Source organism: Caballeronia sp. LZ043, assembly GCF_031451075.1.
Lineage (GTDB): Bacteria > Pseudomonadota > Gammaproteobacteria > Burkholderiales > Burkholderiaceae > Caballeronia.
Window position 1 is genome coordinate 568,987 of sequence record NZ_JARUXT010000001.1, and the last position, 112,177, is coordinate 681,163.

Genomic DNA, 112,177 nt, shown 5'->3' on the forward strand with positions numbered 1-112,177 from the left:
CGTCGTCGATGAAACCTGGACCGCGCCGCTCAGCACGCATACGCGCTTCGCTGACGGCTTTCCGCTGCTGGTGATGAGCCAGGCCTCGCTCGATGATCTGAACGCGCGTCTCGTCGCGAAGGGCGCGCCCGCGATTCCCGCGAACCGCTTCAGGCCGAACCTGGTGGTCGGCGGACTCGATGCGTATGAGGAAGACTTCGTCGGCGAGATGCGGATCGGCGAGGCGCAACTGAAGCTCGTCAAGCTCTGCTCGCGTTGCCCGATGCCGACCATCGACCAGGACACGGGCGCGGCGGACCCCGCGTGGCCGCACGAGCCGCTCGACACGATGAGCGCCTACCGCGCCAGCGAGCAGATGGGCGGCAAGCTCACCTTCGGCAAGAACGCGATTGTCCTCGCGGGCGAGGGCATGGCGCTGCACGTGGGTCAGGACGTCGAGGCCGAGATCGACTTCTGAGGCGTTACGCTTCCAGCGCGGCCTTCGCGCAGAGTTCGTCGGTGACGAGACCCGACAGCCATTGCCCCTGCAACGCTGCGATCAACGCATCGAGCTTGCGCTGGCCGCCTGCGAAGCCGATCGTGGGACGCCGCGGCGGCGAGTCGAGCTTGAGGCTCGTCACGCGCGCGCCGGTGCTCGACTGCACGCGCTTGCCGGCGGCGTCGATCGGCAGCCCGAGCCATTCGGCCACCGCGCCGGCCTCGATCATCTCCTCCACTTCCGCGCGCGTGATGAAGCCGTCTTCATGCAGCGGACAGTTCACGGCCACGTTGCCGATGCCGACGAAGGCCACGTCCGCGCCTTGCGCGAGTTCATCGACGATGCGATACAGCCGGTGATTGACCCACTGGGCGCGCTCGGATTCGCTGTCGGCCATGAGCGGCGCGGGCAGCATGAAGTGCTTGCCGCCGGTCTTCTCCGAGAGCTGCTGGGCCACGTCATAGCGGTTCGACGAACCGTCCTGCGCGATGGCGCCGACCATCGACACGAAGCGATGCTGCGGCCGCTCGATCTGCCCGATCTGCGCGACGCAGGCCTTCAACGTGCGCCCGCTGCCGATCGACACGACCAGCGGTTTCTCGTCGAGCAGATAGCGCTCCATCACTTGCGCGCCCGCGACGGCGAGCTTGCGGTCGACCTGCTCGGGCGCGTCGCCGTCGACGGGCACGACTTCGCACATCGCGAGGCCGTAGCGGTCGCTGAGCGCGCGCGCCAGCGACAGGCAATCGGCGATGCGATGATCGACCCGCACGCGGATCAGGTTTTTCTCGACGGCAAACGCGACGAGCCGTTGCGCCACCGGGCGCGAGATCTGCAATTTCTCGGCGATCTCGTTCTGGGTATTGCCGGCGACGTAGTAGAGCCAGGCTGCGCGCGTGGCGAGGTCGAGTTTTTCGGTGGATTTGGGCACTGTGGTTGCGCGGCTGTCTGCTCTTAAGTTTTAGTTCTTATTTTGGACAACGTGATGCCAAATTCAGAACCACCCATTGACTCGATCGCCCTCACGAGCGCTCTTGGGGCCGACGTTATGCCAGCCTCGGCCGCGCCGGATCGAACAGCGGCCGCACGTGCTGGTACAGCTCCCGGAAACTCTTCAGCCGCTGCCTCAACAGCGCATGGCGCTGTGCATCCGGCGTGAACTCCTGCTTGATCTCGGGTTTCGCGAGCACCGTTGCCGGGTCGCCGCCCGCCGCGAGCCAGCCGAGCCGCGCCGCGCCCAGCGCCGCACCGGTTTCGCCGCCGCCGTGGGTGCGGGTCGGGGTATCGAAGGCGTCGGCGAACATCTGCGCCCAGTACGCGCTGCGTGCACCGCCACCGAGCATCGACAATGCGCGCGCCTGCGTGCCCGCCGACTGCAGCGCGTCGAGACCATCGGTCAGCGAGAGCGTGACGCCTTCGAGCACCGAATAGCCGAGCAGCGCACGATCGGTCGCGTGCGTCATGCCGAAGAACACGCCCTGCGCGTAGGGATCATTGTGCGGCGTGCGCTCGCCGCTCAGATACGGCAGGAACAGCGGCGCGGACGAGAGGATGTCGACGGGCAGGGCCTCGATCTCGGCGAGCAGCGTGGGCTCGTCGGTCGAGGTCAGCTTGCAGACCCAGCGCAGGCAGCTCGCCGCCGACAGCACCACGCTCATCTGGTGCCAGCGATCCGGAATGGCATGGCAGAACGCATGCACGGCGGACGCCGGATTGGGCCGGAAACGGTCGCCGATCACGCACAGCACGCCCGAGGTGCCGAGCGACAGGAAGCCGTCGCCCGGATCGGTGGCGCCGATACCCACCGCGCTCGCGGCATTGTCGCCGCCGCCCGCTGCGACCACCACGCCTTCCGGCAGGCCGAGTTCGCGCGCGAGCGCCGGCAGCAGGGTGCCGGACGGCGCGCTGCCTTCGGCCAGCGCGGGCATCTGCTGGCGCGACATGCCGCAGGCCGCGAGCAGTTCGTCCGACCAGTCGCGCCGCGCGACATCGAGCCAGAGCGTGCCGGCGGCATCGGAGGGATCGGACACCTTGGTGCCGGTCAGATGCATGCGCAGATAGTCCTTCGGCAGCAGCACGCACGCGGTCTGGCGGAACAGGTCGGGTTCGTTGTGCGCGACCCAGAGCAGCTTCGGCGCGGTGAAGCCGGGCATCGCGAGATTGCCGGCGATTTCATGCAGATTGGGCGCGCGCTCGTACAACTCGGCGCACTCCTTGTCGCTGCGCATGTCGTTCCACAGAATCGCGGGGCGCAGCACGCGGTCTTGCGAATCGAGCAGCACCGCCCCATGCATCTGACCCGAGAGCCCGATGCCGCGCACCTGGGCGAATTCGGCAGGGAATTTCTCGCGCAACTTGAACAGTGCGGCGCGCGTGCCTTCCCACCAGTCGAGCGGATTCTGTTCTGACCAGCGCGGCTTCGGACGCGACACGGTGAAGGGCGTGCCCGCCGTGCCGATCACGCTGCCGTCGGCGGCGAGCAGCAGGACTTTCACTTCGGAGGTGCCGAGGTCGATGCCTAAGTACATGAACGTACCCTTGGGTCGTGGCCAGGTTCGCGCCCGGCGGAAAACGAGGAATGAGCGACGTGTGAGTCCCGCGCAGCGGGAGGCGCTAATTTAACGCCACGCGCGGCGCCGCGCCATGGGCACATTACCCGAGCGGCGCGGCGCGCAGTTGACGCTGCGATTACGTTCGCAAAAACCGCGCGCGGATGGAACGTCTCACGGACGGTTGGCGAGCCACGCGTCGACCTTGGCGACGGCGTCGCGCATCACGCGTTCGAGTCCCTCGCTGCCGGCCATCTTGCCCCAGAGCTGCTTGTCCGCGACGAAGGCCGTGACCGGATCGGGCGACGTGAAATAGCCATGCGCGACGGCCGGATCCATCACGCCATCCTGATAGGCATAAGGCAGCTTGCCTTCGTGCCAGCGTTCGAGAAAGCGCAGGAAGAGCGCGGGGAGGATGGCGGTGGACGCGGGATCGACGTTGCGCGCGAAACACTCAGACAGCGTCGGCGCGATGAAGCCCGGCAGCTTCGAGAAACCGTCGGCCGCGACGCGCTGGTTCGTGTCCTTGATATACGGATTGCTGAAACGGTCGAGCACGATGTCGCGATACTTCGCGAGATCGATCGGACTCGGCGTGAGGCAGGGAATCACGTCGTCGGTGACATACGCCTCCGCGAGCGCGCGAATCTCCAGGTCCTGCGTGCCTTCATGGATGTACTGCAACCCGACCAGCGTCCCCGCCCACGCAATGCAGCTGTGCGGGGCATTGAGCACGCGGATCTTCGCTTCCTCGTACGCATGCACCGAGTCGACCATCTCCGCGCCAACCTTCTCCCATGCAGGGCGGCCGTCGATGAAGTCGTCCTCGACCACCCACTGGATGAACTTCTCGCCCATCACCGGCGCGCGGTCATCGAAGCCGGTCGCGGCCTTGACGCGCTCGGCGACGTCGGGCGTCGGGCGCGGCGTGATGCGGTCGACCATCGAGTTCGGGCACGACGTGTTCGCGAGCATCCAGTCGCGCAGGTCGGTCTCGCCGCGCAGGCTCAGGAATTCGAGCATCCCTTTCTTGAAACGATCGCCGTTGCTGCGCAGGTTGTCGCAATTCTGCAGCGACACCTTGCCCGCGCCGTTCTTCATGCGCGCGGCGAGAATCGCGGCGATCGCGCCATAGATGGTCGTCCGGCCGCCTTTCAGGTCGGCGGCGAGATCCGGGTTCGAAGGATCTAGCCGATCGTGATCGTCGAGGTAATAGCCGCCTTCAGTCACCGTGAACGACACGATCTTGCACGACGGATCGGCGCCCGTGGCGATCAGCGCATCGAGGTCCGCCGACCACGGCAGAACCTTTTTGATGGCCTTGATCCGCTCGTATTCGCGCTCGCCTTTCGGCGTCACGGTCTCGAGCGTGTATTCACCGTTCTGGGCCGCCAGCGCGTCGAGCACGGCGTTCATGTCGCCGCGGATGTTGCCCACCGCGAGCGACCAGCGCCTGTCGTTCGCATCACCGGTCTCGATAAGGCGGTGCAGGTACCACGCCTGATGCGCGCGATGAAAAGACCCGGCGCCGATGTGCAGGATCACGTTGGCTTCGCTAGTCATGTCGTCTCTTCCTTTGATGGGCTGCGCGCCGTTCTTCGCGGACGCTGGTCGCAACGGCGCGCGTGCGCGGGACATTGCGGTGGTGAGCATTTGCTCGTTTGATGATCTAATGATCGAATAATCGTATTCGCTCGAGGGAATGTCAAGGCGTGATGCGTCGTGCAACGCGGCGCAATTCGCGCGCCTCGGCATGGGTGAGAGGGCAGCAACGCATGAACGGAGACGACGCTGCGCCGCAACAAGACGGCACGCATACGCGTCTCCGGAATAACCCGGATAGGCAAGCCGGCGGCCATTGGACGAAGGTGCGTGAGCGCCTCGCCGGGGCCTGACGCGGGCCCTGAGCGGCACATCAGACGATAGGCGAAAAAACATCATGCAGGAGACAGAGATGAATTACGTGATCGGCATCGACATCGGCACGCAGAGCACGAAAGCCTTGCTCGTCGATACGCACGGAGCGATCGTCGCGCAGCATGCGAGCGCGTATCACCCGGACACGCCGAAGCCGTTGTGGGCGGAGCAATGGCCGTCGGTCTGGTTCGATGCGGTGACCGTGTGCATCGCGGGCGTCACGGCCAAGGCGCGCGAGAAGGGCGTAACCGCCGCCGACGTGAAGTCGCTCTGCGTGAGCAGCCTGTACGGCGGTTCGGGCATTCCCGTCGATGAGCACATGGAGCCGCTGCATCCCTGTCTCATCTGGATGGACCGGCGCGCGACGGCTGAAGTGGACTGGGTGCGCGCGAACGTCGACGTCGAGCGCCTGGAGAAGATCACGGGCAACGGCGTGGACAGCTATTACGGCTTCACGAAGATGCTCTGGCTGCGCGAGCATCGTCCGGAGGTGTGGCAGAAGACGCGCTGGTTCCTGCCGCCCAATGCCTTCGTGATCCAGCGCCTGACGGGCGAACTCGCGGTCGATCACAGCTCGGCGGGCAATATCGGCGGCGTGTATGACGTCGCGCAGCGCGCATGGTCGGCGCAGGCGCTCGACATGCTCGGCATTCCGGCGTCGATGATGCCGAAGCGTCTGGTGGAGTCATCGGAGATCGTGGGCGGCCTGTCGTCGCAGTGGGCGGATGCGCTCGGACTCGCGGCCGGCACGCCGGTCGTCGCGGGCGGCGTGGATGCCGCCGTGGCGACCTTCGCCGCGGGCGTCACGCAGGCGGGCCATCACGTCGCGATGATCGGCACGAGCATGTGCTGGGGCTACATCAACCAGACGGTGGATGCGCGTCATGGCCTCGTGTCGATGCCGCACGTCCACAACGGCACGCGCGATCTCTACGTATTCGGCGGGGCGAGCACGGCGGGGCAATGCGTCGCTTGGTATCGCGACCAGTTCTGCCAGGCCGAGATCGAAGCCGCGAAGCAGCTGCCGCATGGCGACCCGCACCGCTTGCTGGAAGAGGCGGCATCGAAGATCGCGGCGGGTTCGGACGGCGTCGTGTTCCTGCCTTACCTGATGGGCGAACGCAGTCCCGTATGGGATGCGCGCGCGAGCGGCACGTTCGTCGGGCTGAACCTGTTCCATACGCGCGCCACGTTGTACCGCGCGGTGCTCGAAGGCGTCGCGTTCGCGCTGAAGCACAACATGGAGGCGGGACGGCGCGGGGCGCAGTCGCTGGATGACCGGCTGATCGTCGTGGGCGGCGCGGCGCATTCCGATCTGTGGATGCAGATCATCGCGGATGTGACGAACTACCCGGTGCTGTCGATCGAACAGGATGTGGAAGCGGCGATGGGTGCAGCGTTGCTGGCGGCGCTCGGGGCAGGACTGGTGTCGCGCGAAACGGCCGAGGGCGGCTGGGTCACGCTCGTCGAACGGGCGCAGCCGGATGCCGAAAGACAGCGGGTCTATGCGGACCGGTTCGAGGTGTATCGCGAGCTGTATCCGGCGCTGAAACCGCTGATGCATCGGTTGCGCAGCACGTAGCGCCGTGCAGGGCGCGCCGCTTCTTAACGCCCATGCACCGGATGCGCATCGAACACGGGCCCCTGCACGAAATGCACATCGAACTGCTGCAGGGCGTCGAACTGCGCCTCGTCGGCGACGTTCGAGAAAATGAGCGGAATCCGCAGCCGATGCGCATACGCGACGAGATGCTTCACCACTGAATCGCGCAGGGCCGCGCCCGCATCCATCTTGATGAAGTCGAGGCGCGCCATGTCGGACACGGCCATGATCTGCCCGGCATTCGGCAGGTTGCCCGCGACCTTGAAGCCGTAGTGCTGATAGCTCTTGGTGAGATAGCCGAGAAAGGTCTTGTGCGCGACCGCGGCCGCCGGCAGTTCGATCACCACGCGCGACGGGCTCATGCCGAACTCCATCAGCACCGACGAGAAGTGCAGCCCGTGGTCGTACTTCACGCTCTTGAGCAGCCGTTCATGCACGCGCAGGAACAGCAGCCCCGGCCGATGCGGCCCGAAGAAATTGAACGCGTGCAGCGCCCGTGACAGCCGGTCCAGCGTCACCAGTTCCTGATCGTCTTCCAGTTGCCCGAAGGGATCGCGCGGCGCATCGCCGCGGATGAGCGTCAGCGCCTGCACGCCGAGTTCGTCGCCGAAACGCTCGGCGCTCTCCGGCGACGCACTCAGCGTCTGCGGAAAGCTGTGCGTGCCGACATCGAAGATCGGCTCGTACGCGCTCGCAATGCACACGTCCCGATAGTGCGCGAACGCCTCCTCCGTCTTGTCGTCGTCGCCCAGCACGATATGCGCCCCGAGGAAGGGATGTTCCTTGGCGCGGGCAACGAGTTCAGGCAGCGATGGGGAGATCATGAAAGCGGCGTCGGTTTTTATAAGGGCGTGGCTGAAGGCAGATACGCAATAGCTTCGATGGAATGGTCGATGGTATCAGCGCGTCATGCCGCGTCCACCACCAAATTCACATATTGATATGCCGGATGAAGTGCGGTGCCTAGGGTTTACGATCAATTTCACTAAACGTAATTGGTTTTACCATTCGTAAATCGCGTCACGGGCGCGGGCTTTACGCCGTGCCGTTTCGCCCTGCTGTATTCGATCGCGTTCATTCGCCGAGGACTTCGACCATGTCAACGTTCGACACCCACACGGACGCCAGCCGGCACTACCAGTCGGGTTTCGCCAACGATTTCGCCACCGAGGCGTTGCCCGGTGCGCTGCCAATCGGCCGCAATTCGCCGCAGCGCGTGGCCTATGGCCTGTACGCCGAGCAGTTGTCGGGCACCGCGTTCACCGCGCCGCGCGCGCACAACCGCCGGTCGTGGCTGTACCGCATCCGGCCGGCGGCGGTGCACCTGCCTTTCACGCAGATCGGCCGGGGCAGGCTGGTCGCCAATTTCGCCGAGGTGCCGCCGACGCCGCCCAACCAGCTGCGCTGGGATCCGCTGCCGATGCCGTCCGCGCCGACCGATTTCATCGACGGCTGGGTGACCATGGCCGGCAACGGCGCCGCCGAGTCAATGAGCGGTTGCGCCATCCACGTCTACGCGGCCAACCGCCCGATGCAGGACCGCTTCTTCTACAACGCGGACGGCGAGTTGCTGATCGTGCCGCAGCAAGGCCGTCTCGCGATCCGTACGGAACTGGGCAACGTTGATGTCGAGCCGAACGAGATCGCCGTGATTCCGCGTGGCGTGCGCTTCACGGTCGCGCTGCCGGATGGCGAGGCGCGCGGGTACATCTGCGAGAACTTCGGCGCGCTGTTGCAACTGCCGGATCTGGGTCCGATCGGCTCGAACGGTCTCGCGAATCCGCGCGACTTCCTCACGCCGCACGCTGCCTACGAAGACCGCGAAGGACGCTTCGAGCTGGTCACGAAGATGAACGGCGTGCTGTGGCGCGCGGAGATCGGCCATTCGCCGCTGGATGTCGTCGCGTGGCACGGCAACTACGCGCCGTACAAGTACGACCTGCGGCACTTCAACACCATCGGCTCGATCAGCTTCGACCACCCGGATCCGTCCATCTTCCTGGTGCTGCAATCGCCGAGCGATACGCCGGGCGTCGACAGCATCGACTTCGTGATCTTCCCGCCGCGCTGGCTCGCGGCCGAGGATACGTTCCGTCCGCCCTGGTTTCACCGCAACGTGGCGAGCGAGTTCATGGGCCTCGTGCAGGGCGTCTACGACGCGAAGGCCGAAGGTTTCGTGCCGGGCGGCGCGAGCCTGCACAACTGCATGTCGGGACATGGTCCGGACGCCGAGACCTTCGAGAAGGCCTCGCACGGCGACACGACGCGACCGGCCAAGGTCGGCGCAACCATGGCCTTCATGTTCGAGACCCGCACGCTGATCCGGCCGACGCAGTTCGCGCTCGACACCGCGCAGCTGCAGGCCCATTACTACGAGTGCTGGCAAGGCCTCACGAAACATTTCAACCCGGAGCAACGATGAACGACGCGCTGCAAGCCACCCTCGCGCCCTCGCTGAAGAGCTGGATCGAGTCCGCGAACGATCCGGCGAGCGACTTCCCGATCCAGAATCTGCCGTTCGGCATTTTCAGCGACGCCGTGAACACGCAGCCGCGCGCGGGCGTCGCGATCGGCGACTGGATCGTGGATCTCGCCGCGCTGGAGGACGCGCGCCTGCTCGACGCGCACGGCACGCTGCATGCACCGCGCCTGAACGATTTCATCGCGCTGGGCCGCGAGCACTGGCGGGCGGTGCGCAGCGCGCTGAGCGGCCTGCTGGCGCACGGCAACGCTACGCTGCGCGACGATCCGGCGCTGCGTCGCCGCGCGCTGGTGCCGCGGGCGGACGCGACGCTGCATCTGCCGGTCGAGATTCCGGGCTACACGGACTTCTATTCGTCGAAGGAGCACGCCACCAACGTCGGCTCGATGTTCCGCGATCCGAAGAACGCGCTGCTGCCGAACTGGTCGGAGCTGCCGGTGGGCTACAACGGACGCGCGTCGTCGGTGATCGTGAGCGGCGCGCCGGTGCGCCGGCCGAACGGCCAGATCAAGCTGCCCGACGCGGAACGGCCCGTGTTCGCCGCGTGCCGCAAGCTCGACTTCGAACTGGAGACGGGCTTCATCATCGGGCGCGGCAATGCGCTGGGCGAACCCATCGCGTGCGAGCAGGCCGAGGCGCACATCTTCGGCATGGTGCTGCTCAACGACTGGAGCGCCCGCGATATCCAGCAATGGGAATACGTGCCGCTCGGACCGTTCAACTCGAAAGGCTTCGCGACCACCATCTCGCCGTGGATCGTCACGCTGGACGCGCTCGAACCGTTCCGCACCGCGACGCCGGCACAGGACCCGCAGCCGCTCGACTATCTACGCCATGCCGGCGATCACGCCTTCGATATCGACCTGCGCGTGACGCTGCAAGCCGAAGGCGCGAGCGAGGCCACGACGATCTCGCGCACCAACTTCAGGCTGATGTACTGGTCGATGGCGCAGCAGCTCGCGCATCACACGGTGAGCGGCTGCAATACGCGCGTCGGCGACCTGATGGGTTCGGGCACGATCAGCGGCCCGACGCCGGACTCCTGCGGCAGCCTCCTGGAGAGCACGTGGAACGGCCAGCGGCCGCTGCGGCTGGAAGGCGGCGGCGAACGCGCTTTCCTGCAGGACGGCGATGAAGTCGTGATCACCGGCTGGTGTCAGGGCGACGGCTATCGCGTCGGTTTTGGCGAATGCGCTGGCCGGATTCTGGCGGCGCGCGGTTGATATCGGAATGAACAAGGACAAGGACAAGGACATGAGTGAGACGACCATCGACGTCGAGCGCGCGCTGGGCAGCGCGCACCGGCCCGGTTTCCAGTGGATGCTGCTTGCGCTGTGCGGGCTGTGTCTCGTCATCGACGGCTTCGACGCGCAGGCCATGGGCTATGTCGCGCCCGCCGTCATCGCGGACTGGCATGTATCGAAGGCGGCGCTCGGGCCGGTGTTCAGCGCGAGCCTGTTCGGCATGCTGCTGGGCGCGCTCGGACTCTCGGTGCTGGCGGACCGCATCGGGCGGCGTCCGGTGCTGATCGGCGCGACGCTGTTCTTCGGGCTCTCGATGATCGCCACCGCGTTCACCAACGACCTGACCGTGCTGACCGTGCTGCGCTTCGTCACGGGGCTCGGTCTCGGCTGCATCATGCCCAACGCGATGGCGCTGGTCGGCGAGTTCTCGACGCCTGAACATCGCGTCAAGCGGATGATGCTCGTGTCGTGCGGCTTCACGCTCGGCGCGGCGCTCGGCGGCTTCGTCAGCGCCGCGCTGATTCCGGCGTTCGGCTGGCGCGCGGTGTTCTGGGTCGGCGGCGCAGTGCCGCTGCTGCTCGCGTTCGCGATGATCGCCGCGCTGCCGGAGTCGCTCCAGTTCCTCGTGCTGAAGGGCCGCGAGGCGCGTGCGCGGGACTGGCTCGCCAAGTTCGATCCGACGCTGCGCATCGACGCCTCGACGCGCCTCGTCGTGCGTGAGAAGGCCAGCGGCGGCGCGCCCGTGGCCGAACTGTTCCGCGCTGGCCGCGGACCGGTCACGCTGATCCTGTGGGCCATCAGCTTCATGAATCTGATCGACCTGTACTTTCTGTCGAACTGGCTGCCCACCGTGATGCGCGACGCCGGCTATTCACCCGGCATGGCGGTGCTGGTCGGCACGTTGTTGCAGACCGGCGGCGTGATCGGGACGCTTTCGCTCGGCTGGTTCATCGAACGGCTCGGATTCGTGCGCGTGCTGCTCGCGTGCTTCGCGCTCGGCGCGCTGTGCGTCGGGATGATCGGCGGCGTCGCGCATGTGCAGACCTGGCTGTTCGTGGCGGTGTTCGCGAGCGGGTTTTGCATCGTCGGCGGACAGCCGGCGGTCAATGCGCTCGCCGGCCATTACTATCCGACGGCGCTGCGCTCGACCGGCATCGGCTGGAGTCTGGGTATCGGGCGTGTGGGCTCGGTGATCGGACCGCTCGTCGGCGGCCAGATGATCGCGCTTGGCTGGAGCAACGTCGCGCTGTTCCATGCGGCAGCGCTGCCGGTGTTGTGCTCGGCGGGACTCGTGATGGTGCTCGCGTTCGTGCGGCGGGAAAAGGGCGGGGCGGTGCAGGCGGTGTGATGATTCACTCCGCCGCGCCGAGTTAGGACGAATCGTATGGTCTCCGCGGTTCGAGTCGCGATAGAAACATGCATCGCAAAATACTCGAACCGGAGACCGAATGAGCGACCTTACTTGTCCGCACTGTCTTTACGGCGTACCCCGCGGAGCCCGCGTCTGTCGGGGCTGTCAGGCCGAGGTGTACTACGGCTTGCCGAAGCAACAGTCCCTGGCGATCTTGTTTGCCGCCGGGGTCACTGTCTTCCTGGGCTGGAAAATCTCGAACAATGCGCCTGCGGCCATGGTCGTAGGCCTGATCGTCGTGATCGCGCTGACGGTGGCAGCCAAGCGGAAATATGCGGATCACGTCGAGTTCAAACGACCCTATCGAACGCGAAAATAGCGAACGTCGGGTTGTCGGTGTTGAACTGACGTCAACCTGACACGCGTTCCGTCCCGCGCCGCCTTTCCCACCACGCCGCGACCAGGAACGCGCCCGCCGCCGTCGTCAGCACGCCGACCAGCGCATCCGCGCCGACGCGCTGCATCAGCGTTCCCGCGATGATCGGCCCGCCGAAGCTCGCGACGCTCCAGGACGCCCCGACGATCGCCGTCGCGGACACGAGCGACGGTCCGCGAAAGCGCTCGCCGCAGGCCACCAGCGAAAGCGTATAGACACTGCCCGCCGCCGCGCCGGTCACGAACAGCAGCGGCCAGCAGAGCCACGGCGTCGCCACCGCCCACGGCAGCACCGGCAGCAGCGCCACGACGACGCCCCCCGCGCCGGCGTGGACCTTTGCGCGCCCGAAACGGTCGGCGAGCCAGCCGGTCGGAAACTGCATGGTCGTGTCGCCCAGCAGGATCGCGGACGCGAACAGCACGCCGAGATCCTGGCTCACGCCGTGCGCCATCGCGAACAGCGGCATCAGGGAGAGCGCGAGCGTATCGAAGAGCGCGAAAAAGCCCGTGCCGATCACGAGCGCCGGCATGCGCGGCAGCACGTCGCGCCAGTCGCCGTGTCCGCTTTCGTCCGGGTCCGGCGCGAGCGCGTGCGGCTGACCGCGGATCGACGCCAGCGCCGGCAGCGCCAGCAGGAAGATCGCGCCGCAGATCGCGAAGCGCCACGCCGGCCAGCCGCCGATCACGCTGACCAGCACCGGGCCCGTCATCTGGAAGAGGGTGAAGTTCGTCGCATAGATCGCGACGACGCGGCCGCGCGTGGCATCGTCGGCGAGTTGCGTGACCCAGGCTTCGCCGATGGTGAACAGCAACATCAGCGCCGCGCCGAACACGAGGCGCAGCGCGGCCCACAGCCACAGGTTCGAGGTGAACTGCATCGCGATGGTGGCGCACGCCGCGAGCAGTACCGTCACGACGATGATCTCGCGCGCGCCGTAACGCGTCGTCACGCGGCCCGCGAACGGCGCGATCAGCAGGCCGCCGCCTGCCTGCATCGCCGTCATCAGGCCGACGACGCCGCTGCCGTGACCCGACTGCGTCAGTGCGAGGGCGGTCAGCGGCAGCGTCGCGCCGAGTCCCAGTCCGACGACCGCGACGCTCAGGATCAGCGCAAGAAAATCACGCGAGAGGATGCCCTTCATGCATTGCCGTGGGCGGCGTTCAGGCCGCCTGGCCGATCGCCAGACGGCGGGCGCGCTTGTCGAGCGTCGCCGACACGAGCGTCAGGCCGAACGCGCTCGCCGCCATCAGGATGCCGACCCAGGGCAGCGCGGTGAGCGGCGCGCCCGCGCCGATCACGCAGCCGCCCAGCCACGCGCCGGTCGCGTTGCCGAGGTTGAAGGCGCCCTGGTTCAGGGTCGAGGCGAGATTGGGCGCGTCGCTCGCGCGGTTGACGATGAGGATCTGCAGCGGTGGCACGATCGCGAACGCGAGCACGCCCCAGAAGAAAATCGTCACCATCGCCGGGACGGGCTCGTGCATCGTGCCGGCGAAGATCGTCAGGATCACGACGATGGCCAGCAGGAACGACAGCAGCGAGCGCAGCAGCTTCCAGTCCGCCAGCTTGCCGCCCAGCGTGCTGCCCACCGTGAGGCCGAGGCCGAACAGCAGCAGCACGTAGGTGACCGCATGCGGCGTAAAGCCGGTTACGTCTTCGAGGATCGGCGTGATATACGTGAACACCGAGAAGAGACTGGCCGAGGCGAGCACGCTGATGCCGAGCACCATCAGCACCTGCGGATTCTTGAGCACGTCGAATTCGCGCAGGATGCTGGTTTCGCGCATCTCGATGTGCTTCGGCAGGCAGACGGCGAGGGCGCCGGCCGCCGCAATGCCGATCAGCGTGACGACCCAGAAGGTCGAGCGCCAGCCGGCCGCCTGGCCGAGCGCGGTGCCGAGCGGCACGCCGAGCACGTTGGCGAGCGTGAGCCCGGTGAACATCAGCGCGATGGCCTGGGCACGGCGGTTCGGCGCGACGAGATCGGCGGCGACCACCGAGCCGATGCCGAAGAATGCGCCATGGCAGAACGCGGTGACGATGCGCGCGCCCATCAGCACCCAGTAGTTCGGGGCCAGCGCGCACAGCATGTTGCCGACGATGAACACGCCGATCAGCCCCATCAGCGCTTTCTTGCGCGGCATTTTCGCGGTGACCACGGCGAGGATCGGCGCGCCGATGGTGACGCCGAGCGCGTAGCCGGAGACGAGCATGCCGGCTGCGGGGATCGATACGGCGAGATCGCGTGCGACGTTGGGCAGCAGGCCCATGATGACGAACTCGGTCGTACCGATGCCGAACGCGGCAATGGCGAGAGCGAAAAGAGGCAGGGGCATGGTGGAGACGGAGCGGGGTCACGCCGCGCGCGCATCGTCGGACTGAGCGATGCCGGCGCCGGGGCGGTTTGAAGGCTCGAATTGTACCGAAAGGCTTTTTTCGATGCTGGTATAAACCCTAGGTGAGTTGTCCGGGACGGGCCTGGCGCCGCATGGAAATTCTTTTGTCGAGCATCCTGGCGCATGAGTCTTGCGAATGTCGCGCCGGCTTGCGTCAGATGTTTCCGGTAACAGTGCTGCTGCCGCGCATTCGTTGCGGATCGCACGACCCGGCCACTGTTGGAAAAACGCAGCAACTACTGAATAACGATGTCACCGACAAAATTCTGTATTGGCGCCGCCGTGGCGGCCACGTTTATGGTCGCCGCACAGGCGTTCGCTCAAAGCAACGCCGCCGGGCCGATCCCCACGCCGGCGGGCACGCTGCATTTCCTGCAGGACGAGTCCGGCATGGCCGCGCTCATCGACACGCAGGTGTTCGACCGCTACGACGCGAAGCGCATCGTCCATTTCGATGACACGCCGGGCGCGGGCGTTACCGTTGCGCGCATGCTGGTGCAGACCGACACCGGACCGATTCTGTACGACCTGCGCCGCAATCCGCCGCTGGTGCAGCGCACCGGCCAGCGCATGACGGTCAAGCGCGTGTTCTGGCAGGGCGAGGAAGTGGTGATGCAGTCGAATCTCGGCTGGTACGGCTTCACGCGCGGCAAGCTCACGCAGCTCCAGTCATCGACGAGGATCTATCACTGACCTGCAGCACCCGCTCGCCGGCGATCACGTAGACCGCTTCGCGGCGTACCTCGTGGTTTACCTCGAAGCCGCCGGTGAACGCGCCGAACGCCGGCAGCACGCCCGCGCGCGCGCCGAACCGGAAGCACGGCAGGCGTGCGCGGTCGAGGCGCGTCGCGAGCCGGTACACCGGATGTTCATGGCCCGCGAGCGCGTACGCGCCGTCCACCGTCTGCGGGTGATGACACAGCGCCCATGGGCCGAGCCGGTACGGTTCCTTCACGAGTTCGACGCGGAACGCCGTGGGCAGCGCACCCGCATGCCGGTCGTGATTGCCTTCGACCAGCACGAGCCGCAAGCCCCGATGTCTCTCCCGCCAGGCGCCGAGCGCCTCGAGCGTTTCCTGCGCGTGCGATTCGCGCGCATGCAGCAGGTCGCCGAGAAACACCACGGATTCCGGCCGATGCGCCGCGACGAGCGCGTCGAGCCGCGCGAGGCTCTCGCCGGTGGTGCCGGCCGGCACCGGAATGCCGCGCGCGCGAAACACGGCGTCCTTGCCGAAATGCGCATCGGCGATGAACAGACTCCCGAGGACGGGATCGAATGCCGCGCGGTCTGCCGAGAGCACGAGCGCGTGGCCGTTCACATCGATGGTCAGTGCCTCAATTGCCATTTACTTGTCCGCTGCCTTCTCCAGATCCGCGAGCATACGCTCCACGCGATCCGACAGCTTTTCCGTGCTGACCTTTTCCCGCAGCCGCGCGATGATCAACGGGAAGGCGAACGGCGTCGGCTTCTTCGGATGGGTCAGCGCGAGGCGGCTCTCGCTCATGCGCTGCAGCGCCGCGCGGATGCGTCCGAGTTCGAGTTCCTGCAGCATGACTTCCTGATCCGCCTGCGCGAGCAGCAGATTGCCGCTGTCGTGCTTGCGGAAGACTTCATAGAACAGGCCGCTCGACGCCTGCAACTGACGCGCGCTCTTCTGCTGTCCGGGATGCCCTTGATAAATGAGCCCCGACACCCGCGCGATCTCGCGGAATCGCCGCGACGACAACTCCGATGCGTTGAGGCTGGCGAGAATGTCGTGCTCCAGGTTGTCCGGTGAAAACAGCCCTTCGGCGATGAGCGTCTCCCAGTCGAACGGCCGCGCGGACAGCAACTCGAAGCCATAGTCGTTCATCGAGATGGAGAAGGTGCTCGGCTGGTCGCGCGCGACGCGCCAGCCGATCAGCGATCCCAGGCCGATGTGCGCCATGCGTCCCGCGAACGGATAGCAGAAGAAGTGATGTCCTTCGCGTGAACGCACGCATTCCACCACGAGCACGCCCGGTCCCGGCAGCGCCGACCACTTCGCCTGCAAGTCGAGCAACGGTTCGACGGCGCGCATCTCGGGCTCGTCATGGATGCCGTCGCTGGCGCGGGCGAGCATCACGAGCGCGGCCTCCGCGAGTTCCGACGACAGCGGCATCTTGCTGCCGGCCCATTGCGGCATCGCGCCGCGTGACGAGGTTGCGCGCTTCACGTAAGCGGTCATGTCGCGCACGCGCACGAGTTCGAGCGAGCGTCCGCCGAAGGTGAAGACATCGCCGGGTTTAAGGCGCGAGATGAACGACTCCTCCATCGCGCCGATCCTTCCACCCGTCATGTACGCCACGTTGATGGTTGCATTCGCAACGATCGTCCCGACGTTGTTGCGATGGCGGCGCACGAGGTCTTCGCGCGGCACGCGATACACGCCGTCATCGCCCTGTGCGACGCGATGAAAATCCGGATACGCGCCCAGCGAAGTGCCGCCGCGCTCGACGAACGCGAGCGCCCAGTCGAACTCGGCCTGCGTGAGATCGCGATACGCGTAGGCGCGGCGCACTTCGTCGTACATCTCGGCCGCCGTGAAGCCGCCGCCGATCGCCACCGTCACGAGATGCTGGACCAGCACGTCGAGCGGCTTGAGCGGCATGTCGCGGCCCTCGATGCGTTTCTCGCCGATCGCCCAGCGCGCCGCCGCGGCCTCGACGAGTTCGAGCGCGTGAGTCGGCACGATGGTCACGCGCGACACGCGTCCGGGCGCGTGGCCCGAGCGCCCGGCGCGCTGCATCAGCCGCGCGACGCCCTTCGGCGAGCCGATCTGGAACACGCGGTCCACCGGCAGGAAGTCGACGCCGAGATCGAGACTCGACGTGCACACCACCGCCTTCAGTTGCCCGTTCTTGAGGCCGAGTTCGACCCAGTCGCGTACTTCCTTGTCGAGCGAGCCGTGATGCAGCGCGAGCAGGCCGGCCCAATCCGGGCGCAATTCCAGCAGCGCGCGATACCAGATTTCCGCCTGCGAGCGTGTGTTGGTGAAGACGAGCGAGCTTTGCGCCTGATCGATCTCGGCGGCCACCGGCCCGACCTGGCGCACGCCGAGATGCCCGCCCCACGGAAAGCGTTCGATGGTGTCGGGAATCAGCGTATCGACGACGAGTGTCTTCGGTTGCGCGCCTTGCACGACGACGCGCGGCGTCCTGACGGGATGCAGCAGCGCATCGTGCGCGAGCGCGAGGTTGCCGAGCGTCGCGGAAAGTCCCCAGATCTGCAGGTCCGGACGCCAGTGCGCGAGGCGCGCGATGGCCAGTTGCGTCTGCGTGCCGCGCTTGTTGCCGAGCAGTTCGTGCCATTCATCGACGACGATCATGCGCAGATGCCTGAGCTCTTCCTGCGCGTTGGCGCGCGTCAGCATCAGCGTGAGGCTCTCGGGCGTGGTCACGAGCGCCGACGGCATGCGGCGGTTCTGGCGCGCACGTTCGGTTGACGTGGTATCGCCGGTGCGCAGGCCGACGCTCCACGGCACCGCCAGCGCCGTGACCGCCGCTTGCAGCGCGCGGGCGCTGTCGGCGGCGAGGGCGCGCATCGGCGTGATCCACAGCACCGTGAGCGGCGCGGGCTGCGGGTTGTGCTGCAGGTTGTGCTGCGGTTTCGGCGCTTTGTCCGCGAAGGCGGCCAGCGCGCCGAGCCACACGGCCCAGGTCTTGCCCGCGCCGGTGGTCGCATGGAGCAGGCCGCTCGCGCCCCGTGCGATCTCGCGCCACGCTTCGCGCTGGAAGGGGAAGGGCTGCCAGCCACGTGCGTCGAACCAGCGCGCGAGGCGGACATCGAAGGGCTGCGCGGCCTCATTCTCGTCGACGGCAAACGGCGCGGGAACGAACAGCTCGGCCGCGGCATCGAGCTTCGCCTGCGCGGCGCGCGTGCGCGGAATCCGGCGCGGCCGGGGCGCGCGGCGGCGGTCCTTGCCGCTTGCATCGGTCTCGCTCATGCCGTGACCTCATTGAGGAAACCCTTGAGCATCTCCAGCGTGTCGGCGTCCTCGATCGCCTTGTCGGTGCGCCAGCGCAGCATGCGCGGAAAGCGCACTGCGATGCCCGACTTGTGGCGCGGGCTCGCCTGGATGCCCTCGAAGCCGATTTCGAAGACCAGGGTGGGCGTGACGCTGCGCACCGGGCCGAATTTCTCGATGGTCGTTCTGCGCACGATGGCATCGACGCGGCGCATCTCTTCGTCGGTGAGGCCCGAGTAGGCCTTCGCGAACGGCACGAGCGTGCGCACGCCGTCGGTTTCATCCCAGACGGCGAAGGTGAAATCCGTGTAGAGGCTCGCGCGCCGTCCATGGCCGCGCTGCGCGTAGAGCAGCACCGCATCGATCGAATACGGATCGATCTTCCATTTCCACCACGTCCCCGAAGACTTCGTGCGCCCGACGCCATACATCGATTCGCGCTCCTTCAGCATCAGCCCTTCGACGCCGCGTGCACGGCTCTCGTCGCGCAACGCAGCGAGCGCGCTCCAGTCGCACGCGCTCACCAGCGGCGACACGCGCAGCAGGTCGACCGCGAGCGTACTGGACATCGACTGGGCAAGCGCGTCGAGCCGCGCCCGCCGCGCGTGCAGCGGTTCGGTGCGCAGATCGCGGCCGTCCGCTTCGAGCAGGTCGTAGGCGAGCAGCGCGGCCGGTGAATCCGCGAGCACTTTCTTCGTCAGCGACTTGCGCGCGATGCGGGGCTGCAGGCGCGCGAATGGCAAGGGCGCGGCGGCGCCCGGTTCCCATGCGAGGATTTCGCCGTCGATCACGGTGCCGTCGGGCAGCGCCGCGCCCAGCGACGCGAGTTCCGGGAAGCGGTCCGTGACGAGATCCTCGCCGCGCGACCAGACCCACACACGCCCTCCGCGTTTCACCAGCTGGGCGCGGATGCCGTCCCACTTCCATTCCGCGAGCCAGCCGGACGGCGGCCCCAGCGTCTCCGGATCGGCCTGCAAGGGATGCGCGAGAAAGAACGGGTAGGGCAGGCCGAGATCGCTTTCATGCGGCGTATCGACGTCGTCGCCCTCGGCGGCGGGCGCGATCAACCGCAGATAGCGCGCGGCGCTCGGCGCCTGGCGCGAATCGGTCCAGCCGACCATGCGCTGCGCGACGCACTTGTGATCGACACCCGCGACTTGCGCCAGCGCGCGCACGACCAGCTGGCGCGCGACGCCCACCCGAAAACCGCCGCCGATCAGCTTCGTCAGCAGGAAGCGCTCGCTCCAGTCGAGTTCGTCCCAGTAGGCGAGCAGGCGCGCGCGCAGCTCCGCGGGATCCGTGCCGCGCAATGTCAGCACGCGCTCCTCGATCCATTGCGCGAGCCCCAGCGTCGATTCGCCCGTCGCGGGCGGCAGCACATGCGCGATGGTTTCCGCGAGATCGCCCACGGCCTGATACGACTCTTCGAACAGCCAGTCCGGCAGACCCGCGCGCTCGCGGGCGAACTCGGCCAGCAGGCGCGCCGGCACCGACTGGCGCGGCTTGCCTCCCGCGAGGAAATACGCGGCCCATGCCGCATCTTCCGGCTCCGCTGCCGAAAAGTAGGCAATCAGCGCTTCCAGCTTTTCGTTGGTCGAGGTGGTGGCGTCGAGCGCGGTGTAGAGCGTCGCGAAGCGCTTCATGACGCGTCGGCTCCGGCAGGAGCGGGTTCGGGTTGAGCGGTGTCGGCTTCGATGGCGTCGTCGCCGTATTCGGTCGTGAACGCGCCGGCTTCGAGGCCTTGCTCGGTGAGCCAGCGGACCATCGGCTCGATCTGTCCGTGCGTGACGATCACGCGTTCAGCCCGGCTCGCGCCGATCGCGAGTTGCAGGCCTGGCCAGTCGGCGTGATCGGACAGCACGAAGCCGCGGTCCACGCCCTTGCGCCGCCGCGTGCCGCGCAGGCGCATCCAGCCGGACGCGAAGGCGTCGCTGTAGTCGCCGAAGCGGCGCATCCAGGTGCTGCCTTGCGCGGACGGCGGCGCGACGATCAGCGCGCCCTTGAAGGCGGCCTTGTCCTTTGCGGCGATCTCGCTGACCGGGCGCGTCGGCGGCAGCGCCACGCCCGCTTGCGCATAGGCGCGATTGAGCGGCTCGACCGCGCCGTGACAGAAGATCGGGCCGATGGCGGCATCGACGCCGGCCAGCACGCGCTGCGCCTTGCCGAACGAATAGCAGAACAGCACCGACGCGCGTCCCTGCGCCGCATTGTGGCGCCACCAGGAATCGATGCCGTCGAAGAGCACGCGCGGGTGATCCCAGCGATAGATCGGCAGGCCGAAGGTAGACTCGGTGATGAAGGTGTCGCAACGGACCGGTTCGAAGGGCGCGCAGGTGGGATCGGGCTCGACCTTGTAATCGCCGGACGCCACCCAGACGCGCCCCTTGTACTCGACGCGCACCTGCGCCGAGCCGAGCACGTGTCCCGCGGGATGCAGCGACACGCGCACGCCGTTCACGTCGATGGCTTCGCCGTACGGCAGTCCTTGCACGTCGATGCCCGGCAGCCGCGACAGCAGCACGCCGACGCCCGGTTCGGCGGCGAGATAGCGGGCGTGCCCGAAACGCGCGTGATCGGCATGAGCATGCGTGATGACGGCCCGTTCGACCGGCCGCCATGGGTCGATATAAAAGTTGCCCGGAGCACAGAAGAGACCTTCGGGCCGCGCGACGATGAGATCGGAAGCGTTATCCACTTGAGCGTCCACGAGGCGTGTATGACGGCCGCGTGACAGCCGCGCCGCCGCTTTCGCCAGTCTGTTCAATTCTGGCAACAAAAGCACGCCACGTGCCCGTCACGGCGCTTTCATGAATCGCGTCTAGGGTGTAAAAGTTTAGCTGGGCCCGAGGTTCGCCGAGAGAGAACCGCGAGGCAGATCAAGCGGAATGTTCAAGCGAAGCATGGATGCGAAACACGCGCGCACGGGGCGCGCGCGCCGCAGTCTTCATCAGATACCGACATGGACACGATGGTTACGCCGACCGCCGCAGAAGCGGTCTGGATCGTCAGGCTCCAGAGCCATCCGCAGTATGACTTCGTGCGTCTGAAGCGGGTCTTCACTGGCCGTGACTCGCGCCACCGGGTCGTGCTCGTCGACGTGAGGAAGTTGCTCGCGTGCGCCGATCGCGACGACACCGACTACGTGCTCAAGGCCGTCGACGACTGGCATGCCGGCAAGGTGCGCGGCATCCGCGAGTTTCTCGACCCGGACAATCCGCGTGTGCCGGAGATGCCGTACGTGACGATCAGCGTGCGGCGTTCGCCCGGCTTGCTCGGGTTGCTCGGCGTGCATCGGGAAGGGGTCGTGGCCTTTCGCAACGGGCAGCATCGCGCGCGCTACATGGCTTATGCGGGCGCGTTGTGCATGCCCGTGGAAGTGCACGAGCGCGAAGCGCCGCTGCTGCACGAGATGTGCGCAGCGCCGGATGTGACCAGCGCTGAATACGGCGAGACCTGAGCACGGCGCGCTCCGCGCGCCGCGCAGGCAGGGCGGGACGGACCGCGATCGCGCCGTCCGCCGATGCAACCGGAACGCCGCTTCAGTTCGCGGCGGCCGGCACGGCGTTGACCGAGGCCGGCATCGGCTTGAGCGCCAGGTGCGGCGCACGGAAACCCTCGTCCGGCATGCTCGTGGACGTCGCGAAACGCTGGCTGAGATAGTCCAGCGCGTAGTCAACGAAGAAGCGCGTCTTGGCCGGCAAGTACTGGCGTCCCGGATAGACGATCGACATCTTGATGTCCGGGTCGTCGATGGCGTAATCGGGCAGCAGGCGGACCAGCGTGCCTTCCTTCAGGTCCGCATTCACGATGCCCTCCGGCAGGATCGCGAAGCCGATGCCCTTCAGCGTGCCCAACCGCACCATCAGGCCGTTGTTCACCGTATAGACCGGCGCGAGCGTGATCTGGTCGGCGGCGCCGAGGTGATGGCGGAAATGCCAGGTCAGATTGCGCATCTCGTTCGGCAACGCGACCGCGGGCAGTCCAAGGAGATCGGCGGGCGCGACGGGCGCGCCGTGCTGCGCGATGAACTCGGGCGTGGCGACCGGAACGAAGGCGTTGGTGCCCACGGGCCGTTCGACCAGCGCCGTGCTCGACACCATGTAAGCCGTGACGATGCCGACGTCGTAGCCGTCCTCGACGAGATCGACGTGGCGCTCGGCGAGCGTCAGACGCACATTGACCTTCGGATGCAGCCTGCGGAAGCCGTCGATGAGCGGCGTGAGCGTCAGCAGCGACAGCGCGCTCGATGCCACGACACGCAGCGTGCCGCTCGGTTCACCCTCGGTATGGGTAATGGCGGATTCGAGATGATCGAGTTCTTCGAGTAACGCGCGGCAACCTTCGAGATAACGGGTGCCGGCTTCAGTCAGCGGAAGATTCCGTGTGGTTCGATTGATTAACCGGGTTTTCAAATGCGCTTCCAGCATCGCGATGGCTCGCGTAACCAGTGCATTCGATACATCGAGTTGTTGAGCAGCCCGGCGAAAGCTTTCAGTATCTGCCACCCGCACGAAAACCCGCATTGCATGGATCTGGTTCATTGTTGCCCTCTCACTGTTGGAGTCATACAGGCTCGCACCCGCCTGCGTCATATCCCAGGCATGCGTCCAGTATTTGAACACCCCCGTTTCTTGTGGAAATAATATTGATCGCCGACGCGAATTGCAATATCCAATTCTTTAAAGTTTTGCTACCAGTTTCTGATATTTTCGTCATTTTCGAATATTCTTTTATGAGGAATCGCCGGAACGAGTTTTTTGGTACGAAAAATGAAACCGATCAGGGGATAAGAAGATGAATGTTCGACCGCAGCGAATTTATATTTCATCGAATTCGAAACCGTATGTTGCATTCATTTAACGACGTTTGCATTAACTGAAGCGGACGCTGGAATTAACTCCGGGAGTCATAAGCGAGCGCGTGGAAGTATGTGTAGTCAATACTCTAAATGACCACTGGAGTTGGTCTTTCGCATGCGAATCACTTTCTTCGTTCACGGGTTCGGTATCGGGCTTGCAATGAATGACTCGCCAAGGCGTCTTCACCAGGCGCTGCGGGCGTGTTCCGTGCTTTGTGATCGGCTGGCTTATCAGGAGGCTCGAATGACCCTTGCCGAATCAACCGTCACGCTGCCGAGCGGCGAAACTCTTCCGAAACTCGGACAGGGCACCTGGGAAATGGGCGACCGCCCGAATGCGCGTGCCAAGGAAATTGCAGCCCTGCGTGAGGGCGTCGAGTTGGGCATGACGCTCATCGATACCGCTGAGATGTACGGCGACGGCGCGAGCGAGCAATTGATCGCCGAAGCGCTCGGCGACCAGCGCGACGCGTTGTTCATCGTCAGCAAGGTGTATCCGCACAATGGCAGCGAGCGCGGCGTTCAGGCCGCTTGTGAACGCAGCCTAAAACGCCTGAAGACCGACCGCATCGATCTGTATCTGTTGCATTGGCGCGGCGGCGAGGATCTGGAAGGCGTGCTGGCCGGCTTCGAAAAATTACAGCGCGACGGCAAAATCCGCCACTGGGGCGTGAGCAACTTCGACACCGACGACATGGAAGAGCTCTTCTCCCTGGACGGCGGCAACGCCTGCGCGACCAATCAGATTCTCTATAACGTCGCGCGGCGCGGGGCGGAATTCGACCTGCTGCCGTGGCTGCGCGAACGCCGCATGCCGGCCATGGCGTACAGCCCCGTGGATCACGCGCGCCTGCCGCGCGGCGGCGCGCTGGCAAAGATCGCGGCGGCGCGCGGGGTGTCGGCGTTCCAGGTGGCGCTGGCGTGGGTGCTGAAGCAACCGGCGGTATTCGCCATTCCAAAGGCGGCGGACGTCGCGCATGTCCGTGAGAACCGCGCGGCGCTCGACCTGGAACTGTCGGCGGACGAACTCGCCGACATCGATCAGCAGTTCAGGGCGCCCCAGTCGAAGCGACGGCTCGAAATGCTGTAGCAATTGCTGTGAAGCCGCGCCTGCTCAACTGCAGGCGTGATGCGCGTGCACCGAGCCCAGCACCGCCACTTCGGCGGGCGTGCGCTTCAGGTCGTCTTCGTTGACCTGCTTCGCGTCAGCGACGAAATCATCGATGATCGACGACACCTTCGTGTCCATCAGGCACAGCGATACGCGCCTGGTCTCGGCCTCCGGCAGCGACATGCGTTGCGACAGGAACAGTACGCCGTACTGATAGCCGCGCACGATGCCGCGTACCGCGCCCAGGCACTGCGCCAGCGCGGCGTTATCCGACTTGTCGGCGCACTGCTGCGCGAGCGTGTAGGCGGAGAAGGTCGGGTCGGAGGCGCCGGGCGTCGGGGCGGGCGCGGTGGTCTGCGCCTGGGCGGCGAAGGTGACGGCGAAAGCAGCGCCGGCGACGAGCGATGCGCGGGCCATGGAACGGGCGGGTTTCATCGGTTGAATCCTCATTGTTGTTGAACGTCGAACCGATGAGAGACGTGGCGGACCGCTTTGGTTCCGGCCAATGCTTGCGCCGGGCGGCCCGCCGTGCAATCAACTCTCCCGGCGCTGCAACGCTCGCAACTCTTCCACCGGAATGTGGCAATGAATCGCGTGGTCGTTGCCGGCGGCGCGGCAGGGCGGCGTTTCGGTTTCGCACACCGCACCGATCTTGCGCGGGCAGCGCGTATGGAACACGCAGCCCGACGGCGGATGGGCCGCGCTCGGCAGGTCGCCCGACAAACGAATGCGCTTCGCATGCGTGCCGTCGAGTGAAGGCGCCGACGACAGCAACGCTTCGGTATAGGGATGCTGCGGCCCGCCGAAGACATCGGCGGCGCGGCCGATCTCCATGATGCGGCCGAGATACAGCACCGCGATGCGGTCCGACAGATAGCGCACGACATGCAGATCGTGCGAAATGAACACGTAGCTCACGCGGCGTTCGCGCTGCAGGTCGGCGAGCAGGTTGAGGATGGCGGCCTGCACGGACACGTCGAGCGCGGAGGTCGGTTCGTCGCACACGACCACGCGCGGGTCGCCCGCGAACGCCCGTGCGATCGCCACGCGCTGCTTCAGGCCGCCCGACAATTGCCGGGTGCGCGCGCCGAGATAGCGCGCCGGCAGCCGCACGGCTTCGGTCAGCTTGTGCAGTCGCGCCTCTTTCGCCGGGCCATGCAGCGCGGCGAGCTTCGACAGCGAGCGCGCGATCAGCTGCCGCACCGAATGCGCGCGATTGAGCGCCGAGTCCGGATTCTGAAAGACGATCTGCAACGACTTCACTTGCTCGTCGCTGCGCTGGGTGACGCGCTCGGGCAGGCTGGCGCCGTCGAGTTCGAGCGTGGCGCCCTTGTCGGGCGAGACGAGCCCGAGCAACAGCTTGGCGAGCGTCGTCTTGCCGCTGCCCGATTCGCCCACCAGCCCGAGCGTTTCGCCCTGCACGAGGTCGAGCGAGACATCGTGGACGGCGCGCACGTCTTCATCGCCGACCCGGAAGGTCTTCGACAGATTGCGCGCCGACAACGCCAGCTGTCCCGTGCCGTTCGCGACGGGCACCGGTGCTTCGTCGGTGGCGCGCGGCAGGTCTTGCGCACGCTCGTGATAATGGCAGCGCGCCATCTGGTCGCCGTGCGCGGCGGCCACGCGGTAGGGTGGCGGCGCGTCCTTCAGACAGCGCTCGTCGGCGAGCTTGCAGCGCGGCGCGAAGATGCAGCCCTGCGCGATCGCGCCCGGCAGCGGCAGCGAGCCGGGAATGGTGTCGAGCCGACCGGTTTCCTTGCTGCGTCCCGCGCGCGGCAGGCAGCGCAGCAGACCCACCGTGTACGGATGACGCGGCTGCGCGAACACGTCGGCGGTCGCGCCTTCCTCGACGAGCTTGCCGGCATAGAGCACGCCGACACGCTCGCACATGCGCCCGATCACCGCGAGGTTGTGGCTGATGAAGAGCACGGCCGTGCCCAGCTCGGCGCGCAGCTGCGCGATCAGATCGAGCACTTCGGCCTCGACGGTGGCGTCGAGCCCGGTGGTGGGTTCGTCGAGGATCAGCAGTTCGGGATTGCAGGCCAGCGCCATCGCGATGACGACGCGCTGTTGCATGCCGCCGGACAGCTGATGCGGGTAGCTCTCCATCACGCGTTCCGGCGACGCGATGCGCACGCGGCGGAGCATGTCGGCGGTGCGGGCGAGGGCTTCGCCGGCGGAGGCGCCCGTGACTTCGAACGCTTCGGAGACTTGCCGCGCGATCGTCAGCGACGGATTCAGCGCGCGCCCCGGATCCTGATAGACCATCGAGACGGCGTTGGCGCGCATGCCGCGCAGCGCATCGGCGCTGAGCCCGGCGACATCGCTGCCGGCAATCGTGATCTTGCCCGCCTTCACGCGGCCGTTGCGTGGCAGATAGCGCAGCACCGCGAGTGCGGCCGTCGACTTGCCGCAGCCCGATTCGCCGACGAGCCCGTACGCCTCGCCGCGCTTCACGCGCAGGGTGATGTCCTGCAGCACATCGCGTTCGCGTCCGCGCGACCGGTAGGCGACCGTCAGCCCGACGACGGTCAGTGCGTCGGCCTGATCGCCTTTCGCGGCGCCGAAGGTGGGGAAGGCAGAGGGCGGCGGGCCGTTCATCGGTCGAGCACTCCCTGCACGGCGTCGGCGACCAGATTCACCGCGACCACCAGCGTGGCGATCGCGGCGGCATCGAACACGACCGTCCACCACGCGCCGCCGGCCATCAGCGTGTAGCACTCGGAGAGCGCGAGACCCCAGTCGGCGGACGGCGGCTGGATGCCGAAGCCGAGAAAAGAAAGCGTCGCGACCGCGAAGATCGCGTAGCCAAGCCGTACGGTTGCTTCGACGATGATCGGCGGCAGCACGTTCGGCAGGATCTCCGCGAACATGATGTACAGCGCGTTCTCGCCGCGCAGTTGCGCCGCGAGCACGTAGTCCAGATGACGCTCGCCGAGCACGGCGGCGCGCACCGTGCGCGCGGTGATCGGCGCGAAGGTCAGGCCGATGACGAGGATCACCGTGATATTGCTCGCGCCCACCGCCGCCAGCGCCAGCAGCGCGACGATCACGAGCGGCAGGGCCAGCAGCGCGTCGATGGCGCGGCCGATCACGGCGTCGACCCAGCCGCCGAAGTAGCCGACCATCAGGCCGATCGCCGTGCCCGCCGCGGTGCCGAGCAGCGTGGCGAGCGGCGCGATGGTGAGGATGTCGCGCGAGCCGACGATCACCCGCGCGAACACGTCGCGGCCGAGCTGATCGGTGCCGAACCAGTGTTCGGCGGAAGGCGGCGCGAGCGAATTGAGCGGGTCGGAGGCGAACGGGTCCTGCGGCACGAGCCAGTGGCCGAACAGCGCGCACAGCACCCAGAACAGCAGGATCAATACGCCGAGGTCGAAGCTGCCCGAACGCGCGAGCGCGCCGAGCGCCTCATAGCGGCGCGGCTTGACGGGCGGGGAGGCCGGGGCGGCGGTCGTGCTCATGGTGCGTCTCCGCTGGATTCGGACGTGCGCAGGCGCGGATTCAGCACCACATACAACGCGTCCGCGATCAGGTTCGCCCCGGTGTAGATCACGCCGATGGTCAGCACGCCGGCTTCGAGCATCGGAAAGTCCTTGCCCTGAGCGGCGGTGTAGATCAGCGAGCCGATGCCCTGATAGTGAAACAGCGTCTCCACCACCACGAGGCCGCCGATCATGTAGCCGAGCTGCGTGGCGGCCACGGTGATGGTCGGCAGCAACGCGTTGCGCAGCACATGCCGCAGGATCACGACGCGCTGCGGCAGGCCTTTCAGGATCGCGGTGCGGGTGTAGTCGGCGTCGAGCGCCTCGACCGTGCCGGCGCGCGCCATCCGCGCGATATAGCCGAAGAACACGAAGACGAGCGGCAGCACCGGCAGGACCAGATGTTCGAGCTGCGTGAAGAAGCCTGCGCCGGCGGGCGCGGTGGCTTCGATCGGCAGCCATTGCAGCCACACGCCGAAGATCAGGATCAGCACGATCGACGAAACGAATTCCGGCACGACCGTCGCCGTCAGTCCGCCGATGCTGATGAGCCGGTCGATCCAGCGGCCCGCGTGGAGCGCCGCGTACACGCCGCCCGCGATGCCGAGCGGCACCACGACGACAAACGCCAGCGCGCCGAGCTTCGCCGAGTTCCACAGCGCGCCCGCGATGAACGGCGCGACCGGCGCGCGGAACGCATAGGATTCGCCCATGTCGCCGCGCAGGAAATGGCTGATCCAGCCGCTGTATTGCGTGAGCAGCGGCCGGTCGACGCCCAGCTGATGATTGAGCGCCGCGACCGCGCGGGCGTCCGCGAGCGGGCCGAGGATCGCGCGGCCGACATCGCCCGGCAGCAACTGGCCGCCCGCGAAGACGATCATCGACAGCAGCCAGAGCGTGATGAGCGCGAGCAGCAGCCGCACGCCGACGAAGCGCGCGATGCGGCGCAGCTTCGCGGCGCCGTTGCCCGTCGTGGCCACGCGCGTGGTGGGCGTGAGGGTGCTCATCGCGTGAACCTCCTAGCCGCGCTCAACCGGCCGCCACCGTCGCGCGGTCGAACCACATTTGCGAAATCGCGTTGAAGCGCACGCCCGAGACGGTCGCGCGCGTGACGATCAACTGGTCGTAGAAATAGGGAATCACGACCGGCGTTTCGTCGAGCAGCAGGCGCTGGATCTGCCCGGACAGCTTCTTCTGCGACGCGACATCCAGCGCAGCCACGAACTGCGTGACCAGCTTGTCGTACTCCGGGTTCTTGAAGTGCGCCGCGTTCCAGGTGCCGCCGCTCGTCAGCGGCGCATTCAGGAACACGTTCGGCACGCCGCGATGACCGTAGTCCGTGATGCCGAGCGGCGAATCGAGCCAGTCCGACTTGCCGAAAGTGCCCGAGCCGTAGTACAGGTCCTGGCTTTCCACCTTGAGCGTGATGCGGATGCCGATCGCCTTCGCCGCGTTCTGCACGACCACCGCGAGATCGGGAATCTCCATGTATTTCTCGGTGGTCAGCGTGATGTCGAAGCCGTTCGCCACGCCCGCTTCGCCCATCAACTGCTTCGCCTTCGCGATATCGAACTTGCGCTGCGGCACGCTCAGGTCGCTCGACGGAAACACCGGCGCGAACGGACTGTCGTTGCCGACCTGCGCGCGTCCGCGGAACAGCCCCTTGACGATCACTTCGCGATTGATCGCGAGCGCCAGCGCCTGGCGCACGCGCTTGTCCCTGAACGCGCCCATGTCGCAGCGCATGTGAATCTGCCGGTGCGAACTCGACTTCGTGCCGAGCACCTTGAACTGCGGATTGGTCAGCATCGAGACGCCGCCCTGCACCGTGAAGTCGCCCATCACGTCGGCCTGGCGGCCCTGCATCGCGAGCAGTTGCGCCTGCTGATCCGCATAGAACGAAAAGCTGACACGATCCGGCAGCGACTTCTCACCCCAGTAGTCGGGATTGCGCACGAACGAGGCGCCGACCTTTGGCGTGTACTTCTCCAGCTTCAGCGCGCCCGTGCCCATGAAGCTTTTTTCGTACGGGCCGGTGAAGTTCGCCGGCAGGATCACCGCGTTGTACGTATTCGAGGACACGTAATACGGAAAATTGCCGTTGGGGGCGTCGAGGTGGAATTCGACCGTGTGATCGTCGACGGCCTTCGCCGAATCCTTCGACAGCACGCCCTTCAGCACCGACAGCGCCGCCGAGCCCGCGCCCGGATCCGACAGCCGGTTGAAGGTCGCGACCACGTCTTTCGCGCTCATCGGCTGGCCGTCGTGGAACTTCACGTTCGGGCGCAGCTTGAAGGTCCAGACGTCGCCCTTGTCGTTCGACTTCCACGAGAGCGCGAGCGCCGGGCGCAGCGTCAGGTGCTCGCTGTCATCGTCGATCAGGAATTCGCCGGTCTGGTTGATCAGCGCGAGACCGGCGGCGTCGGTGACGGTGAGTGGATCCACCGCGCCCGCCGGCGTCAGATGCGCGACGCGGATCGTGCCGCCCGGCTTGGCCGTGCCCTGCGCACGCGCCGACGGCATGCCGAACAAGCCGCCCGCCGCGAGCGCGAAGCCGAGCACACTCGCATGGCGCAGCAGCTCGCGGCGCGTGAGGCGCCCGGCCATGAATTCGTCGATCGCATGATTGCCCAGTTCTCCCGCATGCGGGCGGGCGAGGTCGAGGAGAGGCGCGTCGGTGGAAGATGTCTTCATCGTGTGCGGATGTTGTAGTTGTCGCGCCCGCGCCGGGTTGCGCCGGGCGGGCGATCAGTTGAGCCGCGTCGAAAGCGCCGCCGCGTCTGGCCTGGGTAGCAAGATACGCGCCGCGCCGCCGTCCTCAGCGTGCCGCCTTCAATGGTCGTGCGGATGCTTGTGAATCGGATCGACCCAATAGACTTCCTCGGGCTGCTCAACGGCATCGATATTCAGGTTCACGACGACCGCTTCGTTGTCGCTGCGCACGAGCACGCATTCGAGCGGCTCGTCGGTCCTGGCGTTGATTTCCTGATGCGGCACATAGGGCGGCACGAAGATGAAGTCGCCCGGACCCGCTTCGGCTGTGAATTCGAGATGTTCGCCCCAGCGCATGCGCGCCTGGCCGCGCACGACATAGATGACGCTCTCGAGTGCGCCATGATGATGCGCGCCGGTCTTCGCATTCGGATGGATGGTGACGGTGCCGGCCCAGATCTTCTGGGCCCCGACGCGCGCGGCGTTGATCGCGGCGGCGCGGTTCATGCCGGGCGTCTGCGCGGTGTTGGTGTCGAGCTGATCGCCCCGGATGACCTTGACGCCGTGTTCGCGCCAATCGATATGCTGATGTGCGTCGCTCATGTCGCGGTTGTGTCGCGGTTGGGTTGTATCGTCTGCGGATAGAAGAAGTCCGTTGCGGCCAACCCTGCGCCGGCAACGGACCTCGAGACTACAGGCATGCTACACGCATTTGCGCGCGCGCCCGGCTTGCGTTTCTACTTCGACTTCGAGTTGATGATCGCCTCGGAGACGTTCGACGGCGTCTCCGCGTAGTGCTTGAACTCCATCGTGTAGGTGGCGCGGCCCTGGGTCAGCGAGCGCAGCGACGTGGAATAGCCGAACATCTCGGCGAGCGGTACCTCGGCGCGCACCAGCTTGCCGCCGCCGCCCGCGATGTCCTCCATGCCCTGCACGATGCCGCGCCGGCCGGACAAATCGCCCATCACGTTGCCCATGAAGTCCTCGGGCGTCTCGACCTCGACGGCCATCATCGGTTCGAGCAGCACGGGCCGCGCGCGGCGCATGGCTTCCTTGAAGGCCATCGAGCCGGCCATGCGGAACGCGTTTTCGTTCGAGTCCACGTCATGGTAGGAACCGAAGGTCAGCCGCACTTTCACGTCGACCACCGGATAGCCCGCGAGCACGCCGGCCTTCAGCGTTTCCTGGATGCCCTTGTCCACGGCCGGGATGTATTCGCGCGGAATCACGCCGCCCTTGATCTGGTCGACGAACTCGTAACCCTTGCCCGCGTCCGGTTCCAGCGCGATCACCACGTGGCCGTACTGGCCGCGTCCGCCCGACTGCTTGACGAACTTGCCTTCGACGTCCTCGACCTTGTTGCGCACCGTCTCGCGATACGCGACCTGCGGCTTGCCGACGGTTGCCTCGACGTTGAACTCGCGCCGCATCCGGTCGACGAGAATTTCGAGGTGCAGCTCGCCCATGCCGGAGATGATGGTCTGGCCGGATTCCTCGTCGCTGGTCACGCGGAACGACGGATCTTCCTGCGCGAGCCGGTTCAGCGCGATGCCCATCTTTTCCTGGTCGGCCTTCGTCTTCGGCTCGACGGCCTGCGAGATCACCGGCTCCGGGAAGATCATCCGTTCGAGAATGATGACCTTGTTCGGATCGCACAGCGTGTCGCCGGTCGTCGCTTCCTTCAGGCCGACCGCCGCGGCGATGTCGCCCGCACGCACTTCCTTGATTTCCTTGCGCTCGTTGGCGTGCATCTGCAGGATCCGGCCGAGACGCTCCTTCTTTTCCTTGACCGGGTTGTAGACCGTGTCGCCCGAATTCACCACGCCGGAATACACGCGGAAGAAGATCAGCTGACCCACGAACGGGTCCGTCATGATCTTGAAGGCGAGCGCGGAGAACGGCTCGTCGTCGCTCGGATGACGCTCGGCTTCCTGGTCGTCTTCGGTATGACCGAGAATGGCGGGGACGTCGACCGGCGAGGGCAGGTAGTCGATCACGGCGTCGAGCATCGCCTGCACGCCCTTGTTCTTGAACGCGCTGCCGCACAGCATCGGCACGATTTCATTGGCAACGCAGCGCTTTCTCAGCGCCGCCTTGATCTCGTCCTCGGTCAGACTCTCGTGATCTTCCAGATATTTCTCGAGCAACTCCTCGCTGGACTCGGCCGCGGCCTCGACCATCTTCTCGCGCCACTCGTGGGCGAGTTCCCTGAGATTGTCGGGAATCTCCTCGTAGCTGAACTTGATGCCCTGGCTTTCGTCGTCCCAGACGATCGCCTTCATCTTCACGAGGTCGACCACGCCCTGGAAATGCTCTTCCGCGCCGATCGGAATCTGGATGGGCACGGCCACGCCCTTCAGGCGCTCGCCGATCTGCCGCTGCACGCGGAAGAAGTCCGCGCCGACGCGGTCCATCTTGTTGACGAACGCAATGCGCGGCACCTTGTACTTGTTCGCCTGGCGCCACACGGTTTCGGACTGCGGCTGCACGCCGCCGACCGAGTCGTACACCATGCAGGCGCCGTCGAGCACGCGCATCGAACGCTCGACTTCGATGGTGAAGTCGACGTGTCCCGGCGTGTCGATGATGTTGATGCGGTGTTCCGGATAGTTGCCTGCCATGCCTTTCCAGAAGGCCGTGGTGGCGGCGGAAGTGATCGTGATGCCGCGTTCCTGCTCTTGTTCCATCCAGTCCATCGTGGCCGCGCCGTCGTGAACCTCGCCGATCTTGTGCGTCACGCCGGTGTAGAAAAGGATGCGCTCGGTAGTCGTGGTCTTGCCGGCATCGATGTGAGCGCTGATTCCGATGTTCCGATAGCGCTCGATGGGAGTCTTGCGGGGCACGTGAACCTCCTGTGGATGAAACGACCCGAACAGGCAGTGCAAAGCCCGTTCCGGCCCATGCGAATCTTTGAAGAATAGCGCGTCGGCAGGCTTTTTGCAGGAATCACGGAAGGCGCGCGGCAGGTTCGGCAGTCGAAAAAAAACCGGCGGGAGGCGCCGGTTTTGATCATCGGAGGTCGTCTGTTCTGACGCGTCGTTTCACTGCGCGCGCGGCAGTCCCTTGATCTGCATGCCCGGCTTGATGCCCTTCGCGGCGAACCAGCCCTTGCTCATTTCGAGCGCATACACGCCGTTGTTGCGCGGGCAGTGATTGTTCTCGGTTTCGGCCTGCATCTCGTCGATGTCGGTGATCGTGCCGTCCGCGCGGATGAAGGCGATCGACAGCGGAATCAACGTGTTCTTCATCCAGAAGCAATGCACGGCGTTTTCGTTGAACACGAAAAGCATGCCTTCATTCGGCGCAAGCTGGCTGCGGTACATGAGGCCTTGCTCGCGATCGGCGTCGTTGGCGGCGACCGCTGCATCGATCACGAACATGCCGGCGGTCAGCTTGGCGCGCGGAAAATCGGAGGGCTGCTTGGCGCCGGGCGGCATGGTCTGCGCCTGGGCCGTCTGCGCGAGCGGCAGCGCCGCGCACGGCAGGGCGAGCGCGATCACGCACGCGCGCACCAGCTTGATGAGGTTGAGTCGTTGACTCCGGAAACGCGCGACGGCACGCAAGACGAGATTCACGGCAAAGCTCCCTTATTCATTCGATTGCAACTCTGTTGCCCACTGTTGCTCACATTCTCGGTCGAGCGCGAACCGGGCAAACCCCGCGCATGTTACTCGATGCGGCAGTACAAAACAAAAGGGCAGACGCCTTGCGGCGATCTGCCCTGCAACGCCGTAAGGACGGCGGTAAGACTCGTTCTTTACAGCTATACGGCGTGTTGCAGCAAACTTACTGAGCTGCCGAAGCGGCTTCCGGAGCCGAAGCTGCCTTCTTGTGCGACTTCTTCGACGACTTGTGCGACTTCTTGTGAGCCGACGACTTGTGAGCCGACGAAGCAGCTGCCGGAGCAGCAGCGGCCGGAGCCGATGCGTCTTGTGCGAAAGCAGCGGTTGCGAACAGGCCAGCGACGAGAGCAGCGATCAGTTTGTTCATTCTGTAAATCCTCAGCTTGAGTTGATTTAACCAAGACGACCCGGTCATGGAGTCATGTCGGTAAACGAGCCACCTACCTTTCGGTTGACAGCCGTATCGATTGATTTAAAGACGACACGCCTGTGAACGTTGAACCTTTCAAACACCCTGGAGCACACAGCGTGCTGTAATCGGTTATTCGCTCATGCCGGATAGCTTTTCGCGGCATCTGGGGCCCTTAACGCAGCGCGCGAAGAGTCGGTTGACGCGGATTTCAGGAAATTGCACAGCAGAACCGAAAAAAATCTGGCCGGCGCGAAACGCCGCGAACTGCATTAGCCGATCTTCATGACACGCGTATTCATGTGCGCATCGAAGCTCACTTAGCGAAGAATTTTTGCGAACGATGAATGGGATTCACCGAAGGCGTTGCCAGGGCACGGCCGGCGGTACATCGACGGACTGACCCGGCGCAAGTCCGAGCGTGAAGATGTCCAGGGCGCCGACGGCAATGCGCACCAGCCGCAGCGTCGGAAAGCCGACCGCCGCCGTCATGCGTCTCACCTGACGGTTCTTGCCTTCGCTGATGGCGAGCTCGATCCACGTCGTCGGAATCGCCGCGCGATAGCGGACCGGCGGCGTGCGAGGCCAGAGCGCCTGCGAGGCCTCGTCCGCGACGAAGCGGGCGCGGCATGGACGCGTCACATAGTCGCCGAGATCGACGCCACGGGCGAGATGCGCGAGCGCCGCGTCATCCGGCGCGCCTTCCACCTGCGCCCAGTAGCGCTTGACGAGCTTGTGGCGTGGCTCCGCGATGCGCGCCTGCAGGGCGCCGTCATCGGTGAGCAGAAGCAGGCCCTCGCTGTCGGCGTCGAGCCGTCCCGCCGGATAGACGCCCGGCGTGCTGACCCAGTCCGCGAGCGACGCGCGCGTTTCATGCGCGGAGAACTGGCAGATGGTGCCGAAGGGTTTGTTGAGGGCGATCAATGGCATGCAAAGCGCGCGCGGCTAAAGTGACGGGTTCGGCCCGGAGAATCCGGCATCTTAAAGCATGCGTAACACCGCGCGGCTCACGCTGCTCGCGGTCTCCACGCCGCCCGCAGGCCGTCCGGCGTGGTTAGAATGACGGTCTCGCCATGCTGGCATGCACACGCGCGCGCATGCCTGAAGGCGCGCTCTCCATCCAGTTTGCTTCCATTCAGCCCGGCCTTCTCTGGAGTCGACCATGCCGTATCAGCACATCAAGGTTCCGGCGGACGGTGACAAGATCACTGTCAACGCGGATTTCTCGCTCAACGTATCGGACCAGCCGATCATTCCGTTCATCGAAGGCGATGGCACGGGCGTCGATATCACGCCGGTCATGATCAAGGTCGTCGATGCGGCGGTGGAGAAGGCCTACGGCGGCAAGCGCAAGATTCACTGGATGGAGATCTACGCGGGCGAGAAGGCCACCCGCGTCTACGGCCCGGATGTCTGGCTGCCGGACGAGACGCTCGACGCGGTGAAGGACTACATCGTGTCCATCAAAGGCCCGCTGACGACGCCGGTCGGCGGCGGTATCCGCTCGCTGAACGTCGCGCTGCGCCAGCAACTCGATCTCTACGTGTGCCTGCGTCCGGTGCGTTACTTCAAGGGCGTGCCGTCGCCGGTGCGCGAGCCGGAGAAAATCGACATGGTGATCTTCCGCGAGAACTCGGAAGACATCTATGCGGGCGTCGAGTGGCCGGCGGAGTCGCCCGAGGCGAAGAAGGTCATCCAGTTCCTGCGCGACGAAATGGGCGTGAAGAAGATCCGCTTTCCGGATTCGTCCGGCCTGGGCATCAAGCCGGTGTCGCGCGAGGGCACTGAGCGTCTGGTGCACAAGGGCAACATCATGAAGTTCACGGAAGGCGCCTTCCGTGACTACGGCTATGCGCTCGCGCAGAAGGAATTCGGCGCCGAGCTGATCGACGGCGGTCCGTGGATGAAGGTCAAGAGCCCGAAGACGGGTAACGACATCGTCGTGAAGGACGTGATCGCCGATGCCTTTCTGCAGCAGATCCTTCTGCGTCCTGCCGAATACGACGTCATCGCCACGCTCAACCTGAACGGCGACTACATCTCGGATGCACTCGCGGCGCAGGTGGGCGGCATTGGCATTGCGCCGGGAGCGAACATGTCGGATTCGGTTGCGATGTTCGAAGCGACGCACGGCACCGCGCCGAAATATGCCGGCAAGGATTACGTGAATCCCGGCTCGGAAATTCTTTCAGCCGAAATGATGCTGCGTCATCTGGGATGGTTTGAAGCCGCGGACCGCATCATTCATTCGATGGAACAGTCCATATTGTCGAAACGCGTCACTTACGATTTCGCCCGTCTCATGGAAGGCGCGATTCAGGTTTCCTGCTCGGGTTTCGGCGAGGTGATGATCGAGAATATGTGACAGCTCACCGTTATTCGAGCGCGCATTTTAAAAACCCCGGAAGGCTTATGCCTTTCGGGGTTTTTATTTGGCGAATGCGCTCAATATGTGAGTCATCCAACGGTTCGGACCGGACATAAAAAAACCCGGCGCGAAGGCCGGGTTCACGAGGCAGGTTCTGATCGAACGGTCAGGCAGCGTCCTGGATGTTCGAAGCTTGTTTGCCTTTCGGTCCCTGGACAATCTCAAAGCTGACCTTCTGGCCTTCCTTGAGCGTCTTGAACCCATTCATTTGAATCGCCGAGAAATGTGCGAACAGATCCTCGCCGCCTTCATCGGGCGTGATGAATCCATAGCCTTTCGCGTCGTTGAACCATTTGACCGTACCTGTAGACATTCGTACTTCCCCTCTAACTCTCGTCGCATCCCAAGAGCCCTTGGAAAAGATTGGAACCCACCCCTCATTGCGAGTGCCCTCTTTTCTTCACTGGCTCACCTCGGGCATTTCTTATCCGTGGAGTGGCCCCCGGAAAAAAGTGCCAGTTTGATTGTTGAATCTCTTAAATCGGGTGTCAAGGAATTTTTGGGATGGCCGATAAGCTCGTTGCAAAGAGCACATTTGTAGGGGTAATTCCTGCTTTGCGTGTGCGGCGCCGTCCAAGCAGGGCACCTTGAAAAGACGCATAATCGACTCACTTGTGTGATACGGCCAGCACTCGCGGCGGGCGGCACAGCCGGTTTTTTTGAAGCTGTGCGATACTGGGTTCGACGAGGTGCAAGCGGGCCGCGCCGGACCACAGGGGCCGCGGCAGGATTCGATGGACCTTCGCTGCGCGAGCACGTTTCCAGTCATTTATTCCGGGTCTTCAGGCCGGTGCTGGAGCGGCGATTGCGGGGATGTCCGTGTTGTTTAGAATGGGTGTATGGCGACCAATCCCAACAAGCAGGACGGCACGGTACTGGAGCGGCAGGAGCAGAAGCTCAAGAAGCCGGCCATGTACAAAGTGGTGCTGCTGAATGACGACTTCACGCCGATGGAATTCGTCGTGATGGTCGTGCAGGAATACTTCAATAAGGATCGCGAGACTGCGACGCAGATCATGCTGAAGGTTCATCGCGAAGGCAGGGGAGTTTGTGGGGTCTACACGCGAGATATTGCGTCGACCAAAGTTGAGCAAGTCGTTAGCCATGCACGGCAGGCGGGGCATCCGCTGCAGTGCGTGATGGAGGAAGCATGATTGCCCAGGAACTGGAAGTCAGTCTGCACATGGCGTTTATGGAAGCACGTCAGGCGCGGCATGAGTTCATAACGGTCGAGCATCTGTTGCTTGCCCTGTTGGACAATCCGACCGCGGCTGAGGTGTTGCGCGCCTGCGCAGCCAACATTGAAGATTTGCGGCAGAACCTGCGCAATTTCATTCATGACAACACGCCGACCGTGCCGGGCACGGACGACGTCGATACTCAGCCGACGCTTGGTTTCCAGCGCGTGATCCAGCGCGCGATCATGCATGTGCAATCGACCTCGAACGGCAAGAAGGAAGTGACCGGCGCGAACGTGCTGGTGGCGATCTTCGGCGAGAAGGATTCGCACGCGGTGTACTACCTGCAGCAGCAGGGGGTGACGCGGCTCGACGTGGTGAACTTCATTTCCCACGGCATCGCCAAGACGAACGGCGGCGAGTCCGCCAAGGCGAGCAGCGAGGCCAATCCTGAATCGGAAGACGCTGCCGCGCAGAAGGAAACGCCGCTCGCGCAATTCACGCAGAACCTCAATCAGCTCGCCAAGGACGGCAAGATCGATCCGCTGATCGGCCGCGAACTCGAAGTCGAGCGCGTGGTGCAGGTGCTGTGCCGCCGGCGCAAGAACAATCCGCTGCTGGTCGGCGAAGCCGGCGTCGGCAAGACGGCCATCGCGGAAGGTCTCGCTTGGCGCATCACGCGCGGCGAAGTGCCGGACATCCTGGCGGATGCGCAGGTCTATTCGCTGGACATGGGCGCGTTGCTCGCGGGCACCAAGTATCGCGGTGATTTCGAACAGCGCCTGAAGACGGTGCTCAAGGAATTGAAGGAGCGTCCGCACGCCATCCTGTTCATCGACGAGATTCACACGCTGATCGGCGCAGGCGCGGCTTCGGGCGGCACGCTCGACGCATCGAACCTGCTGAAGCCGGCGTTGTCGTCGGGTCAATTGAAGTGCATCGGCGCGACTACGTTCACCGAATACCGCGGCATCTTCGAGAAGGACGCGGCGCTTTCCCGCCGGTTCCAGAAGGTCGATGTCACGGAGCCGTCGGTCGAGCAGACCGTCGCCATCCTGCGCGGTCTCAAGACGCGTTTCGAAGAACATCATGGCGTGAAGTATTCGTCGGGTGCGCTCTCGGCGGCGGCGGAACTGTCGGCGCGTTTCATCACGGACCGTCATCTGCCTGACAAGGCGATCGACGTCATCGACGAAGCGGGCGCGGCGCAACGCATCCTGCCGAAGTCGAAGCAGAAGAAGACCATCGGCAAGAGCGAGATCGAAGAGATCATCTCGAAGATCGCGCGCGTCCCGCCGCAAAGCGTGTCGCAGGATGATCGCAGCAAGCTCCAGACGCTCGATCGCGACCTGAAGGCCGTCGTGTTCGGCCAGGATCCGGCCATCGATGCGCTGTCGGCCTCCATCAAGATGGCGCGCGCGGGTCTCGGCAAGACGGACAAGCCGATTGGCGCGTTCCTCTTCTCCGGCCCCACGGGTGTCGGCAAGACCGAAGTGGCGAAGCAGCTGGCGTTCACGCTGGGCATCGAGCTGCTGCGCTTCGACATGTCGGAATACATGGAGCGTCATGCGGTCAGCCGGTTGATCGGCGCGCCGCCGGGCTATGTCGGTTTCGACCAGGGCGGCCTCTTGACCGAAGCCGTCACGAAGAAGCCGCACTGCGTGTTGCTGCTGGATGAAATCGAGAAGGCGCATCCGGACATCTACAACGTGCTGCTGCAGGTGATGGATCACGGCACGCTGACGGACAACAACGGCCGCAAGGCGGATTTCCGCAACGTCATCATCATCATGACGACGAACGCGGGCGCCGAGGCCATGGGCAAGTCGGTGATCGGCTTCACTTCGCGCCGCGAGTCGGGCGACGAGATGAACGACATCAAGCGCATGTTCACGCCGGAGTTCCGCAACCGTCTGGATTCGATCATCAGCTTCCGTTCGCTCGATGAAGAAATCATCCTGCGTGTGGTCGACAAGTTCCTGATGCAGCTGGAAGATCAGTTGCATGAGAAGAAGGTCGACGCCGTCTTCACCGACGCGCTGCGCAAGCATCTGGCCAAGCATGGCTTCGACCCGCTGATGGGCGCGCGGCCGATGCAGCGTCTGATCCAGGACACGATCCGTCGTGCGCTGGCCGACGAGCTGCTGTTCGGCAAGCTGATGAACGGCGGCCGCGTCACGGTGGATGTCGACGCCGAGGACAAGGTGCAGATCACCTTCGACGAGAATTCGGCGCCGCCGCGCAATCCGAATCCGGAGACGATCGAAGTCGAATAAGCCTGAAGGTTCTGGGCGATGAGAAAACGGCGCGAGTAACCCTCGCGCCGTTTTTGTTTGCTGCGTCAGCTAGTCAATCGATCAGTCGATCAGTCGCGCGGCGTATCGAAGGCCAGCGGAGCCTCCATGTAGGCGCTCAGCTTGTCGCGCGTCCACGACTCCGGATTGCCGATCGACGACACGATGCCGGTCGTCGAACCACCGCCCAGCAGCACCGCGAAGATGCCGCGCAGCGGGAAGTCGCCGTACAAGGGCGTGGAGAGGTCGAACGGCTCCGAGCGGACGAACATGGCCTCAGCGTTCGCCCCCATATCCGGGAACGACGACGAGAACGGCAACGCGAGGATCGTCGGGTTCACGTTGTGGTAGTCGCTGCCAATCGCCGCATCGCCCATGATGCAGCTGCCGCCCGTGCCCCAATGCTGGCTGTCGAAGTCCGCATTGACCTGATCGTTCGTGTTCGGCGTGCGGCTCGCCGGAATCTGCCACGGCATGACGGGCACGCGCAACGCGCGGCTCACGTTCTCGCAGAAGTCGAAGTAACGCTGCCATTCACGCGGACCGTAGCAGTAGCCGTTCACGTAGGCGCGCTGGGTGAAGTCGTCGGCTTCATAGCGATCGATCGCCAGGAAGTCCGGCGCATACGGGCCGTCGCAGGCACCGAGGCTCTTTACGTAATCAGCGGTCTGCTGCGCCATCGAGGCCGTATCGACGTCCTTGTAGATCCACTCCGAATAGCCGACGCCCCACAGATTGATCTGCCAGCCGAAGGTCACCTTGGGTGCCACCTTGCGCGTCAGCCAGTTCACCGCCAGCACGTAACCCGCGATCGTATTGGTGATGGACGAAGGCACCGCAGCCTGAATGTTCCAGTGCGCGAGCGCAGTCTTCAGCGGTTCGATCACCGGCATCGCGTAGCTCGCGCCGAAGCCGGCCTGCTGGCAGGCGCCGAGGAAGTCGGGATTGACGATGAAGCCCGCCGGCACGTCGTGCTGCGCGTCCGCATTGCTCATCGCGATATTCAGCGCGAGGATGTAGTTCGCGAAGCTGTGCGCGTGGGCGTCGGCGTTCGCGAGAATGCCGGGCGTGTTGCCGAGCGACAGATTGCACGTGTACGAGATCGCGACCGGCAGCACGTTTTGCGTATTGCCCAGCGCGCTTTCCGTGTCGCGTGCGAGCTTGATCAACGCGCGGGTTTGCGGATCGTCCGACAGATAGACGTTCGAGTCGCCCGCACCGTCGGTGCCGGCATAGACGAAGATCGACGTGGCGCGCGCCGCGGCGAGATCGGCCTTGTTACCGGGCGTCAGGTCCACGCAGCCGCCGAAGCTCAGGTACGACGGGAAGCCGCGCACGTTGAGGTTCGCGGACGCCTCGATCGACACGTCGAGCACGCTCGAGCCGTTAGCGGCAACAGCCAGCGAGGCGGGCGCATCGACGACGCGAACGATCCCGCCCGACACGAACGCCGGCGCGATGACCGTGTACGTGCCAGGCTTGACCGGCGCCGTGAAGGAGGTCGTCTGGGTCGTGGCCGTGATCGTCTGCGAGTAGTTCATGTCGGCGCCTTGCAGACGCAGCACGATGCTCTGTGACAGCGGCTTATCGGCGGTGACGTGAATGGGCAGATGGACGAAGCCGGTGGTATCAACCTTCTTCGTCTTCACCTGCGACTGGCCGACCGTCACTGTCTGCAACGCGTTGTCGAGCTTCACGTCGTGGATGTCGAACGTGTATTGCGCGTTGTTCACGTTGATGGCGTCGATCGCGATACGCACGTTGTCCGAAACCGGCAGCGAGCGCAGCGATGTCGTGGTGCCGGTCGTGGTGTCGAACGCAGCCAGCGTCGCGCCGCTTTTCTTGTCGGTCACCGTGACCGAGAGGGTTTCGTCGTCGAGACCCCGAAGTTCGTCGATCACGATATCGAGCGCCGCCGTGCGCTCCACTGCGCCGAAGGTCACGTCCATGGCAACCGTCGCGCCGGCCGCGAGCGTGAGCTGCATCGGCGTGACGATCAGCGGCGCCGCGACGGTCTCGTCGGCCGTATGCACGTCGCCGGACTGCACGGTGTAGTCGCCTTGTTCGAGCGTCACCGAGGTCGCTTCACCATAGACGAGTGTGACCGGCGTGGCCTGCGAGCCGCGCAACAGCGTGATGACTGGCGACACGTCTTGCAGCGCGGCATCGGGTGCGGCGTCGCAGTCGATCTTGACCGTCGCGTTGACCGCCGGAGCCTGGTCCGCTGCGATGACGAACGAGTTCAGATACGTGTCGGGAGCGGCGGTCAGGTCGCCGTTGATCGAAATGGTGATCTGATCCTTGTGATCGATCAGGTGCGGCGCATTGAAGTCCATCTCCAGCGCAATGGAGTACAGGTTGTCGCCGATCGAAGTCGATTGCACCTGATTCGACGTCGACACCCACGAAGTGAAGCTCGGCCAGACGTCGGTGGCGCTCACGGCCACCGGCGACGAAAAGTTCAGCGCGAGATACTTGTTGACCTGAACCTGGCTGCCGTCTTCATAATTGAGGTTCGAGACGATGATCTGGCCATACCACTGGCCCGCTCCCGGGGCGACGACGGCGTCATATTGGATGTTCATAGTGTGGTTTCCTGAAAAATAAAAAACGAATCGATCGACGGCGCGAAGCAAACCGGCCGATGCGATCACGCTTGTCTGGATAACTGAATAAATTCTGTTTCGGCCAACGAAACAGATTGAAGGGAAGGGCGTGGCTCCTGACGGAGCGACGGCGTCGTGACGGTTCAACCCGGAAGAGGGTTTGAATGAGCCGTCACTTGCCGATCAGAATAGGAAGCCGGGAGCAAAAGCGGCAGAGAGGACGCGCTACCTTTGTATAGAAGATGGTAGGGGACCGCGATGTCAGGCGGCGGCCGCCGCCTGCTTGTTGATGCTTGCTTCAGTGCTTGCCGGTACTGCCGAAGCCGCCGGCGCCGCGCGCGCTGGCATCGAAGTCATCGACGATATTGAATTGCGCCTGCACCACCGGCACGATCACCATCTGCGCCAGACGCTCCATCGGGTTGAGCGTGAAGGCCGTGTCACCGCGATTCCACGTGGAAACCATCAGCTGGCCCTGGTAGTCCGAGTCGATCAGGCCCACCAGATTGCCCAGCACGATGCCATGCTTGTGGCCGAGTCCCGAGCGCGGCAGGATCATCGCGGCATAACCGGGATCGGCAAGATGGATCGCGAGACCGGTCGGCACGAGCACCGTCTGATGCGCTTCGATCACGAGCGCTTCGTCGAGACACGCGCGCAGGTCGAGGCCGGCGCTGCCGGGCGTGGCGTAGGCAGGCAGGAAATCGCGCATGCGCGCGTCGAGAATCTTGACGTCGAGTTTCATGGAATCGGGTGTCAGCGGCCGAGCTCGAAGGCGTCGGCCAGGAGTTGATAGGACCGCGTGCGCGCGGCGTAGCTGCCGGCGACCGTCAGGATGATCAGCTCGTCGGCGGCATACTGTTCCTGCAACGCGTGCAGTTGTTCCGTGACGCGCTCCGGCGTACCGATGATGCTGCGCGCCTTCTCATGCGCGATCACGGCGAGTTCGCGCTCGCCATAGCGTTGCGCGATGCCCTGCTCGATCGATGGAATCGGCTGGTTCAGGCCATAGGCCATCTGCACGCGGCGCAGGTCGACGGCCTTTTCGAGCGCCTCGGCTTCCTGCTCGGTATCGGCGCAGATCGCGAATACCGCCGCCGCGAGATAGGGTTGCGCTTCGTGTGCGGCCACGAAGCGCTCGCGATACGCCTGCGCCACGTGTTCGCCGATGCGCGGATTGATGAAGCTCGCGAAGGCGAAACGGATGCCCAATTGCGCGGCAAGCAGCCCGCCGAAATCGCTGGAGCCGAGCATCCACAGTTCCGGACGCGTGTCGATGCGTGGCTGCAGCAGCACGCCGTGCGCGAGGGCATCGTCCGGCACGGTGCCGTCGAACAGCGCGATGAGTTCCGCGACCTGCTGCGGGAAGACATCGCCACGGTTATAGGCGCCCGCCGCGACCGCCTGCGCCGTGCGCATGTCGCCGCCCGGCGCGCGCCCGACACCGAGATCCACGCGTCCCGGGAACAAGGCTTCGAGCATCTGGAACTGCTCGGCGACCTTGAACGACGAGTAATAAGGCAACATGACCCCGCCCGAACCAATGCGGATGCGCTTCGTCAGACTGCCGATGCGCGCCAGCATCACTTCCGGACACGGATTCGATACGCCATGCAGCCCGTGATGCTCCGCGCACCAGAAGCGGGTTAAGCCGAGGTCGTCGGCGAGTTGCGCGAGATCGAGCGTGGCGGCGATGGCGTCGGCCGCCGTGTGGCCGTGGATGACCGGCGTCTGGTCGAGGATGGAGAGCTTCGTCATCGCGTCAGGAGAGCAGCGCGCCGCCGGTCTTCGGCGCGCGTCGGGCAATCTCCGCAATCAGCGTGCGGGCGAGTTGCTGTTTGTCGGCGCGCGGCAGCGGCGTCGTGCCGCTTTCCTCGAAGAGCACGACTTCATTGTCATGCTGGCCAAACGCCAGCTGCGCAATATTGCCGATGAGCAGTGGAATGCCCTTGCGCTTGCGCTTCTCGGCGCCGTTGACGTCCAGGTCGCCGCTTTCGGCCGCGAAGCCGACGCAATACGGCGGATTCGGCAGCCGCGCGACCGTGGCGAGAATGTCCGGATTCTCGACGAACTTGAAGCTCGGCTGCGGCGAGCCCGACACCTTCTTGATCTTGTGTTCGCTGACCTGCTCCGCGCGCCAGTCGGCGACCGCCGCCACCGCGATGAAGATGTCGGCGTCAGGCGTGGCCTGCATGACGGCGTCGTGCATCTGCTGCGCCGTCTGCACGTCTTCGCGGAACACGCCCCACGGCGTCTCCAGCGCGACGGGACCCGCCACCAGATGCACGTCCGCGCCCGCCTGCGCCGCTGCGCGCGCCAGCGCGAAGCCCATCTTGCCGGAGGAACGGTTGGTCAGGCCGCGCACCGGATCGAGCGGCTCGAAGGTCGGGCCCGCGGTGATCAGCACGCGCTGGCCGCGCAGGATCTTCGGCTGGAAGAACGCGCAGATGGCTTCGAAGGCCGCTTCCGGCTCGATCATGCGGCCGTCGCCGACTTCGCCGCACGCCTGCGAGCCCGAGTCCGGCCCGAGCACTGCAACGCCGTCCGCACGCAGTTGCGCGACGTTGCGTTGCGTCGCGGGGTTTTGCCACATCTGGCGGTTCATCGCGGGCACGACGAGCAGCGGACAGTCGCGCGCGATGCACAGCGTGGACAGGAGGTCGTCGCACCGGCCGTGCGCGAGCTTGGCCATGAAGTCGGTGGAAGCAGGTGCGATGACGATGGCATCGGCTTCGCGCGAGAGATCGATATGCGGCATGTTGTTCGGCATGCGCGCGTCCCATTGCGACGTGTACACGGGACGGCCCGACAATGCCTGCATCGTGACGGGCGTGATGAACTGCGTCGCCGCTTCGGTCATCACGATCTGCACGGTCGCGCCGGCCTTGATCAACAGGCGCGTGAGCTCGGCGATCTTGTAGCAGGCAATGCCGCCGGTCAGGCCCAGTACGAGATGTTTGCCTGCGAGTTCCAATTTGCCTCCGTCGCAATGAACGCGCGGCTCCTTGAAAGGAGCCGCGCTGCACACTTCACTTCACTTTACGTCACTTCGAACCGCGTACGCGCCGCAGTTCGTCGAAGATCAGCAGCACCGCGCCGACGGTGATGGCGCTGTCGGCGAGATTGAACGCGGGCCAGTGCCACGTGTTCACATGGAAGTCCAGGAAGTCGATGACATGGCCATAGGCGAGGCGGTCGATCACATTGCCGATCGCGCCGCCCATGATGAGCGACAGCGCCGTGCAGAACAGCCGCTGGCCCGAATGGCGCTTGAGCAGATAGCAGATCACGATGGCCGCGACCACGCCCAGCGCCGTGAAGGCCCAGCGCTGCCAGCCGCCGGCCATGGCGAGGAAGCTGAAGGCCGCGCCGCGGTTATAGACCAGCAGCAGGTTGAAGAACGGGGTGAGCGCGTGCGGGTCGCCATAGGCGAACACCTTTTGCACCGCGATCTTCGTCAGCTGGTCGAACAGGATCACGATCAGCGCGACGCCGAGCCACGGCGCCAGCGATCCACTGCTTGTGCTTTGTTTTGCCATCGTCCTTGCCATTATGCTGCGCCTCGCGATTCGCCGGCGCCGAACAGATTCGAGAAGCAGCGGCCGCACAGACCCGGATGATCCGCGTGAGCGCCGACGTCCGCGCAATAGTGCCAGCAGCGCTCGCATTTCAGATACTTCGATGCCGTGACATCGACACCTTCCTCTGCCTCGCCCGCCACCTTCTCCACCTGCGCCGACGACGTGATCAGCACGAAGCGCAACGCGTCGCCGAGGCTGGCCAGCGCGTCGTAGCGGGCCCCGCTCGCGCGCACCACGACTTCCGCCTGCAGCGACGAACCGATCAGGTTCGCCGTGCGCGCTTCTTCGAGCGCCTTGGTGACGTCGCCGCGCGCGCTGCGGATCAGGGTCCACTTGTCGAGCAGCTCGCCGCCGTTGGCGATGTCCGGATAGGTCGCATAGACCTCGGTGAAGATGGTGTCCTGACCCGGCTTGAGCACCTTGTACGCTTCCTCGGCCGTGAACGACAGATACGGTGCGACCAGGCGCAGCAGGCCGTGCGCGATATGGAAGAGCGCGGTCTGCGCGCTGCGGCGCTCGCGCGAATCGGGCTTGGTGGTGTAGAGACGGTCTTTCAGCACGTCGAGATAAAAGCCGCCGAGATCTTCCGAGCAGAAGGTCGCGATCTTGGCCACTACCGGATGGAACTCGTACTTCTCGTAGTGCGAGAGGGCGTCGTCCTGCAGGTTGCGGGTGAGCGCGACCGCATAGCGATCGATCTCCAGCCAGTCTTCCACCGGCAGCGCGTCCTTGGCGACATCGAAGTCCGACAGGTTCGCGAGCAGGAAGCGCAACGTATTGCGAATGCGCCGATAGGTTTCCGTCACGCGCTTGAGAATCTCCTCGGAGATCGCGAGTTCGCCGGAATAATCGGTCGACGCGATCCACAGGCGGATGATTTCCGCGCCGAGGCGGTTCGCCACTTCATGCGGATCGATGCCGTTGCCGAGCGACTTCGACATCTTGCGGCCTTCGCCGTCGACGGTGAAGCCGTGCGTCAGCAGCGCGTCGTAGGGCGGGCGGCCGTCGAGCATCGAGGCGGTCAGCAGCGACGAATGGAACCAGCCGCGATGCTGGTCCGAGCCTTCGAGGTAGAGGTCCGCCGGGAACTGCAGCGAGTCCTTGTGCGAGCCGCGCAGCACGTGCCAGTGCGTGGTGCCGGAGTCGAACCAGACGTCGAGCGTGTCGCGATTCTTCTCGTACAGGTTTGCGTCGTCGCCGATCAGTTCGCGCGGATCCAGCGACTGCCACGTCTCGATACCGCCTTGCTCGACGCGCTGCGCCACTTCTTCCAGCAATTCCAGCGTGCGCGGATGCAGTTCGCCGGTTTCCTTGTGGACGAAGAAGGCCATCGGCACGCCCCATTGACGCTGGCGCGAGAGCGTCCAGTCCGGCCGGTTGGCGATCATGCTGTAGAGGCGCTGCTTGCCCCACGACGGATAGAACGCCGTGTTCTCGACGCCTTCCAGCGCGATCTCGCGCAGCGTGCGGCCGCCGTCCTTCGGCGTGACGTCCATGCCCGCGAACCACTGCGACGTGGCGCGGTAGATGATGGGCGTCTTGTGGCGCCAGCAATGCATGTAGCTGTGCGTGTACTTCTCGGTCTTGAGCAGCGAGCCCGCGGCCTCCAGTGCCTCGACGATCTGCGGATTGGCCTTCCAGATGGAGAGCCCGCCGAACAGCGGCAGCGATTCGATATAGCGGCCGTCGCCCATCACCGGGTTGACGATGTCCGAGTCCGACATGCCGTGCGCCTTGCATGACACGAAGTCTTCCACGCCGTACGCCGGCGACGAATGCACGACGCCCGTGCCGCTTTCGGTGGTCACGTAGTCGCCGAGATAGACCGGCGCGGTGCGCTTGTAGCCCGGGTGCGCCGCCGCCAGCGGATGATGGAAGCGCAGGTTGGCGAGCTGCTCGCCGGTCGTCGTGGCGATCACTTCGCCGCTCAGCCCGTAATTCTTCAGGCATTCCTCGACGCGCTCCTGCGCGAGGATCAACAGGCCGCGCGGGGTATCGACGAGCGCGTAGACGATCTCCGGATGCACGTTGAGCGCCTGGTTGGCGGGAATGGTCCAGGGCGTCGTCGTCCAGATGACGATGCCGCCCTCGGCCTTCGGCAGCGCGTTCAGGCCGAACGCCTGCGCGGTCTTCTCCGGCTCGGCGAAGGCGAACATCACGTCGATGGTCGGATCGGTCTTGTCCTTGTACTCGACTTCCGCTTCCGCCAGCGCCGAACCGCAGTCGAAGCACCAGTTCACCGGCTTGAGGCCGCGGAACACGAAGCCTTTCTCCATGATCTTGCCGAGCGCGCGGATCTCGCCGGCCTCGTTGGTGAAGTTCATGGTCTTGTACGGATTGTCCCAGTCGCCCAGCACGCCGAGACGCCGGAAGCCGACTTTCTGCTTCTCGATCTGCTCGCCGGCGTAGGCACGCGCCTTCTGCATCACCTCGATGGCCGGCAGCGTCTTGCCGAACTGCTTTTCGATCTGGATCTCGATCGGCATGCCGTGGCAGTCCCAGCCCGGCACATAGACGGCGTCGAAGCCCGCGAGATTGCGCGCCTTGACGATCATGTCCTTCAGGATCTTGTTCACCGCGTGGCCGAGGTGGATGTCGCCGTTTGCATACGGCGGGCCGTCGTGCAGGATGAACTTCTTGCGGCCCTGGCTGGCCGCCCGGATCTTCTCGTAGATCTGCTTGTCCTGCCATTCCTTGACCCATGCGGGCTCGCGCCTGGGCAGGTCGCCGCGCATCGGGAAGGGCGTGTCGAGCAGGTTGACGGGGTACTTCGCGGAGGCTTTCTCTTTCTTGTCGCTCATGGGTGACTCGGTGAATTCGGTGAGGCGGCGCTTGTCTCGCGCGCGATGAATCGGGAGGCGGGGCAGCGGGCGGCGCCGGCGTGGTCAACGCGGGCGCCGCACGCTCACCTAATTCGGTCAGTCGCCGAAATGGCGAATCCCGTGGCGCGGCTGCCCGCGTTGCTGGCGGGCGGAAGGCCGAAATACGCGCGGGCGTTGTCGACGTCGCGCGAGATTGCAGCCGAGAGCGTTTCGAGGTCCACGTACTTTTCCTCGTCACGCAGCTTTTTCAGGAATTCGACCCGCACCAGCTTGCCGTAGGCGTCGCCGTGCCAGTCGAGCACGAAGACTTCGAGCAGCACGCGGCCGGAGTCGTCGACGGTCGGGCGCAGGCCCAGGCTTGCAACGGCGGGCAGCGGTTCGTCGGCGAGGCCGTGCACGCGCACCACGAAAATGCCCGCGAGCGCCGGGCGCTTGTGCGCGATCGGCAGGTTCAGCGTGGGGAAGCCGAGATCGCGGCCGAGCTTCGCGCCGTGCACGACGTGCCCGCTGATGACATACGGACGTCCGAGCGCGACTTGCGCCGCGTCGAGATCGCCGGCGACCAGCGAGGCCCGCACCGACGACGACGAAATGCGCGCGCCGTTCGGATGCGCGACGGTTGCCATGCGTTCGACCTCGAAGCCGTATTTCTCGCCGGCGGCCTTGAGCGAGGCGAAGTCGCCCGCGCGTTTCGCGCCGTAGCAGAAGTCGTCGCCGACCATGACCCAGCGGGCGTGCAGGCCGTCGACGATCACGTTCTTCACGAAGGTGTCCGGCGACTGGCTCGCGAAGGTCTTGTTGAAGTGCTCGACCACGACGCGGTCGACGCCGTTGGTGCGCAGCGCCTCCAGCTTGTCGCGCAGCATGGCGATGCGCGGCGGCGCGCCGGCCGGATTGAAGAACTCGCGCGGATGCGGCTCGAAGGTCATCACGCAGACGGGCAGGTTGCGCGCGTCGGCGGCAGCCCGGACGTGCGCGAGCAGCGCCTGGTGGCCGCGATGGACACCGTCGAAATTGCCGATGGTCAGTGCGCAGGGCGCCCGGCTTTCGGCATTGGGAAGGCCGCGAAAGACTCTCACGATAGGCGTTGGTCGGTGAGGCTGAGCGATGAGGGGCAGATGCTGCAAAGCGTTAGATTATAAACGCTCGCGCCGGCGCACGGGCGCGCGGGGCGGTGGAGCGTCCTGTGCGAGGCGCGCGCGGCCGCCCGCGCCGGCCTCTTTGGCACGATTTTCTCCCCGGCCGGATGATAAAATCGGCGGATGAAGAAAATCGTCATTCTGATCTCCGGACGGGGCAGCAACATGGAGGCCGTCGTGCGCGCCTGCGCGCGCGAGGGCTGGCCGGCCCGGGTCCAGGCGGTCATTGCAAACCGGCCTGATGCCGCCGGCCTGGGTTTCGCCCAGGCGAACGGCATTGAAACCATCGTGGTAGATCATCGTCAGTTCGAAAGCCGGGCGTCGTTCGACACGGCGCTCGCCCGGGAAATCGACCGCTCCGCGCCGGATCTCGTCGTGCTCGCGGGCTTCATGCGGGTGCTGACCGACGCTTTCGTCGAACGCTATGCCGGGCGCATGCTCAATGTGCATCCGTCGCTGCTGCCGTGCTTCGCGGGGCTGCGCACGCATCAGCAGGCGCTCGACGCCGGCGTGCGCGTGCATGGCGCAAGCGTGCATTTCGTGACGCCGACGCTGGATCACGGGCCGATCGTCGCGCAGGGCGCCGTGCCGGTGCTCGCCGGCGACGACGCCGCGGCGCTCGCCGCGCGCGTGCTGGCCGTCGAACACGTCATCTACCCGCGCGCGGTGCGCTGGTTCATCGAGGGGCGTCTTTCTATCGAGGGCGAACGCGTCGCCCTCACGCCGTCTGAGCCGCAATGGCTCTTTGCCGACATTGCCGGGGAGGGCGTATGAGGCTGCATGGATTTCTGATTGGACAAACCGAAACGCTGCTGGCGGATGTGCTGCGCTTCTCCGGCCCCGCCGATGCCGCGACCAGCCGCTTCTTCCGCGCGCATCCTAAGCTTGGACATAGCGAGCGCGGCGTGATCGCCGAAGCGGTGTTCGCCGTGCTGCGCCGGAAAATGGAGTTTTCGCATCTCGCGGAAAGCGGCAGCGGCAACCAGGCGCGTCGCCTCGCGCTGCTCGGCCTGATGCAGACGGCCGGTTTGTCGGCGCTGAAGCCGTTCGTGTCGGCGGATGAATATCAATGGCTCGCGCAAGTGTCGAAGATCGACCCGGCCAGTTTGCCGGTGCGCGTGCGCACGAACCTGCCGCAGTGGATCTTCGAGGCGCTCGGCAAGCGCTTCGAGCCCGAGGAGCTCGCGCAGCTCGCCGCCGCGCTGAACTATCCGGCGCCGCTCGATTTGCGCTCGAACCCGATCAAGGCAAGTCGTGAAGAGGTGCTGAAGGCGCTGGCCGCCGCCGGTATCGACGCGGGCGAGATGCCGTTCGCGCCGTTTGGCGTACGGGTGGGCGGCAAGCCCGCGCTGACGCGTCTTGCGCCGTTCCAGGAAGGCTGGATCGAGGTGCAGGACGAAGGCAGCCAGCTGCTCTGCTCGCTGATGGCGCCGCGCCGCGGCGAGATGATCGTCGATTTTTGCGCGGGCGCGGGCGGCAAGACGCTGGCGCTCGGCGCGATGATGCGCTCGACCGGCCGGCTCTACGCGTTCGATGTCTCGGACCGGCGTCTCGCCAAGCTCAAGCCGCGGCTCGCGCGCAGCGGCCTGTCCAACGTGAATCCCGTGCTGATCGACAGCGAGCAGGACGCGAAGATCAAGCGTCTCGCGGGCAAGATCGACCGCGTGCTCGTCGACGCCCCGTGTTCCGGGCTCGGCACGCTGCGCCGCAATCCGGATCTCAAGTGGCGCCAGTCGCCGGATTCGGTTGCGGAACTGACGCCCAAGCAGCTGTCGATTCTCACCAGCGCCGCGCGCCTCGTGAAGAACGGCGGCCGTCTCGTCTACGCCACCTGCTCGATGCTCGACGCGGAAAACGAAGGCGTCGTCAAGCAGTTCCTCGAGACGCATCCGAACTTCCGCGTCGTGCCCGCGCGCGACGTGCTCGCGGAGCAGCGCATCGACCTGGACACGGGCGACTATCTGTCGCTGTGGCCGCACAAGCACGGCACCGACGGCTTTTTCGCCGCCGTGCTGGAACGCGTGCCGGACGCGTCGAAGAAGCAAAAGCCGGCTGAAGAAGAGCCGGCGTAAGCCGCCGCGCGCATGGACCCCCGCTTCCTGCCCGAGCTGACCGCGCGGCTGTCGCGCGATTTCGGCGAGCCGCAGGTGATCTGGCAGGTCGCGGCGCTGGCCGGGCTGTTGGCGGTGGCGTGGTGGTGCGCGCGCATCCTGCGCAAGAAGCTCGATGCGCGCCGTCAGTCGCGCTTCGAGGCGGTGCGCTTCGGCGCCGAGAGCCTCAACAAGGCGCTGTTCCCGCTGCTCGGCGCGGTGTTCGTGTCCATCGCGCAGGTGGCGCTCGCGCCGTTCATCCACACGGCGTTCCTGCGTCTCGCGCTGGTGCCGCTGTGCGGCATCGCCGTCATCTATTCGATGTTCTATGTCGTGCGACGCGTGTTCCGGCGCGGCGAGACGGAGGACGACGCCGGCGCGCTGCTCTATCTGTTCGAGAAACTTGTTACGGTGATCGTCTGGGTCGTGATGGTGCTCACCGTGATGGGCATTCAGGACGATGTCGTCGAGTGGATGGCGAGTGTGCGCTTCAACGTCGCGAATGCGCACATGACACTGCTGTCGCTCGCGTCGGGCGTGTTGTGGGTGTGCGTGACGCTGATCGTCGCGATGTGGGCCGGCGCGCTGCTCGACGACCGCCTGATGCGCGCCCGCTCGCTCGACGCCAATCTGAAAGTGGTGCTGGCGCGGGTCGGCCGCGCGCTGATGATCCTCGCCGCCATTCTGGTGAGCCTGTCGATCGTCGGCATCGACATCACGGTGCTCGGGGTGTTCGGCGGCGCGCTGGGCGTGGGACTGGGCTTCGGCTTGCAGAAGATCGCGAGCAATTACGTGTCGGGCTTCATCATCCTGCTGGACCGCTCGCTGCGACTCGGCGACATGATCAACGTGAGCGGCAGCCAGGGCACGGTGACGCAGATCCGCACGCGCTATACGGTGGTGCGCGGGCTGGACGGTATCGAAACGCTGATTCCGAACGAGAAGCTGATCACCGATGTCGTGCAGAACCATTCGTCGTACCTTACGCGCGGCAATGCGAAAATTGCGGTGCAGGTGAGCTATCGGAGCGACGTGGAACGCGCGATGCGCCTTCTCGAGGAAGCCACGCTCGGTATCGAGCGCGTGTTGCAGGATCCGGCGCCGGCGGCGCTACTGGCGAGCTTCGGCGCGGACGGCATCAATCTGGAGCTGAATTTCTGGATTGTCGACGCCGCAAAGGGCACGGGCGGCGTAAGGTCACAGGTGAATCGCGCGGTTTGGCGTTTATTCTGTGAGCACGGCATTGAAATCCCGTACGCGCAGCGCGAGATACGGATTATCGACGGTGCGGCGCCGGCCACGGGCGATTCGGTACTTAATACCGCCGGCCGCGGTACGGGCGCTTCGCCGACGGTGTGATCCCCGGTCCGGATGTACCGCTTGGCGGCTGAATCGTCGATCTGGAGCCGGAAACAACATCAGTTCGAGGCGTGAGTTTTTTCTTGTTTTGCTAACATGCAAAAAAATTCACCTTTAGGACAAAGACTTGGAACGCTTGCAGTAGAATGCGATCGAACTTGCGAAGGATCCTTTCACGTGGCCAACAGGCTGCTTAGCGTCAGATTTAAGCCTGTTTGTCCGGCCATTTTTTCCGAATTTCACAGCTACACAGGTAAATTGCCTTGCTGAATTCTTCCCTCGATTTTCTCGCCAACGGATTGCTGGACTTCTCCTGGTGGCAGATTCTGTTGTTCACGCTGGTGATGACGCACATCACTATTGTGGGCGTCACGGTCTATCTGCACCGCTGCCAAGCGCACCGCGCGCTGGACCTGCATCCCGCCGCGAGCCACTTCTTCCGTGCCTGGCTGTGGATGACCACAGGCATGCTCACCGGCCAATGGGCCGCCATTCACCGCAAGCACCACGCGAAGTGCGAGACCGAAGAAGATCCGCACAGCCCGCAGACGCGCGGCATCTGGAAGGTGCTGCTCGAAGGCGCCGAACTGTATCGCACCGAGGCCAAGAACGAAGAAACGATGCGCAAGTTCAGCCACGGCACGCCGAACGACTGGCTCGAGCGCAATCTGTACACGCGTTATCCGATTCTCGGCATCAGCGTCATGATGGTGATCGACGTCGCGCTGTTCGGCATCGTCGGGCTGTCGGTGTGGGCCGTGCAGATGATCTGGATCCCCTTCTGGGCAGCCGGCGTCGTCAACGGTCTCGCGCACTTCTGGGGCTATCGCAATTTCAATTCGTCGGATGCGTCCACCAACATCTTCCCGGTCGGCATCCTGATCGGCGGTGAGGAGCTGCATAACAACCATCACACCTTTGCCACGTCGGCGAAGCTCTCGAGCAAGTGGTACGAGTTCGACATCGGCTGGATGTATATCCGCATCATGTCGGCGCTGCGTCTCGCCAAGGTCAAGAAGGTTGCGCCCACGCCGAAGCTCGCCGCAAGCAAGGCCGTGGTCGACCAGGACACGCTGCAGGCGGTGCTGTCGAACCGTTATGAAGTGATGGCGCGTTATGGCAAGGCGCTCAAGCGCGCGTACGCGCAGGAACTCGCCAAGCTGAAGGAAGCCGGCGCGCGCGAGAAGTATCAGCTGATGCGCGGCGCCCGCAAGTGGTTCCACAAGGAAGAAGATGGCCTGAACGAGCCGCAGCTCAAGCAGCTTCCGGAACTGACCTCGGACAATCAGCGCCTGCGCACCTTCATCGAATTGCGCAAGGATCTCTCGGCCATCTGGGATCGCTCCAACGCTTCCCGCGAACAGCTCGTGACCCAGTTGCAGGACTGGTGCCATCGCGCGGAAGAGAGCGGCATCAAGGCTCTGCAAGACTTCGCGCTGCGCCTGCGCCGCTACGCCTGACGCGCGTTATCCGTTAAAATTCCGTGACGTCACATGACCCCGCTCTGGCGGGGTCTTTGTTTTTGTGCGGTCGGATTTGCAGCGAATCGTGCAGCCGTTGCGCGTGGGGATCGGAGACATGGAAGCGATCAGAAGCATCGAGTATGACCGGCCGCAAGGCCTGACCTGCGGTGTGGGCGAAGCGTGGGCGCGGGTGGCCGAAGCGCCGTCGCCGGAAGAAGGGCGCCGCTTGAAGGAACGCATTCGCGCTCTCCTGAAGCGGGAAGAAGCGGTGCTGGTGGCGCACTATTATGTCGACGCCGAACTCCAGGAACTCGCTGACGAAACCGGCGGTTGCGTCGCCGATTCACTCGAAATGGCGCGCTTCGGGCGCGATCATGCGGCGAAGACGCTGGTGGTCGCGGGCGTGCGCTTCATGGGCGAGACCGCCAAGATCCTGAGCCCGGACAAGCGCGTGCTGATGCCGGATCTCGACGCCACCTGTTCCCTCGACCTCGGCTGTCCCGCCGATGAATTCTCCGCCTTCTGCGACGCCCATCCGGACCGCACCGTCGTCGTCTATGCGAACACCAGCGCCGCGGTGAAAGCGCGCGCGGACTGGATGGTGACTTCGTCGATCGGGCTCGAAATCGTCGCCGACCTTCACGCGCGCGGCGAAAAGATCCTTTGGGCGCCGGACCGCCATCTGGGCGGTTACATCCAGAAGAAGACGGGCGCGGACATGCTGCTGTGGCAGGGCTCGTGTCTGGTCCACGACGAGTTCAAGGGCATCGAACTGGATCTGCTGCGCCGCGAGTATCCGGACGCGAAGATCCTCGTGCATCCCGAATCGCCGGAAGGCGTCGTGGCGCTCGCGGACGTCGTCGGCTCGACCACGCAGCTGATCGACGCCGCCGTGCGTATGGACGCGCAGCGTTTCATCGTCGCGACGGATCTCGGCATCCTGCACAAGATGCGACTGGCCGCGCCGGGCAAGACCTTCATCGAAGCGCCCACTGCCGGCAACAGCGCCACCTGCAAGAGCTGCGCGCACTGCCCGTGGATGGCGATGAACGGCCTGGCGAATCTCGCCGATGTCCTCGAACGCGGTCACAACGAGATTCACGTCGATGCGGCCATCGGCGTGCGCGCGCGCGTGCCGATCGACCGCATGCTCGACTTCGCGGCGCGCCACAAGAAGCGCGTGCAGGCCAGCGGCGACCTCGCGAAAGACGCGTCGCTGTTCACCCAGGTAGGAGCTGCCTGATGTCCGTGTCCCCGATCTTCGAAGAAATCCGCGCGCAGTACGGCGAGGTGTTACAGGCGGCGCTGGCCCGCAATGTCGTCGATGCGCTGGAGGAGGACGTCGGCAGCGGCGATCACACCGGCCGTCTCGTGCCCGCCGGCGCGCGCCGCACGGCACGCATCATCGTGCGTGAGGACGCGGTGTTGTGCGGCGTGCCCTGGTTCGACGAAGTGATGCGCCGCGTCGATCCGGCCATCGAGGTCGAATGGCAGTATCGCGAAGGCGAACGGATGGCGGCGAACACGCCGGTCGTCCTGCTGCATGGCGCGGCGCGCTCGCTGCTGACCGCCGAGCGCAACGGTCTCAACTTTCTGCAACTGCTGTCGGGCGTGGCGACGGCGACGAGCCGTTACGTCGATGCCATCGCGGGCACGCGCGCACGCATTCTCGACACGCGCAAGACGCTGCCGGGCCTGCGGCTCGCGCAGAAATACGCGGTGCGCGTGGGCGGCGGCGCGAATCAGCGGCTCGCGCTGTACGACGGCATTCTGATCAAGGAAAACCACATCGCGGCGGCGGGCGGCGTGGGCGCGGCGATGGACGCGGCGCTCGCGCTGCAGGCCGGCGTGCCGATCCAGATCGAAGTGGAAACGCTGGAGCAGCTCGAGACGGCGCTGGCGCATCGCGCGGAATCGATCCTGCTCGACAACTTCACGCTCGACGCCATGCGCGACGCCGTGCGCATCACGGCCGGGCGCGCGCTGCTGGAAGTGTCGGGCGGGGTGAACTTCGAGACGGTGCGCGCGATTGCCCAAACGGGCGTCGACCGTATTTCCATCGGCGCGCTCACGAAGGACGTGCGCGCAGCCGATTTCTCCATGCGCCTCGTTTAAAGACTCGTGCGGCGGGCGGCCGGCGGCGTGAGCACGGTCGGCAGCGCCTTCGGCAGCGTTTCCGGCCAGTCGCGGCTGTAGTGCAGGCCGCGGCTCTCGCGTCGCGAACACGCGCTTTCCACGATCAACGACGCCACGTCCACCAGGTTGCGCAGTTCCAGCAAGTCGCGGCTCACCTTGAAGTTCGCGTAATACTCGTGGATCTCGTCGCGCAGCAGGGCAATGCGATGCTGCGCGCGTGCCAGACGCTTGTCCGTGCGCACGATGCCGACGTAATTCCACATCAGGCGCCGCAATTCGTCCCAGTTGTGCGCGACGACCACTTCCTCGTCCGGGTCCGACACGCGGCTTTCGTCCCAGTCGGGCAGTTCGGCGTGACAGCCGTTGGAAAAGCCGTCGGCTTCGATGGCCTGCGCCGCCGCGCGGCCCACCACGAGACACTCGAGCAGCGAATTGCTCGCCAGCCGGTTCGCGCCGTGCAGGCCCGTGTACGAGGTTTCGCCGACCGCATAGAGCCCCGGCCGGTCGGTGCGCCCCGCGAGATCGGTCACGACGCCGCCGCAGGTGTAATGCGCGGCAGGCACGACGGGAATCGGCTCCTTGGCGATATCGATGCCGAATTCCTGGCAGCGCGCGAGGATCGTCGGGAAATGCTCTTCGAGGAAGGCGCGCGGCTGGTGGCTGATGTCGAGATAGACGCAATCGATGCCGCGCTTCTTGATTTCGAAGTCGATTGCACGCGCGACGATATCGCGCGGCGCGAGCTCGGCGCGCTCGTCGTGGGCCGGCATGAAGCGCGTGCCGTCCGGCAGCCGCAGGATGCCGCCTTCGCCGCGCACGGCTTCGGAGATCAGGAACGACTTGGCGTACGGATGGAAGAGGCAAGTCGGATGGAACTGGATGAACTCCATGTTCGCAACGCGACAGCCCGCGCGCCATGCCATCGCGATGCCGTCGCCGGTGGCGGTGTCCGGATTGGTCGTGTAGAGATAGACCTTGCCCGCGCCGCCGGCGGCGAGCACCGTGTGCGGCGCCTGCAGCGTCACGGTGCGGCCGGTGTTCACGTCCAGCGCGTACAGGCCGTGGCAGCGATGCCCGGGAAGGCCGAGCCGGTCGGACGTGATCAGGTCGATCGCGTGATGATCTTCGAGAACGGTGATGTTCGGATGGCGCCGCACGCGTTCGCCGAGTGTGGTGACGACGGCGTGGCCGGTGGCGTCGGCGGCGTGGATGATGCGGCGATGGCTGTGGCCGCCTTCGCGCGTCAGATGGAAGCCGAGTTCCGCGGACAGGTCGCGGGTGAAGGGCACGCCTTCCTCGATCAGCCATTCGATCGCCGCGCGCCCGTTCTCGACGATGAAGCGGGTAGCGGCTTCGTCGCACAGGCCGCCGCCGGCGATGAGCGTGTCGCCGACGTGTTCGTCGACGCTATCGCCCGAATCGAGCACCGCCGCGATGCCGCCTTGCGCCCAGTCGCTCGCGCCCACGTTCGCCGCGCGCTTGGCGAGGATCGCGACGCGCCGCGTTTCGGCCAGATTCAACGCGACGCTCAGGCCCGCGAGTCCGCTCCCTACGATCACTACATCGAAATTCATGCTGCCGCTTCTCCGTCCGATTACTGGTCGCCGATCGATAGCCGGGAAGCATAGCGCGCGGGAAGAATGAGGGACAGCGAAAACCCGCGTACGAGTGTGTGAAAAACGGATGAAAAGCAGGCGTCAGAACGACAAAAAGCCCCGCGATGGCGGGGCTTTCCGGTGTCTTCGTTCAGGCTCTCAACATCAAGATTTACTTGATCTTGGTTTCCTTGTACTCAACGTGCTTGCGGACGACGGGATCGAACTTCTTGATCGCCATCTTTTCCGGCATGTTGCGCTTGTTCTTGGTCGTCGTGTAGAAGTGACCCGTGCCTGCGGTCGATTCCAGCTTGATCTTGTCGCGTGCGCCCTTGGCCATGTGCGTGCTCCTTAGATTTCACCGCGTGCGCGCAGGTCTGCGAGCACGGCGTCAATACCGTTCTTGTCGATCAGGCGCAGACCGGCGTTCGAGACGCGCAGACGGACCCAGCGATTTTCGCTTTCAACGAAGAAACGGCGGTTCTGCAGGTTCGGCAGGAAACGACGCTTGGTCTTGTTGTTTGCGTGGGAAACGTTGTTGCCCGACATCGGGCCTTTCCCAGTTACTTGGCATACGCGTGCCATGAGGACACTCCTAATACACGTTAAGTCTGAGTCGAACGCCCGATTGATAATGGGTTTCGAGGAAACTGTTTCCTCTTCTTCCTCTACCTCTCGATGCCTCTGATCGCCCGATTTGCCCATCGGGGATTTGGCAGCACGGTTATGCCAATGAGGACTGCGCTCAGTTCACCGTTACTCAGAACAGGCTGGTGGAAAAAAGCAAACGAGGATTCTAGCAGAAAAAACGCTGCATTATCAAACCTTTTGGACTCGCCGGCGCGGTGAAGCGCCGTCACAGCCAGCCGTGGCGCGCGAACGAAAGCACTTCGTTGGTCGCGACCACGAGATGATCGAGCAGGCGCACGTCGACCAGGGCGAGCGCGTCGTGCAGCGTGCGGGTCAGGGCGCGGTCGTTGGCGCTGGGCTCGACGCCGCCGGACGGGTGATTATGCGCGACGATCAGGCCCGCGGCGTTGAGCGTCAGCGCCCGCCGCACGATCTCGCGCGGATACACCGCGACACGCGTGAGCGAACCGCGCGCCGATTCCTCGGCGAGCAGCAGCTTATGGCGCGCATCCAGATAGAGGCAGACGAAGACTTCGTAAGGCTTCGTGCCGATGGACAGCCGCAGGTAATCCTCGACGATGCCCGGCGAATTCAGCACTTCGCGCTCGCGGGTTCGCTCCGCCAGCGCCCGGCGGCACAGTTCGGAGACCGCGAGCAGCGTGGCGGCGCGTGCCGGCCCGATGCCTCGCTCCTCGCAGAGTTCGCCGGCGGACGCGTCCAGCACGCCGCGCAGCGAACCGAAGCGGCGCAGGAGCCGGCGGGCGAGATCGATGGCAGTCGATCCCGGCACGCCGGAACGCAGGAACAATGCGAACAATTCCGCGTCCGACAGCGAGGTCGGGCCGGCGTCGAGCAGGCGTTCGCGCGGCCGGTCGGCACGGGCCCAGGTGCGAATGGGCGTGACGGCCGGCAGCGGATCGTGCTCCGGCCGGGCTGCTGGCCCCGCTGCTGGCTCCGCCGCTGGTTCCGCTGCTGGCCCGTCTGCCGGCTGCAAGCGAGGCTGCGTGCGGACAAGCCGCAATTTGGCGGCGCTCACCGGAAAACACCGCGTACCGCGACACCGATGCCGCGGGAACGCCCGGCAAGACCTGTGTCGAGACCTTTTGTCACGCGCGTGAGCGCACGCAAGCCGAAGCCGCGTGACGCGTCCCGACACAACTCTGTCTTACAATGGCGGTTTTGGCGCCCGCAATGCCCCGGCGCCGCGCGGTTCGCCGCTTCGCGCCGGCGTGCCGCCGCAAGCGGGGGCCGCCGTCCGCATCCGACTGAACGGCTAGATCCAATACTCATGAGCATCATCGATATCTCCCAGGTGAAACCCGGTTCGCACGTCACGCTTCATTACCGGCTCGCGCTTGCCGATGGTGCGGACGTCGTCAACACCTTCTCCGACAAGCCCGCCACGCTGCTGCTGGGCGCCGGGCAACTCGCCGAGCCACTGGAAGAGATTTTGCTGGGCCTGAAGGTCGGCCACCATTCGACCTTTCAGCTAGCGCCGGAGCAGGCATTCGGCCCGCGCAATCCGGAACTCGTCCAGTGGGTGTCGCTCGCGACCCTGCGCGAGAACAGCATGATCGGCGAGCATTTTTCGCCCGGCGATCTCGTCGAATTCAACGCGCCCAACGGCGGGCGCTACGCGGGCGTGCTGAAGGAAGTGAGCGAGACGGCCGCGCTGTTCGATTTCAATCACCCGCTGGCGGGCCAGGCGCTCGTCTTCGAAGTGAAAATCATCGGAATCCTGTAAGCCATGAGCCTGACCGAAAGCCTCAACGAAGTTCAGACCGACGTCGAAATCCTGCTCGCGCAGCCGCGCGGCTTCTGCGCGGGCGTGGACCGCGCGATCGAGATCGTCGAGCGCGCCATCAAGCTGTTCGGCGCGCCCATCTACGTGCGCCATGAGATCGTGCACAACGCCTATGTGGTCGCGGATCTGCGCAAGAAGGGCGCGATCTTCATCGAGGATCTCGCCGACGTCCCCGAAGGCGCCACGCTGATCTTCAGCGCGCACGGCGTCTCGAAGGCCGTGCGCGGCGAAGCCGAAGCGCGCGGTCTGCGAGTGTTCGACGCCACCTGTCCCCTCGTCACCAAGGTGCACATGGAAGTGGCGAAGATGCGCCAGGAAGGCTTCGACATCGTGATGATCGGCCACAAGGGGCATCCCGAGGTCGAAGGCACGATGGGGCAGTCCGGCGAGGGCATGCATCTCGTCGAGGATATCGAGGACGTGCGGAAGCTCGAGTTGCCCGATCCGAAGCGCATCGCCTATGTCACGCAGACGACGCTCTCCGTCGACGACGCCTCGGCCATCATCGACGCGCTGAAGAGCAAGTATCCCGACATCAAGGAACCGAAGAAGCAGGACATTTGCTATGCGACGCAGAATCGCCAGGATGCGGTCAAGTTCCTCGCGCCGCAATGCGATGTCGTGATCGTGGTCGGCAGCCCGAACAGCTCGAATTCCAGCCGTCTGCGCGAAGTGGCCGAGAAGCGCGGCATTCCTTCCTATATGGTCGATTCGCCGACGCAGATCGACCCGGCTTGGGTGGAAGGCAAGAAGCGTATCGGCGTGACGGCGGGCGCGTCGGCGCCGGAAGTGCTGGCGCAGGCGGTGATCGCGCGCTTGCGCGAACTCGGCGTGCGCAGCGTGCGTTCGCTGGAGGGCATCGAGGAAACTATCGCTTTCCCGCTGCCGCGCGGTCTGTCGTTGCCGCAGTAAAGCAGCGAAGCCGAACAAGAAAAAAGCGCCTCCGGGCGCTTTTTTTTCGCGTGCATCAAAGATTGCCAAAGAACACGGAACCCTGCTCGCCGATCTGGAACCAAGCGTAAATTCCTTCTCCGGCCCTGCTGCGGATCCAATGCTTCCTTCTAAATCCCTTAAGGGTTTGCCCGCAGATCCGATAACCGGACGAAGCCATCTTCACCCACTGAAAAACCCCTCGTCGCGTAATGGTGCAACTGCTGCAAAAAATGCAATTGCAACCCGGTTGCGCCATACATGGAAAGTTGCACGCAAGAGGCGGTTGCAATGCTGGAAAACCCCGCCACGCAAGAATATTGCTCGTCTCATATTTAGCGTTACAATGCGCGCGTCTTGAGGCCTAAGGGTTCCGGACCACTGTTTTTTGAAGGCGCGGGAGACCTTATTGATGCGATTCAAGTTTGCTCACGCCGTGTCCATCGCGGCTGCGGTTGCAATGGCAACCGCATGCGGCAAGACGGACGAAGGCGGGGCGAGCACGGCGGCGTCGGCAGCGAGTGCCGCCGCATTGCCGGCTGCGTCCGCGCCGGCTCCGGCTGAAGCAACTGTCGTGAAGATCGGTCATGTCGCGCCTTTGACGGGATTGCAGGCGCATCTCGGCCGCGACAACGAAAACGGCGCGCGGCTCGCGCTGGAAGAGATCAGCGCACAAGGGCTGACGATCGACGGGCATTCGATTCGCCTCGAACTTGACAGCCAGGATGACGCCGCCGAACCGCGTACGGGCACGGAAGCGGCGCAGAAGCTGGTCGATGACCACGTGGTCGCGGTGATCGGCCATATGAATTCGGGCGTGTCGATTCCGGCATCGAAGATCTACAGCGATGCCGGCATTGCGCAGATCTCGCCGTCGACGACCAATCCGGAATACACGAAGCAGGGTTACAAGACGACCTTCCGGCTCGTTTCCACCGATGCGCTGCAGGGCCCCGTGCTGGCCGGCTATGCGATGAAGACGCTGCACGCGAAGAAGGTCGTGGTGGTGGACGATGCCTCTGCCTACGGCCGGGGCCTCGCGGACGAATTCGCGAAGACCGTGCAGGCCGGCGGCGTGAAGATCGCGGCGCGCGAGCAGACCACCGAGAAGGCGCGCAATTTCAAGGCGATTCTCACAAAGATCAAGCGCATCCAGCCGGACGTGGTGATGTACGGCGGCATGGACGTGACGGGCGGCCCTTTCGCGAAGGAAGCGGCGGCGCTCGGCATCAAGGCGAAGATTCTGGCGGGCGACGGCGTCTGCACCGACAAGGTGGCCGAGCTCGCGGGCGACGCCGTGCAGAACCTCGTCTGTTCGGAAGCGGGACTCGCGCTTTCGAAGATGGACAAGGGAGCGGATTTCGAAAAGAAGTACGAAGCCCGCTTTCACACCCCGGTGCAGATTTACGCGCCGTTCACGTATGACGCGATGTACGTGATCGTCGACGCAATGAAGCGCGCCAATTCCATCGAAGCGCCCAAGGTGCTCGCGGCGATCGCCACGACCGACTTCAACGGTCTGACGGGGCATATCGCATTTGACGACCGGGGCGACCTGAAGGCGGGGACCATTACGCTTTACGACTTCAAGGACAAGAAGAAAGACGTGCTCGACGTCGTCAAGCAGTAGCAGCAGCAAGCGTGGGCAGTTCCGGCGGCGCTTCACCGACAGCGCCGTTTTTGCATCCGTTCGGGAACGGCTGCCGCCTTATCCGGCCGCGGCTGGACAACCGACCGACCAACCTTTATCGGTTTTTTCAAAGTACGCGCAGTGCCGCTTCAGATTTTGCTTCCCACCGGTTTATCGGCCGGCGATAAAGGCGGAATCGAAACGCACGGGGCTAAGGAGCTTTAAATGGATATTTTCATCCAGCAGATCATCAACGGTCTGGTGCTTGGCAGCGTCTACGCCATCATCGCGCTGGGCTATACGATGGTGTACGGGATTCTCGGCATCATCAACTTCGCGCACGGCGACGTGCTGATGGTCGGCGCGATGGTCGCCTTGTCGGCCATCGGGGTCATGCAGAACCACATGCCCGGCCTGCCCGGACCGATCATGCTGGCCATTGCGCTGGTCGTCGCCGCGGTGGTCTGCGCGCTCGTCGGCTACACCATCGAAAAGGTCGCATACCGGCCGTTGCGCAAGGCGCCGCGTCTCGCGCCGCTGATCACCGCGATCGGCGTCTCGATTCTTCTGCAGACCGTCGCGATGATGATCTGGGGCCGCAATCCGCTGGCCTTCCCGCAGCTCCTCCCGACCGACCCGATCAACGTCATCGCCGCCGACGAAACCCGTCCGGGCGCGGTGATCTCGATGACCGAAATCGTCATCATCGTGACCGCGTTCCTCGTGATGGCGGGCCTGCTGCTCCTCGTGCACAAGACCAAGCTCGGCCGCGCGATGCGCGCGATCGCCGAGAACCCGGGCGTCGCCTCGCTGATGGGCGTGAACCCGAACTTCGTGATCTCCGCGACCTTCATGATCGGCTCGGCGCTGGCGGCGCTGGCGGGCGTGATGATCGCGTCGGAATACGGCAACGCGCACTTCTACATGGGCTTCATTCCCGGCCTGAAGGCGTTCACGGCGGCGGTGCTGGGCGGTATCGGCAACCTCGGCGGCGCGATGGTGGGCGGCGTGCTGCTCGGTCTCATCGAACAGCTGGGCGCCGGCTATATCGGCAATCTGACAGGTGGCGTTTTCGGGTCCAACTACCAGGACGTGTTCGCCTTCATCGTGCTGATCATCGTGCTCGTGTTCCGTCCGTCGGGTCTGCTCGGCGAACGTGTCGCGGACCGCGCTTAAACCTCGTGTGAGGAGCTCAGAAAAATGACTTCGATTCAACCGATTGAGCCGTCCACGACGCTCATCCCCGAGAAGAACACGACGAAGACGCTCGTCGTCGGCATTCTCACCGCCGTATTCGTCATTGCGGCGCCGATGGTGATCGGCGCGGCTGGCGGCAACTACTGGGTCCGCGTGCTCGACTTCGCGATGCTGTACGTGATGCTCGCGCTGGGCCTCAACGTGGTGGTCGGCTTCGCCGGCCTGCTCGACCTGGGCTACATCGCGTTCTATGCGGTCGGCGCGTACGTGGCGGCGCTGCTGTCCTCGCCGCAGCTGACGAGCCAGTTCGAGTGGATCGCGCATCTCGCCCCCGGCGGATTGCATGTGCCGTTCCTCATCATCGTGCCGTGCGCGATGGCGCTCGCCGCGACCTTCGGCGTGCTGCTCGGCGCGCCGACGCTGCGCCTGCGCGGCGACTATCTTGCGATCGTGACCCTGGGCTTCGGGGAAATCGTCCGGATCTTCATGAACAACCTCGATCGTCCGATCAACATCACGAACGGTCCGAAGGGCATCACGGGCATCGATCCGGTGACGATCGCAGGGTTCAACCTGTCGCAGACGCATACGTTCTTCGGCATGAAGTTTCCGTCGGTGTACATGTACTACTACCTGTTCGTGATCGGCGCGCTGATCGTGATCTGGGTGTGTACGCGTCTGCAGCACTCGCGCATCGGCCGCGCATGGGCCGCAATCCGCGAAGACGAAATCGCCGCCAAGGCGATGGGCATCAACACCCGTAACGTGAAGCTGCTCGCGTTCGCGATGGGCGCGTCGTTCGGCGGCCTGTCGGGCGCGATGTTCGGCGCGTTCCAGGGCTTCGTGTCGCCGGAATCGTTCACCTTCTGGGAATCGATCGTCGTGCTGGCGTGCGTGGTGCTGGGCGGCATGGGCCACATCCCGGGCGTGATCCTCGGCGCGGTGCTGCTCGCCGTGTTCCCCGAGTTCCTGCGCTCGACCATGGGTCCGCTGCAGAACGCGATCTTCGGTCATCAGATCGTCGATACCGAAGTCATCCGCCAGCTGCTCTACGGCCTGGCGATGGTGCTGATCATGCTGTATCGCTCGGAAGGCCTGTGGCCGGCCGCGAAACACGAAGACAAGATCGCGAAGATCGCGAAGCGCAACGGCAAGAAGCCGGTGCGCGCCTAAGGCGGGGGATAGAACATGAGCGACAAGCAAACACGACTGTCCGTCACGGGCGTCAACAAGCGCTTCGGCGGCCTGCAGGCGCTGTCCGATGTGCGCCTGCAGATCAAGGAAGGCGAGATCTATGGCCTGATCGGCCCGAACGGCGCCGGCAAGACGACGTTCTTCAACGTCATCACCGGCCTGTACACGCCGGATTCGGGCGAATTCAAGCTCGACGGCCAGGCCTACACGCCGACCGCCGTCTATCAAGTGGCGAAGGCGGGCATCGCGCGAACCTTCCAGAACATCCGACTGTTCGGCGGCATGACCGCGCTCGAGAACGTGATGGTCGGCCGTCACGTGCGTACCAGGCACGGGCTGATCGGCGCGGTGTTCCAGACGCCCGCTGAACGCCGTGAAGAACGCGAGATCAAGGAACGCGCGCTCGAACTGCTCGAGTACGTCGGCGTGCTGCAATACGCGGACTACACGTCGCGCAACCTGTCGTATGGCCACCAGCGCCGTCTGGAGATTGCCCGCGCGCTCGCGACCGATCCGAAGCTGCTCGCGCTCGACGAACCGGCCGCCGGCATGAACGCGACGGAGAAGGTCGAACTGACGCGTCTGCTCGACAAGATCCGCTCGGACGGCAAGACGATTCTTCTCATCGAACACGATGTGAAGCTGGTGATGGGATTGTGCAACCGCATGACGGTGCTCGATTACGGCAAGGTGATCGCCGAGGGTCTGCCGCAGGACGTGCAGAAGGACCCGAAGGTGATCGAGGCATATCTGGGTGCGGGGGTGCACTAAATGGCGACCACAAGCGCGATGTTGAAGGTCAAGGGTCTGCAGGTGAATTACGGCGGCATCCAGGCGGTGAAGGGTGTCGATCTCGAAGTGGGGCAGGGCGAACTGGTTACGCTGATCGGCGCGAACGGCGCGGGCAAGACCACGACGATGAAGGCCATCACGGGTCTCAAGCCTTACTCGGGCGGCGATATCGAGTACATGGGCCAGTCGATCAAGGGCGTGCCGACGCACGAGCTGCTGAAGCGCGGTCTCGCGATGGTGCCGGAAGGCCGCGGCATCTTTGCGCGCATGTCGATTCTCGAGAACATGCAGATGGGCGCCTATCTGCGTAACGATACGGACGCCATCCAGAAGGACACCGAGCGCATGTTCGGCTTCTTCCCGCGGCTGAAGGAACGTGCGTCGCAGTATGCGGGCACGCTCTCGGGCGGCGAACAGCAGATGCTGGCGATGGCCCGCGCGCTGCTCTCGCGTCCGAAGCTGCTGCTGCTGGACGAGCCGTCGATGGGTCTGTCGCCGATCATGGTCGAGAAGATCTTCGAAGTGGTGCGGGAGATCTCGAAGGAAGGCCTGACGGTGCTGCTGGTGGAGCAGAACGCGCGTCTGGCGTTGCAGGCGGCGAACCGCGGCTACGTGATGGATTCGGGTACGGTGACGATGACCGGCGACGCGAAGACCATGCTCGACGATCCGAAGGTGCGCGCCGCGTATCTGGGCGAGTGACGCTTCGTTGCTGAAGAAGAGAAGCCGGCTCTTGTAGTTCAGAGCCGGCTTTTTTCATAACCGCTTGCCCAAGCTCACGACTTCATCCATCCGGTACCCGAGCTTTTCATAGAAGCCGCGCAGGTCGGTCTTGAAGGCCATGATCTGCAGGTTCACCTTCGGACAGCCGAGCGCGCCCAGCGTGTGCTCCACATGCTGCATCAGCGCGCGGCCGAAGCCGCGTCCCTGATGCGCGGGCGCGACCGCCAGCGAATACACCCAGCCGCGATGCCCGTCGTAGCCGCACATGACCGTGCCGATCACCACATCGTCCAGCGTGCCGACGAAGAACAGTTCCGGCTGCGTCTTCAGCTTGTTGTCGATGGAGAGCGCGGGACTGCGCTGCGGGCGCGAGGCGTCCGCGTACTCCGGAAATACCTCGCGCCACAGGGCGATCACGGTCTCGCGATCGCCTGCATCGAACGTGCGGATGATCACAGCGAATCGAGCACCGAGCGCAGCATCGTCATCATCTGGTCAATCTCGTCCTTCGTGACGTTGAGCGCGGGCATGAAGCGCAGCAGATTCGGACGCGCTGCGTTCAGCAGCAGGCCGTCGGGCTGCATCAGGCGCGCCTTGTCGACGATCTGCGGACCCTTGTCGCTGTCGAGCAGCAACGCGCGCAGCAGGCCTTCGCCGCGCTCGCCCTTGAAGCCGCGCTCATCTGACAGCTTCAGCAGTTCCTGCTTCAGGTACTCGCCCTTTTCGCGCACGCCTTCCAGGAAGCCCGGCGCGACGAGTTGCGAGATCACCGAATGGCCGACCGCCGACATCAGCGGATTGCCGTTGTAGGTGCCGCCCTGGTCGCCCGGTTCGAAGCACGCGACGTCGGCCTTCGAGAGCAGCGCTGCGAGCGGCACGCCGCCGCCGATGCCCTTGCCGAGCGTCATGATGTCCGGCTCGATGTTCGACAGTTCGTAGGCGAACAGCGTGCCCGCACGGCCGCAGCCGCTCTGCACTTCATCGACGATCAGCAGCAGGTTGTGCTGCTTCGTCAGCGCGCGCAGCTGCTGCATGAATTCGCGCGTGGCCGGGATCACGCCGCCTTCGCCCTGAATGGGCTCGAGCATCACGGCGACGGTCTTCTCGTTGATGAGCTTCTCGACCGACGCGATGTCGTTCAAATCGGCCTTCGGAAAGCCCGGCACTTGCGGCGCATAGATGGTGTCCCAGCCGGGCTTGCCGCTGGCGGACATGGTGGCGAGCGTGCGGCCGTGGAAGCTGTGATCGAAGGTGATGATCTCGTACGCGCCGTTCTTGAACTTCCTGCCCCACTTGCGCGCGAGCTTGATCGCGCCTTCGTTGGCTTCGGCGCCGCTGTTGGCGAAGAACACCTTGTCGAAGCAGCTGTGCTGGGTGAGCAGGCCCGCGAGCTGGGCCATCGGACCGTTGTAGAAGGCCGGCGACGGATTGATCAGCGTGCGCGCCTGTTTCTCCAGCGCCTCGATCATGCCTTCGTTGCAGTGGCCGAGCGAGTTGACGGCCCAGCCCTGGATGAAGTCGAGATAGCGCTTGCCCGTGTTGTCGTAGAGCCAGGACCCTTTGCCGTGCGTGAACACGATCTCGGGACGGTTCGTGATGTACATCAGCGAATCAACGGGGTACTCATTGAAATTCATGACAGCGGGCTCCACGAAGGCGGGTGCGAGACGAAGAAAAACCGAAAGAAAAGACGGCGCGAAAAAAACAAAAGCCACGGAATTCCGTGGCTTCATTTCGTACGCTTCGAGCAAACCAGACCGAGAGCGCAGATGATTGACGAGCCAGCGGCATCCCTAGGGGAGCGGCGAGCGGCGACGTCGAAGTGCGTTCAGGATTCTGATCATTCGCGAAGGATACGTTATGACGTTCCCGCCTGTAAACCGTGCACGCGGATTTTTTGTCCGCGTGCCGGCGATGCCGCAAGTCAGACGGGATGAGCGAGATCCGCTGCGCTGGTGAACGAGTCCGCGTAGAACTCGTCTTCCGGCAGGCGATGATGCAGCGTGAAATCGCGCTGCGCCGACTCCACCATCACGGGCGCGCCGCACGCGTAGACCTGATAGCCGCTCAAGTCTGGCAGATCCTCGATGACAGCGCGATGAACGAAGCCCGTGCGGCCGTTCCAGTTGTCGCCCGGATCGGGTTCGGAGAGCACCGGGACGAACTTGAAGTTCGGGATCTCGCGCGCCCATTGTTCGGCGAGCGTCATCATGTACAGGTCGCGGGCGCGGCGGCCGCCCCAGTAGAGCGTCATCGGACGGTTCAGGTTCTTGAACGCCGCGTGCTCGATGATCGCCTTGATCGGCGCGAAGCCCGTGCCCGATGCCAGCAGCACGATGGGCTTGTCCGATTCGTCACGCAGGAAGAAGGTGCCGAGCGGGCCTTCGAAACGCAGGATGTCGCGCTCTTTCATTGCACCGAAGACGTGGTCCGTGAAGGTGCCGCCGGGCATGTGGCGGATGTGCAGTTCGAGCGGACCTTCGTGATGCGGCGGGCTCGCCATCGAATAGCTGCGGCGCTTGCCGTCCTTCAGGATGAACTCGATGTATTGCCCCGCGAGATACTGCAGCCGTTCGTTGGCGGGCAACTGCAGTTTCAGTTCGATGACGTCGTCGGCCTTCCGTTCGAGCGCGTTCACGCGGCAGGGCAGCTTCTTCACCTGCACGTCGCCGACGCCCGCCACCTCGCGCACGTCGATCTCGAGGTCCGTTTGCGCCGTCGCGCAGCAGAACAGGGCCATGCCGCGGGTTTTTTCATCGTTCGACAACGCCGACGACGAATGCGGCGCCTGTTCGACTTCGCCGCTCACGACCGCGCCCTTGCACGAACCGCACGCACCGTTCTTGCAGCCGTACGGCAGGCCGATGCCCTGGCGCAGCGCGGCCGTCAGGACCGGTTCGTCGGGTTCTACTTGAAACTGCCGGCCGCTTTGCCGGAGCGTTACGTTGAAAGCCATAGATCGATTTCTGCGAGGGGTGAATTGTCTCGTGTGTCCTTGCCGCGCCGCACGCGTGTGGCAGGCGGCGGATAGAATGCCCGGATGATTGCTACTCGAACTCTGCGCCGTGCGCGTGTGCTGATTGTCGGCTGCGGCGATGTCGGCATGCGCACGCTGCCGCTCTTTCACGCGCAGGCCGCGGCGCCGCGCATTCTCGCGCTGACGCATCATCCCGAGCGCGCCGGCGAACTGCGCGCGGCCGGCGCGATGCCGCTGGTCGGCGACCTCGACCGGCGCCGCAGCCTCGGGCGGCTCGCGGGGCTTGCGCGCCGTGTGGTGCATCTGGCGCCGCCGCCGCGCGACGGCGCAACGGACCGCCGCACCCGTGCGCTGATCGCCGCCTTGCGCGCGCCGCGCCGTTCGGTGGCGCGCGGCGGGGATGGACGCTGGCTGCATGCGGATCGCGCAGGAAAAACCTCGTTCATTGTACCCGAGGGTCTGCGCGCGGCCATGATCCGCAAGGCGCGCCGCGCTGCGCGGCTGCGCTTCGTGTATGCCAGCACGACGGGCGTCTACGGCGATTGCGGCGGCGCGCAGATCGATGAAACCTGGCCTGCGCGACCCGCCAACGAACGCGCGCGGCGACGCGTTTCGGCGGAGCGGCAGTTGCGCGCGGCGGGTGTGCAAAGCGGCTGGCGGGTGTCGATCGTGCGCATTCCCGGCATCTACGCCGCCGATCGCCTGCCGCTTGCGCGCATCGAACGGCGCATGCCCGCGCTGATCGAGCAGGACGATGTCTTCACGAATCACATCCATGCCGACGATCTCGCCGCCATCCTCGTGCGTGCTCTGGCGCGCGGCTGGGCGCAACGGGTGTTCAATGCGTCGGACGACACGGATCTGCGGATGGCGGATTATTTCGACCGCGTCGCCGATGCCCACGGCCTGCCACGCGTGCCGCGCATCTCGCGGCAGGAAGCGGAGACGCAACTGGAACCCGTCACACTGTCGTTCATGCGCGAATCACGGCGGCTCGGCAATGCGCGGCTGAAGCGCGAACTGGGCATCGCGCTGCGGCATCCGACCGTCGACGATTTCCTGCGCGCCGAGGCCCGGCGCTAGCGCGTCGCTGGAGTCAGATCAGCGCGGGAAGCGCTTCAAGCAGGACAAAGCACATCAGCGCGCCGATCAGCGCGCCGATCAGATTCGGGGAGTATCGGTGCCGCACGTGCATGACGGCAGCCAATGCCCCGATGAGGACAGCGCCCAGCGCGACGAACGCGATCAGCGCAACAGTCATGTGGGAGACCATGATGCCCTCCTGCTTTTTTGATAGTCATTATTGGTATCCGTAAGACCAGTATAAGAGGGTCGATCGCGGAAGGCATGCTGCGCTGCAGCGCCGGCCTTTCTGTGCTTACACCGATTTGCATGCGCAATGCGTGCGGATAAACGCGGTGACGTCGGCGAGCACCGGCGAATCCGTCTGGCGCGCGGGCGCAAGGGCGTCGATGATCTGCCCGTGGCCATATCCCGCATAGGTTTTCAGCTCGACGGGCACGTCGTGGGTGCGCAATGCGTCGGTGAAACGCAGGCTGTTGGACGGCTCGACCACCGTGTCGGCGGTGCCGGTGGCGAGGAGCATCGGGGGTTCGTTGCCGGAAACGAAGTCGATCGGCAGCGCCTGCGCGCGCAATGCCGCCGGGAAGATGTCCGCCATGTGCGGCTCGCGCGGCGGAATGGCCGAGTACGGCCCGGCCAGCCCGATCATGCCGCTCAGCGAAGCCTTCGAGAGTCCCTGCGCCGCGAGATAGCGCGGATCGGTGGCGATCAGTGCGGCGATGTGCGCGCCCGCCGAGTGCCCCATGACGAAGATGCGCCGCGGGTCGCCGCCGTATTCGCCGGCGTGATCGCGGGCCCAGCGGACGGCGCTGGCGGCGTCATCGACGAAGCCGGGGAAGATGGTCTCCGGATACACGCGATAGTCGGGCGCGATGGCGACGATTCCCTGCATCGCCAGGGTTTCGCCGATACCGCGTGCATCGGCGCGCTGGCCCGCCTGCCAGCTTCCGCCGTAGAAATACACCACGACGGGACGGCCGGCGCCGCTGCGGAGGTCCGGCGCGTAGACATCGAGGCGCTGGCGCGGCGCCGCGCCATAGGCGAGCCCGTCAGCGCGCTCGTCTTCCTGCGCGTCGGCTGCGGACGCGCCGCTGCCGAGGCCGGCCGCGAGCACGGCGAGCGAGAGCGACATGAACCGCCGTCTGGCCAGAATGGGCATGGTGTGTCCTCGCGATTCGATTGCCGGGAGAATCAGAGCGAACCACGGCAGCACGTAACAGACGAGGAGCGGCTGACCGTGAATTCAGGACGTCTTCAGCGGGTCGCCGCGCAGGGCGGCCAGGTCGGCGTCTTCAAGCCAGCGCCAGGCGCCTTCCGCGAGTGTCGACGGCAAAGCATAACCGCCCACCCTTTCGCGGTGCAGTTTCTCGACCCGGTTGCCCGCGGCCGCCACCATGCGCTTCACCTGGTGATACTTGCCTTCGAGCACGGTGAGTTCCAGCAGCCGCTCGTCGCGCCGGACGGCTGCCAGCGCCGGGCTCGGCCGGGTCTCGCCGTGCAGCAGCACACCTTCGCGCAGTTTCGTGAGCTGCAGGTCGTCGAGCGGATAACGCAGCGTCGCCAGGTAGACCTTTGGCACCTTGCGTTTCGGCGACGTGAACGCATGCACGAACGGGCCGTCATCGGAGAGCAGCAGCAGGCCGGTCGTGTCCTGATCCAGCCGGCCGACCGCCTGCACGCCGCGTTCGGCGAACTGCGCCGGCAGCAGGTGGAAGATGCTCAGATGATGTTGCGGATCGCGCGAGCATTCGTAGCCCGCGGGCTTGTTGAGCGCGATATAGGCTTTCTCGCGATAGATCCAGCGCTCTGCATCGACTTCGAATGCGAGCCCGGGTGTGGCGGGGAGTTCGTCGCGCGGATCGTCGCGCACCACGCCGCCGATGCGCACGCGGCCTTCGGCCACGATGCCGCGGCACTGGCGGCGCGACCCGAAGCCTTGGGAAAAGAGGAGGGTTTCGAGGTCCATCGGATGAGCTGAGTTGAAGCGCGCATTCTAGCAAGGCGCGCTTTCGTTCAGTCCGGGTGGGGCGCGGGACGGAAAGCGCCGTCCCCCGGCGGGACGGCGCAAGGGCAGTTACTGGACGACGCCGTTGCCATCATAAAGCGTGGCCGTCTGCGTGCCGTTGTTGGCGACCCAGACGAAGCCGTTCGGATTGAACGCGACGCCCCAGCTGTTTTTCAGATTCGGATCGGCGTGCGGCGCGGCGATGGCGCCGTCTGACACGACGATCGACGCCTTGAAGCGAGTGGGTGCCGGCATGTTGTCGTCGGACCCGCCGCACGAGACTAGGGCCGTCAGCATGACGAGCCCCGTCGCGCACACGGCGATACGACTCCGCAATCCGTTCAGCATGATGGTGACTCCTCGGCATGACGCCGTCAGTGGTTTCGTCACCTTCAAACGGATGAGCGCGAAGCGCTATTCCGGCGTTGTGGTTCGCAATCGGCGCGTCGTCCGAACTGCGCGGCGCGGATCAGTGAGCGTCGCCGCGTCCTTTCGATACCGTCGGCACGCCCCAGCCGAACAGCGTCAGATGCGTGTCGGTGGCGATCGGCGCGGCGGCGCGGTGGGCGCCGACGCTCCAGCGGCCGTCGAAGGTCATGGCGGGAACGACCGGCTTCGGGATGCCGCTGGCCTGCTGGAAGTACTCCGTATTGCTCTCGTTCTGCACCGCGAGCGCGCGCCGCAGACTGGCCTGCGCCTGCCCGTTGCGCGGATCGAGCGACACGGCGCGGCGCGCGTTGCGCAGCGCGCACGACGGTTCCTTGTTGGCAGCGCAGGTGCGCGCGGTCGCGATGGCGCTGTCGCGTGCGCGTTCCTGACGCGACAGGTCGGCCGAGAGTTGCTGGATCTCGGGACTGCGCGGCTGGTTCGCGTCGAGGGTGCGCAGATGCTTGCGCGCTGAGGCGAGATCGCGGCTGGCGAGCGCTTGCTGCGCCGCGATGATATTGCGCGCGATGGACGGCGATGGAGCCGACGCGACGGGCTTCGCGGGTTGCGCGGGCGGGGTCTGGGCGGCGATCGAGGGCGCTTTGGGTGGAGTGGCTTCGGGTTGGATCGGGCCGGCGGGGCGGGCGGTGAGGGTGGCGGTGTTCGGCGCTTTCGCCGCGTTCACGATGGGCGCCGGCTTTGGCGCTGCCGTGGCTGCGGTCGTGGTCGTGGTCGTCGCGGGCGTGACCGGACCGCTTGCCGAAGTGTTTGCGCCGGGCAGCGGGGTTAAGGCCGCGACTTCCCGAGGCGCTGGGCGCGCGGTGTTGGTCGTGTCGGACGATGGGTTTGTTGCTGCAATTGCGGGCGCGACCGGCGTTGACAGCGGCTTCGCGGCGGCAACTTGTTGAGGCGACGGACGCGCGGCACTGGTTGTGCCGGGAGTGCACGGCGCACTTGCCGACGCGTTCGCGCCGGGCACCGACTTCGCTGCTGCAACCTGTTGAGTCGACGGACGCGCCGCGCTCGTTGCGCCGGCCGACGGCTTTGTCACAGGCTCGCCTGCTGACGTCGTGGTCGATGCGATGACAGCCCCGACCGGCGCACTTGCCGCAGCGGTCGCGCCGACCGGCGGCTTCACGGCCGCAACTTCCCGGAGCGAAGAACCGGCTGCGCTTGCCATAACTGACGACGCGCCGCCTGCAGTCAGCGCCGCCGGCGCGCTTGCGGCCGTCGCTGCAACGGCTACCTCGCTGCGCGCCATCGCCGACGGCACCGAGTTGCGCGCCACGGCCGTCGGTGCGGATGCGGCCTGTCCCGGAGTCTTTCCAGCCTGTGCGAGCGCCTGCGTCGTGTCCGATTTTCGCGTAGCCGGCGGGCGGCTCGCTGTCGCCTGAGCCGCGGAGGCCGCCGGCACAGACGCCGGCGTCGAATCGGATCGGGAGCGGGACAGCGAAGCTTGCCGGGCGTCGCCAGCCCGGTCCGTTACCGGATTGCCGGAGTGAATCGTTCCTGCGGCGCTGAGCGTCGGGCGGGCTTGCGCCGGATCGGCGTCATCGTCCGAATGGACATACCAATATCCTCCGGCCGCCAGTCCGGCCACGACGCCGCCGACCAGCACCGCCGTGCTCGTCCGCGCGGGCTTGCGAGCCGAGGTGCGCGGCTCGTCGCCCGGCTCGGCGACGCTCGGATAGGACGTCACCATCTTGCGGCGCACGGCGCGCTTGAGCCAGTGCGTGTCGCGCAGGTCGACGATATCGAGCTGTCCGGGCGAGTCCGCGGGCTCGTCCGTGGCGGCGGCCGGCGCGGTTTCGGCGGCGGAAGTGAAGATCGCTCCCTGGCGATCGGCGCCGCACTGCGGGCACATGTCCTCGTCGGCACGCGAGAGGGTGTTGCAGCGAAGGCAGATGACGGAGTCGAGCGACAGCGAGTATTCGGTTCGATTCATGCCGCACCCCTGTTCGAATGTGGGTTCGATGCGTCGCGCGAGCGAGCCACGACATCGGCGGGTCCTGAGCAACCCGAATTTCGGGTGCCGCGCGGGCGGGCATCCTCGACATGCCCCGCGCGCGAAGGCTTCCTGACGCCTGGTGAAGGCCGCTCGAAAGCTCATTGTTTCGATCGCTGCAATGACCGTCTACGCGATTGCGCACATTTGTATGGCGATGGACCTAGGGGAAACACGCAAGACAGGAGTCGTGCCGAACCGATTGGCCATCTGGACGACTGTCGGAACCATGGGCGACGCATGACACTTCCTCATCGGACATGACGGGGTAATGAAGATGAGCACGGACGGTTTGAACATGGCAGCGCGACCGCTGCTCGTTGGCTTGCCCTTCTTCATGGGCGCGATCGAATACCTGCTGCGGTTGGCCCTGAAGCAGCCTGGCCAGAATGACTTCTTTCCCATCTCGCGGGTGGCTTCGGGCGTCAGTCCGAACGTCGGATTGACAAGCCTGAGCGGGATGCCTGGTCCGGATTCCGGACGAACGTCAGACGCACTCGTCAGGCGCGCCATCGTTGTCGCCAATCTGGGAGTTTTCGCGTCTCTGTTTGACGTACTGCTGTGGAGATACTTGCTCGTGGCCTCGTTTAGTCAGGAGGTCGGAGAAATCCTGCTCGTGCGGCCTTGGCGGAAATCTACGGCCTACTACGTACTGTCATTCGCCTTGAGCGAATTCAAAGCAAGGAACACAACATGTTGAACATCGCGCTGGGCTTCTTCCGGGAATATGCGCGAGTCATCTTTGGCTGCGCCTTCATGCAGTTCTGCGTGCCGGGACGGGTGGACTGGCTTTCTCGCATCGTGTTTCCGGACGAGCCCAACGCCGCGGCGAAGGGCAAGCCAGCGAGGGGTGTCATTGCGTCCTCGATGACGTCTTCGCGAGGCGCTGCACCGGGTGAAGGGGCGCTCGAACGCTGATGCGTGGTCATCGAGACGGAGTCGTCTGCCGTAGCGGGCTCGGTCTGCTGTCTCGAAATGGTCTTGAACCCGAGGCCTCAATGCAAAAAGCCGCTCCCAAGAGGAGCGGCTTTTTGCAGGATTCGTGGTGCCCAGGGCCGGAATCGAACCGGCACGCCTTGCGGCGGGGGATTTTGAGTCCCCTGCGTCTACCAATTTCACCACCTGGGCTTGCGTCGGACTTCGTCAGCCTTGAACGCCTCACGGAACTTCAACGCGAACGCAGGCCAATCGAGTCGGCGATTATGACCGAAAACACCGTCGCGGGCAAGCAGGATCGGCGCTGCCGTGCGCCGTCCCTGCTGAATCGATCACTGCGCCAGATAAACAAACGCGCCGTTCCTGATGACGCCCATGACACTCGCACGCTGATCCAGTCCCACATGATCCGTCGCGCTCGTGTTCACGACGCCATTCGGCACCACCAGTTCATGCGCGTGCTCGAGTTCCGAGCGCAGCGCCACGCGGAATTCCTTCGTGCCCGGCTTGCCGGCCTTCAACGCCCGCGCTACGGCGTCCTGCAGGCGCGGATACACTCCCGCCGCGTCGCCCGCGAACTGTGTCACCGAACCCTTGCCGTACTTCTCCTCATAGGCAGTGACGAAAGCCAGCGCCGCCTTCTTCGACGGATGATCCGCCGGCAGCGTCCGCGCGACGACCACCGGCTGCGTCGGGAACAGCGTGCCCTCCACGTCCTTGCCGCCGAGCTTGATGAACTCCGGCGTTGCGATGCCATGGGTCTGGTAGATCGCGCCCTTGTAGCCGCGTTCGACCAGCGTGCGCTGCGGCAGCACGGTCGGCGTGCCGGCGCCGGCGATCAGCACCGCATCCGGCTTCGCGGACATCAGCTTGAGGATTTGCCCGGTGACACTGGCGTCCGTGCGGTTGAAGCGCTCGCTCGCCACAATCCTGATATGTCGCAGCTCGGCGAACTTGGTGAATTCGCTGAGCCAGCTGTCGCCATAACTGTCCGCGAAACCAATGAAGCCCACCGTCTTCACCCCGTGGTTCGCCATGTAGCGGGTCATGACGTCGGCCATCGCGCGATCGGTCTGGGCCATCTTGAACGCCCAGACCTTCTTGCCTTCCTGCGGCTCCACGACCGACGCCGAGCCGATCAGCGTGATCATCGGCGTTTCATACTCCGCGACCGGGTCGAGCGCCGCGAGCGCCGCCGGCGTGATGTTCGGCCCGACGATCACATCGACCTTGTCTTCGGTGATCAGCTTGCGGATGTTGCGCACGGCCGCGCCCGGGTCCGAGCCGTCGTCGAGAATGATGTATTCCGCGTTCTGCCCGGCGATGGTCTTCGGCCACATCAGCATCGCGTTCTTGCTCGTGATGCCGATCGCGGCGGCGGGGCCGGTGCTCGACAGGTCGATACCCACTTTCAATTGCGCATGCGCGGCGGCGGCAACGGCCGAAACGGCGGCGCCCGCAATCAGCCGGCGCATGAACTTCGACAACGTCATTGGAAGGTCTCCAGGGAAGTGGCAATGATTTTTGTCGGCGGCAGGCGGCCGCCGCTTTATACAGCGTTCGTCACAGTTCGTAGCTTTCGTGATCGCCAGAGAGCGCCTGCTCGATCAGCTTGCGGTTGAGCGACGGCGACAGCAGTTCCACCAGCGTGTACACATAGCTGCGCAGATACGCGCCCTGCTTGAGCGCGAGCCGCGTGACGTTGGTGCCGAACAGATGACCGACCGGCATCGCGCGCAGATGCCGGTCACGCTCCGGATTGAACGCGATGTCCGCCATGATGCCCACGCCCAGTCCCAGTTCGACATAGGTCTTGATGACATCGGCGTCGATGGCTTCGAGCACGATGTCGGGCGTGAGGCCGCGCAGCTGGAACGCCTGATTGATCTTGGTGCGCCCGGCGAAGGACGCTTCGTAGGTGATGATCGGATATTGCGCGAGATCGTCGAGCGAGAGGAGCTTGCGCTCCAGCAGCGGATGATCCGGCTGCATGACGGCGAGATGCTGCCACTGGAAGCAGGGCAGCGACACGAGTTCCTTGTAGCTCGCGATCGCCTCGGTGGCGATGGCGATGTCCGCCTGATCGCGAATCACCATTTCGGCGACTTGGGTCGGGCTGCCTTGCAGAATCGAAAGGTGGACTTTCGGAAAACGCTTCTTGAACTCGGCGATGGCAGCGGGAAGTGAATAGCGCGCCTGCGTGTGGGTCGCGGCGATCACCAGGTTGCCCTGATCCTGCGCCGCGTAATCCTTACCGACGCGCTTCAGGCTCTCCACTTCCTGCAGGATACGTTCGACCGACGCCAGGATGATCCGCCCGGGCTCGGTCAGCGACCGGACGCGCTTCCCGTGGCGCGTGAAGATCTCCACGCCAAGCTCGTCTTCCAGCTCGATGATCGCCTTGGAGACGCCGGGCTGTGACGTATACAGCGCCTTTGCGGCTTCCGTGAGGTTGAAGTTCTGCCGGACGGCCTCGCGCACGAAGCGGAACTGATGCAGATTCATTTATAACCCAGCCGCATATCAAAGTAATTTTTCAGTCGTTTGCAATATATAGCAGGTTCTTTACTATCAGTCCAATTTTTCCAATATCCATATCTGTTTTCGTCATTTGCAAATGAGTGAACCGTCTGAACGACGGCCGCGACAGGAACTCAATGGATATTCGATGGATGAGACGCGCTGCGGAAACCTAGGCCGCAGCGTCTTTGACAAGAACATGGGGTCCCCGAATGTACCAATACGATCAGATCGACCAACGCATCGTCGACGAACGTGTCGAGCAGTACGCTGACCAGGTTCGTCGCCGTCTGTCGGGCGAATTGAGCGAGGAAGAATTCCGTCCGCTGCGTCTGCAGAACGGCCTGTACTACCAGCGTCACGCGTACATGCACCGGATCGCGATTCCATACGGCAACCTGCGCAGCGACCAGCTCCGCATGCTCGCGACCATCGCGCGCGAACACGACCGCGGCTACGGTCACTTCTCCACGCGCACCAACATCCAGTTCAACTGGGTCGAGCTCGAAGAAACGCCGGAAATCCTGCGCAAGCTCGCCTCGGTGCAGATGCATGCCATCCAGACCTCGGGCAACTGCATCCGCAACATCACCGCCGATCAATTCGCGGGCGTCGCGCATGACGAACAAGTCGATCCGCGTCCGTGGGCGGAAATCCTGCGCCAGTGGTCAACGTTCCATCCGGAATTCGCTTGGCTGCCGCGCAAGTTCAAGATCGCGGTGAACGGCTCGACGGAAGATCGCGCGGCCGTGCAGATCCACGACATGGGCGTCTATCTGAAGCTGAACGCGCAGGGCGAAGTCGTGATGGACATCCTCGCGGGCGGCGGACTTGGCCGTACGCCGATCGTCGGCGCGATCATCAAGCGCGATCTGCCGTGGCAGCATCTGCTCACCTATTGCGAAGCCGTACTGCGTGTGTACAACCGCTATGGCCGCCGCGACAACATGTACAAGGCGCGCATCAAGATCCTGGTGAAGGCGCTGTCGCCGGAGAAGTTCTCGAAGCAGGTCGAGGAAGAGTGGCAGCACCTGAAGGACGGCCCGTCGACGCTCACGCAGGACGAAGTGACGCGCGTGTCGGCGTTCTTCGCGCCGCCCGCCTACGAAAAGCTCGCGGACACCGACGCCTCTTATGAAAAGCATCTGATCGAAAGCAAGCCGTTCGCGCGCTGGGTCGAACGCAACGTGCGTCCGCACAAGGTGCCGGGCTATGCGTCGGTGACGCTGTCGCTCAAGCCGCAGCACATCGCGCCGGGCGACGCCACCGATCAGCAGATGGACGACGTCGCCACACTCGCCGACGAGTTCTCGTTCGGCGAAATCCGCGTGTCGCACGAGCAGAACCTGATCCTTGCGAACGTGAAGAAGCACGACCTGCACACCGTGTGGGAACGTGCGAAGGCGCTGGGTTTCGCAACGGCGAACGTGGGTCTGCTGACCGACATCATTGCGTGCCCGGGCGGCGATTTCTGCTCGCTCGCGAATGCGAAGTCGATCCCGATTGCACTGGCCATCCAGGACCGCTTCAACGATCTGGACTACGTGTACGACCTGGGCGACCTGTCGCTGAACATCTCGGGCTGCATCAACGCGTGCGGTCACCATCACGTGGGCAACATCGGCATTCTGGGCGTCGACAAGGACGGTTCCGAGTGGTACCAGGTGACGCTCGGCGGCGAGCAGAGCTCGGGCGCGACCGGCGCGCATCTCGGCAAGGTGATCGGCCCGTCGTTCTCGGCCGAGGAAATGCCCGATGTGATCTCGCAGGTGATCGACACCTTCGTCGACAACCGCGGCGAGGGCGAACGCTTCATCGAGACGTTCAACCGCATCGGCATCGCGCCGTTCAAGGAGCGCGTGTACGCATCGCGCCAGGCTCACGCTTAAGGATTCGCACATGACCTTGATTATCAAGAACCGCGCCATTGTCGAAGACGCCTTTGTCGTCGTGCGCGCGGCGGAAGACGGCACGCTGCCCGCCGTCGATGCGCTGCCGGCCGGCAAGATCATCGTGCCGTTCGCGCTGTGGAAGGAACACAAGGCGGCGATCGTCGCGACGCGTGCCAAGGATGACATCGGCGTGTGGCTCGCGCCGGACGACGAACCCGCCGACCTCGTCGCGGACTTCGGCCAGTTGAACGTGATCGCGGTGGATTTCCCCGTGTTCCGCGATGGCCGTGGTTTCTCCATCGGCCGCTTGCTGCGCGAGCGCTATCAGTGGACCGGCGAACTGCGCGCGATCGGCGATGTGTTGCGGGATCAGGTCGCGTTTCACGCGCGCTGCGGCTTCGACGCCTTCGCCGTGCGCGCCGACAAGGACATTCACGACGCGCTCAATGCGTTCGGCGAATTCACGGAGCTGTATCAGGGCGCAACCGACAATCCCGAACCGCTGTTTCGCCGTCGCGCGGCATTGATCGCGACTCTCGGAGCGTAAGGCATGACCCCTGAATTGCAAGCCAAGGTTGAACGCCTCGACGCGCTGCTCGATTCGATCGCAGCGCGCCACGAGCGCGTCAAGCTAGCCAGCAGTCTCGCCGCCGAAGATATGGTGCTAACGCACGCCATCCTGTCGCGCGGCGTGAAGATCGGCATCTTCTCGTTGAACACGGGCCGCCTGCATGCGGAGACGCTCGGCATGCTCGATACCGTCAAGCAGCGCTATGGCTACGGCATCGAGCAGTTCCTGCCGCAACAGGACGCCGTCGATGCCTATGTGCGCGATCACGGCCTCAACGCTTTCTACGAAAGCATTGATTTGCGCAAGAGCTGCTGCCATATCCGCAAGGTCGAGCCGCTCAATCGTGCGCTGTCTGACGTGTCCGCATGGGTAACGGGTCAGCGCCGCGAGCAGTCGGTCACGCGCGCCGAACTGCATGAGGAAGAGCACGACGAACCGCGCAACATCACGAAGTTCAATCCGCTCGCGGACTGGACCGAAAGCGATGTGTGGGATTACCTGAAGGCCTTCGACGTGCCAGTGAATCCGCTGCATGCGCGTGGTTATCCGAGCATCGGCTGCGAACCCTGCACGCGCGCCGTGCGTCCCGGCGAGGACAGCCGGGCGGGCCGCTGGTGGTGGGAGTCACGCGATACGAAGGAATGCGGTCTGCACATCACGAACATCAAGATCGTCGAGGAAGCACCGAGCTCGGCGATCCAAGGCGCGTAAGTCAACAAGACGCCGCATCAAACCCAGTCACCGAACGCAGCGCTTCAAGAAAGCTCAAGCGCCGCCAAAACAAGGATCGAGAACATGAGCACGACGCTCGACTCAACCGTCAACGCGCCGGTCGTCAACCAGGCGACGCGCATGGATCACCTGGATTGGCTCGAAGCCGAGTCGATCCACATCATTCGCGAACTGGTCGCCGAATGCAGCAAGCCCGCGCTGCTGTTCTCGGGCGGCAAGGATTCGGTGGTCGTGCTGGCGCTCGCGCTGAAGGCATTCGGACTCGGCGCGAACCGCAAGACGTCGCTGCCGTTCCCGCTCGTGCATATCGACACCGGCCACAACTTCCAGGAAGTGATCGACTTCCGCGACCGCCGTGCAGCCGAGATCGGCGCCGAGCTGGTGGTGGGCCACGTCGAGGATTCCATCAAGAAGGGCACCGTGCGCCTGCGCCGCGAGACCGATTCGCGCAATGCCGCGCAAGCGGTGACGCTGCTCGAGACCATCGAGGAATACGGCTACACGGCGATGATCGGCGGCGCGCGCCGCGACGAAGAGAAGGCCCGCGCGAAAGAGCGCATCTTCTCGTTCCGCGACGAATTCGGCCAGTGGGATCCGAAGGCGCAGCGCCCGGAACTGTGGAGCATCTATAACGCGCGCCTGCATGCGGGCGAGCATCTGCGCGTGTTCCCGATTTCGAACTGGACCGAACTCGACATCTGGCAATACATCGCGCGCGAAAAGCTCGAACTGCCGTCGATCTACTACGCGCATGACCGCGAGATCGTGCGCCGCAACGGCCTGCTCGTGCCGGTGACGCCGCTCACGCCGGTGCGCGACGGCGAAACGGCCGAGGTCGCGCAAGTCCGCTTCCGCACCGTCGGCGACATCAGCTGCACCTGCCCGGTGGCGAGCGACGCCGATGACGTCGAGAAGATCATCGCGGAAACGGCCGTGACGGAAATCACGGAACGCGGCGCGACACGGATGGACGACCAGGCGTCGGAAGCCGCGATGGAACAGCGCAAGAAGCAAGGTTATTTCTAAGCGACACGCCCCAAGGACGAACGAATCATGAGCATCTATCAAGCAGAAGACCTGGGCGTGTTGCGCTTCATCACGGCGGGCAGCGTGGACGACGGCAAGAGCACGCTGATCGGCCGCCTGCTGTACGACAGCAAGGCGGTATTGTCGGACCAGCTTTCGGCGATTTCGCGCGCTAAGAACAAGCGCACGGTCGGCGATGAGATCGATCTGTCGCTGCTGACGGACGGGCTCGAAGCCGAGCGCGAGCAGGGCATCACCATCGATGTCGCATACCGCTATTTCGCGACGGCCAAGCGCAAGTTCATCATCGCCGATACCCCCGGCCACGAGCAGTACACGCGCAACATGGTGACGGGCGCATCGACCGCGCATGCGGCGATCATTCTCGTCGACGCAACGCGCGTCACGCTCGAGAACGGCGTCGCGCAACTGCTGCCGCAGACCAAGCGTCACAGCGCGATCGTCAAGCTGCTCGGCCTGCAGCATGTGATCGTCGCGATCAACAAGATGGACCTGATCGAATACAGCGAAGCCCGTTTCAACGAGATCCGCGATGCCTACGTCGCGCTCGCGCGCCAGCTCGGCATCGCTGACGTGCGCTTCGTGCCCGTCTCGGCGCTGAAGGGCGACAACATCGTGTCGGCGAGCGAGCGCATGCCCTGGTATGCGGGCGAGCCGCTGCTCGACCTGCTGGAGTCGCTGCCGGTCGCGCAAGCGAGCGATCAGGCGCTGCGTTTCCCGGTGCAGTGGGTCGCGCGCCAGGACGGCTCGCAGGCCGACGACTTCCGCGGCTACATGGGCCGGGTCGAGGCGGGCGAGGTGCGCGTGGGCGATGCGATCGCCGTACTGCCGGCCAACCGCGAAGCGACGGTCGCCGAGATCATCGCCCCGGTGCCGGGCGGCGTGGCGCCGGTGGATCGCGCGTTCGCGGGCCAGACGGTGACGATCCGAATGGCGGAAGACGTCGACGTGTCGCGCGGCGATACCTTCGTCCCGCTGACGCAGAAGGTCGAGCCGGCGAAGAAGCTCGAAGCCGATCTTTGCTGGTTCGACGAAGAGCCGCTCTCGTTGCAGCGCAAATACTTGCTGAAGCAGACGACCAACACGGTGTTCACGCGCATTGGCGCGGTGAAGCAGGTGCTGGACGTGCATACGCTGTCGCATTCGGTGGATCGCGGCACGCTCGCGATGAACGATATCGGCCGCGTGGCGCTGACGTTGCAGAAGCCGCTCGTCGCGGACGAGTACGATACGCATCAGGGCACCGGCGCGTTCGTGCTGATCGACGAAGCGACGCATCACACGGTCGCGGCCGGTATGATTCGTGCGATTTCCGCATGAGGATGCTGAACGCGTGAGTTCAACGATGAAAGCTATGGGTAAGGTCTATCTGATCGGAGCGGGGCCGGGGGCGGCGGATCTCATCACCGTGCGCGGCATGCGTCTGCTCGAACAAGCGGATGTGGTGCTGCACGACGCGCTGATCGAGTCGGCGATGCTTGACTATGCGCCCAACGCGAAGAAGATCGCCGTCGGCAAGCGCTGCGGCCAGCGTTCGACGGCCCAGCATTTCATCAACAAGCAGATCGTCGATGCCGCGCTGGAGCATGGTCTGGTCGTGCGCCTGAAGGGCGGCGATCCAATGCTTTTCGGCCGCGCCGACGAGGAAATGCGCGCGCTGGAGGCGGCCGGTGTCGAGTATGAGGTGGTGCCGGGCATCACGGCGGCCCTGGCGAGCGCGGCGTCGCTGAAGCGCTCGCTGACCTTGCGCGGCGTATCGCGCAGCGTGGCCTTGGCGACGCATTCGCGCGCCGCGGACAGCGAGGATATCCGCGAGCAGGCGCAGGCGGATTCGCTGGTGTTCTATATGGGCCGCGACAGCGCGCCGGAAATCGCCCAGCAATTGATCGATGCGGGGCGTCCGGGCGCGACGCCGGTGGCGATCGTCGAGGCGTGCAGCACGGCGCGTGAACGCACGCTGACGTTGACGCTCGCGCAGATGGCGTTGGGTGAAGCGCAGGAATGGCTGGATCCGACGCAGCCGAGTTTGCTGATGATTGGTGAGGCGTTTCGCGAACGGACGGCGGTGAAGCCGAAGGTGCATTTGAAGGGGATGCAGGCGGCGGCTTGATGCAGTTGTTGGTCGAGCAGGGAACAGAAGCGCACTGGAGACGGTGCGCTTTTTTGTTGGGCGGGGAGGTCAGAGTTGCACTAGTTCGAGTTGCTTCCTCTTTGCGTTGTCGGCGAGAAGGATGTCGAGGGTGGCGATTGATCTCGCGTTGCAATCCAGCGCTGTCGCGAGATGCAGTGCATCGCCCGCACGCAAGCGGGTGGACGCGTCGAGCGCCAGAACGGCCGCATGACGAAATACAGACGGCTTGATGGGAGTCAGTCGTAGGTCCTTCGCGCACAGCCGTTCAAAAGCATGCCATGCGGCAGATGATTCCTCATCAGTGATCTGACCGGTCCGCCGTTTGATGCCCAGCGCACTGGCAAACTCGGTTGCGCACCAGGCCCCAGAAATCAGGCTGTCCTTGACAGAGAAGTACCAATTCGAAACCGCAGCAGTCATGCGTTCTATCGCGCAAAGCGCGACTAGAACACTGGTATCGACATAAACCATCAGTAGCGCGCCTCACGCCGAAGTTCGTCGATGACCGATTCAGTCATCGGCATGCGATCGCGTGTTTGCGCGATTTCTCTTATGAAGGCCTCGCGATCCCAGTTACCGGGGTGGAGGCAGATGCCACCGTCGACGGTCAGATTCGCCTGAATGTGATCGCCTTCAGACATCCCGGCATGGTGAAGGTATTCAGCGGGGATACGCACGGCGAGGCTATCGCCCCATCTGGCAATGAGCAGGTTCATGTCGAGTTCTCCTTGGTGTACCGATAAGTACCTTGACTGTAGCCGCGACGATGCAAGGCGAGAATTCGGCCGAATGGCCAGTGCTGTAGCACTCATCCGTCATCCGGCCGCGCTTGCGCCTTTTACTTCCAGCGTGATGCCGAGCAAGCGCCGAAGCAGCCAGCGGTCTTGCGTGAGCAGGCCGTTCAGTCAGCCGCGCTTCGACCCGCCTCAATCCACGTCGCAATTGCCGGATGTCTTCTTGCATTCGCACCATGTCTTCCGACTGCCGACTCAAGCAGCCAGCCTCGTCGTGGCCGTTGTGCACTGAAACCCCCGCCTGGCTCAAACGCGCGAGCTCTCACCGATAGAGGTAAGCGAGCGATTGCACCAATGCGAATGTGATCGCCGCAAGGACCAGGAGGCCATAGTTGTCTTGCAGAAAGAAGATGAGGGAAGCCACGTCGTCAGCCGTTTCAGTTCGATCAGGCCCGATGCCCAGTCACCCGAACGCGCCGAGCCTGATAGACAAACCGCGTCATTCAAGCAACCAAGCCTGTCAGAAAAGGCACTGCCTGTGAATGAATGCCATGCTAAACCGGACGCTTCCTAAAGCCCACTGGATCAATCCGATCCTTCCGTCTTGAAATTATGTTTCTGCGTTGTCCGCCCAGTTGCCGCCTCGTTGCGAGGACGGCCGGCTTACTTCCCCACCTGCCTCAAGCAATATCCCGCGACCGCGTCCAGCACCGCATCGTCCTCACCGACAGCCGTCGCGCATGCAATGGTCACATCGGGATGCGCCGCCTGACACCGCGCGACGATTTCCGGCAGATCCTTGCGCACATGCCCGCCTTGCCCGAAGAACACCGGCACGACGGTGATCGCATCGCAGCCGTCAGCCACCTGCGACGCCACCGCCGCCGGCAAGTCCGGCGTCATCAGTTCGAGGAAAGCGAGCGCGACCGGCTCGCCACGCGCCGCGCGCAGCTTCGCCGCGAGCCGCTCGAACGGCTCGGCCCAGCGCGGATCGCGCGCGCCGTGACCGAACAGGATGATGCCGTGCTTGTCCATCGTGCGCTCCCGAGGAAACCGAGCGGTCAGTGCCGCTCCACCCACTTCAAGCCAAGCAATCCGACGGCCAGATAGGCGAGGGCGGGCACGGCCGCGGTGATCGGCGCGGGCCAGGTATTCAGATTGCCGATGTGCGAGAACAGCGTGTTGAACAGCTGGAAGCTCATGCCGATCATGATGCCGCCGAACACCTTCACGCCGACCACGCCGGCACGCGTATGCAGGTAGGCAAACGGCAACGACAGGATCAACATCACGAACACGGCGAACGGATAAAGGATCTTGCGCCAGAACGCGATCTGATAGCGCTGCGTGTCCTGATGATTTTCCGTCAAGTGCTGGATATAGCGGAACAGGTTGAACATCGACATGCGGTCCGGCGACACCAGCAGCACCGACAGGATCTGCGGCGTCAGTTCCGAGCGCAGCGAGTATTCGGGCAGCGTCGTCTGGACCGCGCGATACACCGGGTTCAGCGTATCGCCGGGATTCACGGCCTGAGGCGGCGCGGCGGAGAGTTGCGTGTCGGTCACGCCGGTCAGCTTCCAGTGGCCCGGCGGCTCGTACACACCGGTCTTCGCGATGCGCACGTTGGTCAGGCGGAACTTGCCGTCGAACTCGTAGATGCGCACATTGGCGATGGACGTATCCGGATTCAGCGTGCCGACGTTGACGAAGCGCGTGACCTGTTCGCCGTTTTCCTTGGCGGTCAGCGTGTCCTTCACCCACACGCCGGACTGGAAGTTCGACGATACCGACGAACCGAGCGCCTCGAGCCGCACGCGCTCGGACAACTGGTCGGTGTACGGTCCCACCACTTCGCCGATCAGATACGTGACGAGCACGAGCGGTATGCCGATCTTCAGCAGCGAACGCAGCGCGGCGCCGGTCGAGAGCCCGGAGACGCGGAAGATCGTGAACTCGGATGCCGCCGCCATCTGCGCGAAGACGTAGATGGCCGAGATGAGCGCGGCGACCGGAATGATTTCGTAGAAGCGCGAGGGCGTCTGCAACGCGACGCGCAGCACCGCGAGCGGAAACTTGTAGTTGCCGTGGCCGACCGTGTTTAGCTCGTTGATCAGGTCGAAGAAGAAGAACAGGCCGGAAAACGCGAACAGGATGAAGATGAACGCGAGGTAGATCTGGCGCGCGAAGTATCGTTCGTAGATGCGCATGGGTTCAGGCTCCCTTCGAACGCGTCAGGGACGACAGCCTGAAGAGCGGCCGGTTGCGGATCCGCAGCCAGAAGATGAACGCGACCAGCGCGCCCACGATCACGTGCAAGCCCACCAGCCCCACGCCGAAGGACACCTTGCCCTGCTCGATCCACGATTGCACGACGTTCAGCAGGTTCGAATAAGTGAGGTAGATGAGCACGGCCATCACGAGGTTGATGGTGCGGCTGCGGCGAGGATTCTGGTAGGAAAGCGGAATGGCGAGCAGCATCAGGTTGATGGCGATGAGCGGCAGCCCCGCGCGCCAGGCGAATTCCGCGAGATTGTCCTTGGTGGGCGCGGCCAGCAGGTCGGGTGTCGAGATGCCGGTGGTGCTCGGCGTGTTGACGACCTGGTGGCCCATGATCTTCACGCCGTAGCGCTCGAACTCCATGATGCGGAAGTTCGGCTGGCCGGGTTCGCCGTCATAGCGGCGGCCGTTGTCCAGCACGATGAAACGATCGCCGTCGCCGCGCGTTTCCGTGTGACCCGTCTGCGAAACGATCACGTTGACCTTGCCGCCTTCCGTGCTGGTGACGAACACGTTCTGCACCTGGGCCTGGTCCGGCGACATCTTCTCGATGAAGAACACGCGGTGGCTCGACGGCGATTCGCGGAACTGGCCGGGCGCCAGCAAGGACACTTCGTCGCGTTGCTGGAAGCGCGCCTTGATCAGCTTGCTCTGCTGGTTGGACCAGGGCCAGCCGACGAACGCGAAGAACATGATGAGGATGATGATCGGCGTGGAGAACACGGCGACCGGCTTGATGAGCTGGGTCTGACTCACGCCCGAGGCGAGCCACACGACCATTTCGGAATCGCGATACCAGCGCGTCAGCACGAACAGGATGGAGACGAACAGCGTCACGATCAGCATGACCGCGAGATAGCCGATGACGGTCAGCCCGATCAGCACGACGACGTCCTTCGGGTCGATCTGACCTTGCGCCGCGAAGCCGACGATGCGGATCATCATCGTCGTGAGCATGATCGTGAGCAGCACCATGAACACGGCGCCGGCCGTGTACGCGAGTTCGCGCTGCAGGGAGCGTTCGAAGATCATTGAATTTTGCTTAAGACTGGCGGCGATGCGGAATCACGCACGCACCTCTTCGGCAGACGGGAAGGGGTCTTGCTTACCCTCACGCCGCAAACCGGTGACTGCCGCGGAAAAAATAGCGGATAATTGCGGCTTTCATCCTTCAGCCAAGATTTTATCCGAGGATAAGCGCGATGGACTTTAGCATAAAAGCCTGTGATTGGAGCGAAGGCGAGGCAAATGGTTTCCTTACCGGAAAGTCGGATGTCATCGTCCTCGGCATCTTCGAAGCGCAGTCGCTCACGGGCGCCGCGCGCGACATGGATGTCGCGACCAAGGGCCTGATTTCGCGCATCGTCAAGGCCGGCGACATGAGCGGCCGCGCAGGCACCACGCTGCTCGTGCCCGAAGTGACGGGCATCGGCGCCTCGCGCGTCTTGCTCGTAGGCCTCGGCAAGCAGGACGCCTTCACGCAGAAAGCCTACGGCGAAGCCGTGCGCGCCGCATGGCGCGTGCTGCTCGGCGCGAAGATCGGCCAGGCCACCTTCACGCTCGCGCAATTGCCGATCCAGGAACGCAGCGGCGACTGGGCCGTGCGCGCCGCCATCCTCGCGCTGCGCGAACTGACCTACAAGTTCACACAGATGAAGAGCAAGCCGGACACCACGCCGCGCGCGCTCAAGAAGGTCGTGTTCAGCGTCTTCAGCGCCGACGAGAAGGCCGCGAAGGCCGCGTTGAAGCACGGCTTGGCCATCGCCAACGGCATGGATCTCACGCGCGATCTCGGCAACCTGCCGCCCAACGTCTGCACGCCCACGTATCTCGGCCAGACCGCGAAGAAACTCGGCCGCGACTGGAAGCTCAAGGTCGAGGTGCTCGGCCAGAAGCAGATCGAGGCGCTCGGCATGGGGTCGTTTCTCTCGGTGGCGAAGGGTTCGGTCGAGCCGCCGCAGTTCATCGTCATGCATTACCAAGGCGCGGGCGACACCGCCAAGGCGAAGGGCAAGAACGCGCCCATCGTGCTGGTCGGCAAGGGCATCACGTTCGATTCGGGCGGCATCTCGATCAAGCCCGGCGAAGCCATGGACGAAATGAAATATGACATGTGCGGCGCGGGTTCGGTGTTCGGCACCATGCGCGCCGTGGCCGAGATGGGCCTCAAGCTCAATGTGATCGGCGTGGTGCCGACCTGCGAGAACATGCCCGCGGGCAATGCGCTCAAGCCGGGCGACATCGTCACCGCGATGAACGGCACGACCATCGAAGTGCTCAACACCGACGCCGAAGGCCGCCTGATCCTGTGCGACGCGCTCACCTATGCGGAACGCTTCAAGCCGTCCGCCGTGATCGACATCGCGACGTTGACGGGCGCGTGCATCATCGCGCTTGGCCATCACAACACGGGCCTGTTCGCAAAGGACGACGCGCTCGCCGGCGAACTGCTCGACGCGTCGCGCGAGGCGGTCGATCCGGCCTGGCGCCTGCCGCTCGACGACGAGTACCAGGATCAGCTGAAGTCCAACTTCGCGGATCTGGCGAACATCGGCGGACGTCCGGCGGGCAGCGTGACGGCGGCATGCTTCCTGTCGCGTTTCGCGTCGAACTATCCGTGGGCGCATCTCGATATCGCCGGGACCGCGTGGAAGAGCGGCGCCGCGAAGGGCGCGACGGGCCGGCCGGTGCCGTTGCTCGCGCAGTTCCTGATCGACCGCGCCGGCGCGTGATGCAGGCATGACGCACGTATGACGCGCATCGACTTCCATACGAACGTGGGCGATCCGCTCGCGTACGCCTGCCGCCTCGCGCGCAAGGCGTACCTGAGCGGCAAGCCGCTCGTGGTGCTCGCCGAGCCCGCGCGGCTCGCCGCCTTCGACGAGCAATTGTGGACCTTCCAGCCGCTCGAATTCGTGCCGCACTGCATGGCGAAGAGTCCGCTCGCGCAGGACACGCCGGTCGTGCTGACCTCGAATCTCGACGAAGCGCCGCATCATCAGGTGCTGGTGAATCTCGGCGCGCCGATGTCGGCGCAGTTCGCGCGCTTCGAGCGGCTGGTGGTGATCGGCGGCAGCGCGGGCGGGGAACTGGCGGCGGGGCGTGAGCGTTATCGCTTCTATCGCGACCGGGGCTATGCCATCGAAACGCACAATCAAGCCAATCAGGGCGGTTGAGCGAACAGAGTGGCCGCGCTGGGCTGGTTAAGCTCTGCCCGGTACACCACGCCTTGCATACAGACGCGGCCGCGCCCGCCGCGCCCGCCGCGCTCAAGAGGAGACCCCTTTCCATGACGGACAAGCCGCAATCCTTCGATCCCTCCATTCCCGTCCTCACCGACGTCGTCGTGCCCGGCAGGCCGGAGTACGCGCGCGCGCCGTCGGCCAATCTCGCGATCGAATACGACGCGGAGCAGATCGCCGGACAATTGCGCGGGCGCTTCACGAACTTCCTGACGGGCGATGCCCGCGCGCTGATCGAGGAGCGCTGCCGCGAAGTGCTGCGCGAGCACTCGGTCCAGCTCGTCTCCGCCATCACGCGCGAAGTGGCGACGGCGCTCGAGAGCCACATGAGCGAATGGGTGCGCGAGGCGGTGGAAATCGAGTTGCGCCGTCAGCACGGCGAGTGAAGGGCGCACGCGCCGGTCAGCGCAGCGAGAGGATCCAGTCGGCGAGCGCCGCCGCCTGATCCGGTGAAATCTGCGTGTTGGCGGGCATCGGCACCGGGCCCCACACGCCCACGCCGCCTTCCATGATGCGGCGCGCGAGCATGCCGCGCGCGCCTTCGACTTGCGCATACTTGTGCGCCACGCTGTCGAACGACGGCCCCATGAAGTTGCGCGAGACCGAATGGCAGCTCATGCAGTTGCGGCTTTGCGCGAACGCGAGCATCGAGGCGCTGTCGTTCTGCGCGCAGGCCACGCCGCACACGCTCCACCACACCAGTCCCGCAACGACGCCCCTGAGCTGTGCTTTCATGTGGTCTCCCCCGATGCACGCGCACGCTTCACGTTGTCGCGCATTATAGGAGACATGGCGTGCGGCACGCGGAATGCACAAGGGGCGCCGCTGCGCCCCTTGTGCATGATCCATCCGGGCGTTTCGACGCGCGTATCAGCCCGTCACTGCGCCCTTGTTGGCCGGCTGCGCCAGCGCCGCGAACTTCGCCAGCACACCGCGCGTGTACTTCGGCGCCGGCTGCTTCCAGGCGGCGCGGCGGCGCGCGAGTTCGGCATCGTCCACGTTCAGTTGCAGCAGCAGCTGGTGCGCGTCGATGGTGATCGAATCGCCTTCCTGCACCAGCGCGATGGTCCCGCCGGCATACGCTTCCGGCGCCACGTGCCCGACCACCATGCCCCACGTGCCGCCGGAGAAACGGCCGTCGGTGATGAAGCCCACTGACTCGCCCAGTCCCTTGCCGATGATCGCCGAGGTCGGCGCGAGCATCTCCGGCATGCCCGGCCCGCCCACCGGCCCGAGATAGCGCAGCACGAGGATGTCGCCGGCCGTGATCCGGTCGGCGAGGATCGCGTCCATGGCGCTCTGCTCGTCGTCGAACACGCGCGCGGGACCGGTGATGACCGGATTCTTGAGGCCCGTGATCTTCGCGACCGCGCCGTCTTCCGCGAGATTGCCGCGCAGGATCGCCAGGTGGCCTTGCTTGTAGAGCGCCTGCGCGATCGGGAAGATGACCTTCTGGTCGGCGCGCGGCTTGGCCGGCACGTCTTTCAGCTCTTCGGCGATCGTGCGGCCCGTGATCGTCATGCACTCGCCGTGCAGGAGACCGGCATCGAGCAGGATCTTCAACACTTGCGGAATGCCGCCGGCCTTGTGGAGATCGGTCGCGACATACTGGCCCGACGGCTTCAGATCGCAGATCACCGGCACTTTCTTGCGCATGCGCTCGAAGTCGTCGATGCTCCATTCCACCTCCGCCGCGTGCGCAATCGCCAGATAGTGCAGCACGGCATTGGTGGAGCCGCCCGTCGCCATGATGAGCGCGACGGCGTTCTCGATCGACTGCTTCGTGATGATGTCGCGCGGCTTCAGATCCTTCTTCACGGCCTCGACCAGCACGCGCGCCGATTCAGCGGCGGAGTCGACCTTTTCCTGATCGGGATTTGCCATCGTCGATGAATACATCAGCGACATGCCGAGGGCCTCGAACGACGAGCTCATCGTGTTGGCCGTGTACATGCCGCCGCACGAGCCCGTGGACGGGCACGCGTTTTTCTCGACGCCCTTGAAGTCTTCCTCGCTCATGCGGCCCGCGGTGAATTCGCCGACCGCCTCGAACGACGACACGATGGTCAGGTCGCGGCCCTTCCAGTTGCCCGGGCGGATGGTGCCGCCGTACACGTAGATGGACGGCACGTTCATGCGCGCCATGCCGATCATGCCGCCCGGCATGTTCTTGTCGCACCCGCCGATCACCACGACGCCGTCCATCCACTGTCCCTGCACGGCGGTCTCGACGCAGTCGGCGATCACCTCGCGCGACACCAGCGAGTACTTCATGCCTTCGGTGCCCATCGACATGCCGTCCGAAATGGTCGGCGTGCCGAAAATCTGCGGATTGGCGTCGGCCTTGCGGATCGCCTCGATGGCCGCGTCGGCCAGCGGTTGCAGGCCGGCATTGCACGGTGTGATGGTGGAATGCCCGTTGGCGACGCCGATCATCGGCTTGTCGAAGTCGGCTTCCTGATAGCCGAGGGCGTAATACATCGAACGGTTGGGCGAGCGCGCGACGCCCTGGGTGATGTTCTTCGAGCGGCGATTGAAGGCCATGGTGTGCTCCTGAGGGGGACTTTTTGGTCTAGTCCGGCAAGCATGCGACTCGCGCGATGTATCTGTCCAATATATTATTCACGGCTGATAAGGTCGCAAAACATATCAATGGACCCGCGCACCCCGTCTTTCGACTTGCGCCTCTTGCGCTACTTCGTCACGGTCGCCGAGGAGATGCACTTCGGCCGCGCCGCCGCGCGCTTGGCCATGACCCAGCCGCCGCTCTCGCAGGCGATCCGCGGGCTGGAGGAGGCGCTTGGCGTCGCCTTGTTCGTGCGGACGAAACGGAGCGTGGAACTGACGCCGGTCGGCAAGGATCTGCTGCCCGAGGTGCGGCGCCTGCTCGCGTCGGCGGATGCGCTGCGCCCGCTGGCGCAGTCGCTGGCGCGCGGCGAGGCGGGCGTGCTGTCGCTCGCGTTCGTCTCCACGGCCGACTACGGCTTGCTGCCCGCGCTGCTGCACGCGTTCGGCGCGCGCCATCCGGGCGTCCGGCTGCAACTCACCGAAGCCACCAGCGACGTGCAGATCGAGGAACTGGTCGCCGGCCGCATCGACGCCGGACTCGTCATTCCGCCGCTGCCGGCGCGCCATGCGGGCGCGCTGTCGTATCTGCCGGTGGCGCGCGAGCCGCTGGTCGTCGCGATGCCCGCCGCGACCGCGCGCGAACTCGGGCAGGGCGAGCTGGAGTGGGCGGACACGCGCGTCGAGCTGGGCGCGCTGGCCGCCGCGCCGCTCATCGTGTTTCCGCGGCGGCTTGCGCCCGGCCTGTACGACAGCATCATGGGCTGCTACGGCGCTGCCGGCCTGACGCCGCGCATCGGCCAGGAGGCCATTCAGATGCAGACCATCGTGAGCCTGGTCTCGGCGGGCATGGGGGTCGCGCTCGTGCCGCGTTCGCTGCGGCATCTGCGGCGCACGGGCGTCGTGTACCGGCCGTTGCGCGCGCCGGAGGACCCGGCGATGCTCGTCGAAACCGGGCTCGTGTGGCGCGCGGCAGAAGTGAGCCCGGTGCTGGCCGGCTTCATCGACATCGTCCGTTCGCGGGCGCAGGGCGCCGGTTCTGTATGATGCGGCCTTGAGGTTCGCTCGAGGCCCCCTCGAAGTCCGTCAGCTCTTTGACATCAGCATGCTCATACATCCCAATTTCGATCCCGTCGCCATCCATCTCGGACCGCTCGCCGTACGCTGGTATGGCCTCATGTATCTCGTGGCCTTCGTGTCGGCCATTGTCATCGGGCGGCTGCGTCTGCGCCTGCCCTATGTGTCGCGCCAGGGCTGGACCGCGAAAGACATCGACGACATGCTGTTCTACGGCGTGCTCGGAACGATTCTCGGCGGCCGCATCGGTTATGTGATTTTCTACAAGGCGAGTTACTACGCCGCGCATCCGCTCGACATCTTCAAGGTGTGGGAAGGCGGCATGTCGTTCCACGGCGGCTTCCTCGGCGTGACGCTCGCCATGGTGCTGTTCGCGTGGCAGCGCAAGCGCACCTGGCTGCAAGTGACCGATTTCGTCGCGCCGATGGTGCCGCTCGGACTCGCGGCGGGGCGTCTCGGCAACTTCATCAACGGTGAACTGTGGGGCCGCGTGACGGACCCGAACGCGCCGTGGGCGATGCTGTTCCAGAACTCGACCAACGACGACGCCGTGTGGCTCTCGAAGAATCCGCAACTGGACGCGCAATACCATCTCACCGAGATTTTCCAGCGCTATCACATGCTGCCGCGTCATCCGTCGCAACTGTACGAGATCGCGCTGGAAGGGCTGGTGCTGTTCATCCTGATCTGGACGTTCTCGCGCAAGCAGCGGCCTGTCGGCGCCGTGTCCGCGCTGTTTCTGATCGGCTATGGACTGGCGCGCTTCACGGTGGAATTCGCGCGCGAGCCGGACGACTATCTCGGCTTGCTCGCATTCAATCTCTCGATGGGCCAGTGGCTCTCGCTGCCGATGATCATCGCCGGCGTGCTGATGATGGTGTGGGCGTACAAGCGCAATCTGCGCCTTCCGCCCGAATCCGCGCAGGCCTGACTGAGATGCGGGGCGCGAGCGCCCCGCGTACCGCTTACCGCCCCATCTGCACGGAGCCGTTCACATCGACGGTCACGGTCGTCGTGCCGGCTTCCATCGCGATGGGCGCGGCCATCTTGGCATCGGCGCTCATCGCGCGTGACTGCATCATCATGACCGGGCGTGGCTGAACGCCGCTGTGTCCGATGTTCACTTCCCTGATCGAGAAGTTGCTGTAGCCGAACGACTGCGCGGCGGTTTGCGCCTGCTTGCGGAACGAGTCGATGGCCTGCGTCACGAGTTTCTGCTCGGCCGCGCGCTGTGCTTCCGGCGACAGCGAGAAGGCCACGCTGCCCACTTGCATCGACGCACTCATCCGGCCGGCGAGCTTCGAGGCCGCCGCGAAGTCATGCGATTCGAGCACGACTTCCGTGCGGCCGCGCCAGGCGGAAATCTTGCCGTCGCGATCGGTGGACGGATACACGGTGAACGAACCGCTCCTGGCCGTCACGCCGTCGACGCCCCGTGCCTCGCGCAAGGCCGACTCGGCGCGCTGATTGAGCGTGTTGGTGAGGGAGGAGGGATCGGCGGCTTCCTGTTCGTAGAACAGCGTGATGGTCACGACATCCTGCGCCACCTGCGCGCTCGATTGCGCCGACAGTGACAGCACGCCCGCGGGCTGCTGATTGATCACCGTCTGCGCGGCGGCGGATTGAGAGAAGGTGAACGCGGCGCCGGACATCGCGAGCAGGGCGAGGGCGGCGGCAGTTTTCTTGTAGGTCATCGAAGGCTCCAGACGCAAAGGCAATCACGTATTGCGTCGCATGATGTGCGACGGCCTTTAGGCGGCACCCGTGCGTCGTAAGTTCCTTGTTAGACGAGACGCTCGGTAATGAAGCGCCATTGCGCATCGGTGACGGGCGTGATCGAAAGACGATTGCCGCGTGCGAGTACCTGCATGTCCGCGAGTTCAGCATGCTCGCGCAACGTGGCGAGCGGAATCAGCGGCGTCTTCTTGACGAACTTCACGTCGACCAGCATCCAGCGCGGCGTTTCCTGCGTGGACTTCGGATCGTAGTAGTGGCTGTTGGAATCGAACTGCGTGGGGTCCGGATAGGCAGTAGAGCAGACCTTCGCGATACCCGCGATGCCCGGCTCCGGACAGCTCGAATGATAGAACAGCACGCCGTCGCCGACCTGCATCTGGTCGCGCATGAAGTTGCGCGCCTGATAGTTGCGCACGCCCGTCCACGGCAGGGTTTTCTTCGGCGCGTGCGCCAGGTGATCGATGCTCGCTTCGTCCGGTTCGGACTTCATCAGCCAGTAGCGCATGGTTGTTCGTTATGCGTGATCGACGATGGGAATGAGGAATGCAAAAGCACTGCTGCAAATGAAAACGGCATCGGGAAAACCGATGCCGTTTGAGATGAGGTCCCCGCCATAGCCGCTAGGCCGGCATCCTGAACCTGGGTTCAAGATTGGTCGCGGTAAGCAACACTTCGGGTACATCGGACTAGCGACGCGCGCGCCCATGTTGCAAGGTTCCGCAACCGTGCCAATGTAGCATTGGTTCAAGGAATATATGACCTTGGCGTACCAGGCAGGGAAACGTCACTCTACACCAATCGTTTGCCTTCTGCAGCCCCGGTGCGGTTTCTTTTTTCGATCGACGTGGCGCGCTGATTGTGCCTTTGCTAAGCCTTCACAAACACGGCTTGATCAACCGCATCGACGCGCTTTATTGCACTTCGTATTGTGCAATGACGGCGCCGAGCTGCTCGTTCATCGAGTGCATCGTGCGACGGATTTCCTCGGCGGGGAAGGCTTCGCCGTGACGCACGCTGTCCTGCAGCTTGAGCAATTCCGACGCCAGCGACAACGCCGCCATCACCGCGATGCGATCCGTGCCGCGCACGTTGCTCGCGTTGCGCACCTTGTTCATCTCGGCATCGACGCGTGCGACGGCTTCGCGCAACGCACCTTCCGTCTCAGGCGAGCAGGCGAGGCGATAGGGCTGCCCGAGAATGGAGACTTCGATTTGCGTGGTCGTCATGCCTTCTCTCCTTGATGATGCTCGCCGTGCAATTCCGCTTCGGACGCATGGGCATGTTCATGCGCTTCCGGCGAATCGGCTTCGAGGAGATCGAGTTGATTGTCGGCTTCGCCGTGCTGCGCGGACTTTGCTCGCGGCAGCTTTTCGAGGATCGCGTTGAGGCGGACCTGCGCGTCGTCGATCTTGGCGGAGAGGGAATCGCGTTCGGACTGCAGCGTGTCGCGTTCTTCGCGGACTTGCGCGAGGTCGGCCTGGAGATTGGCGTACTCGGTGCGCAGTTGCTCGAGTTGTTCTTGCAGCGCGGCACGCGCCTGATTGTGGCGCTCGCTGATCTGGATCAGCCGGCCGATGTTTCCTGACAGTGATTCGAGTTCGTTGAGCATGTGCTGCGTCCTCTAAAGACCTCGCATTTTAGCGCGGTTCAACGGAGCTACCGATAATTGTCTCGTTTCGAGACGTAACAGCACGCGATCTTGCGCGCAAACCCCGGGTTCTCGCGCATCTCGCGATGCATTCGTGTGCAGAAAACACGAGCGTTGATTTGCTCGTGCATGCAGTCAGGCTGATTCTCGCTCGCTGAGTTCGTTTGTTCTTTGCATCTTCACGCGCCGCCTGCTGTCCTTCGCGCCAGGGTTCGCCGTTTCTTGACGGTCCCGACCCGCGCTCCTACACTTGCCGCACTTCTGGTGCTCGCATGCGCGGCTCTCGCGCATGCAGTCAAACGGGAAACAGGGAGCGAAGTCCTCGAAGCAGCCGAACAAGTGAACGGCGGCCAGACAGGACGGAGCCAACCTGTGCTGCCCCCGCAACGGTAAGCGACCGCAACGCAAGTTGCAAGTCGTCTCATACGCGTTTTTGCAGTGCGGGCGCATGGATCCATCCATACGCCGGGCCGCTCGTCGGCCTCTGCAAGAAACGTGTCGACGCCACTGCGCATGATGCGCGGGAAGGCGGGACGATGCGTCGCCAGCCCGGATACCGGCCAGAGTGCCACGCGCCTGCCGCCGGTCATCGCACGATCACTGCATGATCCCGAACGGCATGGCGCGTTCGTCGCGCATCGAACCTCGCGGGGAGCGGGGCCGCGCTCATCCTCCACGGGAACACTCGTCATGCAATCGCCATGGGCCTCCGTCCGGGACGGCCTCTCCAGTCGCGGCCTCGCCGCTGCCACTTTTCTCCTGCCGCTCGCCGGCGTCGCGCAAGCCGCGACGACCACCGCCACGGATGACGCTTCGCAAACGCTTGCGCCTGTCGTTATTACTGCCACGCGTGCAGCGCAGCCGCTCGCCGATTCCATTCCGCAGACCTCGTTGTTCGATGCACAGGACATTGCCGACAGCAACGCCGACGACGCACTCGGCCTCATCGCGCTCGCGCCCGGCGTGCAGGTCACGCGCAACGGCGGACCGGGCGCGAACTCGGGACTCTTCATTCGCGGTGCATCGTCGTCGCAGTCGCTCGTGCTGATCGACGGCGTCCGGGTCGAATCGGCATCGCTCGGCGCGGCGCAACTGTCGCAAGTGATGCTCGACCAGATCGGCCGCGTCGAGGTGGTGAATGGCAATGTCTCGGCGCTGTATGGTTCCAGCGCGATCGGCGGGGTCGTGCAGATCTTCACGAAGGAGGGCGAGCCGCATCCGCCGCGCTTCAGCTTCGAAACCGAGCTCGGCAGCTATCACACGCAGCGCCAGTCCGCCGGCGTGAACGGCGCGCTGGACCAGGACGGGCGCACCACCTTCAGCCTGAACGTGTCGCGCGAAAAGACCGACGGCTTTTCGTCGATCGATCCGAACCTCGCGCCCGGCGCGAATCCCAACGCGAACGGCTATTTGAACGAGAGCGTCGCTGCGACCTTGCGCCACAGGTTCAACGAGCAATGGGATGCGGGCGTGCGCTTCCTGCAGTCGAACGGCATCAACAGCTTCGACGATGCCTACGGCCAGCCGACCGATCTCAACGAATCGCACAACCGCGTGCGTTCGGCGTCGGTGTTCGCCAACGGCAAACTCACCGGCAACTGGACCACGCACTTCACGATCGCGCAGGGCCAGGACCGCGCGAACATCGAGCAGAACGGCGTCTATACGAGCCGCTTCAATTCCGAGAACCGCCAGTACACGTGGCAGAACGACATCCGCATCAGCGACGCGCACACGTTCCTCTTCGGCTACGAGCACCTCGACCAGACGCTCGATTCCGATCAGTTCAGCGCCCCCGACCGCCACGTGAACTCGGTGTTCGCGGGCTATGTCGGCCATCTGGGCGCGAGCGAATTCCAGGCGAACCTGCGTCACGACCAGTATTCCGATTTCGGCGGCGCGAACAGCTACTATCTCGGCTACGCGTACAACATCGACGCGCACTGGAAGGCGAGCGCGAGCTATGCGGCCTCGTTCCGCGCGCCGAGCTTCGACGATCTCTACTATCCGTTCAGCGGCAATCCGTCGATTCAACCGGAGCGCAGCCATTCGGTCGAAGCGGCGTTGCAGTATGCGTCGAGCGGACTCGGGGTATTGCGCGTCACGCTGTTCCAGACGCGCTACTCGAACCTGATCGACTACGTGTCCGACGGCGGCTTCTACTACACCGCGCAGAATGTCGGGCGGGCGAAGGTGCAGGGCATCGAGGGATCGTGGGCGGGGCATGTCGGCAGAACGGATGTGCGCGCGGGCGTCACGTTCCAGAATCCCGTCGATGAAACGAATCACCAGGACCTGACGCGACGCGCGCGGCATTTCGCGACGCTGAGCGCGCATCGCACGATCGGGCGCTGGCGCGTAGGCGGCGAGTGGCTCGTGAGCGGCCAGCGCAGCGATTACGATTCGACGCTGGCGGGCTACGGCATCGTGAACCTGTCGGCGCGCTATGACATCTCGAAGTCGTGGACCGTCACGGCGCGCGTCGACAATCTCTTCGACAAGGACTATGAGCTTGCGTATGCCTACAACACGCCGCGACGCGGCGTTTATCTCACGCTGGGCTGGCATCCGTCGTGAGCCGCGCGCCTGAGCGGTTGCGCGGCATGAACGGCGCGCGCGCCGCCGCGATCTGGGCCTGTCTCGCCGCCGCGGCGTGCGCGGTGCTGATCGCCTCGCTCGCGCTGGGCAGCGTCGCGCTGCCGCCGTCGCGCGCGTTCGCGGCGCTGCTTCATGCGCTGCCTCATGCGCTGCCTCATGCGCTGCCTCATGCGCTGCCTCATGCGCTTTTCAATGCGCGCGCCGCCGTGCCCGATATCGCCGACGACATCGTGCTCACGCTGCGCCTGCCGCGCGCCCTCGCGGGCTTTGCGTCGGGCGCGCTGCTCGCGCTGGCCGGGGCGCTGTTGCAGGTGCTGCTGCGCAACCCGCTGGCGGAACCCTACGTGCTCGGCGTCTCGGGCGGCGCGGCCAGCTTCGCGCTGGCGGCAATGCTGGTCTCTTTGCCGTGGTGGGGCGTCGATCTCGCCGCCTGCGCCGGCGCGTTCGCATCGATCGTCCTCGTGCTTGGACTGGCGCGCCGTGATCTGTGGCGCGGCACGCAGGACGCATCGCCGCGGCTCTTGCTGACGGGCGTCGTGATTGCATCGGGCTGGGGTGCGCTCATCACGCTGATGCTGAGCGTCGCGCCCGAAAACCGCCTGCGCGGCATGATCTTCTGGCTGACCGGCGATCTCGACGGCGCCGCCACGCCGTGGCCCGCACTGCTGGCGCTGGTGTTCGCGCTGTTGCTGATTCTCCCCGTAGCGCCGCAGCTGAACGTGCTGCTGCGCGGCGACAGCGCCGCGCAGGCGCTTGGCGTGCCGGTGGCGCGGCTGCGTCTGCGTACCTACCTGGTCGCATCGCTGGCGGCTGCGGCGGCCGTGACCACGGCGGGCACGCTCGGCTTCGTCGGACTGGTCGTGCCGCATCTGCTGCGGCTCGCGTTCGGCAACGATCAACGCATGCTGATGCCCGCCGCCGCGCTGGCGGGCGGTCTCGCGGTGATGGCCGCCGACCTCGCCGCGCGCACCGTGATCGCGCCCGCGCAGTTGCCGGTGGGCGTGGTGACGGCGCTGGCCGGCGTGCCGATGTTCCTCTGGATGCTGCTGCGGAGACCGCGATGAACCTGCATCTCGACGCCATCGCGCTGCGGGCCGGCGAGCGCACATTGATCGACGGCCTGACGCAGACCTTCGTGCCCGGCGAGATGTGGTGCATCGCGGGCCCGAACGGCGCGGGCAAGACGACGCTCATCCACGTGCTGGCCGGGTTGAGCGCACCGGTGGCGGGCCGCGTGTCGCTCGATGGCCGCGCGCTTGCGTCGTGGCGTGCCGCGGAGCTTGCACGCGTGCGCGCGCTGATGCCGCAGGCGACCCACGACGCCTTCAGCGCCAGTGTGCTGGACACCGTGCTGCTCAACCGCTTTCCGTATCTGACCGGCTGGGGCTGGGAAAGCGCCGACGATCGCGCCGCCGCGCACGCGGCGCTCGACGCGCTCGGCCTCGCGCCGTTCGCGACGCGCGACGTGCTCACGCTGTCGGGCGGCGAACGGCAGCGGGTCGCGCTCGCGGCCGTGCTGTGCCAGAACGCGCCGCTGCTGCTGCTGGACGAACCCCTGGCGCATCTGGACCTGCATCATCAGATCGCGTGCCTGCATGCGTTGCACGCGGCGGCGGGCGCGCAGCCGACCGGCCCCGCCCGCACCGTCGTGTTCTCGTGCCATGACCTGAATCTCGCGCGCCGCTTCGCGACGCATGCCTTGCTGCTCGATGGCCGCGGCCACGCCTGTGCGGGCCCGGTCGCCGAGGTGCTCACGCCGGAACGCGCCAGCGCGGCGTTCGGCTATCCGTTGGCGCTGCTGCGCGACGGCGATCACGAGGCGCTCGTGCCTTCCATCCCACGTTTCTGAAGGAACATCGATGTCCACGCTCAACGACATCCCGCTCCCGCCCGCACTCGACCGTTCGCTCGAAGCCGAACTGCGCCGCGTCATCGACATGAAGACCAAGCCGCGCGGCAGCCTCGGGCGGCTCGAAGCGCTCGCGCTGCAAACGGGATTGATCCAGCGCACGACGAAGCCGCGCATCGTGCGTCCGGCGATGATCGTGTTTGCCGCCGATCACGGTATCGCCGCTGAGGGAGTGAGTTCGTATCCGCAGGAAGTGACCGCGCAGATGGTCGCGAATTTTCTGGCGGGCGGCGCGGCGATCAATGCGCTGTCGCGCTCGGTGGGCATGACGCTGGAGATCGTCGATGCGGGCGTCGCGACGCCGATTCCGGCTGTGCAGGCAGGTCCGGACGTGGGCTATGAACGCGAGTCGCTCGGCCCCGGCACGCGCAACTTCGCGCGCGAGCCCGCGATGTCCCGCGCGACCGCGCTGGACGCCATCGCGCGCGGCGCGGCGTGCGTGCGCCGGCATGCGGCGTTGGGCACGAACGTGATCGGCTTCGGGGAGATGGGGATCGCGAACACGTCGGCGGCGGCGTGCCTGATGAGCCGCCTGTGCGGCGTGCCGATCGACGACTGTGTCGGCCGCGGCACGGGTCTCGACGATCGCGGTCTCGCGCACAAGCGCGAGGTGCTGGGCCGCGCGCTGGCGCTGCATGCCGATACCGGCGATGCCGTCGATACCCTCGCGACCTTCGGCGGCTTCGAGATCGCGATGATGACCGGCGCGTGTCTCGAAGGCGCGCGTGCGGGCATGACGATCCTCGTCGATGGCTTCATCGCGACGTCGGCGCTGCTGGTCGCCGCGACGCTCGCGCCGGAGGTGCTCGACTACTGCGTGTTCGCGCATGCATCGGACGAGACCGGTCATCGGCGCATGCTCGCGCATCTCGGGGCTGCGCCGCTGCTGCAACTCGACCTGCGTCTGGGCGAAGGCACCGGCGCGGCGCTCGCGCTGCCGGTGTTGCGCGCGGCCGTCGCCTTCCTCGATGAAATGGCGAGCTTCGAGTCGGCGGGCGTGTCGGATCAGGCCGGCTGAGATGCCGCGCCCGCTCGACGAACTGCGCTACTTCTTCACCGCGCTCGGCTACTTCACGCGCGTGCCGGTGCCGCGCTGGGTCGGTTTCGAGCGCGACTATCTGAACGCGGCGGCGCGCTATTTTCCGCTGGTGGGCGTGCTGGTAGGCGCCGTTGCGGCGCTGGTCTGGCTGGCCGCATGGCGGGTGTTTCCGGCGGGCGTCGCCGTGCTCCTGTCGATGGCCGCAACGCTCGTGCTGACCGGCGCATTCCACGAAGACGGCTTGGCCGATTGCGTCGATGCCTTCGGCGGCGCGTACACGAAGGACGATGCGCTGCGCATCATGCACGATTCGCGCATCGGCGCTTTTGGGGCGATCGCGCTCGTGATCGCGCTGGCGCTCAAGTGGCAGGCATTGGCCGCGTTGCCGCCGTATCGCGTCGCATGGACGATGATCGGCGCGCACGCCGCGAGCCGCGCCTTTGCGATCAGTTATCTCGTCACCCTCGACTACGTGCGCGCCGAAGGCAAGGCCCGGCCGGTCGCGCAGCGCATGAGTCGGGCATCGTTCGGCTGGGCGCTGCTGTTCGGCGTGCCCTGGCTGTTCGCGCTGGACTGGAAGCTGGCGGGCGTGACGATTGCCGTGCTGTGCGTGCTGCGCTGGCTGGTCGGCCGGTACTTCGTGCGGCGCATCGGCGGCTATACGGGCGACTGCCTCGGCTTCGCGCAGCAAGTGTTCGAAATCACGATCTATCTCGTCGGGCTCGCATGGATCTCGTTCTGATCCGCCATCCGGAAGTGGCCATTGAAGCAGGCGTCTGCTACGGGCAGACGGATGTGCCCTTGCTGCGCGACGTCGCTGAGTCGGCCCTCGACTTGGCGGCGCGCATGCAGGCGCTGAAGGTGCCTGGCTGCGTAGCGGGCTGGCATGCCAGTCCGTTGCTTCGCTGCGCATCGCTCGCCCGTGCGCTTTTGCCGGATGGCCCGGTCCATCTCGATCCTCGCCTCGCCGAGATGAACTTCGGCGCGTGGGAAGGGCGTGCGTGGGACGGCATCGAGCGCGCGCTCATCGATGCCTGGGCGGCCGACATCGAGCATGCGCGTCCACATGGCGGCGAGAACCTGGTGCAGTTCGCGCGCCGCGTGATCGCGTGGTTCGACGACACCTGCGCCGACGAGCAGACGGTGCACGTCGTCGCGCATGCGGGCGTGATGCGGCTGCTGGCGGCGCACGTGCTGGGCATCGCGAATGAGCACGCGCTGCAATGGCCGCTCGATTTCAACGGCATCGCATGGTTCAGGCGCGTGCGCGGACAGTGGCTGCTGGTGCGCTGGAACGCGTGACTAGCGGGTCCGGCGTGCGCGGGCGTCGTCGAGATCGCGGCACAGTTGCGCCGCGCCCAGCGCGAGGCGGGGTGTCGGCCGGTTGATGAGATCGCCGTCGATGCCGAACAGATTGCCGCGCGCCACGGCGGTCAGCGCGGTCCAGCGCCGCCAGCGGTCGAACGCCGGCAAGGGCCGGTCCGGCGGCGTCGCGCCGGCCGTCGCGGTGACGATGGCTTCGGGATTCGCCGCGAGCACCGCTTCCGCCGAGACCGTCGGCACGCGCAGCGGCTCGGCCGCGAACACGTTCACGCCGCCGCACAGCGTGATCACTTCATCGAACACATTGTCGCGATTGAGCGTCATCAGCGGCTCGTCCCAGACTTGATAGAACACGCTCACGGGCGGCCGCCGGGCATAGCGCTCACGCAGTTGCGCGATGTCGTTCGTGAAGGCATCGGCGGCGGCGCGCGCGGTGGCCTGCGTGCCGAGCAGCGCGCCGAGCTTGGTCAGGCTCGTCGCGATATCGGCGAGATGCTTCGGCTCGTTGAAATAGATCGGCACGCCGAGCGCTTGCAGCCGCTCCAGCTGACGCGCCGCATTGCCATGCCGCCAGACCACGATGAGGTCCGGATGCAGCGCGACGATGCGTTCCAGATCGAGTGCCTTGTTGTCGCCGACGCGGGGAATCGCCTGCGCTTCCTTCGGATAGTCGCTGTAGCTCACCGCGCCGACCACGCGCGCGCCGCCGCCCGCCGCGAACAGCAGTTCGGTGACGTGCGGCGCGAGGCTGACGACGCGCCGCGCCGGCTGCGCGAGCGTGACGGCGGCGCCGCTGTCGTCGGTGACGGTGATGGCGGCGTGCAGATTCACGCAGACCGCCATCAGCACGCTTGCAAGCAGCGCACGCGCGATCATCCGCGAATCTCCGCCAGCGCGCGCGCCAGACGCACCCAGTCGCCCTCGGCGCCCGGCAGGCCGACGCGCAGGCTCGGCGTCATGCCGGGCAGGTCGAAGAGACGCGTCCAGATGCCGCGTCGCGCGAGTTCGTGCTGGAGCGCCGCCGCGTCCGGTACGGGCATCCATGCGAACAGAGGCGTGCCGCGCGCGTCGAGGCCGTGGTCCGCGAGCAAGGCGGCGAGACGCCCGCCGTCGCGATGCAGGCGGGCGCGAGTGTCGCGTTGCCAGGCGCGGTCGGCGAACGCGGCTTCGACCGCATGCCGCGCCGGGCCGCTCACGGTCCAGGCGCCGAGCATCGCGCGCAATGGCTCGGCGACGGCAGGCGAGGACAGCACGAAGCCCGCGCGGATGCCCGCAAGCCCGAAGAACTTGCCCACCGAGCGCAGCACGACCAGACCTTCGCGTGCGGTGTCACTTGCCAGCGAGGCAGAGGGATCGACATCGGCGAACGCTTCATCGACGATCAGCGTGCCGCCGCGCGAAGCCAGCCGTTCATGCCAGCGCCGCAGCGTGTCGCGCGGGAGGAGTTCGGCGGTCGGGTTGTTCGGATTCGCGACGATGACGTGATCGAGCGCATCCGGCAAAGCCTGCGTATGAATGTCGAGCGTCACGACCGTATGGCCGCCGCGGCGGAATGCGGGCGCGTACTCGCCGTAGGTCAGCGGCGCGACGCCCACGACGCCCGGCCGCAACAGCGCCGGCAGCGCGCGGATCGCGGCCTGTGAACCCGCGACCGGCAACGCGCGCGGAGCGCCGTAGTAGAGCGCTGCGATGTCGGCGAGACCGTCGTCGTCTTCGGGCAGACGGCGCCAGGCATCGGGCGGCACCGGCGGCACCGGATAGCCGTGAGGATTGATGCCGGTCGAGAGATCGAGCCAGTCTTCGAACGGAATGTCATAGCGGCGCGCGGCTTCGCGCAGGTTGCCGCCGTGGCGCACCGGGGCGTCGGCGTCTTCAGGTTGCGTGGTGTGAGTCATGTCAGCCGCCCGTCGTCACGCTCGCGACGGCGAGCACCAGCAGCACCGCGAGCCACATCAAGGTCGCCCGCTCGACCAGCCGCAATGCCGCGACCACATGCTTCGGATTCGCGCTGTGCCCCGCGCCGAGCGTCGGCCGCGCCTCCAGCTTGCCGTGATACACCGCCGCGCCGCCGATCAGCACGTTCAGGCTGCCCGCGCCCGCGGCCATCACCGGGCCGGCGTTCGGGCTGTCCCAGGAACGCGCCTGGGTGCGCCAGCAGTGCCAGGCCATGTGCGTGTCGCCGGCGAGCGCATAGCTCGCGGCCGTCAGGCGCGCGGGAATGAAGTTGAGCACGTCGTCGAAGCGTGCGGCCGCCCAGCCGAAGCGCAGGAAGCGCGGCGTGCGATAGCCCCACATCGCGTCGAGCGTATTGGCGAGCCGGAACATCAGCGCGCCCGGTCCGCCCGCGACCGCGAACCAGAACAGCGCGCCGAAGATCGCATCGTTGCCGTTTTCCAGCGCCGATTCGACCGCCGCGCGCGAGAGGGCGTTTTCATCGGCCTGCGAGGTATCGCGCGACACGATGCGCGCCGTCAGCGCGCGGGCGCGGTCCAGGTCGCCGAAACTCAGCGCGCGTGCAATCGGCGCGATGTGCTGGCGCAGACTCTTTGCGCCGAGCGCGAACCAGAGCAGCAGCACGTGCACGAGACTCGCGTAGGCGAACGGCAGCACGCTGACCAGCAGCCACGCGACGGCAACCGGCGGCGCCACCAGCGCGAACCACGCGAGCATGCCCGCGGGCCGGGCGCGGAAACCGGTGTTCATGCGCGCTTCGAGCTTCGTCGCGAGCTGGCCGAAGCCGACCAGCGGATGCCGCGCACGCGGTTCGCCGAACAACCGGTCGACGATCACGCCAAGCAGCGCCAGCAAGGCCATGGCGTAGACGGAGAGCAGCAACATCGTAGCGATTCCTCCGTCAGCCCTTGAGCACGAGCGGCAGGCCCGCGGCCATCAGCACGGCGCGTGTGCTGGCGGCGGCGACGCGCTGGTTCAGCCGCCCCAGCTCGTCCACATAGAGACGCGTGACCGAGCCGAGCGGCACGACGCCCAGCCCGATCTCGTTGCTGACGACGATAACCTTGCCGCGCACCTCGGCCAATGCGGCGTCGAAGTCGGCGAGGGCGGCCTGGGCGCGCTCGGGTAATACGGCGATGTCGTCGCCGTCGTTGTCGGACGAGAACAGCAAGTTGGCGAGCCACAACGTGAGGCAATCGATCAGCACGCAGCCATCCGCGCGATCCGCCTTGCGCAGCGCGCGCGCCAGATCGAACGGCGCTTCGACCAGCGGCCAGTGCGCCGGCCGGCGTTCGCGATGCAGTTGCACGCGTTGCTCGAACTCGGCGTCGCCGATGCGCGCGGTCGCGATATAGGTGACCGGCAGTCCGCTGCCGTCGGCGAGGCGTTCGGCGTGCGCGCTCTTGCCGGAGCGCGCGCCGCCGAGGATGAAAGTGAGATCCGGGGTCATCGCGCCATTGTACTGACGGGCTAAGATAGCGCGTCATTCGTCACAGGATGTAGCCGGTATGTCTTTCACGCCTCGCGGCACGCTGATGATCCAGGGCACCACCTCCGATGCCGGCAAGAGCACGCTCGTTGCGGGCCTGTGCCGTCTCGCCCGGCGTGGCGGCGTGCGGGTCGCGCCGTTCAAGCCGCAGAACATGGCGCTGAACAGCGCGGTCACGGTGGACGGCGGCGAGATCGGCCGCGCACAGGCGTTGCAGGCGGTCGCGGCGGGCGTGCCGGCGCGCATCGACTTCAATCCGGTGCTGCTCAAGCCGACCAGCGACCGGGGCGCGCAGGTCATCATCCACGGCCATGCGCACGCCAATCTCGACGCGCGCGCCTATCACGACTTCAAGCGCATCGCGCTGGACGCGGTGCTCGCTTCCCACGCGCGCCTGTGCAACGAGTTCGACGCGGTGATCGTCGAAGGCGCGGGCAGCCCGGCGGAAATCAACCTGCGCGACAACGACATCGCCAACATGGGCTTTGCGGAGCGGGTCGACTGCCCGGTCGTGCTGGTGGCCGACATCGATCGCGGCGGCGTGTTCGCGCATCTCGTCGGCACGCTCGCGTGTCTTTCGGAGAGCGAGCGCGCGCGCGTGCGCGGCTTCGTCATCAACCGGTTTCGCGGCGATATCGGCTTGCTGCAGCCCGGCCTCGACTGGCTCGAAGCGCAGACGGGCAAGCCGGTGTTCGGCGTGCTGCCGTTTCTGCACGGCCTCACGCTCGATGCCGAAGACATGCTGCCGAGCCAGCCGCACGCGCGCGGCCGTGCGCCGGCGCTGAAGGTGATCGTGCCGGCGTTGCCGCGCATCAGCAATCACACGGACTTCGATGCGCTGCGGGCGCACCCGCAGGTCGATTTCAGCTACATTCGCGCGGGCGTCGCGCCGCCGCCGGCGGATCTCATCGTGTTGCCCGGCTCGAAGAGCGTGCAGCGCGATCTCGCCTGGTTGCGCGAACACGGCTGGGACCGCGCGATCGAGCGGCATCTGCGCTACGGCGGCAAGGTGCTCGGCATCTGCGGCGGGATGCAGATGCTCGGACGGCAAATCGACGATCCGGACGGCGTGGAAGGCGCCGCCGGCTGTGTGGACGGGCTCGGCTTGCTCGAACTCGCCACCGTGCTGACGCCGCACAAGCAACTGGAGAACGTGACCGGGCAGTTGACGGTCGGCGCGGCGGATGCGCCCGTGCGCGGCTACGAGATCCACATGGGCCGCACGGACGGCGCGGCGCTGACACGGCCGCTGGTCGCGCTCGATGGCGGGCGCTGCGACGGCGCCGTGTCCGCCGATGGCCAGATCGCCGCAACCTACCTGCACGGCGTGTTCGATACCCCCGAAGCCTGCGCGGCCCTGCTCGCGTGGGCGGGTGTGCAGGACGCGCAGGCGCTCGACTATCCGGCGCTGCGCGAGGCGTCGCTGGATCGTCTGGCCGATTCGTTCGCCCAGGCGCTCGACCTGGACGCGCTACAGGCGGCGTTCGGGCCGCCGCATCGGCCTCGGCATCAGTAGAGAATCATCTGCGTGCAGCGGAACAGGGCGATGAGCTTGCCGTCGCCGTTCGTCACCGTTGCGTCCCAGACCTGCGTGCTGCGCCCGAGGTGCACCGCCGTGGCGGCCGCGACGATCTTGCCTTCGCGCGCCGTCGAGACATGATTGCTCTTCAATTCGAGCGTGGTGAAGTTCTGGGCGTTCTCGGGCAAATGCGCGATGCACGCATAGCCGCAGCAGGTGTCCGCGAGGCCGACCACGGTCGCGGCGTGCAGGAAGCCATTGGGCGCGAGCAGTTCCGGCCGGATGGCGAGTTCTCCGCTCAGGCGGCCCTGATCGAGGGAAAGCAGTTGCACGCCCAGCAGATCGGGCAGGCGGCCTTTCTGACGATTGCGCAGGTAGTCGAGCGTCACATCGGGGCGGAGCGAAGTCATGGGCGTGGGCGGTTCCGGTGAGGGTGATGGGAAGGTCGGAAGCGGGACGACAGACGGGAGTCATCGTCCCGGCCGTTCGGACGACATGCTGGATGTCGCGCT

Annotated in this window: 104 protein-coding genes, 1 tRNA gene, 1 other RNA gene, 1 pseudogene and 1 riboswitch (1 of these 108 cut by a window edge); of the genes and pseudogenes, 46 read left to right on the plus strand and 61 right to left on the minus strand. The window is 65.2% G+C overall.

All coding sequences use genetic code 11. The annotated features are described in order from the left end of the window. Positions 1-457 carry the 3' portion of an MOSC N-terminal beta barrel domain-containing protein gene (locus tag QCE64_RS02595; protein ID WP_309929309.1) on the plus strand. Its footprint begins 395 nt before the window's first position, so only the last 457 of its 852 coding nucleotides appear in the window; the start codon falls outside the window, past its left edge; the stop codon is at positions 455-457. A 4-nt stretch (positions 458-461) separates the two neighbouring features. Here the strand turns inward: QCE64_RS02595 and QCE64_RS02600 are convergent, their stop codons facing one another. From QCE64_RS02600 to dalD, 3 genes are all read right to left on the minus strand, one after another. Further along, positions 462-1,409 (minus strand): sugar-binding transcriptional regulator, encoded by a 948-nt coding sequence (locus QCE64_RS02600; RefSeq protein WP_309807407.1) that lies wholly within the window; start codon positions 1,407-1,409, stop codon positions 462-464. Between the two features lie 115 nt (positions 1,410-1,524). Continuing rightward, entirely contained in the window at positions 1,525-3,006 is a 1,482-nt protein-coding gene (xylB, locus tag QCE64_RS02605; RefSeq protein ID WP_309914112.1) for a xylulokinase, read from the minus strand. A gap of 195 nt (positions 3,007-3,201) precedes the next feature. Further along, on the minus strand, positions 3,202-4,590 hold the full coding sequence (gene dalD, locus QCE64_RS02610; protein ID WP_310002579.1) for a D-arabinitol 4-dehydrogenase: 1,389 nt from the start codon (positions 4,588-4,590) through the stop codon (positions 3,202-3,204). Positions 4,591-4,981: 391 nt separating this feature from the next. Here dalD and QCE64_RS02615 point away from each other — a divergent pair, with 391 nt between their 5' ends. Further along, complete coding sequence (locus QCE64_RS02615; protein WP_310002580.1) at positions 4,982-6,526, plus strand: FGGY-family carbohydrate kinase; 1,545 nt, start codon at positions 4,982-4,984, stop codon at positions 6,524-6,526. Between the two features lie 23 nt (positions 6,527-6,549). Here the strand turns inward: QCE64_RS02615 and QCE64_RS02620 are convergent, their stop codons facing one another. After that, positions 6,550-7,371 carry an EAL domain-containing protein gene (locus QCE64_RS02620; RefSeq protein WP_309914123.1) on the minus strand — a complete coding sequence of 274 codons (822 nt, stop codon included), beginning with the start codon at positions 7,369-7,371 and terminating at the stop codon, positions 6,550-6,552. Between the two features lie 272 nt (positions 7,372-7,643). Here QCE64_RS02620 and hmgA point away from each other — a divergent pair, with 272 nt between their 5' ends. From hmgA to QCE64_RS02640, 4 genes are all read left to right on the plus strand, one after another. Next, positions 7,644-8,969, plus strand: a complete 1,326-nt coding sequence (gene hmgA / locus QCE64_RS02625; protein ID WP_309807414.1) for a homogentisate 1,2-dioxygenase — start codon at positions 7,644-7,646, stop codon at positions 8,967-8,969. Continuing rightward, positions 8,966-10,252: a fumarylacetoacetase gene (gene fahA, locus QCE64_RS02630; RefSeq protein WP_310002582.1), complete on the plus strand. Its 1,287-nt coding sequence runs from the start codon at positions 8,966-8,968 to the stop codon at positions 10,250-10,252. The genes hmgA and fahA overlap by 4 nt, the downstream gene beginning before the upstream one ends. Before the next feature lie 31 nt (positions 10,253-10,283). Continuing rightward, positions 10,284-11,621 carry an MFS transporter gene (locus QCE64_RS02635; protein ID WP_309914132.1) on the plus strand — a complete coding sequence of 446 codons (1,338 nt, stop codon included), beginning with the start codon at positions 10,284-10,286 and terminating at the stop codon, positions 11,619-11,621. A gap of 100 nt (positions 11,622-11,721) precedes the next feature. Next, positions 11,722-12,003 (plus strand): hypothetical protein, encoded by a 282-nt coding sequence (locus tag QCE64_RS02640; protein ID WP_309914135.1) that lies wholly within the window; start codon positions 11,722-11,724, stop codon positions 12,001-12,003. 31 nt (positions 12,004-12,034) lie between these two features. Here the strand turns inward: QCE64_RS02640 and QCE64_RS02645 are convergent, their stop codons facing one another. Together QCE64_RS02645 and QCE64_RS02650 are read right to left on the minus strand one after the other, a co-directional pair. Continuing rightward, positions 12,035-13,201 (minus strand): MFS transporter, encoded by a 1,167-nt coding sequence (locus QCE64_RS02645; protein WP_310002583.1) that lies wholly within the window; start codon positions 13,199-13,201, stop codon positions 12,035-12,037. A 19-nt stretch (positions 13,202-13,220) separates the two neighbouring features. Beyond that, positions 13,221-14,393, minus strand: a complete 1,173-nt coding sequence (locus tag QCE64_RS02650) for an MFS transporter (RefSeq protein WP_309914141.1) — start codon at positions 14,391-14,393, stop codon at positions 13,221-13,223. A 309-nt stretch (positions 14,394-14,702) separates the two neighbouring features. Between QCE64_RS02650 and QCE64_RS02655 the strand changes: the two genes are divergently transcribed. Beyond that, entirely contained in the window at positions 14,703-15,146 is a 444-nt protein-coding gene (locus QCE64_RS02655; protein WP_309929319.1) for a hypothetical protein, read from the plus strand. Here QCE64_RS02655 and pdeM read toward each other — a convergent pair. From pdeM to QCE64_RS02675, 4 genes are read right to left on the minus strand one after another with little or no spacing between them, the layout of a single operon-like run. Then, a complete protein-coding gene (gene pdeM, locus QCE64_RS02660) occupies positions 15,109-15,798 on the minus strand; it encodes a ligase-associated DNA damage response endonuclease PdeM (protein WP_309929321.1) in 690 nt (229 codons plus the stop codon). The genes QCE64_RS02655 and pdeM overlap by 38 nt on opposite strands. Beyond that, positions 15,799-18,417, minus strand: a complete 2,619-nt coding sequence (locus QCE64_RS02665; RefSeq protein ID WP_309929323.1) for a ligase-associated DNA damage response DEXH box helicase — start codon at positions 18,415-18,417, stop codon at positions 15,799-15,801. Then, entirely contained in the window at positions 18,414-20,081 is a 1,668-nt protein-coding gene (locus QCE64_RS02670; RefSeq protein ID WP_310002585.1) for an ATP-dependent DNA ligase, read from the minus strand. The genes QCE64_RS02665 and QCE64_RS02670 overlap by 4 nt, the downstream gene beginning before the upstream one ends. Continuing rightward, complete coding sequence (locus tag QCE64_RS02675; RefSeq protein WP_309914155.1) at positions 20,078-21,133, minus strand: ligase-associated DNA damage response exonuclease; 1,056 nt, start codon at positions 21,131-21,133, stop codon at positions 20,078-20,080. The genes QCE64_RS02670 and QCE64_RS02675 overlap by 4 nt, the downstream gene beginning before the upstream one ends. 264 nt (positions 21,134-21,397) lie before the next feature. On the opposite strand from QCE64_RS02675, the gene QCE64_RS02680 reads away from it, so the two are divergent. Then, a complete protein-coding gene (locus QCE64_RS02680; protein WP_309914158.1) occupies positions 21,398-21,895 on the plus strand; it encodes a plasmid fertility inhibition factor family protein in 498 nt (165 codons plus the stop codon). A gap of 82 nt (positions 21,896-21,977) precedes the next feature. On the opposite strand, the gene QCE64_RS02685 is transcribed toward QCE64_RS02680, so the two are convergent. Beyond that, positions 21,978-23,030 (minus strand): LysR family transcriptional regulator, encoded by a 1,053-nt coding sequence (locus QCE64_RS02685; RefSeq protein ID WP_310004121.1) that lies wholly within the window; start codon positions 23,028-23,030, stop codon positions 21,978-21,980. A gap of 510 nt (positions 23,031-23,540) precedes the next feature. On the opposite strand from QCE64_RS02685, the gene QCE64_RS02690 reads away from it, so the two are divergent. Then, positions 23,541-24,386 carry an aldo/keto reductase gene (locus QCE64_RS02690; protein WP_310002587.1) on the plus strand — a complete coding sequence of 282 codons (846 nt, stop codon included), beginning with the start codon at positions 23,541-23,543 and terminating at the stop codon, positions 24,384-24,386. A 24-nt stretch (positions 24,387-24,410) separates the two neighbouring features. Here the strand turns inward: QCE64_RS02690 and QCE64_RS02695 are convergent, their stop codons facing one another. The 10 genes from QCE64_RS02695 to QCE64_RS02740 form a co-directional block, all read right to left on the minus strand. Continuing rightward, complete coding sequence (locus QCE64_RS02695) at positions 24,411-24,842, minus strand: hypothetical protein (protein ID WP_310002588.1); 432 nt, start codon at positions 24,840-24,842, stop codon at positions 24,411-24,413. A gap of 99 nt (positions 24,843-24,941) precedes the next feature. Then, complete coding sequence (locus QCE64_RS02700; RefSeq protein WP_310002589.1) at positions 24,942-27,008, minus strand: ABC transporter ATP-binding protein; 2,067 nt, start codon at positions 27,006-27,008, stop codon at positions 24,942-24,944. Beyond that, positions 27,005-27,871, minus strand: a complete 867-nt coding sequence (locus QCE64_RS02705; RefSeq protein ID WP_310002590.1) for an ABC transporter permease — start codon at positions 27,869-27,871, stop codon at positions 27,005-27,007. Before QCE64_RS02705 ends, QCE64_RS02700 begins: the two co-directional genes overlap by 4 nt. Then, entirely contained in the window at positions 27,868-28,899 is a 1,032-nt protein-coding gene (locus tag QCE64_RS02710; RefSeq protein ID WP_309914172.1) for an ABC transporter permease, read from the minus strand. The genes QCE64_RS02705 and QCE64_RS02710 overlap by 4 nt, the downstream gene beginning before the upstream one ends. A 22-nt stretch (positions 28,900-28,921) precedes the next feature. Continuing rightward, entirely contained in the window at positions 28,922-30,586 is a 1,665-nt protein-coding gene (locus QCE64_RS02715) for an ABC transporter substrate-binding protein (RefSeq protein ID WP_309929332.1), read from the minus strand. A gap of 138 nt (positions 30,587-30,724) precedes the next feature. Beyond that, positions 30,725-31,207: a cupin domain-containing protein gene (locus QCE64_RS02720; protein ID WP_309807436.1), complete on the minus strand. Its 483-nt coding sequence runs from the start codon at positions 31,205-31,207 to the stop codon at positions 30,725-30,727. Positions 31,208-31,341: 134 nt separating this feature from the next. Continuing rightward, positions 31,342-33,447: an elongation factor G gene (gene fusA, locus QCE64_RS02725; protein WP_309807437.1), complete on the minus strand. Its 2,106-nt coding sequence runs from the start codon at positions 33,445-33,447 to the stop codon at positions 31,342-31,344. Positions 33,448-33,645: 198 nt separating this feature from the next. Beyond that, entirely contained in the window at positions 33,646-34,125 is a 480-nt protein-coding gene (locus QCE64_RS02730; protein WP_404987349.1) for a DUF192 domain-containing protein, read from the minus strand. A 265-nt stretch (positions 34,126-34,390) separates the two neighbouring features. Then, positions 34,391-34,594 carry a hypothetical protein gene (locus QCE64_RS02735; RefSeq protein WP_309807438.1) on the minus strand — a complete coding sequence of 68 codons (204 nt, stop codon included), beginning with the start codon at positions 34,592-34,594 and terminating at the stop codon, positions 34,391-34,393. A 396-nt stretch (positions 34,595-34,990) separates the two neighbouring features. After that, positions 34,991-35,566 (minus strand): pseudouridine synthase, encoded by a 576-nt coding sequence (locus QCE64_RS02740; protein ID WP_310002591.1) that lies wholly within the window; start codon positions 35,564-35,566, stop codon positions 34,991-34,993. Positions 35,567-35,798: 232 nt separating this feature from the next. Between QCE64_RS02740 and icd the strand changes: the two genes are divergently transcribed. Beyond that, positions 35,799-37,001 (plus strand): NADP-dependent isocitrate dehydrogenase, encoded by a 1,203-nt coding sequence (gene icd, locus QCE64_RS02745; RefSeq protein WP_310002592.1) that lies wholly within the window; start codon positions 35,799-35,801, stop codon positions 36,999-37,001. A gap of 169 nt (positions 37,002-37,170) precedes the next feature. On the opposite strand, the gene cspD is transcribed toward icd, so the two are convergent. After that, the gene (gene cspD, locus QCE64_RS02750) at positions 37,171-37,377 is read right to left on the minus strand and encodes a cold shock domain-containing protein CspD (protein WP_008351201.1); all 207 of its coding nucleotides are present in this window, start codon (positions 37,375-37,377) and stop codon (positions 37,171-37,173) included. A gap of 526 nt (positions 37,378-37,903) precedes the next feature. Between cspD and clpS the strand changes: the two genes are divergently transcribed. After that, positions 37,904-38,218: an ATP-dependent Clp protease adapter ClpS gene (clpS, locus tag QCE64_RS02755; protein WP_016344488.1), complete on the plus strand. Its 315-nt coding sequence runs from the start codon at positions 37,904-37,906 to the stop codon at positions 38,216-38,218. Next, positions 38,215-40,518: an ATP-dependent Clp protease ATP-binding subunit ClpA gene (clpA, locus tag QCE64_RS02760; protein WP_309807442.1), complete on the plus strand. Its 2,304-nt coding sequence runs from the start codon at positions 38,215-38,217 to the stop codon at positions 40,516-40,518. Before clpS ends, clpA begins: the two co-directional genes overlap by 4 nt. An 89-nt stretch (positions 40,519-40,607) precedes the next feature. Here the strand turns inward: clpA and QCE64_RS02765 are convergent, their stop codons facing one another. From QCE64_RS02765 to QCE64_RS02795, 7 genes are all read right to left on the minus strand, one after another. Further along, positions 40,608-43,121 carry a hypothetical protein gene (locus QCE64_RS02765; RefSeq protein ID WP_310002593.1) on the minus strand — a complete coding sequence of 838 codons (2,514 nt, stop codon included), beginning with the start codon at positions 43,119-43,121 and terminating at the stop codon, positions 40,608-40,610. Between the two features lie 319 nt (positions 43,122-43,440). Next, positions 43,441-43,887: a dUTP diphosphatase gene (gene dut, locus QCE64_RS02770; RefSeq protein ID WP_309929339.1), complete on the minus strand. Its 447-nt coding sequence runs from the start codon at positions 43,885-43,887 to the stop codon at positions 43,441-43,443. An 11-nt stretch (positions 43,888-43,898) separates the two neighbouring features. Next, positions 43,899-44,900 carry an LLM class flavin-dependent oxidoreductase gene (locus tag QCE64_RS02775; RefSeq protein ID WP_310002594.1) on the minus strand — a complete coding sequence of 334 codons (1,002 nt, stop codon included), beginning with the start codon at positions 44,898-44,900 and terminating at the stop codon, positions 43,899-43,901. A 4-nt stretch (positions 44,901-44,904) separates the two neighbouring features. Then, positions 44,905-46,116 (minus strand): bifunctional phosphopantothenoylcysteine decarboxylase/phosphopantothenate--cysteine ligase CoaBC, encoded by a 1,212-nt coding sequence (gene coaBC / locus QCE64_RS02780; RefSeq protein ID WP_310002595.1) that lies wholly within the window; start codon positions 46,114-46,116, stop codon positions 44,905-44,907. A 70-nt stretch (positions 46,117-46,186) separates the two neighbouring features. Next, positions 46,187-46,693: a signal peptidase II gene (gene lspA, locus QCE64_RS02785; protein WP_309807447.1), complete on the minus strand. Its 507-nt coding sequence runs from the start codon at positions 46,691-46,693 to the stop codon at positions 46,187-46,189. Then, entirely contained in the window at positions 46,693-49,524 is a 2,832-nt protein-coding gene (gene ileS, locus QCE64_RS02790) for an isoleucine--tRNA ligase (RefSeq protein ID WP_310002596.1), read from the minus strand. The genes lspA and ileS overlap by 1 nt, the downstream gene beginning before the upstream one ends. A gap of 104 nt (positions 49,525-49,628) precedes the next feature. After that, the gene (locus QCE64_RS02795; RefSeq protein ID WP_309807450.1) at positions 49,629-50,624 is read right to left on the minus strand and encodes a bifunctional riboflavin kinase/FAD synthetase; all 996 of its coding nucleotides are present in this window, start codon (positions 50,622-50,624) and stop codon (positions 49,629-49,631) included. Positions 50,625-50,807: 183 nt separating this feature from the next. Here QCE64_RS02795 and purN point away from each other — a divergent pair, with 183 nt between their 5' ends. The 6 genes from purN (at position 50,808) to nadC (ending at position 57,711) form a co-directional block, all read left to right on the plus strand. Further along, the gene (purN, locus tag QCE64_RS02800; RefSeq protein WP_310002597.1) at positions 50,808-51,458 is read left to right on the plus strand and encodes a phosphoribosylglycinamide formyltransferase; all 651 of its coding nucleotides are present in this window, start codon (positions 50,808-50,810) and stop codon (positions 51,456-51,458) included. Next, positions 51,455-52,756 (plus strand): RsmB/NOP family class I SAM-dependent RNA methyltransferase, encoded by a 1,302-nt coding sequence (locus QCE64_RS02805; RefSeq protein ID WP_309914198.1) that lies wholly within the window; start codon positions 51,455-51,457, stop codon positions 52,754-52,756. The genes purN and QCE64_RS02805 overlap by 4 nt, the downstream gene beginning before the upstream one ends. A 12-nt stretch (positions 52,757-52,768) precedes the next feature. Then, on the plus strand, positions 52,769-54,133 hold the full coding sequence (locus QCE64_RS02810; protein WP_310002598.1) for a mechanosensitive ion channel domain-containing protein: 1,365 nt from the start codon (positions 52,769-52,771) through the stop codon (positions 54,131-54,133). Between the two features lie 263 nt (positions 54,134-54,396). Continuing rightward, complete coding sequence (locus QCE64_RS02815; protein WP_310002599.1) at positions 54,397-55,593, plus strand: acyl-CoA desaturase; 1,197 nt, start codon at positions 54,397-54,399, stop codon at positions 55,591-55,593. A gap of 118 nt (positions 55,594-55,711) precedes the next feature. Further along, positions 55,712-56,839, plus strand: coding sequence for a quinolinate synthase NadA (gene nadA / locus QCE64_RS02820; RefSeq protein ID WP_310002600.1), 1,128 nt, complete (start codon positions 55,712-55,714; stop codon positions 56,837-56,839). Further along, positions 56,839-57,711: a carboxylating nicotinate-nucleotide diphosphorylase gene (gene nadC / locus QCE64_RS02825; protein WP_310002601.1), complete on the plus strand. Its 873-nt coding sequence runs from the start codon at positions 56,839-56,841 to the stop codon at positions 57,709-57,711. The genes nadA and nadC overlap by 1 nt, the downstream gene beginning before the upstream one ends. Here the strand turns inward: nadC and nadB are convergent. The 4 genes from nadB to radC all read right to left on the minus strand — a co-directional run bounded on the left by nadB (position 57,708) and on the right by radC (position 60,951). Then, positions 57,708-59,306 carry an L-aspartate oxidase gene (gene nadB, locus QCE64_RS02830; RefSeq protein ID WP_309914209.1) on the minus strand — a complete coding sequence of 533 codons (1,599 nt, stop codon included), beginning with the start codon at positions 59,304-59,306 and terminating at the stop codon, positions 57,708-57,710. The two genes, nadC and nadB, sit on opposite strands and share 4 nt — an antisense overlap. 193 nt (positions 59,307-59,499) lie before the next feature. After that, positions 59,500-59,667: a 50S ribosomal protein L33 gene (gene rpmG, locus QCE64_RS02835; RefSeq protein ID WP_006478046.1), complete on the minus strand. Its 168-nt coding sequence runs from the start codon at positions 59,665-59,667 to the stop codon at positions 59,500-59,502. Between the two features lie 11 nt (positions 59,668-59,678). Continuing rightward, a complete protein-coding gene (gene rpmB / locus QCE64_RS02840; protein WP_008351171.1) occupies positions 59,679-59,912 on the minus strand; it encodes a 50S ribosomal protein L28 in 234 nt (77 codons plus the stop codon). A gap of 271 nt (positions 59,913-60,183) precedes the next feature. Next, a complete protein-coding gene (gene radC, locus QCE64_RS02845) occupies positions 60,184-60,951 on the minus strand; it encodes a DNA repair protein RadC (protein ID WP_404987233.1) in 768 nt (255 codons plus the stop codon). A gap of 294 nt (positions 60,952-61,245) precedes the next feature. Between radC and QCE64_RS02850 the strand changes: the two genes are divergently transcribed. From QCE64_RS02850 to QCE64_RS02880, 7 genes are all read left to right on the plus strand, one after another. Beyond that, positions 61,246-61,701, plus strand: coding sequence for a peptidylprolyl isomerase (locus QCE64_RS02850; RefSeq protein ID WP_309830868.1), 456 nt, complete (start codon positions 61,246-61,248; stop codon positions 61,699-61,701). 3 nt (positions 61,702-61,704) lie between these two features. Next, on the plus strand, positions 61,705-62,673 hold the full coding sequence (gene ispH / locus QCE64_RS02855; RefSeq protein WP_309914212.1) for a 4-hydroxy-3-methylbut-2-enyl diphosphate reductase: 969 nt from the start codon (positions 61,705-61,707) through the stop codon (positions 62,671-62,673). Between the two features lie 430 nt (positions 62,674-63,103). Continuing rightward, positions 63,104-64,321 carry a branched-chain amino acid ABC transporter substrate-binding protein gene (locus QCE64_RS02860; RefSeq protein ID WP_310002602.1) on the plus strand — a complete coding sequence of 406 codons (1,218 nt, stop codon included), beginning with the start codon at positions 63,104-63,106 and terminating at the stop codon, positions 64,319-64,321. A gap of 225 nt (positions 64,322-64,546) precedes the next feature. Continuing rightward, positions 64,547-65,497 (plus strand): branched-chain amino acid ABC transporter permease, encoded by a 951-nt coding sequence (locus tag QCE64_RS02865; RefSeq protein WP_309914216.1) that lies wholly within the window; start codon positions 64,547-64,549, stop codon positions 65,495-65,497. A 24-nt stretch (positions 65,498-65,521) separates the two neighbouring features. Then, positions 65,522-66,691, plus strand: a complete 1,170-nt coding sequence (locus QCE64_RS02870; protein WP_310002603.1) for an ABC transporter permease subunit — start codon at positions 65,522-65,524, stop codon at positions 66,689-66,691. 15 nt (positions 66,692-66,706) lie between these two features. Continuing rightward, positions 66,707-67,483, plus strand: coding sequence for an ABC transporter ATP-binding protein (locus tag QCE64_RS02875; protein ID WP_309914219.1), 777 nt, complete (start codon positions 66,707-66,709; stop codon positions 67,481-67,483). Positions 67,484-67,501: 18 nt separating this feature from the next. Beyond that, entirely contained in the window at positions 67,502-68,206 is a 705-nt protein-coding gene (locus QCE64_RS02880; RefSeq protein ID WP_404984706.1) for an ABC transporter ATP-binding protein, read from the plus strand. A gap of 54 nt (positions 68,207-68,260) precedes the next feature. On the opposite strand, the gene QCE64_RS02885 is transcribed toward QCE64_RS02880, so the two are convergent. From QCE64_RS02885 to QCE64_RS02895, 3 genes are all read right to left on the minus strand, one after another. After that, entirely contained in the window at positions 68,261-68,683 is a 423-nt protein-coding gene (locus QCE64_RS02885) for a GNAT family acetyltransferase (protein ID WP_309914221.1), read from the minus strand. After that, positions 68,680-69,864 (minus strand): acetylornithine transaminase, encoded by a 1,185-nt coding sequence (locus QCE64_RS02890; RefSeq protein WP_310002604.1) that lies wholly within the window; start codon positions 69,862-69,864, stop codon positions 68,680-68,682. Before QCE64_RS02890 ends, QCE64_RS02885 begins: the two co-directional genes overlap by 4 nt. A gap of 287 nt (positions 69,865-70,151) precedes the next feature. Continuing rightward, complete coding sequence (locus tag QCE64_RS02895; protein ID WP_309914227.1) at positions 70,152-71,183, minus strand: CDP-6-deoxy-delta-3,4-glucoseen reductase; 1,032 nt, start codon at positions 71,181-71,183, stop codon at positions 70,152-70,154. 84 nt (positions 71,184-71,267) lie between these two features. Between QCE64_RS02895 and QCE64_RS02900 the strand changes: the two genes are divergently transcribed. Continuing rightward, on the plus strand, positions 71,268-72,287 hold the full coding sequence (locus QCE64_RS02900; RefSeq protein ID WP_310002605.1) for an NAD-dependent epimerase/dehydratase family protein: 1,020 nt from the start codon (positions 71,268-71,270) through the stop codon (positions 72,285-72,287). Positions 72,288-72,300: 13 nt separating this feature from the next. Here the strand turns inward: QCE64_RS02900 and QCE64_RS02905 are convergent, their stop codons facing one another. The 5 genes and pseudogenes from QCE64_RS02905 to QCE64_RS02925 form a co-directional block, all read right to left on the minus strand. After that, the gene (locus QCE64_RS02905; protein ID WP_310002606.1) at positions 72,301-72,477 is read right to left on the minus strand and encodes a hypothetical protein; all 177 of its coding nucleotides are present in this window, start codon (positions 72,475-72,477) and stop codon (positions 72,301-72,303) included. Positions 72,478-72,582: 105 nt separating this feature from the next. Beyond that, positions 72,583-73,446 (minus strand): alpha/beta hydrolase, encoded by an 864-nt coding sequence (locus QCE64_RS02910; protein WP_310002607.1) that lies wholly within the window; start codon positions 73,444-73,446, stop codon positions 72,583-72,585. An 84-nt stretch (positions 73,447-73,530) separates the two neighbouring features. Further along, the gene (locus QCE64_RS02915) at positions 73,531-74,253 is read right to left on the minus strand and encodes a 16S rRNA pseudouridine(516) synthase (RefSeq protein WP_309929363.1); all 723 of its coding nucleotides are present in this window, start codon (positions 74,251-74,253) and stop codon (positions 73,531-73,533) included. A gap of 111 nt (positions 74,254-74,364) precedes the next feature. Then, positions 74,365-74,640 (minus strand): annotated as a pseudogene (locus QCE64_RS02920) (TIGR03118 family protein); the annotation flags it as partial. A 121-nt stretch (positions 74,641-74,761) separates the two neighbouring features. Then, entirely contained in the window at positions 74,762-76,663 is a 1,902-nt protein-coding gene (locus QCE64_RS02925) for a hypothetical protein (protein ID WP_310002608.1), read from the minus strand. A 331-nt stretch (positions 76,664-76,994) separates the two neighbouring features. Here QCE64_RS02925 and QCE64_RS02930 point away from each other — a divergent pair, with 331 nt between their 5' ends. Both QCE64_RS02930 and QCE64_RS02935 read left to right on the plus strand, forming a co-directional pair. Continuing rightward, a complete protein-coding gene (locus QCE64_RS02930) occupies positions 76,995-77,423 on the plus strand; it encodes a hypothetical protein (RefSeq protein WP_310002610.1) in 429 nt (142 codons plus the stop codon). Beyond that, entirely contained in the window at positions 77,417-77,641 is a 225-nt protein-coding gene (locus QCE64_RS02935) for a hypothetical protein (protein WP_310002611.1), read from the plus strand. The genes QCE64_RS02930 and QCE64_RS02935 overlap by 7 nt, the downstream gene beginning before the upstream one ends. Before the next feature lie 125 nt (positions 77,642-77,766). Here the strand turns inward: QCE64_RS02935 and QCE64_RS02940 are convergent. The 3 genes from QCE64_RS02940 to QCE64_RS02950 form a co-directional block, all read right to left on the minus strand. Then, a tRNA-Leu gene (locus QCE64_RS02940) sits at positions 77,767-77,851 on the minus strand. A gap of 140 nt (positions 77,852-77,991) precedes the next feature. Then, the gene (locus QCE64_RS02945; protein WP_309929372.1) at positions 77,992-79,152 is read right to left on the minus strand and encodes an ABC transporter substrate-binding protein; all 1,161 of its coding nucleotides are present in this window, start codon (positions 79,150-79,152) and stop codon (positions 77,992-77,994) included. 70 nt (positions 79,153-79,222) lie between these two features. Then, positions 79,223-80,164 carry a CysB family HTH-type transcriptional regulator gene (locus tag QCE64_RS02950; RefSeq protein WP_309807489.1) on the minus strand — a complete coding sequence of 314 codons (942 nt, stop codon included), beginning with the start codon at positions 80,162-80,164 and terminating at the stop codon, positions 79,223-79,225. Positions 80,165-80,391: 227 nt separating this feature from the next. Between QCE64_RS02950 and QCE64_RS02955 the strand changes: the two genes are divergently transcribed. The 6 genes from QCE64_RS02955 (at position 80,392) to cobA (ending at position 86,531) form a co-directional block, all read left to right on the plus strand. Next, on the plus strand, positions 80,392-82,068 hold the full coding sequence (locus QCE64_RS02955) for a nitrite/sulfite reductase (protein ID WP_309914251.1): 1,677 nt from the start codon (positions 80,392-80,394) through the stop codon (positions 82,066-82,068). A 10-nt stretch (positions 82,069-82,078) separates the two neighbouring features. Further along, positions 82,079-82,618 carry a DUF934 domain-containing protein gene (locus QCE64_RS02960; RefSeq protein ID WP_309914254.1) on the plus strand — a complete coding sequence of 180 codons (540 nt, stop codon included), beginning with the start codon at positions 82,079-82,081 and terminating at the stop codon, positions 82,616-82,618. 3 nt (positions 82,619-82,621) lie between these two features. Continuing rightward, positions 82,622-83,353 (plus strand): phosphoadenylyl-sulfate reductase, encoded by a 732-nt coding sequence (locus tag QCE64_RS02965; protein ID WP_309914256.1) that lies wholly within the window; start codon positions 82,622-82,624, stop codon positions 83,351-83,353. Positions 83,354-83,437: 84 nt separating this feature from the next. Further along, entirely contained in the window at positions 83,438-84,400 is a 963-nt protein-coding gene (cysD, locus tag QCE64_RS02970; RefSeq protein WP_309914259.1) for a sulfate adenylyltransferase subunit CysD, read from the plus strand. Positions 84,401-84,427: 27 nt separating this feature from the next. Further along, on the plus strand, positions 84,428-85,741 hold the full coding sequence (locus tag QCE64_RS02975) for a sulfate adenylyltransferase subunit 1 (RefSeq protein ID WP_404987241.1): 1,314 nt from the start codon (positions 84,428-84,430) through the stop codon (positions 85,739-85,741). 34 nt (positions 85,742-85,775) lie between these two features. Continuing rightward, entirely contained in the window at positions 85,776-86,531 is a 756-nt protein-coding gene (cobA, locus tag QCE64_RS02980) for a uroporphyrinogen-III C-methyltransferase (protein WP_310004125.1), read from the plus strand. Between the two features lie 69 nt (positions 86,532-86,600). On the opposite strand, the gene QCE64_RS02985 is transcribed toward cobA, so the two are convergent. The 5 genes from QCE64_RS02985 to lptF all read right to left on the minus strand — a co-directional run bounded on the left by QCE64_RS02985 (position 86,601) and on the right by lptF (position 90,598). Further along, positions 86,601-87,023, minus strand: a complete 423-nt coding sequence (locus tag QCE64_RS02985) for a type II toxin-antitoxin system VapC family toxin (protein WP_309914263.1) — start codon at positions 87,021-87,023, stop codon at positions 86,601-86,603. Continuing rightward, positions 87,023-87,268 carry an AbrB/MazE/SpoVT family DNA-binding domain-containing protein gene (locus tag QCE64_RS02990; protein ID WP_309914267.1) on the minus strand — a complete coding sequence of 82 codons (246 nt, stop codon included), beginning with the start codon at positions 87,266-87,268 and terminating at the stop codon, positions 87,023-87,025. The genes QCE64_RS02985 and QCE64_RS02990 overlap by 1 nt, the downstream gene beginning before the upstream one ends. 681 nt (positions 87,269-87,949) lie before the next feature. Beyond that, positions 87,950-88,321, minus strand: a complete 372-nt coding sequence (locus tag QCE64_RS02995; RefSeq protein ID WP_310002612.1) for a CbiX/SirB N-terminal domain-containing protein — start codon at positions 88,319-88,321, stop codon at positions 87,950-87,952. 26 nt (positions 88,322-88,347) lie between these two features. Further along, positions 88,348-89,496, minus strand: a complete 1,149-nt coding sequence (lptG, locus tag QCE64_RS03000) for an LPS export ABC transporter permease LptG (protein WP_309807497.1) — start codon at positions 89,494-89,496, stop codon at positions 88,348-88,350. 4 nt (positions 89,497-89,500) lie between these two features. Continuing rightward, positions 89,501-90,598, minus strand: coding sequence for an LPS export ABC transporter permease LptF (gene lptF, locus QCE64_RS03005; protein WP_309929381.1), 1,098 nt, complete (start codon positions 90,596-90,598; stop codon positions 89,501-89,503). A 170-nt stretch (positions 90,599-90,768) separates the two neighbouring features. Between lptF and QCE64_RS03010 the strand changes: the two genes are divergently transcribed. The 3 genes from QCE64_RS03010 (at position 90,769) to QCE64_RS03020 (ending at position 93,194) form a co-directional block, all read left to right on the plus strand. Then, a complete protein-coding gene (locus QCE64_RS03010) occupies positions 90,769-92,298 on the plus strand; it encodes a leucyl aminopeptidase (RefSeq protein WP_310002613.1) in 1,530 nt (509 codons plus the stop codon). A gap of 18 nt (positions 92,299-92,316) precedes the next feature. Continuing rightward, positions 92,317-92,742, plus strand: coding sequence for a DNA polymerase III subunit chi (locus QCE64_RS03015; protein ID WP_310002614.1), 426 nt, complete (start codon positions 92,317-92,319; stop codon positions 92,740-92,742). 113 nt (positions 92,743-92,855) lie between these two features. Beyond that, the gene (locus QCE64_RS03020; protein ID WP_310002615.1) at positions 92,856-93,194 is read left to right on the plus strand and encodes a DUF2486 family protein; all 339 of its coding nucleotides are present in this window, start codon (positions 92,856-92,858) and stop codon (positions 93,192-93,194) included. Between the two features lie 16 nt (positions 93,195-93,210). On the opposite strand, the gene QCE64_RS03025 is transcribed toward QCE64_RS03020, so the two are convergent. Together QCE64_RS03025 and ilvD are read right to left on the minus strand one after the other, a co-directional pair. Beyond that, complete coding sequence (locus QCE64_RS03025; protein ID WP_310002616.1) at positions 93,211-93,543, minus strand: c-type cytochrome; 333 nt, start codon at positions 93,541-93,543, stop codon at positions 93,211-93,213. A 135-nt stretch (positions 93,544-93,678) separates the two neighbouring features. Beyond that, the gene (gene ilvD / locus QCE64_RS03030; RefSeq protein WP_309914289.1) at positions 93,679-95,352 is read right to left on the minus strand and encodes a dihydroxy-acid dehydratase; all 1,674 of its coding nucleotides are present in this window, start codon (positions 95,350-95,352) and stop codon (positions 93,679-93,681) included. 108 nt (positions 95,353-95,460) lie between these two features. On the opposite strand from ilvD, the gene QCE64_RS03035 reads away from it, so the two are divergent. Beyond that, positions 95,461-96,420, plus strand: coding sequence for a LysR family transcriptional regulator (locus QCE64_RS03035; protein WP_309914292.1), 960 nt, complete (start codon positions 95,461-95,463; stop codon positions 96,418-96,420). 58 nt (positions 96,421-96,478) lie between these two features. Beyond that, the gene (gene lgt / locus QCE64_RS03040; RefSeq protein ID WP_309914295.1) at positions 96,479-97,381 is read left to right on the plus strand and encodes a prolipoprotein diacylglyceryl transferase; all 903 of its coding nucleotides are present in this window, start codon (positions 96,479-96,481) and stop codon (positions 97,379-97,381) included. 34 nt (positions 97,382-97,415) lie between these two features. Here lgt and QCE64_RS03045 read toward each other — a convergent pair whose 3' ends face one another. The 5 genes from QCE64_RS03045 to QCE64_RS03065 all read right to left on the minus strand — a co-directional run bounded on the left by QCE64_RS03045 (position 97,416) and on the right by QCE64_RS03065 (position 99,796). Then, complete coding sequence (locus tag QCE64_RS03045; RefSeq protein WP_310002617.1) at positions 97,416-98,144, minus strand: SIMPL domain-containing protein; 729 nt, start codon at positions 98,142-98,144, stop codon at positions 97,416-97,418. A gap of 89 nt (positions 98,145-98,233) precedes the next feature. Further along, a complete protein-coding gene (locus tag QCE64_RS03050; protein WP_309914300.1) occupies positions 98,234-98,692 on the minus strand; it encodes an EVE domain-containing protein in 459 nt (152 codons plus the stop codon). Between the two features lie 96 nt (positions 98,693-98,788). Further along, positions 98,789-98,970: non-coding RNA, 6S RNA (gene ssrS, locus QCE64_RS03055), on the minus strand. A 128-nt stretch (positions 98,971-99,098) separates the two neighbouring features. Next, complete coding sequence (locus QCE64_RS03060) at positions 99,099-99,413, minus strand: cell division protein ZapA (RefSeq protein WP_035508245.1); 315 nt, start codon at positions 99,411-99,413, stop codon at positions 99,099-99,101. Then, a complete protein-coding gene (locus tag QCE64_RS03065) occupies positions 99,410-99,796 on the minus strand; it encodes an ATPase (protein WP_309914303.1) in 387 nt (128 codons plus the stop codon). The genes QCE64_RS03060 and QCE64_RS03065 overlap by 4 nt, the downstream gene beginning before the upstream one ends. Before the next feature lie 284 nt (positions 99,797-100,080). Further along, positions 100,081-100,415: riboswitch (cobalamin riboswitch) on the plus strand. Positions 100,416-100,525: 110 nt separating this feature from the next. On the opposite strand from QCE64_RS03065, the gene QCE64_RS03070 reads away from it, so the two are divergent. From QCE64_RS03070 to cobC, 6 genes are read left to right on the plus strand one after another with little or no spacing between them, the layout of a single operon-like run. Beyond that, a complete protein-coding gene (locus tag QCE64_RS03070) occupies positions 100,526-102,412 on the plus strand; it encodes a TonB-dependent receptor domain-containing protein (protein WP_310002618.1) in 1,887 nt (628 codons plus the stop codon). Continuing rightward, entirely contained in the window at positions 102,409-103,497 is a 1,089-nt protein-coding gene (locus tag QCE64_RS03075; RefSeq protein ID WP_404987249.1) for a FecCD family ABC transporter permease, read from the plus strand. The genes QCE64_RS03070 and QCE64_RS03075 overlap by 4 nt, the downstream gene beginning before the upstream one ends. Then, positions 103,494-104,282: an ABC transporter ATP-binding protein gene (locus QCE64_RS03080; protein WP_310002619.1), complete on the plus strand. Its 789-nt coding sequence runs from the start codon at positions 103,494-103,496 to the stop codon at positions 104,280-104,282. The genes QCE64_RS03075 and QCE64_RS03080 overlap by 4 nt, the downstream gene beginning before the upstream one ends. 10 nt (positions 104,283-104,292) lie before the next feature. Further along, on the plus strand, positions 104,293-105,360 hold the full coding sequence (cobT, locus tag QCE64_RS03085) for a nicotinate-nucleotide--dimethylbenzimidazole phosphoribosyltransferase (protein WP_310002620.1): 1,068 nt from the start codon (positions 104,293-104,295) through the stop codon (positions 105,358-105,360). 1 nt (position 105,361) lies between these two features. After that, entirely contained in the window at positions 105,362-106,123 is a 762-nt protein-coding gene (locus QCE64_RS03090) for an adenosylcobinamide-GDP ribazoletransferase (RefSeq protein WP_310002621.1), read from the plus strand. After that, positions 106,108-106,683, plus strand: a complete 576-nt coding sequence (gene cobC, locus QCE64_RS03095; protein ID WP_310002622.1) for an alpha-ribazole phosphatase family protein — start codon at positions 106,108-106,110, stop codon at positions 106,681-106,683. Before QCE64_RS03090 ends, cobC begins: the two co-directional genes overlap by 16 nt. Here the strand turns inward: cobC and QCE64_RS03100 are convergent, their stop codons facing one another. Genes QCE64_RS03100 through cobU form a run of 4 tightly spaced genes read right to left on the minus strand, consistent with a single transcriptional unit; the run spans position 106,684 to position 110,107 of the window. Beyond that, positions 106,684-107,580, minus strand: coding sequence for a cobalamin-binding protein (locus QCE64_RS03100; protein WP_310002623.1), 897 nt, complete (start codon positions 107,578-107,580; stop codon positions 106,684-106,686). Then, a complete protein-coding gene (cobD, locus tag QCE64_RS03105) occupies positions 107,577-108,599 on the minus strand; it encodes a threonine-phosphate decarboxylase CobD (RefSeq protein WP_310002625.1) in 1,023 nt (340 codons plus the stop codon). The genes QCE64_RS03100 and cobD overlap by 4 nt, the downstream gene beginning before the upstream one ends. A gap of 1 nt (position 108,600) precedes the next feature. Next, positions 108,601-109,542 carry an adenosylcobinamide-phosphate synthase CbiB gene (gene cbiB / locus QCE64_RS03110; protein WP_310002627.1) on the minus strand — a complete coding sequence of 314 codons (942 nt, stop codon included), beginning with the start codon at positions 109,540-109,542 and terminating at the stop codon, positions 108,601-108,603. 16 nt (positions 109,543-109,558) lie between these two features. Next, the gene (cobU, locus tag QCE64_RS03115; RefSeq protein ID WP_309929402.1) at positions 109,559-110,107 is read right to left on the minus strand and encodes a bifunctional adenosylcobinamide kinase/adenosylcobinamide-phosphate guanylyltransferase; all 549 of its coding nucleotides are present in this window, start codon (positions 110,105-110,107) and stop codon (positions 109,559-109,561) included. A gap of 58 nt (positions 110,108-110,165) precedes the next feature. Between cobU and QCE64_RS03120 the strand changes: the two genes are divergently transcribed. Continuing rightward, on the plus strand, positions 110,166-111,662 hold the full coding sequence (locus QCE64_RS03120; RefSeq protein WP_310002629.1) for a cobyric acid synthase: 1,497 nt from the start codon (positions 110,166-110,168) through the stop codon (positions 111,660-111,662). Here the strand turns inward: QCE64_RS03120 and QCE64_RS03125 are convergent. Next, a complete protein-coding gene (locus tag QCE64_RS03125; protein ID WP_309914330.1) occupies positions 111,656-112,075 on the minus strand; it encodes a PaaI family thioesterase in 420 nt (139 codons plus the stop codon). The two genes, QCE64_RS03120 and QCE64_RS03125, sit on opposite strands and share 7 nt — an antisense overlap. Positions 112,076-112,177 lie beyond the last annotated feature (102 nt).

What these genes read in the sequence shown, in the direction of transcription:
- xylB (WP_309914112.1), bottom strand. Translation starts at nt 3,006, where the DNA reads ATGTACTTAGGCATCGACCTCGGCACCTCCGAAGTGAAAGTCCTGCTG.
- dalD (WP_310002579.1), bottom strand. Translation starts at nt 4,590, where the DNA reads ATGACTAGCGAAGCCAACGTGATCCTGCACATCGGCGCCGGGTCTTTT.
- QCE64_RS02615 (WP_310002580.1), top strand. Translation starts at nt 4,982, where the DNA reads ATGAATTACGTGATCGGCATCGACATCGGCACGCAGAGCACGAAAGCC.
- QCE64_RS02620 (WP_309914123.1), bottom strand. Translation starts at nt 7,371, where the DNA reads ATGATCTCCCCATCGCTGCCTGAACTCGTTGCCCGCGCCAAGGAACAT.
- hmgA (WP_309807414.1), top strand. Translation starts at nt 7,644, where the DNA reads ATGTCAACGTTCGACACCCACACGGACGCCAGCCGGCACTACCAGTCG.
- fahA (WP_310002582.1), top strand. Translation starts at nt 8,966, where the DNA reads ATGAACGACGCGCTGCAAGCCACCCTCGCGCCCTCGCTGAAGAGCTGG.
- QCE64_RS02635 (WP_309914132.1), top strand. Translation starts at nt 10,284, where the DNA reads ATGAGTGAGACGACCATCGACGTCGAGCGCGCGCTGGGCAGCGCGCAC.
- QCE64_RS02640 (WP_309914135.1), top strand. Translation starts at nt 11,722, where the DNA reads ATGAGCGACCTTACTTGTCCGCACTGTCTTTACGGCGTACCCCGCGGA.
- QCE64_RS02645 (WP_310002583.1), bottom strand. Translation starts at nt 13,201, where the DNA reads ATGAAGGGCATCCTCTCGCGTGATTTTCTTGCGCTGATCCTGAGCGTC.
- QCE64_RS02650 (WP_309914141.1), bottom strand. Translation starts at nt 14,393, where the DNA reads ATGCCCCTGCCTCTTTTCGCTCTCGCCATTGCCGCGTTCGGCATCGGT.
- QCE64_RS02655 (WP_309929319.1), top strand. Translation starts at nt 14,703, where the DNA reads ATGTCACCGACAAAATTCTGTATTGGCGCCGCCGTGGCGGCCACGTTT.
- pdeM (WP_309929321.1), bottom strand. Translation starts at nt 15,798, where the DNA reads ATGGCAATTGAGGCACTGACCATCGATGTGAACGGCCACGCGCTCGTG.
- QCE64_RS02665 (WP_309929323.1), bottom strand. Translation starts at nt 18,417, where the DNA reads ATGAGCGAGACCGATGCAAGCGGCAAGGACCGCCGCCGCGCGCCCCGG.
- QCE64_RS02670 (WP_310002585.1), bottom strand. Translation starts at nt 20,081, where the DNA reads ATGAAGCGCTTCGCGACGCTCTACACCGCGCTCGACGCCACCACCTCG.
- QCE64_RS02680 (WP_309914158.1), top strand. Translation starts at nt 21,398, where the DNA reads ATGGACACGATGGTTACGCCGACCGCCGCAGAAGCGGTCTGGATCGTC.
- QCE64_RS02685 (WP_310004121.1), bottom strand. Translation starts at nt 23,030, where the DNA reads ATGACGCAGGCGGGTGCGAGCCTGTATGACTCCAACAGTGAGAGGGCA.
- QCE64_RS02690 (WP_310002587.1), top strand. Translation starts at nt 23,541, where the DNA reads ATGACCCTTGCCGAATCAACCGTCACGCTGCCGAGCGGCGAAACTCTT.
- QCE64_RS02695 (WP_310002588.1), bottom strand. Translation starts at nt 24,842, where the DNA reads ATGAAACCCGCCCGTTCCATGGCCCGCGCATCGCTCGTCGCCGGCGCT.
- QCE64_RS02700 (WP_310002589.1), bottom strand. Translation starts at nt 27,008, where the DNA reads ATGAACGGCCCGCCGCCCTCTGCCTTCCCCACCTTCGGCGCCGCGAAA.
- QCE64_RS02705 (WP_310002590.1), bottom strand. Translation starts at nt 27,871, where the DNA reads ATGAGCACGACCGCCGCCCCGGCCTCCCCGCCCGTCAAGCCGCGCCGC.
- QCE64_RS02710 (WP_309914172.1), bottom strand. Translation starts at nt 28,899, where the DNA reads ATGAGCACCCTCACGCCCACCACGCGCGTGGCCACGACGGGCAACGGC.
- QCE64_RS02715 (WP_309929332.1), bottom strand. Translation starts at nt 30,586, where the DNA reads ATGAAGACATCTTCCACCGACGCGCCTCTCCTCGACCTCGCCCGCCCG.
- QCE64_RS02720 (WP_309807436.1), bottom strand. Translation starts at nt 31,207, where the DNA reads ATGAGCGACGCACATCAGCATATCGATTGGCGCGAACACGGCGTCAAG.
- QCE64_RS02735 (WP_309807438.1), bottom strand. Translation starts at nt 34,594, where the DNA reads ATGAACAAACTGATCGCTGCTCTCGTCGCTGGCCTGTTCGCAACCGCT.
- QCE64_RS02740 (WP_310002591.1), bottom strand. Translation starts at nt 35,566, where the DNA reads ATGCCATTGATCGCCCTCAACAAACCCTTCGGCACCATCTGCCAGTTC.
- icd (WP_310002592.1), top strand. Translation starts at nt 35,799, where the DNA reads ATGCCGTATCAGCACATCAAGGTTCCGGCGGACGGTGACAAGATCACT.
- cspD (WP_008351201.1), bottom strand. Translation starts at nt 37,377, where the DNA reads ATGTCTACAGGTACGGTCAAATGGTTCAACGACGCGAAAGGCTATGGA.
- clpS (WP_016344488.1), top strand. Translation starts at nt 37,904, where the DNA reads ATGGCGACCAATCCCAACAAGCAGGACGGCACGGTACTGGAGCGGCAG.
- clpA (WP_309807442.1), top strand. Translation starts at nt 38,215, where the DNA reads ATGATTGCCCAGGAACTGGAAGTCAGTCTGCACATGGCGTTTATGGAA.
- QCE64_RS02765 (WP_310002593.1), bottom strand. Translation starts at nt 43,121, where the DNA reads ATGAACATCCAATATGACGCCGTCGTCGCCCCGGGAGCGGGCCAGTGG.
- dut (WP_309929339.1), bottom strand. Translation starts at nt 43,887, where the DNA reads ATGAAACTCGACGTCAAGATTCTCGACGCGCGCATGCGCGATTTCCTG.
- QCE64_RS02775 (WP_310002594.1), bottom strand. Translation starts at nt 44,900, where the DNA reads ATGACGAAGCTCTCCATCCTCGACCAGACGCCGGTCATCCACGGCCAC.
- lspA (WP_309807447.1), bottom strand. Translation starts at nt 46,693, where the DNA reads ATGGCAAGGACGATGGCAAAACAAAGCACAAGCAGTGGATCGCTGGCG.
- ileS (WP_310002596.1), bottom strand. Translation starts at nt 49,524, where the DNA reads ATGAGCGACAAGAAAGAGAAAGCCTCCGCGAAGTACCCCGTCAACCTG.
- purN (WP_310002597.1), top strand. Translation starts at nt 50,808, where the DNA reads ATGAAGAAAATCGTCATTCTGATCTCCGGACGGGGCAGCAACATGGAG.
- QCE64_RS02805 (WP_309914198.1), top strand. Translation starts at nt 51,455, where the DNA reads ATGAGGCTGCATGGATTTCTGATTGGACAAACCGAAACGCTGCTGGCG.
- QCE64_RS02810 (WP_310002598.1), top strand. Translation starts at nt 52,769, where the DNA reads ATGGACCCCCGCTTCCTGCCCGAGCTGACCGCGCGGCTGTCGCGCGAT.
- nadA (WP_310002600.1), top strand. Translation starts at nt 55,712, where the DNA reads ATGGAAGCGATCAGAAGCATCGAGTATGACCGGCCGCAAGGCCTGACC.
- nadC (WP_310002601.1), top strand. Translation starts at nt 56,839, where the DNA reads ATGTCCGTGTCCCCGATCTTCGAAGAAATCCGCGCGCAGTACGGCGAG.
- nadB (WP_309914209.1), bottom strand. Translation starts at nt 59,306, where the DNA reads ATGAATTTCGATGTAGTGATCGTAGGGAGCGGACTCGCGGGCCTGAGC.
- rpmG (WP_006478046.1), bottom strand. Translation starts at nt 59,667, where the DNA reads ATGGCCAAGGGCGCACGCGACAAGATCAAGCTGGAATCGACCGCAGGC.
- rpmB (WP_008351171.1), bottom strand. Translation starts at nt 59,912, where the DNA reads ATGGCACGCGTATGCCAAGTAACTGGGAAAGGCCCGATGTCGGGCAAC.
- QCE64_RS02850 (WP_309830868.1), top strand. Translation starts at nt 61,246, where the DNA reads ATGAGCATCATCGATATCTCCCAGGTGAAACCCGGTTCGCACGTCACG.
- ispH (WP_309914212.1), top strand. Translation starts at nt 61,705, where the DNA reads ATGAGCCTGACCGAAAGCCTCAACGAAGTTCAGACCGACGTCGAAATC.
- QCE64_RS02860 (WP_310002602.1), top strand. Translation starts at nt 63,104, where the DNA reads ATGCGATTCAAGTTTGCTCACGCCGTGTCCATCGCGGCTGCGGTTGCA.
- QCE64_RS02865 (WP_309914216.1), top strand. Translation starts at nt 64,547, where the DNA reads ATGGATATTTTCATCCAGCAGATCATCAACGGTCTGGTGCTTGGCAGC.
- QCE64_RS02870 (WP_310002603.1), top strand. Translation starts at nt 65,522, where the DNA reads ATGACTTCGATTCAACCGATTGAGCCGTCCACGACGCTCATCCCCGAG.
- QCE64_RS02875 (WP_309914219.1), top strand. Translation starts at nt 66,707, where the DNA reads ATGAGCGACAAGCAAACACGACTGTCCGTCACGGGCGTCAACAAGCGC.
- QCE64_RS02880 (WP_404984706.1), top strand. Translation starts at nt 67,502, where the DNA reads ATGTTGAAGGTCAAGGGTCTGCAGGTGAATTACGGCGGCATCCAGGCG.
- QCE64_RS02890 (WP_310002604.1), bottom strand. Translation starts at nt 69,864, where the DNA reads ATGAATTTCAATGAGTACCCCGTTGATTCGCTGATGTACATCACGAAC.
- QCE64_RS02895 (WP_309914227.1), bottom strand. Translation starts at nt 71,183, where the DNA reads ATGGCTTTCAACGTAACGCTCCGGCAAAGCGGCCGGCAGTTTCAAGTA.
- QCE64_RS02900 (WP_310002605.1), top strand. Translation starts at nt 71,268, where the DNA reads ATGATTGCTACTCGAACTCTGCGCCGTGCGCGTGTGCTGATTGTCGGC.
- QCE64_RS02905 (WP_310002606.1), bottom strand. Translation starts at nt 72,477, where the DNA reads ATGGTCTCCCACATGACTGTTGCGCTGATCGCGTTCGTCGCGCTGGGC.
- QCE64_RS02910 (WP_310002607.1), bottom strand. Translation starts at nt 73,446, where the DNA reads ATGCCCATTCTGGCCAGACGGCGGTTCATGTCGCTCTCGCTCGCCGTG.
- QCE64_RS02915 (WP_309929363.1), bottom strand. Translation starts at nt 74,253, where the DNA reads ATGGACCTCGAAACCCTCCTCTTTTCCCAAGGCTTCGGGTCGCGCCGC.
- QCE64_RS02925 (WP_310002608.1), bottom strand. Translation starts at nt 76,663, where the DNA reads ATGAATCGAACCGAATACTCGCTGTCGCTCGACTCCGTCATCTGCCTT.
- QCE64_RS02930 (WP_310002610.1), top strand. Translation starts at nt 76,995, where the DNA reads ATGAAGATGAGCACGGACGGTTTGAACATGGCAGCGCGACCGCTGCTC.
- QCE64_RS02935 (WP_310002611.1), top strand. Translation starts at nt 77,417, where the DNA reads ATGTTGAACATCGCGCTGGGCTTCTTCCGGGAATATGCGCGAGTCATC.
- QCE64_RS02945 (WP_309929372.1), bottom strand. Translation starts at nt 79,152, where the DNA reads ATGACGTTGTCGAAGTTCATGCGCCGGCTGATTGCGGGCGCCGCCGTT.
- QCE64_RS02950 (WP_309807489.1), bottom strand. Translation starts at nt 80,164, where the DNA reads ATGAATCTGCATCAGTTCCGCTTCGTGCGCGAGGCCGTCCGGCAGAAC.
- QCE64_RS02955 (WP_309914251.1), top strand. Translation starts at nt 80,392, where the DNA reads ATGTACCAATACGATCAGATCGACCAACGCATCGTCGACGAACGTGTC.
- QCE64_RS02960 (WP_309914254.1), top strand. Translation starts at nt 82,079, where the DNA reads ATGACCTTGATTATCAAGAACCGCGCCATTGTCGAAGACGCCTTTGTC.
- QCE64_RS02965 (WP_309914256.1), top strand. Translation starts at nt 82,622, where the DNA reads ATGACCCCTGAATTGCAAGCCAAGGTTGAACGCCTCGACGCGCTGCTC.
- cysD (WP_309914259.1), top strand. Translation starts at nt 83,438, where the DNA reads ATGAGCACGACGCTCGACTCAACCGTCAACGCGCCGGTCGTCAACCAG.
- QCE64_RS02975 (WP_404987241.1), top strand. Translation starts at nt 84,428, where the DNA reads ATGAGCATCTATCAAGCAGAAGACCTGGGCGTGTTGCGCTTCATCACG.
- cobA (WP_310004125.1), top strand. Translation starts at nt 85,776, where the DNA reads ATGGGTAAGGTCTATCTGATCGGAGCGGGGCCGGGGGCGGCGGATCTC.
- QCE64_RS02985 (WP_309914263.1), bottom strand. Translation starts at nt 87,023, where the DNA reads ATGGTTTATGTCGATACCAGTGTTCTAGTCGCGCTTTGCGCGATAGAA.
- QCE64_RS02990 (WP_309914267.1), bottom strand. Translation starts at nt 87,268, where the DNA reads ATGAACCTGCTCATTGCCAGATGGGGCGATAGCCTCGCCGTGCGTATC.
- QCE64_RS02995 (WP_310002612.1), bottom strand. Translation starts at nt 88,321, where the DNA reads ATGGACAAGCACGGCATCATCCTGTTCGGTCACGGCGCGCGCGATCCG.
- lptG (WP_309807497.1), bottom strand. Translation starts at nt 89,496, where the DNA reads ATGCGCATCTACGAACGATACTTCGCGCGCCAGATCTACCTCGCGTTC.
- lptF (WP_309929381.1), bottom strand. Translation starts at nt 90,598, where the DNA reads ATGATCTTCGAACGCTCCCTGCAGCGCGAACTCGCGTACACGGCCGGC.
- QCE64_RS03010 (WP_310002613.1), top strand. Translation starts at nt 90,769, where the DNA reads ATGGACTTTAGCATAAAAGCCTGTGATTGGAGCGAAGGCGAGGCAAAT.
- QCE64_RS03015 (WP_310002614.1), top strand. Translation starts at nt 92,317, where the DNA reads ATGACGCGCATCGACTTCCATACGAACGTGGGCGATCCGCTCGCGTAC.
- QCE64_RS03020 (WP_310002615.1), top strand. Translation starts at nt 92,856, where the DNA reads ATGACGGACAAGCCGCAATCCTTCGATCCCTCCATTCCCGTCCTCACC.
- QCE64_RS03025 (WP_310002616.1), bottom strand. Translation starts at nt 93,543, where the DNA reads ATGAAAGCACAGCTCAGGGGCGTCGTTGCGGGACTGGTGTGGTGGAGC.
- ilvD (WP_309914289.1), bottom strand. Translation starts at nt 95,352, where the DNA reads ATGGCCTTCAATCGCCGCTCGAAGAACATCACCCAGGGCGTCGCGCGC.
- QCE64_RS03035 (WP_309914292.1), top strand. Translation starts at nt 95,461, where the DNA reads ATGGACCCGCGCACCCCGTCTTTCGACTTGCGCCTCTTGCGCTACTTC.
- lgt (WP_309914295.1), top strand. Translation starts at nt 96,479, where the DNA reads ATGCTCATACATCCCAATTTCGATCCCGTCGCCATCCATCTCGGACCG.
- QCE64_RS03045 (WP_310002617.1), bottom strand. Translation starts at nt 98,144, where the DNA reads ATGACCTACAAGAAAACTGCCGCCGCCCTCGCCCTGCTCGCGATGTCC.
- QCE64_RS03050 (WP_309914300.1), bottom strand. Translation starts at nt 98,692, where the DNA reads ATGCGCTACTGGCTGATGAAGTCCGAACCGGACGAAGCGAGCATCGAT.
- QCE64_RS03060 (WP_035508245.1), bottom strand. Translation starts at nt 99,413, where the DNA reads ATGACGACCACGCAAATCGAAGTCTCCATTCTCGGGCAGCCCTATCGC.
- QCE64_RS03065 (WP_309914303.1), bottom strand. Translation starts at nt 99,796, where the DNA reads ATGCTCAACGAACTCGAATCACTGTCAGGAAACATCGGCCGGCTGATC.
- QCE64_RS03070 (WP_310002618.1), top strand. Translation starts at nt 100,526, where the DNA reads ATGCAATCGCCATGGGCCTCCGTCCGGGACGGCCTCTCCAGTCGCGGC.
- QCE64_RS03080 (WP_310002619.1), top strand. Translation starts at nt 103,494, where the DNA reads ATGAACCTGCATCTCGACGCCATCGCGCTGCGGGCCGGCGAGCGCACA.
- cobT (WP_310002620.1), top strand. Translation starts at nt 104,293, where the DNA reads ATGTCCACGCTCAACGACATCCCGCTCCCGCCCGCACTCGACCGTTCG.
- QCE64_RS03090 (WP_310002621.1), top strand. Translation starts at nt 105,362, where the DNA reads ATGCCGCGCCCGCTCGACGAACTGCGCTACTTCTTCACCGCGCTCGGC.
- cobC (WP_310002622.1), top strand. Translation starts at nt 106,108, where the DNA reads ATGGATCTCGTTCTGATCCGCCATCCGGAAGTGGCCATTGAAGCAGGC.
- QCE64_RS03100 (WP_310002623.1), bottom strand. Translation starts at nt 107,580, where the DNA reads ATGATCGCGCGTGCGCTGCTTGCAAGCGTGCTGATGGCGGTCTGCGTG.
- cobD (WP_310002625.1), bottom strand. Translation starts at nt 108,599, where the DNA reads ATGACTCACACCACGCAACCTGAAGACGCCGACGCCCCGGTGCGCCAC.
- cbiB (WP_310002627.1), bottom strand. Translation starts at nt 109,542, where the DNA reads ATGTTGCTGCTCTCCGTCTACGCCATGGCCTTGCTGGCGCTGCTTGGC.
- cobU (WP_309929402.1), bottom strand. Translation starts at nt 110,107, where the DNA reads ATGACCCCGGATCTCACTTTCATCCTCGGCGGCGCGCGCTCCGGCAAG.
- QCE64_RS03120 (WP_310002629.1), top strand. Translation starts at nt 110,166, where the DNA reads ATGTCTTTCACGCCTCGCGGCACGCTGATGATCCAGGGCACCACCTCC.
- QCE64_RS03125 (WP_309914330.1), bottom strand. Translation starts at nt 112,075, where the DNA reads ATGACTTCGCTCCGCCCCGATGTGACGCTCGACTACCTGCGCAATCGT.